The 83,838-nt window shown below is 56.4% G+C and carries 88 protein-coding genes and 5 tRNA genes; 15 read left to right on the forward strand and 78 right to left on the reverse strand.

Translation table 11 applies throughout. The features are described from left to right. Positions 1 to 146: 146 nt before the first annotated feature. Entirely contained in the window at positions 147 to 989 is an 843-nt protein-coding gene (gene pssA / locus BLW01_RS17605; RefSeq protein ID WP_092572227.1) for a CDP-diacylglycerol--serine O-phosphatidyltransferase, read from the reverse strand. A 140-nt stretch (positions 990 to 1,129) separates the two neighbouring features. Continuing rightward, on the reverse strand, positions 1,130 to 2,146 hold the full coding sequence (gene ilvC, locus BLW01_RS17610) for a ketol-acid reductoisomerase (protein ID WP_092572229.1): 1,017 nt from the start codon (positions 2,144 to 2,146) through the stop codon (positions 1,130 to 1,132). 174 nt (positions 2,147 to 2,320) lie between these two features. Between ilvC and ilvY the strand changes: the two genes are divergently transcribed. Next, positions 2,321 to 3,211, forward strand: coding sequence for an HTH-type transcriptional activator IlvY (gene ilvY, locus BLW01_RS17615; RefSeq protein ID WP_092572231.1), 891 nt, complete (start codon positions 2,321 to 2,323; stop codon positions 3,209 to 3,211). 117 nt (positions 3,212 to 3,328) lie between these two features. On the opposite strand, the gene ilvN is transcribed toward ilvY, so the two are convergent. The 5 genes from ilvN to rluD all read right to left on the reverse strand — a co-directional run bounded on the left by ilvN (position 3,329) and on the right by rluD (position 10,457). After that, positions 3,329 to 3,820, reverse strand: coding sequence for an acetolactate synthase small subunit (gene ilvN, locus BLW01_RS17620; protein ID WP_092572233.1), 492 nt, complete (start codon positions 3,818 to 3,820; stop codon positions 3,329 to 3,331). Continuing rightward, entirely contained in the window at positions 3,820 to 5,544 is a 1,725-nt protein-coding gene (locus tag BLW01_RS17625) for an acetolactate synthase 3 large subunit (RefSeq protein ID WP_092572235.1), read from the reverse strand. The genes ilvN and BLW01_RS17625 overlap by 1 nt, the downstream gene beginning before the upstream one ends. Before the next feature lie 444 nt (positions 5,545 to 5,988). After that, the gene (gene clpB, locus BLW01_RS17630) at positions 5,989 to 8,589 is read right to left on the reverse strand and encodes an ATP-dependent chaperone ClpB (RefSeq protein WP_092572237.1); all 2,601 of its coding nucleotides are present in this window, start codon (positions 8,587 to 8,589) and stop codon (positions 5,989 to 5,991) included. A 159-nt stretch (positions 8,590 to 8,748) separates the two neighbouring features. Further along, entirely contained in the window at positions 8,749 to 9,501 is a 753-nt protein-coding gene (gene pgeF / locus BLW01_RS17635) for a peptidoglycan editing factor PgeF (protein WP_092572239.1), read from the reverse strand. Further along, entirely contained in the window at positions 9,498 to 10,457 is a 960-nt protein-coding gene (gene rluD, locus BLW01_RS17640; RefSeq protein ID WP_092572241.1) for a 23S rRNA pseudouridine(1911/1915/1917) synthase RluD, read from the reverse strand. Before rluD ends, pgeF begins: the two co-directional genes overlap by 4 nt. A 138-nt stretch (positions 10,458 to 10,595) precedes the next feature. Between rluD and BLW01_RS17645 the strand changes: the two genes are divergently transcribed. Beyond that, positions 10,596 to 11,462 (forward strand): outer membrane protein assembly factor BamD, encoded by an 867-nt coding sequence (locus tag BLW01_RS17645; RefSeq protein WP_092572243.1) that lies wholly within the window; start codon positions 10,596 to 10,598, stop codon positions 11,460 to 11,462. A gap of 89 nt (positions 11,463 to 11,551) precedes the next feature. Here the strand turns inward: BLW01_RS17645 and BLW01_RS17650 are convergent, their stop codons facing one another. After that, entirely contained in the window at positions 11,552 to 13,183 is a 1,632-nt protein-coding gene (locus BLW01_RS17650) for an NAD+ synthase (protein ID WP_092572245.1), read from the reverse strand. 96 nt (positions 13,184 to 13,279) lie between these two features. Here BLW01_RS17650 and BLW01_RS17655 point away from each other — a divergent pair, with 96 nt between their 5' ends. Further along, a complete protein-coding gene (locus BLW01_RS17655) occupies positions 13,280 to 13,537 on the forward strand; it encodes a PP0621 family protein (protein ID WP_092572247.1) in 258 nt (85 codons plus the stop codon). 25 nt (positions 13,538 to 13,562) lie between these two features. On the opposite strand, the gene thiO is transcribed toward BLW01_RS17655, so the two are convergent. Then, positions 13,563 to 14,645: a glycine oxidase ThiO gene (thiO, locus tag BLW01_RS17660; RefSeq protein ID WP_092572249.1), complete on the reverse strand. Its 1,083-nt coding sequence runs from the start codon at positions 14,643 to 14,645 to the stop codon at positions 13,563 to 13,565. Positions 14,646 to 14,734: 89 nt separating this feature from the next. Between thiO and BLW01_RS17665 the strand changes: the two genes are divergently transcribed. Then, positions 14,735 to 15,292, forward strand: coding sequence for a GspH/FimT family pseudopilin (locus BLW01_RS17665; RefSeq protein WP_092572251.1), 558 nt, complete (start codon positions 14,735 to 14,737; stop codon positions 15,290 to 15,292). On the opposite strand, the gene BLW01_RS17670 is transcribed toward BLW01_RS17665, so the two are convergent. From BLW01_RS17670 to rplU, 15 genes are all read right to left on the reverse strand, one after another. Further along, positions 15,293 to 16,405 carry a PilX N-terminal domain-containing pilus assembly protein gene (locus BLW01_RS17670; protein ID WP_092572253.1) on the reverse strand — a complete coding sequence of 371 codons (1,113 nt, stop codon included), beginning with the start codon at positions 16,403 to 16,405 and terminating at the stop codon, positions 15,293 to 15,295. 13 nt (positions 16,406 to 16,418) lie between these two features. Next, positions 16,419 to 17,024: a PilW family protein gene (locus BLW01_RS17675; RefSeq protein ID WP_092572255.1), complete on the reverse strand. Its 606-nt coding sequence runs from the start codon at positions 17,022 to 17,024 to the stop codon at positions 16,419 to 16,421. Next, the gene (locus BLW01_RS17680) at positions 17,021 to 17,446 is read right to left on the reverse strand and encodes a type IV pilus modification PilV family protein (RefSeq protein WP_092572257.1); all 426 of its coding nucleotides are present in this window, start codon (positions 17,444 to 17,446) and stop codon (positions 17,021 to 17,023) included. Before BLW01_RS17680 ends, BLW01_RS17675 begins: the two co-directional genes overlap by 4 nt. After that, positions 17,437 to 17,838 (reverse strand): type IV pilin protein, encoded by a 402-nt coding sequence (locus tag BLW01_RS17685; protein WP_092572259.1) that lies wholly within the window; start codon positions 17,836 to 17,838, stop codon positions 17,437 to 17,439. Before BLW01_RS17685 ends, BLW01_RS17680 begins: the two co-directional genes overlap by 10 nt. Positions 17,839 to 17,967: 129 nt before the next feature. Further along, complete coding sequence (gene ispH, locus BLW01_RS17690; RefSeq protein WP_092572261.1) at positions 17,968 to 18,921, reverse strand: 4-hydroxy-3-methylbut-2-enyl diphosphate reductase; 954 nt, start codon at positions 18,919 to 18,921, stop codon at positions 17,968 to 17,970. 25 nt (positions 18,922 to 18,946) lie between these two features. Beyond that, entirely contained in the window at positions 18,947 to 19,393 is a 447-nt protein-coding gene (gene fkpB, locus BLW01_RS17695) for an FKBP-type peptidyl-prolyl cis-trans isomerase (protein ID WP_092572393.1), read from the reverse strand. A gap of 37 nt (positions 19,394 to 19,430) precedes the next feature. Beyond that, complete coding sequence (gene lspA / locus BLW01_RS17700; RefSeq protein WP_229806522.1) at positions 19,431 to 19,943, reverse strand: signal peptidase II; 513 nt, start codon at positions 19,941 to 19,943, stop codon at positions 19,431 to 19,433. A 41-nt stretch (positions 19,944 to 19,984) separates the two neighbouring features. Then, positions 19,985 to 22,819, reverse strand: a complete 2,835-nt coding sequence (gene ileS, locus BLW01_RS17705) for an isoleucine--tRNA ligase (RefSeq protein ID WP_092572263.1) — start codon at positions 22,817 to 22,819, stop codon at positions 19,985 to 19,987. A 10-nt stretch (positions 22,820 to 22,829) separates the two neighbouring features. Continuing rightward, a complete protein-coding gene (ribF, locus tag BLW01_RS17710; RefSeq protein WP_092572265.1) occupies positions 22,830 to 23,909 on the reverse strand; it encodes a bifunctional riboflavin kinase/FAD synthetase in 1,080 nt (359 codons plus the stop codon). A gap of 77 nt (positions 23,910 to 23,986) precedes the next feature. Further along, positions 23,987 to 25,603 carry a murein biosynthesis integral membrane protein MurJ gene (gene murJ / locus BLW01_RS17715; protein WP_092572267.1) on the reverse strand — a complete coding sequence of 539 codons (1,617 nt, stop codon included), beginning with the start codon at positions 25,601 to 25,603 and terminating at the stop codon, positions 23,987 to 23,989. 84 nt (positions 25,604 to 25,687) lie between these two features. Continuing rightward, a complete protein-coding gene (gene rpsT, locus BLW01_RS17720; RefSeq protein ID WP_092572269.1) occupies positions 25,688 to 25,954 on the reverse strand; it encodes a 30S ribosomal protein S20 in 267 nt (88 codons plus the stop codon). A 186-nt stretch (positions 25,955 to 26,140) separates the two neighbouring features. Next, positions 26,141 to 27,280 carry a glutamate 5-kinase gene (gene proB, locus BLW01_RS17725; RefSeq protein ID WP_092572271.1) on the reverse strand — a complete coding sequence of 380 codons (1,140 nt, stop codon included), beginning with the start codon at positions 27,278 to 27,280 and terminating at the stop codon, positions 26,141 to 26,143. 8 nt (positions 27,281 to 27,288) lie between these two features. Next, positions 27,289 to 28,470 carry an Obg family GTPase CgtA gene (cgtA, locus tag BLW01_RS17730; protein ID WP_092572273.1) on the reverse strand — a complete coding sequence of 394 codons (1,182 nt, stop codon included), beginning with the start codon at positions 28,468 to 28,470 and terminating at the stop codon, positions 27,289 to 27,291. Between the two features lie 149 nt (positions 28,471 to 28,619). Beyond that, positions 28,620 to 28,877 (reverse strand): 50S ribosomal protein L27, encoded by a 258-nt coding sequence (rpmA, locus tag BLW01_RS17735; protein ID WP_092572275.1) that lies wholly within the window; start codon positions 28,875 to 28,877, stop codon positions 28,620 to 28,622. 35 nt (positions 28,878 to 28,912) lie between these two features. Then, on the reverse strand, positions 28,913 to 29,224 hold the full coding sequence (rplU, locus tag BLW01_RS17740) for a 50S ribosomal protein L21 (protein ID WP_092572277.1): 312 nt from the start codon (positions 29,222 to 29,224) through the stop codon (positions 28,913 to 28,915). A 259-nt stretch (positions 29,225 to 29,483) separates the two neighbouring features. Here rplU and ispB point away from each other — a divergent pair, with 259 nt between their 5' ends. Together ispB and BLW01_RS17750 are read left to right on the forward strand one after the other, a co-directional pair. Beyond that, complete coding sequence (gene ispB, locus BLW01_RS17745; RefSeq protein WP_092572279.1) at positions 29,484 to 30,473, forward strand: octaprenyl diphosphate synthase; 990 nt, start codon at positions 29,484 to 29,486, stop codon at positions 30,471 to 30,473. An 81-nt stretch (positions 30,474 to 30,554) separates the two neighbouring features. Further along, positions 30,555 to 30,631 (forward strand) — tRNA-Pro (locus tag BLW01_RS17750). A gap of 66 nt (positions 30,632 to 30,697) precedes the next feature. Here the strand turns inward: BLW01_RS17750 and BLW01_RS17755 are convergent. Then, positions 30,698 to 30,901: a putative motility protein gene (locus tag BLW01_RS17755; protein WP_092572281.1), complete on the reverse strand. Its 204-nt coding sequence runs from the start codon at positions 30,899 to 30,901 to the stop codon at positions 30,698 to 30,700. A 233-nt stretch (positions 30,902 to 31,134) separates the two neighbouring features. Here BLW01_RS17755 and BLW01_RS17760 point away from each other — a divergent pair, with 233 nt between their 5' ends. Next, positions 31,135 to 31,554 carry a VOC family protein gene (locus BLW01_RS17760; protein ID WP_092572283.1) on the forward strand — a complete coding sequence of 140 codons (420 nt, stop codon included), beginning with the start codon at positions 31,135 to 31,137 and terminating at the stop codon, positions 31,552 to 31,554. On the opposite strand, the gene BLW01_RS17765 is transcribed toward BLW01_RS17760, so the two are convergent. Next, positions 31,551 to 31,784 carry a hypothetical protein gene (locus BLW01_RS17765; protein ID WP_092572285.1) on the reverse strand — a complete coding sequence of 78 codons (234 nt, stop codon included), beginning with the start codon at positions 31,782 to 31,784 and terminating at the stop codon, positions 31,551 to 31,553. The two genes, BLW01_RS17760 and BLW01_RS17765, sit on opposite strands and share 4 nt — an antisense overlap. Positions 31,785 to 31,914: 130 nt before the next feature. Here BLW01_RS17765 and BLW01_RS17770 point away from each other — a divergent pair, with 130 nt between their 5' ends. After that, positions 31,915 to 32,715, forward strand: a complete 801-nt coding sequence (locus tag BLW01_RS17770; protein ID WP_092572287.1) for a TlpA disulfide reductase family protein — start codon at positions 31,915 to 31,917, stop codon at positions 32,713 to 32,715. Positions 32,716 to 32,846: 131 nt separating this feature from the next. After that, a complete protein-coding gene (rapA, locus tag BLW01_RS17775; RefSeq protein WP_092572289.1) occupies positions 32,847 to 35,810 on the forward strand; it encodes an RNA polymerase-associated protein RapA in 2,964 nt (987 codons plus the stop codon). On the opposite strand, the gene BLW01_RS17780 is transcribed toward rapA, so the two are convergent. Next, positions 35,807 to 36,700, reverse strand: coding sequence for a TIGR01777 family oxidoreductase (locus BLW01_RS17780; RefSeq protein ID WP_092572291.1), 894 nt, complete (start codon positions 36,698 to 36,700; stop codon positions 35,807 to 35,809). The two genes, rapA and BLW01_RS17780, sit on opposite strands and share 4 nt — an antisense overlap. A gap of 124 nt (positions 36,701 to 36,824) precedes the next feature. Here BLW01_RS17780 and BLW01_RS17785 point away from each other — a divergent pair, with 124 nt between their 5' ends. From BLW01_RS17785 to phrB, 3 genes are all read left to right on the forward strand, one after another. After that, complete coding sequence (locus BLW01_RS17785; RefSeq protein WP_092572293.1) at positions 36,825 to 37,193, forward strand: sirohydrochlorin chelatase; 369 nt, start codon at positions 36,825 to 36,827, stop codon at positions 37,191 to 37,193. A 164-nt stretch (positions 37,194 to 37,357) separates the two neighbouring features. Further along, positions 37,358 to 38,269: a MerR family transcriptional regulator gene (locus BLW01_RS17790; RefSeq protein ID WP_092572295.1), complete on the forward strand. Its 912-nt coding sequence runs from the start codon at positions 37,358 to 37,360 to the stop codon at positions 38,267 to 38,269. Between the two features lie 72 nt (positions 38,270 to 38,341). After that, positions 38,342 to 39,754 (forward strand): deoxyribodipyrimidine photo-lyase, encoded by a 1,413-nt coding sequence (gene phrB / locus BLW01_RS17795; protein ID WP_092572297.1) that lies wholly within the window; start codon positions 38,342 to 38,344, stop codon positions 39,752 to 39,754. A 259-nt stretch (positions 39,755 to 40,013) separates the two neighbouring features. On the opposite strand, the gene BLW01_RS17800 is transcribed toward phrB, so the two are convergent. Further along, positions 40,014 to 41,885 carry a putative bifunctional diguanylate cyclase/phosphodiesterase gene (locus BLW01_RS17800; RefSeq protein ID WP_092572299.1) on the reverse strand — a complete coding sequence of 624 codons (1,872 nt, stop codon included), beginning with the start codon at positions 41,883 to 41,885 and terminating at the stop codon, positions 40,014 to 40,016. A 245-nt stretch (positions 41,886 to 42,130) separates the two neighbouring features. Between BLW01_RS17800 and fabA the strand changes: the two genes are divergently transcribed. Together fabA and fabB are read left to right on the forward strand one after the other, a co-directional pair. After that, positions 42,131 to 42,646, forward strand: a complete 516-nt coding sequence (gene fabA, locus BLW01_RS17805) for a 3-hydroxyacyl-[acyl-carrier-protein] dehydratase FabA (protein ID WP_092572397.1) — start codon at positions 42,131 to 42,133, stop codon at positions 42,644 to 42,646. Positions 42,647 to 42,659: 13 nt separating this feature from the next. Beyond that, a complete protein-coding gene (fabB, locus tag BLW01_RS17810; RefSeq protein ID WP_092572301.1) occupies positions 42,660 to 43,877 on the forward strand; it encodes a beta-ketoacyl-ACP synthase I in 1,218 nt (405 codons plus the stop codon). A 64-nt stretch (positions 43,878 to 43,941) separates the two neighbouring features. Here the strand turns inward: fabB and BLW01_RS17815 are convergent, their stop codons facing one another. Genes BLW01_RS17815 through BLW01_RS17830 form a run of 4 tightly spaced genes read right to left on the reverse strand, consistent with a single transcriptional unit; the run spans position 43,942 to position 47,600 of the window. Continuing rightward, positions 43,942 to 44,703: a lysophospholipid acyltransferase family protein gene (locus BLW01_RS17815; protein ID WP_092572303.1), complete on the reverse strand. Its 762-nt coding sequence runs from the start codon at positions 44,701 to 44,703 to the stop codon at positions 43,942 to 43,944. Next, on the reverse strand, positions 44,700 to 45,569 hold the full coding sequence (locus tag BLW01_RS17820; RefSeq protein WP_092572305.1) for a sugar nucleotide-binding protein: 870 nt from the start codon (positions 45,567 to 45,569) through the stop codon (positions 44,700 to 44,702). Before BLW01_RS17820 ends, BLW01_RS17815 begins: the two co-directional genes overlap by 4 nt. Before the next feature lie 42 nt (positions 45,570 to 45,611). Beyond that, on the reverse strand, positions 45,612 to 46,157 hold the full coding sequence (ssb, locus tag BLW01_RS17825; RefSeq protein WP_092572307.1) for a single-stranded DNA-binding protein: 546 nt from the start codon (positions 46,155 to 46,157) through the stop codon (positions 45,612 to 45,614). A gap of 51 nt (positions 46,158 to 46,208) precedes the next feature. Further along, positions 46,209 to 47,600 carry an MFS transporter gene (locus tag BLW01_RS17830; protein WP_092572309.1) on the reverse strand — a complete coding sequence of 464 codons (1,392 nt, stop codon included), beginning with the start codon at positions 47,598 to 47,600 and terminating at the stop codon, positions 46,209 to 46,211. A 175-nt stretch (positions 47,601 to 47,775) separates the two neighbouring features. Here BLW01_RS17830 and uvrA point away from each other — a divergent pair, with 175 nt between their 5' ends. Beyond that, a complete protein-coding gene (gene uvrA, locus BLW01_RS17835) occupies positions 47,776 to 50,637 on the forward strand; it encodes an excinuclease ABC subunit UvrA (RefSeq protein ID WP_092572311.1) in 2,862 nt (953 codons plus the stop codon). Positions 50,638 to 50,754: 117 nt separating this feature from the next. On the opposite strand, the gene rplQ is transcribed toward uvrA, so the two are convergent. The 46 genes from rplQ to BLW01_RS18065 all read right to left on the reverse strand — a co-directional run bounded on the left by rplQ (position 50,755) and on the right by BLW01_RS18065 (position 83,652). Next, a complete protein-coding gene (gene rplQ, locus BLW01_RS17840; protein ID WP_092572313.1) occupies positions 50,755 to 51,153 on the reverse strand; it encodes a 50S ribosomal protein L17 in 399 nt (132 codons plus the stop codon). Between the two features lie 39 nt (positions 51,154 to 51,192). Further along, positions 51,193 to 52,191: a DNA-directed RNA polymerase subunit alpha gene (locus BLW01_RS17845; protein WP_092572315.1), complete on the reverse strand. Its 999-nt coding sequence runs from the start codon at positions 52,189 to 52,191 to the stop codon at positions 51,193 to 51,195. 77 nt (positions 52,192 to 52,268) lie between these two features. Further along, entirely contained in the window at positions 52,269 to 52,889 is a 621-nt protein-coding gene (gene rpsD / locus BLW01_RS17850; RefSeq protein WP_092572316.1) for a 30S ribosomal protein S4, read from the reverse strand. Between the two features lie 12 nt (positions 52,890 to 52,901). Next, positions 52,902 to 53,288 (reverse strand): 30S ribosomal protein S11, encoded by a 387-nt coding sequence (rpsK, locus tag BLW01_RS17855; protein WP_092572318.1) that lies wholly within the window; start codon positions 53,286 to 53,288, stop codon positions 52,902 to 52,904. A 38-nt stretch (positions 53,289 to 53,326) separates the two neighbouring features. After that, complete coding sequence (rpsM, locus tag BLW01_RS17860; protein ID WP_092572320.1) at positions 53,327 to 53,683, reverse strand: 30S ribosomal protein S13; 357 nt, start codon at positions 53,681 to 53,683, stop codon at positions 53,327 to 53,329. A 123-nt stretch (positions 53,684 to 53,806) separates the two neighbouring features. After that, a complete protein-coding gene (gene rpmJ, locus BLW01_RS17865) occupies positions 53,807 to 53,920 on the reverse strand; it encodes a 50S ribosomal protein L36 (RefSeq protein ID WP_072824384.1) in 114 nt (37 codons plus the stop codon). A gap of 29 nt (positions 53,921 to 53,949) precedes the next feature. Next, complete coding sequence (gene secY, locus BLW01_RS17870; RefSeq protein WP_092572322.1) at positions 53,950 to 55,281, reverse strand: preprotein translocase subunit SecY; 1,332 nt, start codon at positions 55,279 to 55,281, stop codon at positions 53,950 to 53,952. Further along, the gene (gene rplO, locus BLW01_RS17875; RefSeq protein WP_092572324.1) at positions 55,282 to 55,716 is read right to left on the reverse strand and encodes a 50S ribosomal protein L15; all 435 of its coding nucleotides are present in this window, start codon (positions 55,714 to 55,716) and stop codon (positions 55,282 to 55,284) included. A 3-nt stretch (positions 55,717 to 55,719) separates the two neighbouring features. Further along, complete coding sequence (gene rpmD, locus BLW01_RS17880; RefSeq protein ID WP_092572326.1) at positions 55,720 to 55,902, reverse strand: 50S ribosomal protein L30; 183 nt, start codon at positions 55,900 to 55,902, stop codon at positions 55,720 to 55,722. A gap of 6 nt (positions 55,903 to 55,908) precedes the next feature. Beyond that, positions 55,909 to 56,409: a 30S ribosomal protein S5 gene (gene rpsE, locus BLW01_RS17885; protein ID WP_092572328.1), complete on the reverse strand. Its 501-nt coding sequence runs from the start codon at positions 56,407 to 56,409 to the stop codon at positions 55,909 to 55,911. A gap of 11 nt (positions 56,410 to 56,420) precedes the next feature. Continuing rightward, positions 56,421 to 56,774 carry a 50S ribosomal protein L18 gene (rplR, locus tag BLW01_RS17890; RefSeq protein ID WP_092572330.1) on the reverse strand — a complete coding sequence of 118 codons (354 nt, stop codon included), beginning with the start codon at positions 56,772 to 56,774 and terminating at the stop codon, positions 56,421 to 56,423. A 9-nt stretch (positions 56,775 to 56,783) separates the two neighbouring features. After that, positions 56,784 to 57,314 (reverse strand): 50S ribosomal protein L6, encoded by a 531-nt coding sequence (gene rplF / locus BLW01_RS17895; protein ID WP_092572332.1) that lies wholly within the window; start codon positions 57,312 to 57,314, stop codon positions 56,784 to 56,786. A 9-nt stretch (positions 57,315 to 57,323) separates the two neighbouring features. Continuing rightward, the gene (rpsH, locus tag BLW01_RS17900) at positions 57,324 to 57,716 is read right to left on the reverse strand and encodes a 30S ribosomal protein S8 (RefSeq protein WP_092572334.1); all 393 of its coding nucleotides are present in this window, start codon (positions 57,714 to 57,716) and stop codon (positions 57,324 to 57,326) included. Between the two features lie 31 nt (positions 57,717 to 57,747). Then, positions 57,748 to 58,053 (reverse strand): 30S ribosomal protein S14, encoded by a 306-nt coding sequence (gene rpsN / locus BLW01_RS17905; RefSeq protein ID WP_092572336.1) that lies wholly within the window; start codon positions 58,051 to 58,053, stop codon positions 57,748 to 57,750. A 9-nt stretch (positions 58,054 to 58,062) separates the two neighbouring features. Next, positions 58,063 to 58,602: a 50S ribosomal protein L5 gene (gene rplE / locus BLW01_RS17910; RefSeq protein ID WP_092572338.1), complete on the reverse strand. Its 540-nt coding sequence runs from the start codon at positions 58,600 to 58,602 to the stop codon at positions 58,063 to 58,065. Positions 58,603 to 58,620: 18 nt separating this feature from the next. Beyond that, entirely contained in the window at positions 58,621 to 58,938 is a 318-nt protein-coding gene (gene rplX, locus BLW01_RS17915) for a 50S ribosomal protein L24 (RefSeq protein WP_092572340.1), read from the reverse strand. A 14-nt stretch (positions 58,939 to 58,952) separates the two neighbouring features. Continuing rightward, the gene (gene rplN, locus BLW01_RS17920; RefSeq protein ID WP_092572342.1) at positions 58,953 to 59,324 is read right to left on the reverse strand and encodes a 50S ribosomal protein L14; all 372 of its coding nucleotides are present in this window, start codon (positions 59,322 to 59,324) and stop codon (positions 58,953 to 58,955) included. Between the two features lie 53 nt (positions 59,325 to 59,377). Next, positions 59,378 to 59,638 (reverse strand): 30S ribosomal protein S17, encoded by a 261-nt coding sequence (gene rpsQ, locus BLW01_RS17925; protein WP_092572344.1) that lies wholly within the window; start codon positions 59,636 to 59,638, stop codon positions 59,378 to 59,380. 1 nt (position 59,639) lies between these two features. Further along, positions 59,640 to 59,831 carry a 50S ribosomal protein L29 gene (gene rpmC, locus BLW01_RS17930; protein ID WP_066443645.1) on the reverse strand — a complete coding sequence of 64 codons (192 nt, stop codon included), beginning with the start codon at positions 59,829 to 59,831 and terminating at the stop codon, positions 59,640 to 59,642. Continuing rightward, positions 59,831 to 60,244, reverse strand: a complete 414-nt coding sequence (gene rplP, locus BLW01_RS17935) for a 50S ribosomal protein L16 (protein WP_092572346.1) — start codon at positions 60,242 to 60,244, stop codon at positions 59,831 to 59,833. The genes rpmC and rplP overlap by 1 nt, the downstream gene beginning before the upstream one ends. A 15-nt stretch (positions 60,245 to 60,259) precedes the next feature. Next, complete coding sequence (gene rpsC / locus BLW01_RS17940; protein ID WP_092572348.1) at positions 60,260 to 60,958, reverse strand: 30S ribosomal protein S3; 699 nt, start codon at positions 60,956 to 60,958, stop codon at positions 60,260 to 60,262. Positions 60,959 to 60,969: 11 nt separating this feature from the next. Further along, positions 60,970 to 61,302, reverse strand: a complete 333-nt coding sequence (gene rplV, locus BLW01_RS17945; RefSeq protein WP_092572350.1) for a 50S ribosomal protein L22 — start codon at positions 61,300 to 61,302, stop codon at positions 60,970 to 60,972. A gap of 18 nt (positions 61,303 to 61,320) precedes the next feature. After that, positions 61,321 to 61,596, reverse strand: a complete 276-nt coding sequence (rpsS, locus tag BLW01_RS17950; RefSeq protein WP_092572352.1) for a 30S ribosomal protein S19 — start codon at positions 61,594 to 61,596, stop codon at positions 61,321 to 61,323. A gap of 23 nt (positions 61,597 to 61,619) precedes the next feature. Continuing rightward, positions 61,620 to 62,447, reverse strand: coding sequence for a 50S ribosomal protein L2 (gene rplB / locus BLW01_RS17955; protein WP_092572354.1), 828 nt, complete (start codon positions 62,445 to 62,447; stop codon positions 61,620 to 61,622). Between the two features lie 16 nt (positions 62,448 to 62,463). Further along, entirely contained in the window at positions 62,464 to 62,760 is a 297-nt protein-coding gene (gene rplW / locus BLW01_RS17960) for a 50S ribosomal protein L23 (protein WP_092572356.1), read from the reverse strand. Then, positions 62,757 to 63,365, reverse strand: coding sequence for a 50S ribosomal protein L4 (gene rplD, locus BLW01_RS17965; RefSeq protein WP_092572358.1), 609 nt, complete (start codon positions 63,363 to 63,365; stop codon positions 62,757 to 62,759). The genes rplW and rplD overlap by 4 nt, the downstream gene beginning before the upstream one ends. Positions 63,366 to 63,379: 14 nt before the next feature. Further along, the gene (gene rplC, locus BLW01_RS17970; RefSeq protein WP_092572360.1) at positions 63,380 to 64,018 is read right to left on the reverse strand and encodes a 50S ribosomal protein L3; all 639 of its coding nucleotides are present in this window, start codon (positions 64,016 to 64,018) and stop codon (positions 63,380 to 63,382) included. Positions 64,019 to 64,159: 141 nt separating this feature from the next. After that, a complete protein-coding gene (gene rpsJ / locus BLW01_RS17975; RefSeq protein ID WP_092572362.1) occupies positions 64,160 to 64,471 on the reverse strand; it encodes a 30S ribosomal protein S10 in 312 nt (103 codons plus the stop codon). Between the two features lie 159 nt (positions 64,472 to 64,630). Next, complete coding sequence (gene tuf, locus BLW01_RS17980; RefSeq protein WP_092572364.1) at positions 64,631 to 65,824, reverse strand: elongation factor Tu; 1,194 nt, start codon at positions 65,822 to 65,824, stop codon at positions 64,631 to 64,633. A 30-nt stretch (positions 65,825 to 65,854) separates the two neighbouring features. Then, the gene (gene fusA, locus BLW01_RS17985) at positions 65,855 to 67,975 is read right to left on the reverse strand and encodes an elongation factor G (RefSeq protein ID WP_092572366.1); all 2,121 of its coding nucleotides are present in this window, start codon (positions 67,973 to 67,975) and stop codon (positions 65,855 to 65,857) included. Between the two features lie 81 nt (positions 67,976 to 68,056). Continuing rightward, positions 68,057 to 68,527: a 30S ribosomal protein S7 gene (gene rpsG, locus BLW01_RS17990; RefSeq protein ID WP_092572368.1), complete on the reverse strand. Its 471-nt coding sequence runs from the start codon at positions 68,525 to 68,527 to the stop codon at positions 68,057 to 68,059. Between the two features lie 138 nt (positions 68,528 to 68,665). Beyond that, a complete protein-coding gene (rpsL, locus tag BLW01_RS17995) occupies positions 68,666 to 69,040 on the reverse strand; it encodes a 30S ribosomal protein S12 (protein WP_092572370.1) in 375 nt (124 codons plus the stop codon). Positions 69,041 to 69,188: 148 nt separating this feature from the next. After that, positions 69,189 to 73,406, reverse strand: coding sequence for a DNA-directed RNA polymerase subunit beta' (rpoC, locus tag BLW01_RS18000; RefSeq protein WP_092572372.1), 4,218 nt, complete (start codon positions 73,404 to 73,406; stop codon positions 69,189 to 69,191). A gap of 98 nt (positions 73,407 to 73,504) precedes the next feature. Next, complete coding sequence (gene rpoB, locus BLW01_RS18005) at positions 73,505 to 77,581, reverse strand: DNA-directed RNA polymerase subunit beta (RefSeq protein ID WP_092572374.1); 4,077 nt, start codon at positions 77,579 to 77,581, stop codon at positions 73,505 to 73,507. A 234-nt stretch (positions 77,582 to 77,815) separates the two neighbouring features. Beyond that, positions 77,816 to 78,190, reverse strand: coding sequence for a 50S ribosomal protein L7/L12 (gene rplL, locus BLW01_RS18010; protein WP_092572376.1), 375 nt, complete (start codon positions 78,188 to 78,190; stop codon positions 77,816 to 77,818). A 79-nt stretch (positions 78,191 to 78,269) separates the two neighbouring features. Beyond that, on the reverse strand, positions 78,270 to 78,773 hold the full coding sequence (gene rplJ / locus BLW01_RS18015; protein ID WP_092572379.1) for a 50S ribosomal protein L10: 504 nt from the start codon (positions 78,771 to 78,773) through the stop codon (positions 78,270 to 78,272). 247 nt (positions 78,774 to 79,020) lie between these two features. Next, a complete protein-coding gene (gene rplA, locus BLW01_RS18020; RefSeq protein ID WP_092572381.1) occupies positions 79,021 to 79,713 on the reverse strand; it encodes a 50S ribosomal protein L1 in 693 nt (230 codons plus the stop codon). A 2-nt stretch (positions 79,714 to 79,715) separates the two neighbouring features. Then, complete coding sequence (rplK, locus tag BLW01_RS18025) at positions 79,716 to 80,147, reverse strand: 50S ribosomal protein L11 (protein ID WP_092572383.1); 432 nt, start codon at positions 80,145 to 80,147, stop codon at positions 79,716 to 79,718. 95 nt (positions 80,148 to 80,242) lie between these two features. Next, entirely contained in the window at positions 80,243 to 80,776 is a 534-nt protein-coding gene (nusG, locus tag BLW01_RS18030) for a transcription termination/antitermination protein NusG (RefSeq protein WP_092572385.1), read from the reverse strand. Between the two features lie 8 nt (positions 80,777 to 80,784). After that, the gene (gene secE, locus BLW01_RS18035; protein ID WP_092572387.1) at positions 80,785 to 81,153 is read right to left on the reverse strand and encodes a preprotein translocase subunit SecE; all 369 of its coding nucleotides are present in this window, start codon (positions 81,151 to 81,153) and stop codon (positions 80,785 to 80,787) included. 71 nt (positions 81,154 to 81,224) lie between these two features. Beyond that, positions 81,225 to 81,300 (reverse strand) — tRNA-Trp (locus BLW01_RS18040). A 118-nt stretch (positions 81,301 to 81,418) separates the two neighbouring features. Further along, a tRNA-Thr gene (locus BLW01_RS18045) sits at positions 81,419 to 81,493 on the reverse strand. Between the two features lie 26 nt (positions 81,494 to 81,519). Continuing rightward, positions 81,520 to 81,593 (reverse strand) — tRNA-Gly (locus tag BLW01_RS18050). A gap of 47 nt (positions 81,594 to 81,640) precedes the next feature. Further along, positions 81,641 to 81,724: transfer RNA gene (locus BLW01_RS18055), tRNA-Tyr, on the reverse strand. A gap of 111 nt (positions 81,725 to 81,835) precedes the next feature. Next, on the reverse strand, positions 81,836 to 82,675 hold the full coding sequence (locus tag BLW01_RS18060; protein ID WP_092572389.1) for a type III pantothenate kinase: 840 nt from the start codon (positions 82,673 to 82,675) through the stop codon (positions 81,836 to 81,838). Then, positions 82,672 to 83,652, reverse strand: coding sequence for a biotin--[acetyl-CoA-carboxylase] ligase (locus BLW01_RS18065; protein ID WP_092572391.1), 981 nt, complete (start codon positions 83,650 to 83,652; stop codon positions 82,672 to 82,674). Before BLW01_RS18065 ends, BLW01_RS18060 begins: the two co-directional genes overlap by 4 nt. Between the last annotated feature and the right edge of the window lie 186 nt (positions 83,653 to 83,838).

The following is an 83,838-nucleotide window of genomic DNA, read 5'->3' on the forward strand; positions in this document are numbered from 1 at the left end:
TAAAACAACTACTTCGGACCATCACACCACCGGCAACGCCTGCGCCTCGCCGGCAGCGGATGCGTACTTTACGCCCTGACGATGAAGAACGCAAGAGATGTCGGCTGATCAGGGAAGGATATTTTCATAGGAACGACAAACAGGGCCTATCTGCGGAGCATACGTGAGGCAGCCAGTATCGGTCCTGACAACACATAAGCGCCAAACAGCAGGAGAAGCATGACGGGCGGCTCGACGGATATCACGACGAAGGCCAGAACGATGGCGAGCAGCACCACAAAAGGTACGGGGCCCTTGAGGTCTATTTCCTTGAAACTATAGTAACGAATGTTACTCACCATCAGCATCCCAGCCGCTCCAACGACAACCAGCATCAGCAATTTGAAACCGAAAGCTTGAGCGTCAAAGCTGTGGAATGTCCATACACAGGCTGCGACTAACGCTGCTGCCGATGGGCTAGGCAAACCGATGAACCATTTTTTATCGGCAGAACCGAGCTGTATATTGAAACGCGCCAAGCGAAGAGCTGCACAGGCCACGAAGAGAAACGCCACGACCCAGCCAGGTTTACCGACATCTTGCAGTATCCAAGTAAAAGCGACCAACGCCGGGGCCACACCGAAGGAGAGCATGTCGGACAAGCTATCGTACTCGGCGCCAAAAGCACTCTGCGTGTTAGTGAGCCTAGCCACACGACCATCCAGTCCATCCAGGACCATCGCGATGAATATGGCGGCAGAGGCGATGGAAAAGTCACCATTGATTCCCGCCACCACAGCGAAAAATCCGGAGAAAAGAGCTGATGTCGTGAACAGATTCGGCAACAGATAGATGCCCTTGCGCCGAACCTTCTTACCGTCCTCGACGGCTTCTTCGACGACCTCCGTTTCTCGCATGAAGGCAGAAGCCAAGTCCTCTTCCACATCAGCATGCTCGGCTTTCTGATGTTCCTCGTTGCCATCACCGGAATTGCGTGGATCCTGGTTCATAAGGCTCGTTCCATTACAGCATCGATAGACAGGTCATGTTGACCATTGTACATAGGTAATGCCATAGCAATAGCCTCCCCACAATGACAAAAAAGGGTGCGTCTGACGCACCCTTTTTGCACTAGTGAACCCGAGATATATCAGTTCTTGGATTTATCGACGAGCTGATTCGCGGCGATCCAAGGCATCATGCCCCGCAACTTAGCCCCCACCTGCTCTATCGGATGCTCGGCATTCAAGCGACGACGGGCCACCATCGAGGGGTAATTCGTGTTGCCCTCTTGAATGAACATCTTGGCATACTCGCCGGTCTGGATCCGCTTGAGAGCATTGCGCATGGCTTCACGCGACTGCTCGTTGATGACTTCAGGACCCGTAACGTATTCACCATATTCCGCGTTGTTGGAAATGGAATAGTTCATGTTGGCAATGCCACCTTCATACATCAGGTCGACAATCAACTTGAGCTCATGCAGGCACTCAAAGTAGGCCATCTCGGGAGCATAGCCCGCTTCAGTCAGTGTTTCGAAGCCGGCCTTCACCAACTCGACAGCACCACCACAAAGGACGGTTTGTTCACCAAAGAGATCGGTCTCTGTCTCAGCCTGGAACGTCGTCTCGATAATACCACTACGGCCACCGCCAATGCCCGCCGCGTAAGACAAGGCCAGTTCCTTGGCGGTACCGGAGGCATCTTGATTGATGGCGATCAAATCAGGGATACCACCACCGCGGGTAAATTCAGAACGCACCGTATGGCCGGGGGCCTTGGGAGCAATCATGATCACATCGAGATCCTGCCGCGGCTCGATTTGATTGTAATGAATATTGAAACCATGAGCGAAAGCGAGAGTAGCGCCTTGTTTCAGATTGGGCTCGATCTGCTGCTCGTAAATCGCCTTCTGATTCTCGTCAGGCGCCAGCACCATCACCAGATCTGCGCTCTGACATGCCGCCTCGACGGAGGCCACCTTGAGGCCGGCTGCCTCGGCCTTGGCGACAGACGAAGAACCTTCGCGCAAAGCGACGGTCACATCGACGCCGGATTCTTTGAGGTTATTGGCATGGGCGTGCCCTTGAGAGCCATATCCTAGAATCGTGACTTTCTTGCTCTGGATCAGCGATAGATCACAGTCCTTATCATAATATACGCGCATGGCTGCTCTCCTATTTCGGGAAACCGGTTGCCGTGTTCAGCGTTGATGACCACCGGCACTGTCTTCCGCAGCGCCCGGAACCATCTCATAAACTCGTTGACACGATACGCTAGGCAACACATTGCGTAAAACGCTATATTTGCAATATGGCAATCCAAAAAGTGCAACGCTCTAATGGACATGCGCCCCTTGAGACACTTCCTGAGCTTGACCGAGTCACTTCACTTCGGTCGTGCCAGTGAAGCATGCCACGTTAGCCCATCCACACTCAGTCGCTCGATCCGCCAGCTGGAAGAAACACTGGGTGTCCAGCTATTTGAGCGGGACAACCGCCACGTGGCATTAACCCCGCAAGGGCGGTTCTTCCAGGACTATGCTCGTGATGCACTAGAGCAGTGGGAGGTTGTTCGGCAGACATTAATGGAAGAATCCAAAGAGTTGACCGGTGAAATCAGCATTTATTGCTCAGTGACAGCGAGCTACAGCTTCCTGTACGACCTGCTTAGCGAATTCAGGCAGCGCCACCCCCGGATCGAATTGAAGCTACATACTGGCGACCCGGCCGACTCTCTCGCACGGATACAATCGGGAGAGGAAGACATGGCAATTGCCCCACGCCCCAAACACTTGCCTGAAGCTCTCGCCTTCAAACCAATGACAACCTCGCCGCTGGTTTTCATTGCCCCTCGAGATGACGCCCCCTGGATTCCTTCGACCCCCCAGGTACCGACTCCCTCACAGTGGCGTAACGTGCCGATGATTCTATCCGAATCCGGGCTTGCGCGCGAACACTGCGACACTTGGTTCAAGGCACTTGGCGTCACTCCACAGATTTACGCTCAGGTAGCCGGCAACGAGGCCATCGTCAGCATGGTAGGGTTGGGTTTTGGTGTCGGTGTCGTGCCAAAAATCGTGCTGGATAACAGCCCTCTGGTCGACCGTATTCGCATGCTGGCGGTCAAGCCGGAACTACCACACTACGATGTCGGCTTGTGCGTTTCTCAAAGGCGACTGAAGAGTCCGTTGATCAGAGCATTGTGGTCGGAGGTTTCCGAGCACCAATAACCCCACCCTCACAAAAAGCCGCCCCGAAGGGGCGGCGTCTGCGACTCTCGATGAAGATGATTTTCGTCAAGATCAAAGACAGCCTCGTCTTTACCGGAGTGCATTCAGGTTAGTGCATCAGAGTGATAGCACCTTGTCGCCACGGGCGATACCTGACACGCCGGTTCTTGCCACTTCGAGAATGCCTACCGGCGCCATGGCTTGCAGGAAGGCATCTAGCTTGCCGGCATCACCGGTAATCTGCACCGTGTAAAGACTGGGCGTCACATCGACGATCTGCGCACGGAAGATATCTGCCGTGCGCTTGACCTCATCGCGGGCGGCACCTAATGCCTTGACCTTGACCAGCATCAACTCTCGTTCGATGTGATTACCTTCTGTCAGGTCCACCAGTTTGACTACATCGATCAATTTATTGAGATGCTTGGTGATCTGTTCTATCACCCGGTCATCGCCAATGGTGGTTACAGTCAACCGAGATAGTGTCGGGTCCTCGGTGGGTGCGACGTTGAGTGTCTCGATGTTGTAATTACGTTGGGCAAACAGCCCTACCACGCGGGACAGGGCGCCGGGTTCGTTTTCCATGAGAATCGAGATGATATGGCGCATCAGGTCCGCTCCGTCTTCGAAAGCAACATGTCACGCATGGAGCCCAAGGGCACCTGCATCGGATAGACGTGTTCGCGCGGATCGACATAGATGTCCAGGAACACCAATTCATGCTTGTCTGCCAGCAACCTGTCTAGAGCTGGTTCGAGCTCTTCCTTGGTATTCACCCGCAGAGCGGTGAAACCATACGCTTCCGTCAACTTCTGGAAATCGGGCAAGGATTCCATGTAGGAGTGCGCATGTCGCGACTTGTAATTGAGGTCCTGCCACTGGCGTACCATTCCCAATGAGGCATTATTGAGGTTGATGATCTTCACCCCTACCCCATATTGCTTACAGGTCGACAGCTCCTGCATCATCATCTGATAACTGCCTTCCCCCGTAATGCAGACCACTTGATCATCGGGATAGTTGATCTTGATCCCCATGGCCGCCGGAAACCCGAACCCCATGGTACCGAGGCCCCCGGAAGTGATGAACCGATTGGGTTTGTCAAATTTATAATATTGGGCGGCAAACATCTGATGTTGGCCGACATCAGTAGTGACAAAGGCCTCCCCTCGTGTCTGACGACAAATCGCCTCAATGACTTCCTGAGGTTTAAGGGGCTCATCCGCGACAGAAGGTTCGTAGAGCTTGTTACGGCGTTCTTCACGCCAACTATCGATTTTTTGCCACCATTCGGCCAACGCATCTGGATGGGCGATCTCTTTACCCTGAACCAGGCTGATCATTTCATTGACCACATTCTGCGCGGGCCCAACGATGGGAATATCGGCCCGAACCGTTTTCGACACCGAACTGGGGTCGATATCCACATGCACGATCTTCGCCGTCGGGCAGAACTTGGATGTATTGTTGGTGACGCGATCATCGAAACGAGCACCGATAGCGATAACGAGATCGGCATGATGCATGGCCATATTGGATTCATAGGAGCCATGCATGCCCAGCCACCCCAGACACTGCCGATCGCTTTGAGGATACGATCCGATCCCCATCAGGGTCGTCGTAATCGGGAAGCCCAAACGCTGCACTAGATCCGTCAATCCCTCGCTGGCATTGCCCGTGACCACACCGCCGCCAGTGTAGAACACCGGCCGCTTGGCCTTGAGCATCAACTCGACGGCCTTCTTGATCTGTCCGGTGTGACCACGACTCACCGGATTATAGGATCGCAGTTTCACCTTTTTCGGATAGACATACTCGTAACGCTCGGTCGGAGCGGTCATATCCTTTGGAATATCGACGACCACCGGTCCCGGGCGACCAGTGGAGGCGAGGTAAAACGCCTTCTTGAGCACCTCCGGGATCTCGGACGGGTGATTGATCGAGAAGCTATGTTTCACGATTGGCCGAGTCACACCGATGATGTCGGTTTCCTGAAAGGCATCATCGCCGATCAAATGACTCATGACCTGACCGCATAGCACCACCATGGGTATCGAGTCCATGTAGGCAGTGGCAATGCCGGTCACGGCATTGGTGGCGCCTGGCCCGGATGTCACCAGTACAACGCCGGGTTTACCGGAAGCGCGCGCATAACCATCAGCGGCATGAGTTGCCGCCTGTTCGTGCCGAACCAGAATATGCTTGACTTTATCTTGGCGGAATAAGGCGTCATAAATATGCAACGCCGCGCCGCCTGGGTAGCCGTAAATATACTCAACGCCCTCATCCTGAAGGAAACGGGCGATCATATCGGCGCCGGAAAGCAGTTCCACGTTATTTCTCCCCTGTAAGGTCTCGAGTGCCATGCCGCGCCTTGGCGCGACGTTCGAGTGCGGCGGTGCGCCGCTGCCGGCCTGGAGCCGACACCTGATGCCAAACCCTGGCGTTATTAGATCCGGATAGGATCTGCACTCTCATCACGGCGGTTTGCCGCGTAGGGGGCGTTGGCCAGGCCAGGCGGTTAGCCCGTACCTGGTATATCCTTCGGCGGGTACAGGTCTCGTGACCTACCCTTCACGCGGGAAATGGGGATTGCCCGTCGAGTCCGCGTCCGCAATCAGGAACATTCAAGATTCCAACAGCCATGCAAAACTGTCAACCGCAAAACGGATTCATGGTCGTAAAAAATGGCTACAGTGCGATAGTGGGCATGCATATACGACTCGCCGCTTGAACAACAAACGGCGAGTCCGCGGCACTGCTATTGAAATCACGTATCAGGCGTGCCGGAAGATCAAGTGTCCGTCTTCCGACGTTACCCTGATGGTGTCCCCAGCCGTGAATTTCCCTGCCAGCAGATCCTGAGACAAGGGATTCTCGATACGGCTTTGGATAGCACGCTTGAGTGGACGAGCGCCATACACCGGATCGAAACCCACCACAGCCAACTGTGCCAGGGCGTCGTCGGACACCTCGAGTCCCATATCGCGTTCAGCAAGACGCTCACGCAACCTCTCGAGCTGGATACCGGCAATGGCCTGAATCTGTTCCTGTCCTAGTGCATGGAACACCACGACTTCATCAATCCGGTTAATCAGTTCGGGACGGAAGTGGTCAGCCACAACCGACATGACCATGTCTTTCATCTGAGCATAGTTCTTATCGGCACCTTCGCTTTCATCACTCCCCATACGCTGGATGATGTCGGATCCCATGTTGGACGTCATGACAATCACGGTATTGCGAAAATCAACCGTCCTGCCCTGCCCATCGGTCAACCGACCATCTTCGAGCACTTGCAACAAGATGTTGAAAACATCGTTATGGGCTTTTTCCACTTCGTCGAGCAGCAACACCGAGTAAGGCTTGCGACGAACGGCCTCGGTCAGATAGCCCCCCTCTTCATAACCGACATATCCAGGGGGCGCGCCAATCAGCCGTGCCACGGAGTGCTTCTCCATGAATTCGGACATGTCGATGCGCACCATGGCCTCTTCAGTATCGAAAAGGAAGTTGGCTAGAGACTTGCACAGCTCAGTCTTGCCCACCCCAGTGGGACCAAGGAACAGAAAGGACCCATTGGGACGATTCGGGTCAGCCAGACCGGCGCGCGAGCGCCGCACAGCATTCGCCACGGCGGTCACGGCCTCGTCCTGACCGATGACACGCTCATGCAAGGCTTCTTCCATGCGCAGCAGCTTGTCACGCTCTCCTTCAAGCATCTTGGCGACGGGTATACCAGTCCAGCGCGACACGACTTCAGCCACCTCTTCCTCGGTCACGCTGGAGCGCAACAAGGTATGCTGGGATGTATCTGCTTCGCCTGCCTCCGATTCTGCAATCTTTCGCTCGAGTTCCGGAATCACACCGTACTGCAACTCGGACATCCGCCCCAGGTCCCCCTGGCGCTTGGCAGCGTCCAACTCGACCCTGGCCTTGTCGAGTTCATCCTTGTATTGCGCCGCTCCCTCGATGCTCGCCTTCTCGGCTTTCCATACCTCTTCCAGATCGGCATATTCACGGCTCAACTCATCGATCTGGTCCTCCAGGTGTTCGAGCCGCTTACGAGATGCCTCATCCGTTTCCTTCTTGAGATGCTCTCGCTCCATCTTCAGTTGAATCAGACGGCGATCTAGCCTGTCCATCTCTTCTGGCTTCGAGTCGAGCTCCATCCGAATGCGGGAAGAGGCCTCATCGATCAAGTCTATTGCCTTATCCGGCAACTGTCGGTCGGTGATGTAGCGCGCTGACAGCTTGGCCGCCGCAATGATCGCCGAGTCGGTGATATTCAACCTGTGATGGACCTCGTAACGCTCCTTGAGGCCACGCAAAATGGCCACCGTATCTTCTTCGCTCGGCTCATCGACCATCACTTTCTGGAAACGGCGCTCCAGTGCAGCATCCTTTTCGATATGCTGGCGATACTCATCCAACGTGGTGGCGCCCACGCAGTGCAATTCACCACGCGCCAGCGCCGGCTTGAGCATATTACCGGCATCCATGGCTCCCTCGGCTTTTCCAGCCCCGACCATGGTATGCAACTCATCGATGAAGAGAATGATTTTCCCTTCTTCCTGAGCCAGCTCCTTGAGTACCGCTTTAAGCCGCTCCTCGAACTCACCACGATACTTGGCTCCTGCCAGAAGCGCTCCCATGTCGAGCGACAGCACGCGCTTGTCTTTGAGTCCCTCGGGAACCTCCCCGTCGACGATGCGATTGGCCAGCCCTTCCACAATTGCGGTTTTACCAACACCGGGCTCACCGATCAGCACCGGATTGTTCTTGGTCCGACGCTGTAACACTTGGATGGTGCGGCGAATCTCATCATCACGACCGATCACGGGATCAAGTTTGCCTTCCGCTGCACGAGCAGTGAGGTCGAGCGTATATTTATCCAAGGCTTCGCGATTATCCTCAGCATTGGGATCATCGACCTTCTCGCCTCCACGCAGGCTATCAATCGCCTGTTCCACGCTTTGGCGGCTCAACCCGGCTTGCGTGAGCACCTTGCTGACCGCGTGTTTCATCTCCAGTGCTGCCAGCAATACCAACTCACTGGCGATATACTGGTCGCCACGCTGCTGCGCCTCTCGGTCGGCAAGATTGAACAGGCGCCCCAGGTCACGAGAAGGCTGAACTTCACCATCGAACTGCCCGACCTGAGGAAGGTCATCGATGTAGCGTGACAAGCCACTGCGCAGCTTGCCTGGATCACCTCCAGCCTTTTTCACCAAGCCTTTGAGACCACTATCGTTGGCATCCATCAACGCCAATAACAGGTGGCCAGGATCCAGTTGATTATGTCCACGGCCGACAGCCAGGGATTGAGCATCGGCTACCGCATTTTGCAGCTTGCCGGTAAATTTATCGGGTCGCATTCACTGTCCTCCATCGGGGTGACGATGCGTTCGGACGCACCGTTTAGCCCTTGATCATGTCTTGACTTATTCAATGGAGGTATGCTGTATGGTTTTCAAGTCGTACTGACCAAGTTCTCTGGGCTCACCACGCCTGGCGCATAACTCTTCGGGTTGCAGCTATTTCAACCAGATGACACTGGCCATACGTCCGGTTTTACCGTCATCACGGCGGTGGGAATAGAAACGGGATTCACAGGCAGTACAGAAATGCCCCCCACTAATCTGGGACACCCCGAGGCGCTCAAGTCGTAAACGCGCCAAACGGTAAATATCTGCCATGTAGTGGCCCAGACGATAAGGACTCGGTTCAAAAGCGGACACCGCATTCGGTTGCACCGCCACAAAGGCATCGAAGACTTCGGGGCCGACCTCGAATTGGGCATTGGAAATGGCGGGTCCCAGCCAAACCATCAGTTCATCCGGCTGGTTGCCCAACGCCGCAACACAGGCTTCCAACACACCGCTCGCCAAGCTTCGCCAACCAGCATGTGCCAATGCCACACGAGTCCCACGCTGGTCACAGAAGAAGACCGGAAGACAGTCCGCCGTCTGAATGACACAGGCATAGCGTTGATCGAACGCGACGGCTGCATCGGCGTCGGGGGGGGTATCAGCATAGGTTTGCTGTACCTTGGCTCCATGAACCTGATTGAGCCATAACAGCGGTCGGTCATCTCTCACCTGTTGCTGCAGCAACGCTCGGCACTGGGCTACAGATTGCAAATCATCTCCGACATGCTTTGCCGTGTTGAAAGCAGCGAATGCTCCCTGGCTCGGGCCGGTTTCTCTTGTCGTGACAAAGGCTCCAACCGGGCTCGGTGCCGGCCAATCAGGCAATATCAGAGTCGGCTGCAATTGGGATTCGCTCATTGCATTGCCTCGTGGTCATCACGTAGATAGTCAAGCAGCATTAGTAAATCATCAGGCGGCACTGCTCGAAATGACATGGGCTTACCCGTAACGGGATGGGTAAAAGCCAGCTTACGTGCATGAAGCGCTTGTCGAGGAAACGCACGCAACAATGCTTTAAGCGCCTCTTCAGCGCCCGCCGGCAGTTTCAGTCTTCCCCCATACAGCTTGTCTCCGACGAGCGGAAAACGTTGATGTGCTAGATGAACACGAATCTGATGCGTCCGGCCGGTTTCCAGTCTACATCGAACATATGTATGGGCGCGAAAACGCTCCACCACTCGATAATGCGTGACGGCAGGCTTGCCGTTCACGGTTACCGCTTGTCGTTTGCGATCCTTGGGATGCCGACCGATCGGCGCATCGACAGTCCCCCCAGCCGTCATGACACCGCTCACTACCGCATCATACTCACGAGTCACCTTCCGTGCCTGTATCTGCTCTACCAGCGCCGTTTGCGTCGACAAATTCTTGGCGACCACCATCAAGCCCGTCGTGTCCTTATCCAGGCGATGGACGATACCGGCGCGGGAAAGGGCTGACAACGCCGGACAGTGGTATAGCAGCGCATTGAGCAGAGTGCCATCAGGATTTCCCGCCGCGGGATGAACTACCAGCCCTGCGGGTTTGTCGATCACGAGTACATCGTCGTCCTCATGGATGACATTCAGGTCGATGGCCTGTGGCTCAAAGCGGGTTTCTCGCTCCAATTCAGCCCGCAGCTCGAGAGCTTCACCACCCGCCACTCTGTCTTTGGGGCGTCCCGGCTGTCCATCGACCGTTAAGGCACCCTGCTTGATCCAGGATTTGAGCTGCTCGCGTGAAAAATCACCAAAAAGCTCTGCTGCCGCTTGATCCAACCGCGCTCCGACCATGTGGCTGGGCACGTTCTGGAAGGCATGAATCTGTTCCGGCATGTCAGTCGGTGTCCCTTGATCGAAAATGCGGGTTTTCCCAGCCAGGCTTGGGTGTTTTATAGTGTGGGCTTTACAGTGCGCCGATGCTGGCAGCATTCTAGCATGGCCGACCCGGGTAGTTTGACACGAGGATCCTTAATGCGCGTTTCCATTACCGGCACTCACATTTGTGCATTGGCACTAGCCCTGATGCTCGCCGGCTGTGCCAGCAACGGCAACAATGTCGAGGATATTCACAGCGATATACTGGAAGATGGCGATGAAGCGAGTGCCGCTATAGACAGTGATGGCGAGGAAGGAGAGCAGGCACTCTACGAGTCGGCTCAAGCAGATCTGGAAAATGGACGTTATTCCAGTGCTGTCGACAAGCTCGAGACGCTCGATGCCCGCTATCCGTTTGGCGACCGCGCCGAACAGACCAAACTTGATCTGATATATGCCTATTATCAGATCAACAACTGGGAAGCGGCTCGCGCCGCCGCCAGCCGTTTCATCCGCCTGCAACCGGATCACCCAGAAGTCGATTACGCCTACTACATGCGCGGACTGGCTGCCTATCAGGCAGGGCGTTTCAGTCTGGAACGCCTGAGGCTGATCGATATTTCCAAACGAGACCTGGGCGCCACACGAGATGCCTATTCCGACTTTCGTGAGCTCGTCGAACGTTATCCCGATAGCGAGTATGCACCCGATGCACGCCAGCGAATCGTTTATCTGCGCAATGTGTTAGCCGCGAAGGAACTGCATGTTGCCGATTTTTACCTGCGTAAAGGTGCCTATGTTGCTGCTGTCGAGCGAGGGCGTTATGTCATCGAGCACTACCCCGAATCCACGGAAACGCGTAATGCACTCGCCGTGATGGTCGAGGGGTATCTAGGATTGGATATGCGCGACCGGGCCCGCGAGGTACTGGAAACTCTGATCGAGAATGATCCGGATCACGATCAATTGCGTGGTAACACCTTCCGTCCCAAGCACGTCGACGCCGACCCCATATCGGCATGACCGAACTGTGAGTTGTGGGGTTTCGCTACCCACAACTCACCATCAGCTTGATGGCTGGATCATCAGCATCCCGCCAATCGGGGCAACGCTCATTCGCCCGGTTGCCAGCCATTGACGATCGGGTAACGCCGGTCACGACCGAACCCGCGAGGTGTGACACGTACGCCTATCGGTGCCTGGCGACGCTTGTATTCACAGCGATCCACGAGTGACACCACTCGATAGACAGCCTCATGATCATAGCCGGCCTCGATGATCGCTTCGGCACTCATGTCACCTTCGATATAGCGCGACAGGATAGCATCCAGAGTGCCGTAATCAGGTAGTGAGTCACTATCTTGCTGGCCAGGAGCCAACTCAGCCGATGGGGGGCGTTCGATCACGCGCTCCGGAATGGCGGGTTCCTGGGCATTACGCCAATTTGCCAACCGGTATACCCATGTCTTGTAAACATCCTTGAGCGCATTGTAGCCACCGACCATGTCGCCATAGAGCGTGGCATACCCCACAGCCATCTCGCTCTTGTTCCCGGTGGTCAGAACCATCAGCCCTTTCTTGTTGGAAATGGCCATCAGCAGCACACCGCGGGTGCGGGACTGAAGGTTCTCTTCCGTGGTATCACGCTCGGTTCCTGCGAAGCTTTCCGCCAATGTCTCGGTAAACGCTTCAACCACAGAAGCAATGGGCATGACATCGTAATCGACACCCAGGAGTCTGGCCTGCTCGGCGGCATCCTGTTTGGAGATATCCGCTGTGTAGTGATAAGGCATCATGACCGCATGAACCCGATCCGACCCCAATGCATCCACGGCAATAGCCAACGTCAGCGCCGAATCGATCCCACCGGACAGGCCAATAACCACGCCAGGAAAGCCACTCTTGTTGACGTAATCACGCACGCCTGTGACAAGGGCACAATAAAGACTCTCTTCGGGCTCGACGTCGGGATCGCATTCGCCTTGCCGCGGAACCCAGTTTCCATTCTCGTTGACAAACCGGACCGGCATTACGCCGACCTGCCAGTGCGGTGCTTGTACACACAAGTCCCCCTTATCATTGACGACGGCCGAGCCACCATCGAAGACCAATTCGTCTTGTCCACCGATCTGGTTGACATAGACGATCGGACGCTGAATTTCCTCGGCCCGCGCCTTCAGTAGGGCACGCCTTTCGGCCTGTTTGTTCTGATGATAGGGCGATGCGTTCAGGGTAATCAGGATCTCCGCGCCAGCCTCATGTGCCTGCTGCACCGGCCCTGACTCCCATAAGTCCTCACATACCAGCAACCCCAGACGGGCTCCCTGGTGTTCCAGTACCAACGGCTCATTTCCCACCGAGAAATAACGTTGCTCATCGAACACCTGATAATTAGGCAACGCTTGCTTGGCATATTCGCCCAGCCACTGTCCATTCAACAGTGCACCGGCCAGATTATAGAGGTAACCATCGCGATAACCGGGATAGCCGACAATCACCAGCACATCCTTGACGACCTTCTCTGCCATGCGCTGGCGCGCGGCAGCGAGCCGGGTTTCCAGCGATGAACGCAATAACAGATCTTCCGGCGGGTAGCCGGTCAAGAATAACTCGGATAGCACCACGATATCGGCGCCATGCTCGATTCGCGCCTCCCGTACTGCCTCTATGGCAGCCTCAGTGTTGCCGGGAATATCGCCGACCAGCGGGTCAAACTGGGCCATTACCAACGTCAAGTCTTGCATGGGAGCCAAATTCTCTTGAAACTCTCGATATGACCTATTGTCCCGCATGGCTGCCCCTCAGGCAAAGTGTGCAGCTGCCAAAGGGAGTCACTGAGGATGAATTTATTGATCATTCGTCTGATCATCTTTGCTATCCTGTTCTTCGCTGGACTCAAGCTTTACCGCATGTACCGGGAATGGCGTATCGAGCGTGATGACAACGATCCACGCATGAACGATGGCAACCGCATGGTACGCTGTCGTTACTGCCAGGTTCACCTTCCGGAAGATGATGCGCTACGCGATCGTGGAGAGTGGTTCTGCTGCATCGATCATCGCGACAAGTATCTGGAAGAGCGGCCTCCCGAGGAGTGAACGCTCTCTCGTCAGCCGCGATCCATCACGCCAACCGATAGGGCGCAGGATCGATGATCGGCTCCCTATCGAGCAACAGGTCGACCAGCAAATGTGTCGATGCGGGCGCCAGAACCAGCCCATTACGATAATGGCCCGCGTTGACATGAAGGTTGCTGAAGCCGGAGACTGCGCCGATAAAAGGTACGCCTTCCGGAGATCCCGGACGCAATCCGGCCCATTGATGTTCAACTACACAGTCGGCTAACCGAGGGATGATCCGTGTCGCACTCTCCCAGAGCGACTCTCGAGCCTCGTCATCAATGGATTTGTCAAACCCCTTGTCTTCCAGGGTCGAACCAGCCAGCACGCGTCCATCCCCTCGCGGTATCACGTAACGCCCATCCATCAATACCACGCGGTTCACCAGGCCAGGCGGCCCTTTGAACAGGATCATTTGCCCCTTGACCGGCCTCACCGGCAGCGACATCTCCACGGTGTTAAGCAACCCATCAACCCAGGCCCCCCCACAAACGATGACCTGATCTCCCACCACCTTCCCGGCCGGGGTATCCACTCCCACAACACGGGGTCCATCGGCAATTAGCCGTGTCACCGGCATATGCTCTTTCAACGTGACTCGAGTCATTGACGCCAGGCGAGCACGCAATGCCTTGACCAACCTCGGGTTGCGTATACTGCCCAGTGTCGGCATCCACAAGGCGCTCTTACAATCAGGACATGCATGGGGCTCCTTGCCATAAAGGAAATCGCTGTCGACCCGCTCAAGTGGTTTACCCGCCTCACGCGCCCAAGCCAATGCACGGGCCTCATCATCGACACGCAAATAAAGTAAGCCTTTTTGCCGGTACTCCGGATCAATCCCCGTCTCCTCGAGAAGTCGTAGCGACAGTTCCGGATAAACGCCCTCAGACCAACGAGACAGGCGGGAAATCGGCGGACTGTAACGCCAGGGATACAAGGGAGACACAATACCGCCACCTGCCCACGAGGCTTCATTCCCACACTGCTGCCTCTCCAACAGCGTGACACCGTAGCCTGCATCGGCCAACTGAAGTGCCGTCATCATGCCCACGACACCACCACCCACAATGAGGAAATCACTCACGAGAAAATCCGAAATCGCTTACAAGAAAGTCGGTTAGAGTGGGGCTCCCCCACCCATGAGAAATCACGGTACTGCCAGGTAAGGATGCCATGACCACCCATATCAGCCTGCTACCCACCACCACTCAACATCATTACCATGGTACCCGGTTTCAGCAGCGCGGTATCACGCTTCCGGAATTGCTGATAGCCATTACACTGATTGCCATGCTGGCCTCCATTGTCATGCCCGGATATACCCAGTTAACGAACCACCATGAAGTCAATGCTGACACCTGGCGCCTGTCGCTTGCGCTTCAGGAGGCGAGACACACTGCCATCACGTCAGGAACCCATGTGACGTTATGTCCGTCGCTGGATAAGCGACATTGCATTGATGACTGGACAGCCCCTCTCATCCTCTTCAACCGCGAAGACACCAAAGGCCAGGTCAAGTCAACCGATGATGACATCATCACCTCGTGGCAAGCCAGTCATCATCAGATCCGCTACCGGGGGTTCGGCAGCAACCGCTACATCCGCTTTACCCCGAGAGGTACCACGGACAATCAGAACGGCACCTTTATCGTGTGTACGGCCGACGTTGCCAAACGCGTCATCATCTATAAATCGGGCAGAGCGCGCATCGCAACGACTGATGAATGCTGATCACTCCGCGGTCGCTCCAGACTCTTGCCAACGAACTATGCCAGGTTTACGGGATGAGTGATTGTCGTTCTGCCACGCGGCTTCGGCTTCGGTAGCAGCCAATAGGAAAAACGCACTCTCCAATGCACCAGCATCATAGATATAATCAACCTGCCCGCCATCAGACAAGATGACATCCGCGATACCGTAACTCACCGAGCCGTCGTCCTGACGATTCGAGGGAGCCACGATGATCGCCCCCCGGATCTGGCTTGCCAACTGATTGCGCATTTGAAATGAGGTCCCCAGAACGATCATCAAGCCTTCGAACTCGAAGGCATCATGGACTTCCAGGTTTCCATTGACGACCAGCAGCCCTGCACCGGAATAAGGCTGCCCGATATCGAGATCGCCATCGACATAGGTCAGCACAGGTCTTGGGCCATCGGTCCCTGGATGCGATGCCCGAACCCGCGACCGTGATTCGGCAACAGCATGCACCTTGTCAATAAACCCATGGAACGCTTCGGGATCCGTCAGGATGCTCTCGCTGATATCTCCTATGCCCGGCACCACATGATATCCCCGGCGTTCCCAATCGAGGGGGTCAGTGAGATTCCTGTCGCCATCATTCATGGCAATAGCAGGATAACGACCGCCATGGATATCACTGATCGTTCGTCCCTCCTCGATGACATGCCCATATGCCTTGGCATCAACACGATTCAAGGGAGTGGGCAAGTTGACAGGTGACAGCCCCAGGAAGCCAGTAGGCAGGATATACTCAAAGGACACGTGCCTCTCGACACCAGAATAGTCACCCGACACGACAATGTTAACGATGCCGCCTTGCGATGATTTACAGGCTCGATACCGATAAATCGCTTTCGCGCTATAGTCAGGCGCGCTGCCGGCATCTTCCAGGCATTGACCTGACGATATGCGCCGCGGCACATCACGTTTCAATGCCTCCGCGGCACCATATTCAGCCAGTGCCAGTGCCGATATCCCGACTCGTTGGTTACCCGACATGCGCTCTGCGATCCATGCGGTTTTCATGCCGGCCATGCCAATGACGAGCGCCAACGAAAGCAATACGAGGGTGACGACCAATACCATACCGCGCTGCTGCATCAAGACTCCGGCTTCACTCGAGACGCGTCATGACACTATTGCGATTGACCACCAAGAAGGACGCTGAATGGTCTTCGGTACTATCAGGCAGGTTCATGGATGCCTTCACCTCGATCGCAATCACCCCTTCCCAGTCATCTTTCCGCTCGAATTCCAGGGATGCCACGTGGCTGATCACTGGTTGTGCGGCCTGATTATAAACAGTGCCGCGTGGATCCCGGCACTGAGCTCGGACCATGACATCGTCCTTATCCTGCGCCTTGAAATATTCAACCCCCTCAAGGCGATCGTCGGCACAGAAAGGATCGTAAGTTCCACCCTGGCCATTGAACTCAGCCAGCAAGTAACCGGATCGCGTGACGGCCTGCCCGTCCATCACTGGCGTCACCCTGCCGTCGGCGACTTGTATGTCGCGGGACAGCAGTTCGAAGAGAATATTCAAGACCTCCTGGCGCTCTGCCTGGCGTTGGGTCTGTGTCAGGGCTTGCGTGCCATTCATGAAGAGTTGAACTGTACCGAGCGTCATCAACACGCCAATCACCAAGGCAATCATCAGCTCGACAAGAGTCACTCCTCTCTGGGGCTTTCGCCGGGATGGCCGAGAAGAGAGGCACATCATTCACTCCGTCTCGGTAAGCGAGTGATGGTCCGCAATCTTGGCGTCGATGTTTCCTTGTCCAAGCGCCTTTCTTGCCAAGTGATGATGATCGAGTAGGTGCAGGAAGCGATCTCATCAATGGCACTCGACTCGCGAACCGAGGGCAACACATCAGCCCAATGCTCCTGCCAATCCGTTTCGACTGCACCAGCAGAGGGACACTCTCCGCGAGTCATCCCCAGTGTCGCCCACAGCCGCTCCCTGGCGTCCGATGTCATCAATGAGGCCAGGCCGCGTTGATAAGCAACATGGCTTCCCTGCATCGCCTTGATTTGCATGGCAGCGACTCCCAGCATCCCGATGGACAACACCAGCAATGCCACCAAAGCCTCAACCAGGCTGGCACCCCGGGTCGAGTTGCCACAGCAACGAATTACCAGCATGCCTTTGGTGCCTCGTTGCCGGACTGGGTCAGTGTCAGTTCACCACAACTATCGTTTTCCTGAGCCCCTTGTGGAGACGCGATCAGTGTATACGTCGATGCCTCGAGGCTTGCCTGGATCTCATAGAACCCTTTGGCAGATTCCATACCCCGATCAAGGTCGTCGACACATCCTTGGTAGGTCTGATTCAGGGTATAGCAACGCTCCAGTCGACCGGCGATATCCACCAGCGCCGACTTTGCATCGGTACGTCGTGCCGATTCCAGGTAGCCCGTATAAAGCGGATAAGCAACAGCCATGACCAGGCCGATAATGAGCAGAACAATCAGCAACTCGAGCAGCGTCATGCCCGATTGCCCATCCCTGGCGCCCCTTTCCCTGATGAGACACATTCCTTGTTTTCTCTCTGTATTATTCCTGGCACCAGTATGAATCAGCAGTCATGCATATAACAGAGCAGCCATAAAAAAACCGGACCCGAAGATCCGGCTTTCATCATTCATCAGGCCATTCCGAACAATCTAATCGCTCGCTATGACACGCTCCCGCAACTCAGTCGGCATCGAAAACGTGATGTTTTCTTCCCGACCGACCAGTTCTTCGGGGGCACTGGCACCCAATGTCTGCAAACGTTCGATGACTCCTTTGACCAGCACTTCCGGGGCGCTCGCTCCCGCTGTGATACCAATTGTCTCGATACCGTCGAGCCAGTCAGCTTCAACCTTATCGGCATCGTCGATCAGGTATGCTGGGGTGCCGACCCGTTCAGAAAGTTCGCGCAAGCGGTTGGAATTGGAACTGTTGGTACTGCCTACCACGAGGACCAGATCACTATCTGCCGCCAGCTCTCGCACGGCGTCCTGCCGGTTCTGAGTCGCATAGCAGATATCATCCTTGCGGGGTCCTTGAATCTCTGGAAACTTGCCACGCAGTGCGTCAATGACCCGGGAGGTATCGTCCATCGAGAGAGTCGTCTGGGTCACGAACGCCAACTGAGAAGGGTCCTTGACCTCGAGCGCCGCGACATCGGCCTCATCCTCGACCAGGTAGATATCGCCGCCGTAGGAGCGATCATAACGCCCCATGGTACCTTCCACCTCGGGATGGCCTTCATGCCCGATCAATACGCACTCCTGGCCACGGCGAGCATAACGGAGCACTTCCATATGTACCTTGGTCACCAGGGGACAGGTGGCATCGAATACCCGCAGGCCTCGGCGCTCGGCTTCTTCCTGCACGGCACGAGACACCCCATGCGCCGAGAAGATCACAATCACATCATCGGGAACTTCCTGCAACTCCTCGACGAAGATAGCGCCACGTTCGCGCAGACTATCGACGACGAAACGGTTGTGCACGACCTCATGGCGGACATAGATCGGCGGACCGAAGACATCCAGCGCGCGGTTAACGATTTCTATGGCGCGATCGACACCGGCACAGAAACCGCGGGGATTGGCCAGCTTGATCTGCATATTTACCTCGCTTGCCTGTCAGGCTTCAATGCGTGGTCATGGGGCGAACGCTGATGACTTCCACTTCAAACAATAGGGTACGCCCGGCGAGAGGGTGATTAAAGTCAACCTCAACCTGGTTATCATCGACCCGAGAAATAACGCCCGGCACCTCTCCACCGGCTGCATCGGCGAACGACATCACCACCCCTTCTTCCGGTTTCAGCTCTTCGAAGTCATCACGTTTCAGCAGTTGCACATTCTGGGGGTTGTGTTGACCGAAGCCATGTTCGGGCGAAATCTCGAAACGGCCGCTTTCTCCCTCGGCGAGCCCCTTGAGCGGTGCTTCGAAACCCGGAGGCAGATTCCCGTCCCCCACCTGGAACGTCGCCGGTGACTTATCATGGGTGGAATCAACGACTGTGCCATCCTCGAGCTTCAGCGAGAAGTGCAGTGTCACTTCCATGCCTTCCTCGATCCGGTATTCACTCATCATGCGCCTCTCAGACTGTTGTGCCATGGGCCACCAATCAATGTGCCCGCTTTCGTCTGGCATCGCGGAAGGATTCCCAGATCAAACCGATTGCTCCGAGCGTGATGGCGGTATCCGCCAGATTGAAGGCCGGGAAGTAGTACTGTCCCCAATGGAAGGAAAGGAAATCAATCACATACCCATGGACCATACGATCATATAAATTGCCCAGAGCACCACCGATAATAGCCCCTAGCGAGGCACCCAACACCTTTTCGTGAGCTCGTAGTCGTCTCATCCAGAGCGTAAGAGCGACGCTGGCCCCCACTGCGACGGTCGCGAAGAACCAGCGCTGCCAACCGGCATGATCCGCCAGGAAACTGAAGGCGGCACCGGTATTATGCAGTAGTGTCAGATCAAACACAGGCAACACTGTCACAGGGTCAGCATAGTTCAACCAGTGACTGGCCAGTGCCTTGGTCCCCAGATCCAGCGCAATCACCACCACCGATAGCCAAAGCCAGCGCAAGGGGCGGACCATCGGGGGTGCCTGGTCGTTACGTGTATTCATGCCATACCCCTGCCGGCCCGAACCTGACCGTTTGAAGCCGATCATGCATAGCGACGGGTTTCCCCCGCCCCCTCCGGCAAGTTGGAAATGCAACGTCCGCAGAGCTCAGAAGACTCGGAATGGGTTCCCACGTCTTCCCGATGATGCCAGCAACGCTCGCATTTCTTGTGCAGTGAAGCCCACACGGCAACCCGTAAACCGTCCAAATCGGTCGCTTCCGCATCGTCCCCCCCAGCCAGGGGAGCCAGACGAACATCACTGGTCAACAGAACGAAACGTAGCTCGTCACCCAGTCGCCCCAGCATCTCGCGCAAGGCATCGCTCGTATAGAGCGTCACTTCTGCCGCCAGACCACTGTTGATCTTCTTGGCGTTACGGGCATCTTCCAGACACTTGTTGACGGCCTGTTTGACCTCCAGCACCTGTTCCCAGAAATCCCGCCCCAGCAGTGCTGTTTCATCCAATGTCTTCAAACCATCGTAATAGGTTTCCAACAGTACACTGTCGGAACGTTCCCCCGGAATATGTTCGTAGATCTCATCGGCAGTGAACGACAGGATCGGGGCGATCCAGCGCGAGAGAGCCTCGACGACATGGTAGAGCGCCGTTTGGCAACTGCGTCGTGCCAGCGATTCAGCCTGAGTCGTATATTGTCGATCCTTGATGATATCCAGGTAGAAACCACCCAACTCACGAGCACAGAATGTATGCACCTGCTGATAGACATCGAGGAACCGGTACTCGGCATACGCCTTTTGGATTCTCTCCTGCAATTGTGCGGCCCGATCGACGACCCACTGATCCAGCGCCAGCATCTCGTCGAACGGTACCGCGTGGCGTTCGGGTGAGAAACCGTTGAGGTTGGCCAACAAGAAGCGTGACGTATTGCGGATACGGCGATAGACATCGGCGATTCGCTTTAGAATCTCATCGGATACAGCCATCTCGCCAGAATAGTCTGTCGAGGCGACCCACAGACGCAGAATATCAGCGCCCAGCTTATCCATGACCTCTTGAGGCGCGACGACATTACCCATCGATTTCGACATCTTCCGCCCTTGGGCATCGACAGTGAAGCCGTGGGTCAGCAGCCCCTTATATGGAGGGTGACCATCGATGGCACAACCGGTGAGCAATGACGAATGGAACCACCCACGGTGCTGATCGGAACCTTCCAGATACAGGTCCGCACGCGGTCCCTGATCGTGACCATGAGAGTGAGACCCATGCAGTACATGCCAGTGCGTGGTACCGGAATCGAACCAGACATCCAGCGTATCGGTGGCTTTCTCGTAGTCGGCTGCTTCACTGCCCAGCAACTCTTCCGCTGGCAGACGGAACCAGGCATCGATCCCTTCGACTTCGACCCGTTGGGCGACTACTTCCATCAGTTCTACCGTACGAGGATGGAGCTCGCCGGTCCGCCGATGCAGGAAGAAAGGAATCGGCACCCCCCAGTTACGCTGACGGGAAATACACCAGTCCGGACGATTGGCGATCATGGCGTGTAGCCGCGCCTTGCCCCAGGACGGCGTGAAGCGTGTCGCCTCAATCCCTTCCAGCGCCCGCTGACGCAGGCTGACTCCCTGGTTATCTTTGACATCCATTCCCACGAACCACTGGGCCGTGGCACGATAGATGACCGGTGTCTTATGGCGCCAGCAGTGCATATAACTGTGCGTGATGGTCTTGTGTGCCAACAGAGCATCAACATCGCGCAGTTTTTCTACGATCTGCGGATTGGCCTTCCAGATCAACTGGCCACCAAAATAGGGGAGATCCTCAGCGTATACGCCGTCACTCTGGACGGGGCTCAGGATGTCACTGAAATCCATGCCATGGGCACGGCAGGTCTCGAAGTCATCCAAGCCATAGGCGGGCGCGGAGTGAACCACCCCGGTACTCCCGGTTTCGACTTCGACGTAATCAGCCAAATAAATGGGCGAGCGGCGATCGTAAAAAGGGTGACGGAACTCAATCCTGTCGAGCCTCTGACCCTGAGCCGTTGCAATGATCTGGCCATCGAGTTGGAAACGCTCCAGGCAGGAAGCCACAAGTTCCTCTGCCACCAAGAGCAGACGCTCGCCGACGTCGACCAACGCATAGACCACATCGGGATGAGTATTGAGGGCCTGGTTGGCAGGAATGGTCCAGGGCGTCGTCGTCCAGATGACCGCAGCCGCCGGTTTGGGAAGTTCACTCAACCCGAACGCTCCGGCCAGCTTATCCGGTTCGGCCACGGGGAAGGCGACATCAATGGCGTCGGATGTCTTGTCAGCATACTCGACTTCTGCTTCCGCCAGTGCCGAGCCACAATCAAAACACCAATTGACCGGCTTGAGCCCCTTGAACACATACCCCCCCTCGACCATCGCGGCCAGGGCACGGATCTCGCCAGCCTCGTTGGCGTAGTCCATGGTGCGGTAAGGATTGTCCCAATCGCCAACGACACCCAGGCGAACGAAATCCTTCATCTGCTCCTGGATCTGCTCACTGGCGTATTCGCGGCACAGCCTGCGTGCCTCTTCCGCCGGAAGATGCTTGCCATGGGTGGTCTCCACCTTGTGCTCAATGGGCAAACCATGGCAATCCCAGCCCGGCACGTACGGTGCATCATAGCCGGCCAGAAATTTCGACTTGACGATAATGTCCTTGAGAATCTTGTTGACGGCGTGACCGATATGAATGCTGCCGTTGGCATAGGGAGGACCATCATGCAGCACGAACGTTTCGCGCCCTTGTCCCTGTTCGCGCAGGCGGCGATAGATATCCATTTCCTGCCAGCGCGCTACCCGTTCGGGTTCGCGCTTGGGTAACATGCCCCTCATGGGGAAATCCGTCTCGGGTAGATTCAGGGTATGTTTGTAATCGCTCATAGGTTCAGGATCAGCCATCATCATGGCCGGCGGCCGTAGGGCCTACCGACGTGTCTATTGTCACGGAATCGCAAGCCAGGGGGGCCGAAGTCAGGGGCAGCGCTGCATCCACGGCCGTACCATCGACCAACGTCACCGCCCGCATTCCTCCCCCGCACGTCTCTGCATCAGCGAAAAAGGCGCGCGCTCGCTGTCGATCGGTATGGATCTGCCGCTTTAACGGCTCGAGACCATCGAAACGGATCTCGCCCCGCAAACGAGCACATGGCGTCACGACCAGCCGCATGCCATAAAGGTCCTCATCAATATCGAACAAGTGAACCTCCAACACTGGGCGTGTGCTGCCCAGCGTGGGTCGCCAGCCGATGTTAGCCACACCCGGCAGGCGGCGACCATCCGGAAGTGTCGTAACCACCGCATACACACCACGCAACGCCAATGGCTGGGGCAACAGCGGCAGATTGGCGGTGGGCATCCCGATGGTTCGTCCCAACTGCTGGTCGACAACCACGCGTCCCGACAGTTGATATGGCCGCCCCAGCATCCGCGCCGCCTGGAAAAAATTGCCACTGGTCAACAGGGTGCGGACACGGGAGCTGGAAACACGCTCGTCGTCGAGCAAGAACGTTCGGGTATGCTCGACATCGAACCCTTTCTCGACACCGGCCTCGGCCAGCAATGTGAAATCGCCATCGCGCTCGCGACCGAACCGGAAATCATCCCCCACGACCAAATGACGAACGCCCAGACCATCGACCAACACTTGATCAATGAACTGCCGGGCTGTCAGGCAACGCAAGGACTCATTGAACGGTAAGCAAAGCACACGTTCCGCGCCGTACTCTGCCAATAGACGAACCTTGTCCCGTAAGCGGGTCAAGCGGGGCGGTGCCTGCTCGCCGGCGAAGTACTCACGAGGTTGTGGCTCGAAGACGACGACCGTAACCGGCAGGCCCAGTTCTCGTGCACGTTCACGCAGCTGATCGAGAATTGCCTGGTGCCCCCGATGCACACCATCGAAGTTGCCGATGGTGGCCACGCAACCGTGATGTGCCTCGCGTAAATTGTGCAGCCCTCGGATCAATTGCATGCGTTACCCAGGATCATGTCGAACCTTTGATTATAGCGGCCAGCCCGGCGGGAGCCCATCATTCACGGCCTACCATATTATGCACTCAAGCGAAAATGGCGTAACCGCACGCCAGTTGCTGCCAGCCAGACGAAGTAGATGGACGCACCTCCCAGTACCAAGGCAGCCAGATGGCCGGCACGATGCCATACCGACCATGTCAGCCAGGTCTGCCATGCCGGCGATAACCACCAAAGAACCACCCCCATTACCAGACATCCACCCAGTAGCTGGATACCGAAGCGCCCCCACCCAGGCTGAAATACGAAAACGTCCCGTTTGATCAAGAACCACCCTAGACAGCCGGCATTCAGGAAGGCCGACAATGCCGTCGCCAGTGCCAGCCCCGCATGTGCCATTGGCCAGACCAGCATCAAATTGAAGACCATGTTGGCAGCCATCGCCATGGTGGCGACCTTGACCGGCGTTTTGGTGTCCTGCTGGGCGAAGAAGCCGGGCGCCAGCACCTTGATCAGCATGAACGCCACCAGACCAAAGGCATAAGCCCGCAGACTCATCGCCGCCATGACGATATCATGCTCGGTCATGGCGCCATAATGGAACAGGCTGATCAGCAACGGTTCCGCCAATACCGCCAGCGCCAGGGCCGCCGGCAGCCCTAGCAACAGGACCGCACGTACCGCCCAATCCAGCATGCGTGCGAAGTGTTCACGAGACTGTTCGGCATGACGTTTGGATAAGGCGGGTAGAATCACGGTCCCTATAGCCACGCCGAACACCCCCAACGGTAATTCCATGAGCCGGTCCGAATAGTACAGCCAAGACACACTCCCCGATGCCAACAACGACGCCAGTACCGTATCCAATAACAGATTGATCTGGGCCACTGACACGCCGAAGAGCGCCGGCACCATCAACACCATCACTCGACGCACACCTGGGTGGGAAAAGCGGGGCCAGGGCCTCGGCAACAACCCCAGTCGCACCAAAAACGGTACCTGGAAGGTCAACTGAGCACACCCGGCGATCAGCACCCCCCAAGCCAACCCCATTGCTGGATCACTCATCCAGGGCGTCAACAATACAGCCGAACCGATCAATGACAGATTGAGTAGTACCGGGGTAAAAGCCGGAACGGCAAAGCGGTTCCATGTATTGAGCACACTGCCGGAAAATGCCGTCAGGGAAATCAACAGCAAGTAAGGAAACGTCAACCGCAGCATATCCGCCGTAAGCGCCAACTTCTCGGGATCGCGACCGAATCCCGGGGCAAACACCCATACCAGCCATGGCGATGCCAGCATCGCCAATGCCGTCAGTAGAACCAGCACAGCCGCAAGGCTGCCGGAAACGGCGTCCACCAGTTCCCGTACTTCCGCTCGGGTACGTTGCGTTGCGTACTCAGATAGAACCGGGACAAATGCCTGATTGAAGGCACCTTCAGCGAACAGACGACGCATGAAATTGGGTACCTTGAATGCCACAAAGAAGGCATCGGCACCACTGGTCGCCCCCAGAAGGGCAGCGACGACGACATCGCGAACCAGCCCCATGACACGAGAGACCATGGTCATGCCACTGACGATGATGCCCGAACGCAACAGTCCGGCCCGACCGGATGCCTGAGCATTTGTCGAGACGGATTCCTCTGCTGCAGTTGCGGGCGGATGTTCGTCGGTGGCCACGTCGCTCATCTCATGTCATAGGGTTGCCATTGGCAGAAAGGTAGCAGCCACAAAAAAACCGGCCGCAGCCGGTTTTTCATCAGAGCGACCGGCTTACGCAGCCAGCGCCTTAATTCGCTTATTCAAGCGATGCTTCAGGCGTGCCGCACGCTTCTTGGAAAACACGTCCTTATCAGCGATACGGTCGATGATCGGCTGAGCAGCCTTGAACTCATCCATCGCCTTGGTGTGATCACCACTGTTAATCGCCTTGATAACACGCTTGACGTAGGTACGAACCATGCTGCGCTGGCTCGCATTATGAACGCGACGCGCTTCCGCCTGACGGGCACGTTTGCGGGCTTGCTTACTATTTGCCACCGTTATCTCCTTGGAGAATGATTACCGTATCATCGGCAACGTTCGATAAATGTCTGACTCGACTGAGAAAAAGTAAAGCTCAATCGGTTTGGCCTTGATCAGGTCACGGGCCGTGTCTGAGAGGATGCAGTATCTTAGCACAGCGCCCATGGCCCATGCCACACTGTACTCACCCCCTTACGCCCCCTAGAGCACGACCAGGTTGTCCCGGTGGATCAATTCCGGCGCTTCAATATATCCCAGGATCGACTCGATCTGATGGCTGGGTCGTCCGAGAATTTTGACCGCATCATCCGCTCCATAATTAACCAGCCCTTTGGCAACGCGTTTGCCATGCTCATCGACACAGAGCACCATCTCGCCGCGAACAAAATCGCCGGACAGTGACTTGACGCCTACCGGCAACAAGCTCGACCCCTGGTCACGCAGCACCCTGACGGCCCCGGCATCCAGTACCAGTCGTCCGCGCACCTGCAGCTGTCCCGCCAACCATCGTTTACGCGCTGCCATTGGCGCCTGCTCGGGTCGCAATAGCGTGCCGAGACGCGCCCCACCAATCAGACGCGTCAGCACGCCAGGCTCACGCCCCCCCGCAATCACAGTGACGGCCCCCGAGCGAGAGGCCAGCTGGGCCGCTCTGAGCTTGGTTGCCATCCCCCCTCTGCCCAGTGCTCCACCGCCACCGGCCATTGCTGCCAAAGCGGGATCATCAGCACGACCTTCACTGATCAACCGCGCATCATCATGGTAGCGAGGGTCCGCATCGAACAGACCTTCCTGATCGGTCAGGATAACCAATGCATCGGCTTCGAGCAGATTCGCCACCAAAGCACCGAGCGTATCGTTATCGCCAAAACGTATTTCATCGGTCACTACCGTGTCATTCTCGTTGATCACCGGCACGACACGCAGGTCGACCAACGTCCGCAGAGCCGACCGAGCATTGAGATAACGCTTGCGGTTAGACAGGTCATCGTGAGTCAGCAGTATTTGAGCCGTCAGCAAACCGTGGCGCCCGAAATGCCCTTCGTAACACTCGGTCAACCCGTTCTGCCCAACAGCCGCCGCCGCCTGCAACTCGTGAACTGCCGAGGGTCGAGACAACCAGCCAAGCCTCACTATACCGGCAGCCACCGCCCCCGAAGACACCAGCACGACATCAAGACCCTGCGCATGCAGGGCCGCCACCTGGTCGACCCAACCACCGATAGCCTGGTCATCCAACCCGCGGCCATCATTGGTCAACAGCGAGCTACCAATCTTGACGACAACGCGTTTCGCATGAGTCAGGGCCTCTCGCCCCGGTGCCCTTTCATTATCGGCCATGACACTCCTCAGGGGACATACTCAACGTCAACATCATAATCGTCATCGTTGAAATCATCATCGTCGTCGCGTCGACGCTTGCGCCCCAGGTGTGCTTCGGTACGTGTCACCGACTCTTCTTCCATTCGGCGACGCACGGCGCGCTCTTGTTCGGCCACTTGTTCGTCTTCATTCTCCATACGACGCTGCTCGGTCAACCAGCGCTGAACCGCCTGAACCAGCGCATCAGTCCCCTCCCCCCGGATGGCCGAGATACGATACACGGGCCCTTGCCAGCCCAACCGCTCGATGATGCGAGCCGCTCGCTCCTCGCTCTCTCCTTCAGGAAGCAGGTCAAGCTTGTTGAGCACCAACCAGCGCGGCCGATCGGCCAGTGCGGGAGAAAATTGCGCCAATTCACGAGTAATGGCCTCGGCAGATTCCACAGGGTCCGAGTCATCGACGGGGGCTACATCCACAACATGCAGTAACAGACGGGCCCGTGTAAGGTGCTTGAGAAAGCGCAACCCTAGGCCAGCACCCTCGGCGGCCCCCGCAATCAACCCGGGGACATCCGCCATAACGAAGTGCTCATGTCGACCAAGTTGAACCACTCCCAGGTTGGGCACCAGGGTCGTGAACGGGTAGTCTGCCACCTTTGGCTTGGCTGCCGATACAGAACGAATCAAGGTCGATTTACCGGCATTGGGCATCCCCAGCAGGCCGACATCGGCCATCACTTTCATCTCGAAGCGAAGACTGCGTCGCTCTCCTTCGGTGCCCGGTGTCGTCTTGCGTGGCGCACGATTGGTTGATGACTTGAAGTGGATATTTCCCAGGCCACGACGCCCTCCCTGGGCCACCAGAACGACCTGGCCAGCCTCCGTGACATCCGCGATCACCTCGAGGGTATCCTCATCGATCACCGTGGTCCCTACCGGCACTTTGACATGCAGGTCATCGCCGGTCTTGCCACTCATTTGGCGCCCTTGACCGGGCTGCCCATTCTGCGCCTTGTAGAAACGCTGGTACTTGAAGTCGATCAGAGTATTGAGCGCATCATCACCGATCAGATACACACTACCGCCATGGCCACCGTCACCGCCATCAGGCCCCCCCTTGGGCACATACTTCTCACGCCGGAAGCTAAGACAGCCGTTACCGCCCTTACCGGCTTCCACGATGATCGAGGCTTCATCGACGAACTGCATCACTCGCTCTCCCGACGGTGACCACCGTCATGATACAAGAAGGCCCCGCCTGAAGCGGGGCCTTCTTTTGGCCAAGCCGAACACCTTTCGCACCATGCCCCCTTCACCGGGGTGCAATTGCCAATGGCACTATATCGGCACGCAAACTCTCAGGCAGAAACGACGCTGACGAACTTGCGATTCTTCGGCCCTTTGGTTTCAAACTTCACCACCCCTTCATCCAGGGCGAACAGCGTATAATCTTTACCGACTCCCACGCCTGTTCCGGCATGGAATTTGGTGCCACGCTGGCGGACGATGATATTGCCCGGCGTAACCGCTTGACCACCGAACAACTTGACACCGAGGCGCTTGGATTCGGAATCGCGTCCGTTACGCGTTGAGCCGGCTGCTTTCTTGTGAGCCATTGCTAATACCTCGCTCTATCTGAGGGAGTGGCCGCTTACGCGGAAATCCCGGTAATCTTGACTTCAGTAAACCACTGACGGTGGCCCTGGCGACGCATATGGTGCTTACGACGCCGGAACTTGATAATGCGAACCTTGTCGCCACGTCCGTGAGACACCACCTCGGCGGAGACCTTGGCGCCATCGACAAGTGGTTCACCCACCTTGACGTCATCGTCACTGCCCACCAGCAGGACCTGATCGAATTCCAGCGTCTCGCCCGTGGCGACTTCCAGCTTTTCGAGCTTCAGCGTCTGGCCTTCCTGAACGCGGTATTGCTTGCCACCGCTTTTGATAACTGCATACATATGAGACGTTCTCCAACTACTCATCGGGATTGCGCTCTTCATCGGCCTGCGGCGAGTGGCGCCCCTCTTGGCAACCATCTGACAGGGAGCATGATGAGTCGGGCGGCGGATTATAACCGCTCCTAACACTCAAGACAAGCGGCAGGAGTGAGGCCCTGTAACGCAACACTCGCTTGACGCTACCAGGCGCCATCCATAGCATAGCTTGCAACCAAGGCCGGTCTGCTCCTCGGCCCCACTCCGGATAAGCAACGCGCCCATGCAGCCAACAGCATCGCCTACCTCACCGCCCGCTTTACACAGTGCGGTGACAGATGATTTCAGCGCCGTCGACCGCACTATCATGGCACAGTTGGCGTCACGCGTGCCGCTAGTCGAGTCAATAGGCCACTACATCATAGACAGTGGGGGCAAGCGATTGCGCCCCTTGCTGGTATTATTGGCTGCGCGCTCATTGGGATATCAAAGCGACCAGCACATTACCCTGGCCACACTGATCGAATTCATGCATACCTCTACCCTACTGCATGATGACGTGGTCGACGAATCACATCTCAGGCGGGGTAAAGCCACCGCCAACGATGCCTGGGGCAATGCCCCTTCCGTACTGGTGGGCGATTTTCTGTATTCGCGCTCCTTCCAGATGATGGTCAAAGTCGGCTCCATGCGCATCATGGAGATTCTCTCGGCGGCAACCTGCACCATTGCCGAAGGCGAGGTCATGCAGCTGACCAACGTCGGCAATCCGGATGTCGATGAGGCTGCCTACTTCGACACCATCCAGGGCAAGACGGCCATGTTATTCGAGGCTGCATCGCACAGCGGCGCCATTCTTGCCGGAGCGACTCCCGAGCAGGAGCAGGCGCTCCAGCACTATGGCCGCTATCTGGGTCTGGCATTCCAGTTAGTTGACGACCTGCTGGATTATCAGGGTGAAGCCCAGGCAATGGGCAAGAATATCGGTGATGACCTGGCCGAGGGCAAGCCTACATTGCCGCTAATCCACGCCATGGCCGCCGGAACACCTGAACAGGCGAAGCTCATACGGCAAGCCATTCGGCAAGGTGGGCTCGACCACCTTGATGCCGTGTTGGAAATCGTACGTGAGACCGGCGCCTTGGACTATACGCGTGCTCGCGCCGAAGAGATGGCCGACAAAGCGTTGGCACAGCTCGACTCGCTCCCCCCTTCCCAATATCGAGACAGCATGAAGCATCTGGCCCATGTCGCAGTAGAGCGTCAGTCCTGACCCTTGATTATATTGCATCCACAGGCAGGATACGTATAATTACGCAGCGTCGAGAAGGCAGCAGGTCTGCCCTCGTTTTAGCGGAGTATAGCTCAGCTTGGTAGAGCGCTGCCTTCGGGAGGCAGAGGTCGTAGGTTCGAATCCTGCTACTCCGACCAAGAACATCAGCAAAAACCGCCACTTACGGATCACTCCGGGTGGCGGTTTTTTTATGACTTAGTGGTTCAGGCGAACGTATTGATCTGAGTGCCCACTGAGCCTTCCGTCGCCAACTGCGGCGCTTGAGAGGCAGAATCCATCAGTGTAGCAATCTGGTTCTCCTGAGACTCCATAGCCTCCTTGAAGACCTTGGTCTGTGCCTCCTGCATGACCTGTGACTGCTGCATGGCCATGGATGCGCCTGCAGCCCCCTCTATCGTTCCATCCATATCAGAACTCCTACTATTCTTGGTTAACCATGGTTGCTTCGATATCGAGCATCCGTTTGCGCCAGACGAACACGTCGCATAAACGGGTATGCAACCATTCATATCGGCAGAAGAATAGTTCTCTTCAATCAACTGGATCAAAAGAAACCAGCAGCCTGGCGCCTACGGATGTTTCACACTAAGAGGATGACCAAGAAAATCAATGAGAGAACGACCCCATAAGGGAAACCACCATGCAACGCCTATCGCTCGACCGTGCAGTACTCCATGTTCGTGACCTCGACCGAATGGTGGCATTTTGTCATGAGGTGCTTGCACTGCCTCTGCTACTTCACACACCGTGGGGAGCCACCTTCGAAGTGGGAACCGATGAGCGTGACCACACCCAGGTTCTTATGTTGCTGGCTGACGAGACACCTTCTGAACCACGCCAGATGACACTTGAAGTCGCTGATAACGAATTCCAAGCCACGTGCGAACATTTACGCCACCACGGCGCCACACTATTCGAAAGCGAAGGCAGTAGCGCACCGGGATGCGCCTGGCGCGTGCTGTACTGCAGCATGCCCGAGGGCCATCAATTGCAAGTCGTCACCATCGATCCCCGTCGTTGTGCCCCGACCAGCACGCGGCTCGCCCCGACACGCCCCTAATTTGACTCATCATGCCTGGCCCGATCCCTAAACTTCCGCTGCTTGTTACGCTGATACAAACGCGCCACAGCGATACTCAGCGCCGCGGCCAGCATCCCCCCCAGGGTCAATGCTTGCCAGGATCGCGCGGCATCCCCCAGCAACGTTTCCAGCGTGATGATGGTCACGAAACCAACTGCCTGGGTGGCAATGGCCAGGGCACGTAACCGATCAAAGGATTTTCCGGCCATGCATGACTCCTAACAGGCAAACCTGCAGGATACCCCTGCAAGAGATGGGTGACAGCCACGCCATGATGACAGTAGGCTTGCCAGTCGTCACCCCTCATCACGCTGGACGCGCTGGAGTTCTATTGCTGTCATGGATGCCCTTGCCCTAGGCCCGTTACTCATCTCATTGCCCCGACTCTATGCCTTTGCCGTGGGTCTGGCACTACTGATTGCCAGCCTCCTGTTACTGGGCTTGTCGAAACGCGCCCATGCCCGCTGGTTCAACCCGATGCTGCTATTCTGGCTGCTCGGCGCACGACTGGGCCATGTCGCCACGCATAGTGAAGCCTATCAGGGGGCCGCCATGGACATCCTTAAGCTCTGGCAGCCGGGCTACAGCCCAGTCTGGGGACTGGTAGCCGCCCTGGCCTGGACCGCCTGGTATCTTCGCGGGCAGTGGCTACGTTTTGTGACTGCCGCTAGCATGCTGGTTGCCGGCACGGTCCTGTGGCTTGCCATAGTGGCATGGGCCCCTTTGAGTGATGACCTTCCCATTCACCAGATCCCCGATATCACTCTGGCAACCCTGGAGGGTGAATCGGTGAATCTCAGAGACCTGGAGGATGATCGAATTCTGGTCAATCTCTGGGCTACGTGGTGTCCACCATGCTTGCGGGAAATGCCGCTTCTGGAGGAAGTCGACACTCGTGATGACGTCACTGTGGTCATTGTCAACCAAGGCGAGGATCTCCTTGACGCCTCACGCTATCTCGACGAACAAGGTCTCGAATTTCGCTATGCATTGCTCGATCCGCATCAGGAACTGACTATGCTAAGCCAGACACCAGGATTACCAACCACCATGCTGTTCGATAGTGAGGGCAATACGCTGGAACACCATGCTGGCGAGTTGAGCCGCAGCCAGTTGGATGCCTGGCTCGAAGACCATTGAGTAAAAACGCCGCCATAGGCTTAAGCGAGCGATGACTTTCCGTTACCATACCGCGCCCCGGCACCGGGTCGACAAGCTCCACGGCCTGGTTGCCATGTCACCGCAATGTCATCTGCATCACTCGAGGCATCATGAGCGACTTCTCCCCCGGCCAACGCTGGATAAGCGATGGTGAAGCCGAGCTGGGGCTTGGCACCATCCTCAATTGCGACAACCGTATTGTGACGGTGCTGTTTCCCGCCAGTGAAGAAACCCGAACATACAGCGTACGCCAGGCACCCCTGACCCGAGTCGTTTTCGGTAGCGGTGACCGGATTCAATCCGCCGACGGCTGGCAACTCATCGTCGACGACAGCAAAGAAAGCGACGGCCTCCTCATTTATATCGGCCAGGATGATCAGGGGCAATGGCAGGAACTGCCCGAAACCCAATTGGCTGACACCATGCAGTTCGATCAGGCCAGAGATCGTTTGCTGACCGGCCAGGTCGACAGAAACGACTGGTTCAATCTTCGCTTCCAAACCCTCCAGCAGCATCAGCGGATCGAACGCAACCCCGCATTGGGGTTTACGGGCCCCAAGGTCGACCTGATTCCCCATCAACTCTACATTGCTGATGAAGTCGCGAACCGCCATGCGCCTCGAGTCCTGCTGGCCGATGAGGTTGGACTGGGCAAAACGATCGAAGCCGGCCTGATCCTCCACCGTTTGCTGCTCACCGGACGTGCCGAACGTGCCCTCATTCTGGTACCGGATAGCCTCACGCACCAATGGCTGGTGGAATTGCTCCGCCGTTTCGCGCTGGACGTCACCCTTCTTGACGAACAACAAAGCCAAGCCTACGACAGCACGAATCCTTTCGAAGCCGGACAGTTGATCCTTGCAAGTCAGCAATGGTTATTCGCCAACCCCCATCGCCAACAGCAGGCTGAAGACAGCGACTGGGACCTGCTGATCGTCGATGAAGCACACCACCTGGACTGGGCACCCGATCACGCCGGACCGGGATATACGTGTGTCGAACGCATGGCAGCCTCGATCCCCGGCATCCTGCTGCTGACGGCCACCCCCGAACAGATGGGATTGACCAGTCATTTTGCACGCTTACGTCTTCTGGACCCGGATCGCTATCACGATCTGGAGCAGTTCAAGGAGGAAGAACAGGGTTATGTGCAGGTTGCCGAGGCGATCGAGATCCTTGACCGGCTATCCGAGGCGGGACATTCCCCTCTTCCCCCGAATGATCGAGAAGCGATCGCTGCCGTCATTGACGATCCGGACAGCCAGGCCTTGCTGGAGACACTGGACGATCCCGAACGGGGTCCTCAACAGCATGCCGTGGCCAATACGCAGTTACGTGACCAACTCCTGGATCGGCATGGCACGGGGCGTGTCATGTTTCGCAACAGCCGCCGCCACGTGGCAGGCTTTCCTGAACGCCGCCTTCATGTCAGTGAACTGGACGCTCCTTCGCCTTATCGGCATTTGCTACGTCGCATAGCGCGGGACGAAGACACCCTTGACGAACTACTGATTGCTACCGGGCTCGATTATCCCGATGCGGTGCTCTATCCGGATATAATGTACCGCCACATGAACTCGACATCGCTGGAAGCACAGCCCTGGTGGCGCTTCGATCCGCGCGTCAACTGGTTACTCGAACAACTCGAAGCCGCACGTGATGCCGATGATGGAGGCAAGATCCTCGTCATTACTCATCATCGCGAAACCGCGCTGGATCTGGCCGAGGGGTTACGCGTCGTGGGCGGCATTCACGCCCCGGTTTTTCATGAGTCCATGACACTGGTCGAGCGGGACCGAGCGGCTGCCGCCTTTGCCGATGATGAATCGGGCTGCCAGTTACTGATCTGCTCGGAGATCGGCTCGGAAGGACGCAACTTCCAGTTCTGCCATCGTCTGGTGATGTTCGACCTGCCACCGCACCCTGACCTGCTGGAACAACGCATCGGGCGGCTCGACCGCATCGGACAACAGCACGCTATCGACCTGCTTGTCCCTGTGTTCAAAGCCAGTCCTGGTGAACGTTTGCTCTGCTGGTATCGTGACGGCATGAACGCCTTTGGTGCACCGACAGGTATCGGCAGCGAGCTTCACGACGTCTTCGGCGACGCCCTGGCTGATGCATTGCTCGATGCAGAAGGGCTACAGGAAATCATCGAAGAAACCTGGACCATGTACCAGACGCGCCTGGATGAACGCGACGCGGGGCGACACCGATTACTCGAGCGCAATGCCTATCGTCCCGAGCGCGCTCAGCAAGTCATCAGTGCCATTAACGAACTCGACGAGGATCCCGCTCTTCCGGACTATCTCGATAGGGCGCTGGACGTCTTCGGGATCGACGACGTGACACTGGGCAATGAACTCGTCCACCTTCAACCGGGGCCTCAAATGCTCGATGGGTTGCCAGGACTCACCAAGGGGGAAGAAGGTTTCACAGCGACCGTGTCCCGGCAAGCCGCCCTGGCACGCGATGACGTACAGCACCTTTCCTGGGAGCACCCCTTGCTACGCGAAATCATGGGGCGGATCCTGACAGGCACCATGGGCAATACAGCCGTGGCGTTGCTGGCGCATCCCGCGATCCCGGCCGGACGCTTGATGGCCGAACTGATATTCCGGACACACTGCCCGGCCCCAAAATCGCTTCACATCAACCGCTTTCTTCCCGCCACGGCCGTCCGAGTGCTCCTGGATGAATCAGGTACCAACCTGTCTGGCAGCGTGTCTTTCCACGGACTCGCCAAAAACCTACAAAAAGTCAAGAAAGCAGTCGCGCGTGACCTGATCCGCAGCCGTCATGACCAATTGCGCGAACTACTGTTCAAGGGCGAACAGGAAGCCGAGCGTGAACTACCCAGCATTGTCGAAGCGGCACAGACCCGGATGAGAGAGGCCCTGGACGGTGAGTTGATCCGACTTCAGGCATTGGCACGTCACAATCCGTCGGTGCGGCCTGACGAATTACAATCGCTGCGCAACGAACGCTCAGCGCTGAACGACGCCATCGAAAATACCCGCTTGCGCCTCGATGCAGTGCGAGTCATCGTGACAGTGGACAAAGACAAACGCTAATTGAGGATATCCGAGAGAGCCTGCTCGAGTGTCGGGAAGTGGAATGTGAATCCGGCTGCTTGCAGGCGAGCGGGACGCATATCGGCGCCGGTCAGCAACAGCCGTGACATTTCGCCCAGACCCAGCTTGAGCGCCAACGACGGTACTGTCAGCAACGCAGGACGCTTGAGTTGGCGAGCCAATGTCCGGGTAAACTCGGCATTCGTTACGGGATGAGGTGCCGAGGCATTGAAAGGACCCGCCAATGCCTCCTGCTCCAGGAGAAACTCGATGGTGCGTACCAGGTCCTCACGATGTATCCATGGCATGAACTGCTGGCCGCTGCCCAAGCGTCCGCCCAACCCCAATTTGAAAGGCGGCAGCAACCGTTGCAGTGTTCCTCCACCCGGTCCCAGCACCAAGCCGATACGCAGGACCGCCAGTCGCACACCGTACTCTTCGACATCGCGGGCTGCACTCTCCCAACGTTCACATAAACGATGGGCGAACTCGTCCTTGGCCGGCGTCTGTTCCGTCACTTCCCGATTCCCCTGATCACCGTAATACCCCATCGCCGACCCCGAGACCATGACTCGCGGCGGGGTTTCCAGTTCCCGACACAACATCACCAGGTCACGTGTGATATTGACCCGGGAATCAATCAAACGACGCTTCTGGGCCTCACTCCAACGCTTGTCGGCGATAGGCTCACCTGCCAGATTGACGATCGCCTCTGGGTTCTGGTTCACGGCACTCAGTACTGCCGAATCAACCCAGGCATTTTCCGGCAAACGCCTACGAGCCCTTTCGGGGTCCCGGGAGATGACCAGAACCTCATGGCCGGCCGACTGTAGTCGCTCGCACAAGCGCACTCCTACGAATCCAGTGCCACCCGTGATCAAAACTCGCATCGCTCGCTCCCTCGCTGCCCGACTCGCCTCGAGCCGGAGCAATGTTATACAACATTTATACGCATCTGTTAGTCTAGAAGAGAATACTCCCCATGACACGACGTAGCCGAGGAGGTAACACCCCATGACACAGGCACTGATTCTTCTGGCTCATGGCTCCCGGGATCCGCACTGGCGGGCGCCTTTCGACAATCTGGAGGCTGCCCTTCAGCAGCGCCAACAAAGGATGATACGTCTGGCCTACATGGAACTTTGCGAGCCGTCACTGGAAACCGTAACTGCTGATCTAGCAGCCAACAATGTCAGCAAAGCCGACGTGCTGCCGTTGTTTTTCGCGTCCGGACGACATCTACGCGAGGACGTCCCCGGCCAGATTGACGAATTGCATCAGGTGCACCCGGATATCCGTCTGACGCTGCTTGCCCCTGTCGGTGACCACCCGGCTTTCGTGGATGCGCTGGTGAATATCATCGAGTCCCGCCCAGGATCGTAACTTCTTGCGAGACATTTTTTGTACAGCGGGATTGCCTTGTACAATATTTTGCACCATCCTAGCAATATCAATGGTGTTCTCCGGCTGACCATGAACATGGCTCCCCGGTCAGGTCATGGTAGGGCACTATCGTCTCATCACATCAGAAAAAGGCTCCAGAGCGCATGAGTGACAAGGTAACGGATCCAACCGATGCGCCCCTGTATCCGATTCGTGAAGTCTCTAGATTGACCGGGGTAAATTCGGTCACGTTACGCGCCTGGGAGCGCCGGTACGGTTTGATTCAGCCCCAGCGCACCCCCAAAGGGCACCGGCTCTATGCGCGAGACGATATCGAGCGTATCGAGCAGATCCTGCAGTGGCTGAACCGGGGAGTTCCCGTCAGCCAGGTACGAGAGCTGCTCGATCAGCCAGCCGCCGTTGAAGCCCCTGACCCCATCGCCGGTGATTGGTCGAGCCAACGTCAACAACTCAGCGCGGCGCTCGAAGCTTACGACATGGCGCGGCTCGATGCGCTCTTCAACCAGTGTATGGCTCTTTATCCAGTGGCTACCTGCTTGAACGAGCTTCTCAAGCCCTGGGTGGAAACGCTCGAGGAACACTGGAACGAGCAACTGGGCGCTACGCTGCAACAACGTACGCTGGAAGCATTCCTGCGCACCCGGATCGGCACGCGCCTTTATCATGCCAATCAGATCAATCAGGGAGGGACACTGCTGATCAGTCGCCTCCCGGATGATGCAGGTAACTTGTGGGAATTACTGGTCGCTCTGGCCGCCTCCCAAGCCGGTTACCGTGTGCGCCTGTACGATACCGCCCTACCCATCAATGAAATGCCGCTCGCCGCCGAACGACTCAAGGTGGACGCGCTACTTCTATGCAGTGGACAGGCAGAGCGTGCCGAACTGATGAGGCGCCAGTTACCTCGACTGGCTGAACAGCTCGACGTGGTATTGGGACTATGCGGCCCGGTAGCCCGCATCCGGGCCGCCGAACTGGCCGACAGCCAAGTAGCCATTCTCGGCGATGATCCATTGCAGGCCATCACCCGTCTTTCACCCTTGCTCCAGCATTGAAATGCACGATTACGGGCGAGTGCCGCACCCGCGAGAATCCCACCGCCCGAACAGTTAAAGCGAGAGGTCCCCATGGCGTGGCAACTGATGTGGTTTCGCAGTGACTTGCGGACATCGGACAATACGGCTCTCAGCAGGGCAGCTGCCAAAGGCCCCGTCATTGCCGTCTTCCTGCGCAGTCTCCCGCAATGGCAAGGCCACGGACATGGCGCCAACAAGCTGTCCTTCTGGGGGCGTGGCGTCGAAGCACTACGCGATGAACTCCGGGGGCTCAATATCCCTTTGCTTCATCGCGACATCGACGATTTCGACGATGCGCCTGAGACACTGCTTGCGATCGCACGCGTTTTTGACATCGAGGCCTTGCACTTCAATCGCGAATACCCGTTGAACGAGTGTCGACGTGACGAAGCGGTAACCCGTGCCTTTCAACACCAGGGTATCCGCGTGCATGCCTACACCGATGCCGTCGCTTATGAACCAGGCGAGCTGCTCACGGAGCAGGGCGACTTCTATAGCGTTTTCACTCCCTTTAGCCGCACCTGGCATCGACAGATGGCACCCGAACGCCTGGCCTTGCATGACACTCCACGCCCCCAGAGGAACACTGGGATATCCAATGACCCCCTTCCTCCGCTGCCTCGGCTCGCGGACATCCCGGTCGGTAGCCACCAATGGCCCGCTGGCCCGGAGGCCGCCGCCGACAGGCTGGAACGGTTTCTTCATTACCGGGCGCATTGCTACCAGTCGCAACGTAACTTTCCCGCCGTCGATGGCACGAGTGAACTCTCGCCCTATCTGGCACTAGGAATGATCTCATACCGGCAGTGCATGCAAGCGGTACTCAACCATAACAATGGCAGTCTCGGCGAAGGCGATGCCGGCCTGGTTAGCTGGGTCAACGAACTCGTATGGCGGGAGTTCTACCAACATATCGTGGTTGGCTTTCCCGATGTCTGTCGGCATCGGCCATTTCAACCTGACACCGAAAGACTTCGTTGGCGGAATGATCCCGATGCGCTTCAGGCTTGGCGTGAAGGACGCACAGGCTATCCGATCGTGGACGCCGCCATGCGACAGCTAACCCGCACAGGTTGGATGCACAATCGCTTGCGCATGATCACGGCCATGTTTCTCTCCAAGCACTTGCTAATCGACTGGCGCCATGGCGAAGCTTTCTTCCTCCGTCATCTGGTTGATGGCGAGTTTGCCGCCAACAACGGAGGATGGCAATGGGCCGCCTCGACAGGAACCGATGCCGCTCCCTACTTCCGCATCTTCAATCCCACCACGCAGTCACAGCGGTTCGACCCCGAAGGTCATTTCATCGCCAGGTTTGTACCAGAGCTGTCCAACATCGATGGAAAGCGCCGGCATGCACCGACACCGGACTTGCTCGCTTCTGTTGATTATCCCGCCCCTATCGTGAACCACCAGTCAGCCAGACAGCGCGCTCTTGATGCCTTCAAATCATTGAAAACCTAGCACCTCCCCATACTCCGAGGATTGACTATGTCAGAGGACCCGGCGTTGCAGGCGTTTTGCGCCTTCTTTCAAAAGCTTGACAAATTTTATACAAATTGTGCTTCTGTGAAGGCGGCTTCAGGGAGCGGACTATTGGCACCTGCCAGACGCTTCTGGCCAAGCCTGGTGCGACATTGACACCATCCACATATTGAGTCGACTTGCCCGACCATTCAGCGTGATACGCAAGCTGCGCTGGCCAGGGGGGCTCACCGCACGCTCATGGACTCTGGACTGTCGGCGTCGACTCATCGATGCCCACCGGCGCATACAGTGCCTCTTGATTCCATCGGGCTTCCAGCTCATCGGCGGCAACCGGACGGGAAAAGAGAAACCCTTGCACTTGCGGACACCCTTGCTGGAGAAGAAAACGGCGTTGCGTCTCGGTCTCGACACCTTCTGCCACCACTTCCAGATCCAGCCCTCGTGCCATGGTAAGTACCGCTCCAGTGATGGCCGCATCTTCCCGGTCATCCGGTAGATGTCGAACGAATGCTCGATCGAGCTTGAGCTTATCGACCGGCAGACGCTTCAGGTAACTCAGGGACGAATAGCCGGTACCAAAATCATCGATGGCGATCTGGTGGCCCAAGTTCTGCAATGTTTCCATACGCGGGTAAATATCGCCAGCGCGATCATCGAGCAACACTGACTCTGTGAGTTCCAGGCCCAATTTCCAGGCAGGCACCCCATGATGCTTCAATGCCGCTGTCAAATGAGATTCGATATCCCCCTGGATCAGTTGCATCGCGGATATATTGATCCACAAGGGGACTGAAAAGATATCGGCCTGGTGCCACTTCGCCAATTGAGCGATAGCATTGTCGACAACCCAGTTACCCAGCGGCACCATCAGTCCATGCCGTTCGGCAATCGGAATGAAATCACCCGGCGAAATCATGCCATGTTCCGGATGGCGCCAGCGAAGCAGCGCTTCGATACCGGACATGGTGCCATCCTCCAGGTAATGTTGCGTCTGGTAGTGCAGTTCCAACTGATCCCCTTTCGCCAATGCCGTACGCAGGTCATTGACCAATCCCAACTGTCGGCTGCCTACCATATCCAGAGAAGGACGAAACCGCTGATCGTGATTCCGCCCATGTCGTTTCGCACTGTAAAGAGCGGATTCCATACGCTGGAACAGTACCCCCGAATCATTGCCATCCTCGGGAGCACGACAACTTCCGATGGACAACCCCAGGCGCAATGAAGCCCCCTCCACCTCAAAGGGTTCGCTCATATGACTGCGAAGGTCAGCCACCCACTTCTGGTGATCGTCAAATGTCGTCGTGCGGATTACCAGGAATTCATCGCCACCCAGACGCCCAACTACGCCACCAGCGACATAACGGGCCAAGCGTTGTCCGAAACGTGCCAATAGCCGATCGCCGACTTCCACGCCCATCCCGTCGTTGACAGCTTTAAAACCATCGATATCAATCAACGCCATATCCAGCCCTTCTCCGGCTCGTAAATGGCGCAACCGAGAGGTCATGAGCTCATGTAGACGACGCCGGTTGGGCAGGCCTGTCAACGGATCTTCGAAGCCAATGCGTCGCAAATCCTGCTCTCTGGCCTTGTGACGTGATATATCGGTGAACAGACCCACATAGTGACTGATCCGCCCCCGCTCATCGGTACACGCCTGGACACGCAACCACTCCGGATATTGATCACCCTGCTTGCGTTGATTCCATATCTCACCCTCCCAACGTCCGGTGGTATGCAGTGATTGCCAATAACGGTCGTAAAACGCCTTGTCGTGCCGACCAGAGGACAACACCGAGGTATCCTGTCCGCGAACCTCATCGACATCGTACCCCGTAATCTGGGTAAAGGCTGGATTGACGGCCACGATGCGATTGTCCGCATCACTGATAACGACGCCATCCTCGGAGAGTTTCAAGGTCTCTTCGCACAGACGTCGACGGCGGTGCTCAGCCCGTACCTGGCGAGTGGCATCGACCACTCCCAGAAGAATGATGCCGAGTGCAGCCAACCGCAACGAGACACTGGGTAACCAACTGATAGCGGCCAACGCGGCCAGCGCCAGCCAGATCGGCGGTCGGTTAAGAGAAAACGAAGGCCACATGTGAGATCATCGACTTAACGGTTTATGGGTTGCTCGATAAATTGGCAAGCTGTCATCATTCAACCTGTTATCGGCATTTTTTCCTGGCGCTTAAATTTTCGGTTCAAACGCTGCCAGCATGCCACAGAATAACAAGCTTAACTGGCATACCCTGGACTGACGTGCAATCGTTATCCGCTGCCAGTAGAATGCATCAGGGCCGCATGATGGGCCTACATAACCATTTCGATTCTCGGAACGTTTCTGTGACCAAGCAACACTCCTTTAGCCGCGATGAGCTGCTGGCATGCAGCCAAGGTGAATTGTTCGGCCCTGGCAATGCCCAACTGCCAGCCCCGAATATGCTGATGCTCGACCGAATCACTCGTATCTGTGAGGAAGGGGGAGAGCATGGCAAGGGCGAACTGATCGCTGAACTCGACATCTATCCCGACCTCTGGTTTTTCGATTGCCACTTCCCGGGTGATCCCGTTATGCCGGGTTGCCTGGGGCTGGATGCCATGTGGCAACTCGTTGGTTTCTATCTCGGTTGGTTGGGTCATCCGGGTCGCGGTCGCGCTCTGGGCTGCGGCGAGGTCAAGTTTTCCGGACAGATCCTACCGGATTCGAAGAAAGTTACTTACCACATCCATGTCAAGCGGATCATCACGCGACGCCTGATTCTCGGCATCGCCGACGGCACCGTCACTGTTGATGGTCGTGAAATCTATCAGGCCAATGACTTGCGAGTGGGCCTGTTCACCTCTACTGCGAATTTCTGATCAGGAGGCTTCCATGCGACGAGTGGTAGTCACCGGCTTGGGCATCGTGTCTTGCCTCGGTAATGACCGAAACCAGGTTCTTGAGTCTCTGAAAACAGGACGCTCCGGCATTCGCTACAAGGATGAGTACGCAGAGCTTGGCTTCCGTAGCCATGTCGCCGGCATCGTGGACATCGACCTCGATAGTTTGATTGACCGCAAGCTGCGCCGCTTCATGGGGGATGCGGCTGCCTATGCTTATGTCTCCATGGCTCAAGCCATTGAAGACGCCGGACTCACTACGGAGCAGGTGTCCAACGAACGTACCGGCCTGATCGCCGGCTCAGGCGGCGCTTCCAGTGCCAACCAGGTCGAGGCGGCCGACATTCTGCGTGACAAGGGGCTGCGCCGTGTCGGCCCCTATCGCGTTACACGCACGATGGGAAGTACTGTGTCCGCCTGTCTGGCCACCCCGTTCCAGATCAAGGGGATCAACTACTCGATCTCATCAGCCTGCGCCACATCTGCTCACTGCATCGGCAACGCCGTAGAACAGATTCAACTAGGCAAGCAGGACATCGTCTTCGCCGGCGGCGGAGAGGAAGAACATTGGACATTATCGTGCCTGTTCGATGCCATGGGCGCACTCTCCACCGGGTATAACGATACCCCGGGCAAAGCCTCTCGTCCTTATGACAAGTCACGGGATGGATTCATCATTGCCGGTGGTGGCGGGATGCTGGTCTTGGAGGAACTGGAGCATGCCAAGGCACGTGGAGCAAGGATCTACGCGGAAGTCGTCGGTTACGGCGCCACTTCCGATGGCTATGACATGGTCGCACCTTCTGGAGAGGGAGCGGCACGTTGCATGCGACAGGCACTGGCCACCGTCGAAGGCAACATTGATTATATCAATACCCATGGTACCTCCACCCCCGTGGGTGACGTCGCGGAACTTAAAGCTATCAGGGAAATATTCGGTGAAAGGACGCCGGCAATGAGCTCCACCAAGTCTTTGACGGGGCACTCGCTGGGGGCGACCGGTGTCCAGGAAGCCATCTATTCACTCTTGATGATTGAGCATGGTTTCATTGCGGCCTCAGCCAATATCGAGGCGCTGGATGAAGAGGCAGAAGGATTTGACATCGTGACCCACCGGCGTGACAACGCCACGGTCAACCGTGCATTGACCAATAGTTTCGGGTTCGGTGGCACCAATGCCTGCCTGGTGCTGGAAAAATATCGCGACTGAAAGAAAGCGTAATGATAATGGTGGCGGCCGCCGTCAGATGTCCTGGCGGAACCGTATACGTCTATCAGCCAGGCATCGTTGCCGTCGGCTTGGCCGATGCCTGTTGTGGACGCGGTACTTCGGAAATTTCCTCCAGCGTCGACTCGATCCACGCTTCCACCTCGACCAGCACGGCTTCCGGGCTCCGTCCTGCCGTCTCGATTGGTGGACCCACGACGACTGTCAGATGGCCGGGATTCTTGATCCAGTGGCGACCCGGCCAACGCTCGCCGGCATTATGGGCAACCGGTAGCACCGGCGCGCCGGCACGACATGCGATCACTGCACCACTCTTGTTATAGCGACGTCGCTCACCCGGCGCTACTCGGGTACCTTCAGGAAAGATCAACACGGAAAGACCTTCCTGTAGCCTCACGACACCTTGTGACAGTACCTGCTTCATCGCACGAGCCGGTTTCGAGCGATCCAGTGCAATAGGATGGAGCAGCCGCAATGCCCAACCGAACAACGGAATCTTCAAAAGTTCACGTTTGAGTACAGTACAGACCGGCGGCTTGAGTACCTGCAAGAACAGGGTTTCCCACTCACATTGATGGTTGGCGAGAATCACACAGGGCCGTTTGGGGATGTGCTCGAGGCCGCGAACCTCATAGGTCACCCCACAACTCATGCGGAACCAGACCATGATGAAGTGGTTATACAGATTAAGCAGGCGATAACGTCCACGGAGAGGTAGAAAAGGGACCAAGGGCAGAAAAAACACACCACATACCAAAATGGCGAAAAAATAGCCCAGATAAAATAACATGCTGCGTAATCGGTTCATTCGGGCTTCTCGGTCCGCGTTTGACACCAGGCATCCAGCATGCGGTCCACTTCGAGTCGCCAAGGTTTCTGGTGGACGCCAAAGGCTTCCAGGACCCGCCGACAATTGAGGACCCGCCGTAACGGGTGGTCATGATGATGATTGAGGGCCTTTAGCGCCCCGAGGGGTATCTGCTCGCCCAGCCCTTCTAAACGTGTACTGAGTTGAGTCCGCACCATGGAGGCAAAAGTATAGCTACTGACAGGTTCCGTCCCCGCAAGATGATAAGCGCCCCAGGCATCGGCGCCATACTGCAGCTGCTGCAGCATTCCGATCAATGCCATGGCAGCGGCATCGGCTGATGTGGGACAGAAGATAATATCTTCAGCAGCTCGGACTTCCTCACCATTGAGCAATCGGACTATCAAGTCAGCCAACCAAGCTTCATTCCCCTCCAGAGCAAATAGCGGTCCCAAGCGAACGATCAGATGCCGCGCATGCAGCTCCCGTATGCGGTCGCCTGTCTTGATTAAGCGCTGAAGACTCTCATCCTTGGGTTCCGGTATGACGTGTTCATCGATAGGCTCACTGAGACCATCTTCGTAGAGCTGATCGGAAACGCACCACACCAAGGGAATGTCCAGGGTCAGACACGCTTCCAGGCACGCTTCCACCGCTTCCGCATGAGCCTCCACCGCTGCTGGCTCCGCCAGAATCGGTTGAGCGAGAGGAGGCACGAGCAGTGCATCGGGCATGATCTCACGCAGACGCTCTACCGAGATCGATATTGACGGCTCGATCACCAACGAGGTATCGGCCCGACGATTCGCCTCCCGCGTCAGCGCCAGGCTCAGGCAGTGTCCGGCATCCAGGATACTCAACTTCAAGACAATGGCTCCTGAGGCAAAGGAGATAGCCAGTCCGCGATGTCAGAACGGAATTTCATCGTCGAAATCATCGAAACTGCCTGGATCAGGCGCTCCATACTGATTCCCTTGTTGCTGACCACCAGCCGGAGACGGCTGTTGTCCACCGCCCGGTGCTCCCCCTGAAGCCCCCTGAGCCGCTGGTTGCGGTGCATTGCCATAGCCGCCAGACTGCATGCCTCCTTGGGCATAATCATTGCCACCACCGGCACCACGAGAATCGAGCATCTGCATATCGTTGGCAACGATTTCCGTGCTATAGCGATCCTGACCATCCTGCCCCTGCCACTTACGTGTCTGCAGACGCCCTTCAACGTATAGTTTGGAACCCTTGCGTAAATATTGTTGGGCAATTTCAGCCAACTTGTTGAACATCACCACCGTATGCCACTCGGTACGCTCCTGGCGCTGGCCACTCTGGCGGTCGACCCAACTATCAGTCGTTGCGAGGCGCAAATTGGCGACCGGATTGCCGGAGGGAAGGAAGCGGACATCCGGGTCCTGCCCCAGATTACCAATCAAAATGACTTTGTTAACGCCGCGTGCCATCGTTCAACTCCTTGTTCCTTTTACAGTTATCAATCCACGTCACGGACGCCGTCACGCACGCCCCTGACCTCGTTGCGTCCCGGCAATCCGTGCCAGGGCCTCACTATCGAGCTGCTGGCGATCCACCTTGAGATAGGCAACTCGCTCTTCAGGGACCACCAGCACATCCTCCACACCTGCCACCTCGGCAAGGCGCGTCATCAAGGTATCCAGAGCGTCACCACGGGTCTCGTCATCGAGAGCCACGACCTCACTCGCCAAATGGCGTGGTGCAGGCATGGTCATGACTGATCCCAGCCAGACGACGCCAACGACAGCGGCGCCATAAAACACAGCGTCGTGCCCCCAGTACTGATCCAGCACACCCCCCAACAAACCACCCAGGAAGGCCCCTAGAAACTGGCTGGTCGAGTAGACCCCCATGGCAGTGCCTTTCGCGCCAGCTGGTGCCATCTTGCTGATCATGGAGGGCAGTGTCGCCTCCAGCAGATTGAACGCGATGAAAAACCCCAATAACAAACACGCTAACCACCACCAAGAGGTCACCCCAGACACCCCCATAGCGGCAAGACACAATGTCAGCAGAGCGACTGACAGAATAAAAACCGGCTTCATCTGACGTTTTTTCTCGGCCAGCATCACCAGCGGTACCATTCCGATGAACGCCAGGCCCATGACGGTCAAATACACCCATCCATGATACGCGGATTCGAAGCCGACCTCGACAAGCCGAAAGGGAATGACCACGAAGATGGCCATCAGGATCAAATGCAGGGAAAAGATCGAAATATCCAGACGCAGTAGATCCAAGCGCAACAACATGGATTTGAGTTGTTGACGGTCCAGACCCACATCACGGTGAAGAACTCGCTTGGGGGCTTTGGGAACCACTTTCCATAACACCAGCAAACCAAGCAGCGCCAGTACCGCCGTTAGCCAGAAAATACCTGATAGCCCGAAATACGCTGACAAGAGTGGACCGGTCACCATCGCCACAGCGAAGGCTACACCGATCGATAACCCGATCATCGCCATCGCCGCGGTCCGTACCTCCTCACGGGTCTGGTCGGCAAGCAGTGCCATGATAGCAGCGGCTACAGCACCACTCCCTTGCAGGCTCCGTCCCACGATAATGCCGACGATACTATCCGCCAGGGCAGCGATGATACTACCGATCAGAAACAGTATCAGGCCAACCGCGATCACCCTTTTACGCCCCAAGCGATCAGACAGCAGACCGAACGGGATCTGCAGCAATGCCTGCATCAACCCATAGACCCCTAGTGCCAACCCGACAAGCATTGGCGTGGCACCTTGCAGGGATTCCGCAGATAGCGCCAGCACCGGCAAGACCATGAATAGGCCCAGCATGCGTGATGAATAAAGACCCGCCAATCCGATGATGGCGCGTCGTTCGGTGGCTAACAACAAACCTGAGATCATGCGATAGGGAGTGTCCAGTACGCGAACGGGTCGGCCGATACGGCCGGAGCAACTCGATATTCTACCTACTCCGTGTCCGACAGGGAAAGGCAATAGCGCTTGAGACGCACCGCATTTTGGCGAGACTCGCGCCAACGCCGTATAATCGAATTTTTGCGCTGCACTCGAGGTGGCAATGGACAGGATTCTGGTCAGGGGCGCACGTACCCACAACCTCAAACAGATTGATGTCGAACTGCCACGCGATCAATTGATCGTGATTACCGGCCTATCCGGCTCCGGCAAATCATCACTTGCGTTCGACACACTCTATGCTGAAGGGCAGCGCCGTTACGTCGAGTCGCTGTCGACCTATGCCCGTCAATTTCTGTCGATGATGGAAAAACCAGACGTCGATCACATAGAAGGATTGTCGCCGGCCATCTCCATCGAGCAAAAGTCCACCTCTCATAACCCCCGTTCCACTGTCGGCACCATTACCGAAATCTACGACTATCTACGTCTTTTGTTCGCTCGTGCCGGTACACCCCGATGCCCAGAACACGGTGAAGATCTGGAGGCTCAGACGATTTCACAAATGGTGGATCAAGTGCTGGCGCTTCCCGAAGGCAGCAAACTGATGTTGCTAGCGCCGGTCATCAAAGGACGCAAGGGCGAGCACTTGCAACTGCTGAGCGAATTACGGGCTCAAGGGTTCGTACGCGCCCAGATCGATGGCCAGGTTCTGGAACTGGACGATATCGCTCCTCTCGACAAGAACAAGAAACACGACATCAGTGTGGTAGTGGATCGCATCAAGGTTCGTGACGGTCTGCAGCAGCGGCTGGCGGAATCCTTCGAGACGGCACTGGGGCTGGCCGATGGTACTGCCATCATCCATTTCATGGATGGCGATGCCGAAGATATCCCGTTTTCATCGCGCTTTGCCTGCCCAGTTTGCGGCTATTCAATCGCCGAGCTCGAACCACGCATGTTCTCGTTCAACAATCCGGCAGGCGCCTGCCCTACATGCGATGGTCTCGGTGTACAGCAGTTCTTCGATCCCGACAAGCTGATCAGCCATCCTGAATTGTCGCTGGCCGAGGGCGTCATCAAAGGATGGGATCGCCGTAGCATCTATTACTTCAATCAGTTGCAGGCGGTGGCTGAGCACTATCGCTTTGCCCTGGAAACACCGTGGCAGGATTTGGCCCGTCATGAACGTGAGATCGTGCTACACGGCAGTGGTCAGGATCAGATCGCGTTCAGTTACGTCAATGACCGGGGACGTACAGTCACCCGCGAGCACCCATTTGAGGGTGTCCTGCCCAATATGCAGCGTCGTTATCGTGAAACCGAATCATCGATGGTCCGCGAAGAACTGGCACGTTACATTGCCGTCCAGCCTTGTTCCACTTGCGGTGGGTCACGGCTTCGCAAGGAATCGCGTCATGTCTTCGTCGATGAGCAGACTCTTCCGGATATTGTGCGTCTTCCCATTGGCGAAGCCTGGAACTATTTCCGCCAACTGGAACTGCCTGGTCGTCGCGGCGAGATTGCCGTAAAAATCATCAATGAGATTCATGCACGGCTTGAATTTCTGGTCAACGTCGGACTCGACTACCTCAATCTGGAGCGCAGTGCCGAAACGCTCTCGGGCGGTGAAGCACAGCGCATCCGTCTAGCCAGCCAAATCGGTGCCGGCCTGGTCGGAGTCATGTATATACTCGACGAGCCCTCCATTGGTTTGCATCAACGCGATAACGACCGCCTCCTCAAGACGCTCGAACGCCTCCGCGACCTCGGCAATACTGTCATCGTGGTCGAACATGACGAGGAAGCCATCATGTCTGCTGACCATGTTCTCGATATCGGCCCAGGAGCCGGTGTTCATGGCGGTCGTGTCGTTGCACAAGGAACCCCGGAGCAAATAAAGGCCAGCCCCGACTCGCTAACGGGTCAGTATCTGTCAGGGCATCGCGCAATTGATATCCCGCCATACCGCATTCCGCGCAATCCCGAGAAATGCGTCCGCCTGTCTGGTGCTACCGGCAATAACCTGCAGCACGTGACTCTCGACATGCCACTCGGGGTCTTCATTTGCGTCACTGGTGTGTCGGGGTCAGGCAAGTCGACATTGATCAATGGTACCCTGATGCCGATAGCAGCACGGGAGTTGAACAAGGCTAGTACACTGACGCCAGCTCCCTATGAACATATCGAGGGACTCGAACAACTCGACAAAATCATCGATATAGATCAGAGTCCTATCGGCCGCACACCACGTTCCAACCCAGCGACCTATACAGGGATTTTCACCCCGATACGGGAGCTCTTTGCCGGCACACAGGAGGCCCGTTCACGCGGCTACAAGCCCGGACGGTTCTCTTTCAACGTCAAAGGAGGGCGCTGTGAAGCCTGCCAGGGTGAAGGGTTGATCAAGGTTGAAATGCATTTTCTGCCCGATATATACGTTCCGTGCGATGTCTGCAAAGGCAAGCGTTACAATCGAGAAACGCTGGAAATACAGTACAAGGGCAAGAACATTCATGAAGTCCTGGAGATGACGGTCGAGGAGGCTCTGGAGTTCTTTAGTCCTGTACCGGCCATCGCCCGACGATTGCAGACACTCATGGATGTCGGCCTGTCTTATATCCGTCTTGGCCAGAGTGCCACGACACTTTCGGGCGGTGAGGCCCAGCGCGTCAAGCTGGCTAGAGAGCTTGCCAAGCGCGACACCGGCAAGACACTCTATATTCTCGATGAGCCCACGACAGGCCTCCACTTCGAGGATATCCGGCAGCTATTGACTGTCTTGCATCGATTACGTGACCACGGCAACACTATTGTGGTCATTGAGCACAACCTGGATGTGATCAAGACAGCTGATTGGATTATTGACCTGGGACCGGAAGGTGGATCAGGTGGCGGTCGCATTATCGCTGAAGGAACCCCTGAGCAGATCATGCGTGTCGAAGGCTCACACACAGGGCGCTTCCTCAAACCGATGCTCAAGAGACGAACTGCTAGCAATGTGGAACCCGAAATGACGCCCTAGATTCCAGCAGCCACCTCCTACATACAGTGAATGCGAATACGAAAAAGGCCGGCCCCACGGGGGGGCGGCCTTTTCGATGTCGCTTTTGTGGGCAAGAGCCCCGGATAACGATCAGCGTTACTCTTCAGCAACCGCGTCGTCGTCATCCTCTTCGACAATGGGGCGATCCACCAATTCGACATAAGCCATTGGTGCGTTATCGCCTGCACGATAACCGCATTTCAGCACACGGACATAACCGCCAGGACGTTCTACATAACGGGGGCCCAGCTCATTGAAGAGCTTACCCACCGCATCCTTGGAGCGGGTCCGACTGAAAGCCAATCGACGATTAGCAACGCTGTCCTGCTTGGCCAGAGTGATCAGCGGCTCGATATGACGACGCAGTTCCTTGGCCTTGGGCAGGGTTGTCTTGATAATTTCATGCTCGACCAGCGACACGCACATGTTCTTGAACATAGCCTGTCGATGCGAGCTGGTCCTATTCAGGTGACGACCACTCTTACGATGACGCATGGTTATAATTCCTTACCAAAAAGAGACTCGAGGCGGCGCTCACGCGGAAGCCTTGTCATCCTTCAGGCTTGCCGGTGGCCAGTTTTCCAACCGCATGCCCAATGACAAACCACGTGCGGCCAACACATCCTTGATCTCATTCAGGGACTTTTTGCCGAGGTTCGGTGTTTTCAACAACTCGACTTCGGTCCGCTGGATCAGATCACCGATATAGTAGATGTTCTCGGCTTTCAGGCAGTTGGCACTGCGGACGGTCAACTCGAGATCATCCACGGGACGCAGCAGGATCGGATCGATATGATCCTCTTCCTCCTGGACCTCCTGCTCCTTGTCGGCTTCCAGATCGACGAACGCACTCAACTGCTCCTGCAGGATGGTGGCGCTACGACGGATCGCCTCTTCGGGATCCAGAGTACCATCGGTCTCCAGGTCAATAACCAGCTTGTCCAGGTCGGTGCGCTGTTCGACACGCGCCGCCTCGACGGCATAGGAGACACGACGTACCGGGCTGAAGGTCGCATCGAGCTGCAGCCGACCGATAGCGCGAGTTTCTTCATTGGACTCATCGCGCAAATCCGCCGGCTCATAGCCACGACCGCGAGCCACCTTGAGCTGCATTTTCAGCTCGGTACCTTCGTTGACATGTGCAATCACATGGTCGGGATTAACGATCTCGACATCATGATCCGTGGCAATGTCAGCGGCAGTAACGACAACCGGGCCCTGCTTGTTCAGCGTGAGCACCGCCTCGTCACGGCTATGCATTTTGATTGCCACGTCTTTGAGATTCAGAAGAATTTCAATGACATCTTCCTGAACCCCTTCGATCGCACTGTATTCGTGGTCAACACCCGCGATTTCCGCTTCCACCACGGCACAGCCGGGCATGGAAGAGAGCAGAATGCGGCGCAATGCATTCCCCAGGGTGTGGCCAAAACCACGCTCGAACGGCTCGAGGACGATCTTCGCGTGGTGTGCGCTGATCTCTTCGACCTTGATATCACGAGGACGGAGAAACTCTGTCACTGAACGCTGCATATGAACACCTTTCAGGCTGCCAAACGGATACTCGATATGTACGTCCGGGCCCCGTGGGCCCGGTGGTGTTTATGCACTTACTTCGAGTACAGCTCGACGATCAGGTTTTCGTTGATTTCGGCAGACAGGTCGCCGCGTTCAGGCAGGGCCTTGAATGTGCCTTCCATCTTCTTCGAGTCAACCTCGATCCAGGTTACATCACCACGCTGGGCTGCAATACCGAGCGCATTCTGGATGCGAGCCTGGTTCTTGGCTTTCTCGCGAACGGAAACGACATCACCCGACTTGACCTGATAGGAAGCCACGTTGACGCTCCGTCCATTGACGGCAATGGCCTTGTGGCTGACCAGCTGACGAGCTTCGGCACGAGTCGAGCCGAAACCCATCCGGTAAACAACGTTATCCAGTCGAGATTCCAGCAATTGCAGCAACACCTCACCGGTCGCACCCTTGAGTCGGGCCGCCTCCTTGTAGTAGTTGCGGAATTGCTTCTCTAGTACACCGTACATGCGGCGTACTTTCTGCTTCTCACGAAGCTGCAAGCCGTAGTCGGAAAGACGCTGACGGCGCTGGCCGTGCACACCCGGGATTTGCTCGGATTTGCACTTTTTCTCGAAGGGAGTCACACCACTCTTGAGGAAGAGATCCGTGCCCTCACGACGAGACAGTTTGCACTTTGGTCCAAGATAGCGAGCCATGAGTCTGTCTCCTTAAACGCGACGTTTCTTCGGTGGACGGCATCCATTGTGAGGGATGGGCGTCGCATCGGTAATGCTCTGTACGCGGAAGCCGGCGGCATTCAATGCACGCACGGCAGACTCACGGCCAGGACCAGGGCCTTTGACCAGCACGTCGACGTTTTTCACACCATACTCGGCTGCAGCTGTTGCTGCACGCTCGCTTGCCACTTGAGCAGCGAACGGGGTGCTCTTGCGAGAACCACGAAAACCCGAACCACCGGCAGTTGCCCATGACAGAGCATTGCCCTGGCGGTCTGAGATCGTCACGATCGTGTTGTTAAAAGAGGCATGGATGTGGGCAACCGCATCCACTACCTGCTTTTTAACCTTCTTGCGGTTACTACGCGGGTTAGCCATGTTGATGTTTTTCCTGTCTTTACGCCAGAACGTGCGTGTTATTTGCGAATCGGCTTACGCGGCCCCTTACGGGTGCGCGCGTTGGTCTTGGTACGCTGACCACGCAGCGGTAGACCACGACGATGACGCAGACCACGATAGCAACCCAGGTCCATGAGACGCTTGATGTTCAGCGTCACATCACGACGAAGGTCGCCTTCAACGGTGTATTTGCCGACCTCGGTACGCAGGGTGTCGACCTCTTCGGAAGACAGATCCTGAACTTTGGTGGTCGGCGCAATACCGGCTGCTGCGCAAATATCCTTTGCGCGAGTGCGGCCAATCCCGAAGATATAGGTCAGCGAGATCGCCGCATGCTTGTTGTCCGGGATATTGACGCCTGCAATACGGGCCATCAGCTTTCTCCGAAATTTGAGCGGCTTGCTCGGTTGATCATCTACAAAAGGGCGCAATAGCATACCCCTTTGCTCTCAAAAGAGCAAGGGGATGATTACACCGGTTACGAAACAGCTGTCGTATCAGCCCTGACGCTGCTTGTGCCGAGGTTCGGTGCAAATGACGCGAATAGCGCCATTGCGTCGAATAATCTTGCAGTTTCGGCACATTTTCTTCACTGAAGCTCGAACTTTCATCGTTCTCTCCAAATCATCGACGGCGAGCATCAGCGCATGATGCCGCCACTGCCGTAGCCTTTCAGGCTGGACTTTTTCATCACCGACTCGTACTGATGCGACATCAGATGGGACTGTACCTGGGCCATGAAATCCATCGTGACCACCACGACAATCAGCAACGACGTGCCACCGAAGAAGAACGGTACATTCCATGCCACGATCAAGAACTGCGGCATCAGTGACACCGCCGTGATATACAATGCACCGAACAGAGTCAGCCGAGTCATGACCTTGTCAACATAACGAGCCGTTTGCTCACCAGGACGAATACCCGGCAAGAAAGCCCCTGACTTCTTGAGGTTGTCGGCGACATCCTTGGGATTGAAGACCAGCGCTGTATAAAAGAAGCAGAAGAATATCACCGCTGCCGCAAAAAGCAAGATATACAGCGGCTGACCCGGCCCCAGTGCCATGGAAGCCGTCTGCAACCACTCCATGCCATCACCGGAACCGACCCATTGCCCCAATGACGCGGGAAACAATAGTATGCTTGAAGCAAAGATCGCAGGAATGACCCCAGCCATATTGACCTTCAATGGAAGGTAGCTGCTTTGCCCGGCATACATCTTGTTGCCGACCTGACGGCGTGGATAGTTTACTGTGATTCGTCGCTGACCCCGTTCGATGAAAACCACGAACGCAACCGTCGCGATACCGAGTACTGAAAGGGCCAACAAAGGGAGCACATTCCAGGCACCTTCGTTACGAGCCAACTCGAAGGCCTGTCCGACAGCACCAGGAAGCCCTGCAACAATGCCAGCAAAAATCAGCAATGAAATACCGTTGCCGATACCTTTTTCAGTGATCTGCTCTCCCAGCCACATCAAGAACACGGCACCACAGACGAACGTAATGATGGCACTAAAATAGAAGCTGAAATCAGCCGTATAGGTTACGCCTTGGCCGACCAAACCAACTGACATGCCGGTCGCCTGGATCGTCGCCAGGACTACCGTTCCATAGCGGGTGTACTGGTTGATCTTCCGACGCCCGGATTCGCCTTCCTTCTTCAACTGCTCAAGTTGAGGCGAAACCGCTGTCAGGAGCTGCATGATAATCGACGCTGAAATATAAGGCATGATGCCAAGCGCCATGATGCTCATGCGTTCCAAGGCACCTCCGGAGAACATGTTGAACATGCCCAGGATGGTGCCCTGCTGCTCCCGAAACAAGGCAGCCAGCTGGTCAGGGTCAATACCGGGAACAGGAATGTGGGCACCGATTCGGTAAACCACGATGGCCAGAAACACAAAGCGCAGACGCGCCCAGAGTTCGCCGAGCCCACTGCCCATCGCCGGCATGTTGCCTGACTTAGCCATTTAGTCCTCTACTTTTCCGCCAGCAGCCTCGATTGCGGAACGCGCCCCTTTAGTGACACGCAGTCCGCGAACGGTAACTGCCTTGTTCAGTTCGCCGGAAAGGATAACCTTCGCATGCTGCGTGGTTTCCTTGAGCACGTTGGCCTTCTTGAGGCTCTCGAGTGTCACTTCGCCACCCTCAGCCTTGGCAAGCTCGGCCAGACGGACCTCTTCGGAGACCATTGATTTTGCAGAAGTAAAGCCGAACTTGGGCAGACGACGCTGCAAAGGCATCTGTCCGCCTTCAAAGCCTGGCTTGATTGTACCGCCGGTACGTGATTTCTGACCTTTGTGTCCTCGGCCGCCGGTCTTGCCTAGACCAGAACCGATACCACGGCCCACACGCTTGGCGGCATGCTTGGAGCCCGAAGCCGGACTCAGGCTATTGAGTTTCATGGATTACTCTCCCTCAACACGCACAAGGTAATTGACCTTGTTCACCATACCGCGCACGGCAGGGGTGTCTTCCAGTTCGACCGTATGTCCGATACGGCGCAGACCAAGCCCCTTGATGGTGGCTTTATGCTTTTCCAGGACACCAATCGTACTGCGAACTTGGGTAACCTTGATCGTTGCTGCCATGATGCCTTACCCCGTGATCGCTTCAACAGACAATCCACGCTTGGCCGCGACATCATCCGGCGAACGCATGGAGGCCAGACCATTGATGGTGGCACGCACGACGTTCACTGGATTGGTAGAGCCATAGCACTTGGCCAGAACGTCATGCACACCCGCCAACTCGAGTACAGAACGCATGGCACCGCCGGCGATAATTCCCGTACCTTCAGATGCCGGCTGCATATACACCTTCGAAGCTCCATGACGGGCTTTGATAGGGTATTGCAACGTGCTGCCGTTCAGATTGACACTCACCATGTTGCGGCGTGCCTGGTCCATAGCCTTCTGGATCGCAACCGGCACTTCACGTGCCTTGCCGCGACCAAAACCAACACGACCATTACCATCGCCAACGACGGTCAATGCGGTAAAGCCGAAAATACGGCCCCCTTTGACCACTTTGGCGACACGGTTGACCTGCACGAGTTTTTCTTGCAGATCGCCGTTGTTCTGTTCGTTCTTCGCCATCGTAAAACCCTTTAGAATTTCAGGCCGCCTTCGCGTGCGGCATCGGCCAGGGCCTTCACACGACCGTGGTACTGAAATCCAGCACGATCGAAGGCTACTTGAGAAATACCTGCTTCTTTCGCACGCTCGGCAATCAAGGCGCCAACTCTCGCGGCGGCTTCGGTATTGCCAGTACTGCCTTCACCCCGGAGCGGCTTCTCCAATGTCGACGCACTGGCCAGGACATTGCTGCCATCGGGAGAAATGATCTGCGCATACATATGGCGCGGCGTACGATTGACACACAGGCGATACACGCCCAACTCGCGAATCTTGGCACGAGCGCGGCGGGCACGACGGAGACGAGATTCTTTCTTCGCGTTCATAACCCTGCCCTACTTCTTCTTGGCTTCTTTACGGCGGATCTGCTCGTCGCCATACCGGATACCCTTGCCCTTGTAAGGCTCGGGGGGACGGAAGGCACGAATCTCCGCAGCGACCTGGCCGAGCTTCTGCTTGTCCGCACTTTTCAGCACGATAGTGGTGTTCTTGGGCGTTTCCGCTGTCACACCTTCAGGCAGGGTATACTCGACCGGGTGCGAGAAGCCCAGTGTCAGATTGAGCGTCTGGCCACTTGCCTGAGCACGGTAGCCGACACCATTGATTTCGAGGGACTTGGTGAATCCCTCGCTTACACCGGTGACCAGATTCTGCACCAGCGCTCGCGTTGTACCGGCCATAGCCCAGCTCTTGGCACGAGCACTTGGCTCGAAAGTGACCTTATCATCTTCCTGGGCAACGACGACATCGGGATGAACGGACATACCGAGTGTCCCCTGACTGCCCTTGACGGTCACCTGGTCACCATCGAGTTGGAACTCGACACCGCTGGGTAACTTAACCGGATATTTGGCTATACGGGACATTCCAAACTCCTAGAATACGGTGCAGAGGACTTCACCACCGATACCGGCGTGGCGCGCTGCCCGATCGGTCATCACCCCATTGGACGTGGAGACGATCGCAATACCAAGGCCTTCAGCGACTCTAGGAATATCATCCTTGCCGCGATATTCGCGCATGGACGGCTTCGACGCCCGCTGAATGTGCTCGATGACCGGCTTTCCCTCAAAGTACTTGAGAGTCACGGTCAATTCAGGCTTGGCACCTTCGGAAACGGCATATTCGGTGATGTAGCCTTCTTCTTTCAATACGCGGGCCAGCTCAACCTTGAGCTTGGATGACGGCATGGAGACCGTCTCCTTGGTGGCCATCTGCGCATTACGGATACGTGTCAACATATCCGCCAACGTGTCTTGCATACTCATGACGTTGCGCTCCTGATGATCTACGTGGCGATTACCAGCTGGACTTCTTGAGTCCGGGGACGTCACCACGCATGGCCGCTTCACGCAGCTTGTTGCGGGCCAACCCAAACTTGTTGTAGTAACCGTGCGGACGGCCGGTGATACGACAGCGATTGCGCTGGCGTACTGCACTGGAATCCCGCGGCAACTGCTGCAGCTTGAGCTGCGCTTCGAAGCGCTCGTCATCGGAAGCATTCACGTCATGAATGACAGCCTTGAGCTCAGCACGCTTGGCGGCGTACTTCTCGACCAGCTTAGCGCGCTTTCGCTCACGGCCTACCATACTTTTCTTTGCCATGTTCCCACCTTATTTCTTGAACGGGAAGTTCAATGCACTCAACAATGCACGACCTTCTTCATCGGTGTTAGCGGTGGTGGTGATAGTGACGTCAAGTCCCCGAACCTGATCGATTTTATCATATTCGATCTCCGGGAAGATGATCTGTTCACGCACACCCATGGAGTAGTTGCCACGACCGTCGAATGACTTCGGGTTGAGACCCCGGAAGTCACGTACACGGGGAATCGCAATGTTGACCAGGCGATCCAGAAAATCCCACATACGATCACGACGCAGGGTCACCTTGAGACCAATCGGCCACCCTTCACGCATCTTGAAACCGGCCACGGACTTACGAGCCTTGGTGACCATCGGCTTCTGACCTGAAATCTTCTCGAGATCACCCATGGCATTGTCGATCAGCTTCTTGTCACTGGTCGCTTCGCCGATCCCCATATTCAGGGTGACTTTGGTGATCTTTGGCACCTGCATTACATTGGCGTAGCTGAACTGCTCTCTGAGTTGAGCCACCACCTCGTTTTGATAACGTTCTTTCAAGTTCGCCATTTTGCTACCCGACTCGCGTTAGGCGTCGATCTGCGTCTGCGTCGACTTGTAGATACGTACCTTGGTACCGTCGTCCTTCACTTGGAAGCCGACGCGATCCGCCTTACCGGTCTCCTGGTTGAAGATGGCCACGTTGGATGCGTGAATCGGAGCTTCGCGCTCGACGATACCGCCCTGGTTCCCCGCCATGGGGTTGGGCTTGGTGTGCCGCTTGATCATGTTCACACCGGACACGACGAATCGCTCATCTTTGAGAACACGCTTGACCGTGCCACGCTTGCCCTTGTCTTTGCCGGCGATGACGACGACTTCATCGTCACGTTTGATCTTTTGCATATCCGCCTCGCTCCTTACAGCACTTCAGGCGCCAAGGAAATGATCTTCATGAACTTTTCTGTGCGAAGTTCACGAGTGACCGGCCCGAAAATACGGGTACCGACCGGCTGTTCGTTGGCATTATTCAACAGAACCGCCGCATTTCCATCGAAGCGAATCAATGACCCGTCAGTACGACGGACACCACTACGGGTCCGGACAACCACCGCTTTCAGGACTTGGCCTTTCTTGACCCGGCCCCGAGGAATGGCCTCCTTCACCGTCACCTTGATGATGTCACCAACACGGGCATAACGGCGATGTGAACCGCCCAGCACCTTAATGCACTGCACCCGGCGTGCACCGCTATTGTCGGCGACATCCAGCATTGTCTGAGTCTGAATCATCGGTTTTCTCCAAACCTAATCTGACTGCACTGGTCGTATAAACCTTGGGCCCATCAGCCCTTGGCCTGCTCAACTACCTCGACCAGCGTCCAGGCCTTTTTCTTTGACAGTGGGCGACACTCCGAAATAGACACGGTATCGCCGGTCTTCGCCTGGTTCGCCTCGTCATGGGCATGCAGCTTGGTGGAGCGTTTCACATACTTACCGTAGATCGGGTGACGCTCACGGCGCTCGATCATGACGACGATGGACTTGTCCATCTTGTCACTCACCACCTTTCCGGTGAGCGTACGTGCTTGTTTCTGTTCGGCCATCTCAGTCACCTGCTTTCTCGTTGAGCACCGTCTTCACACGGGCGATGTCCCGACGGACCTGCTTGAGCAGATGAGTCTGACTCAGCTGGCCGGTGGCCTTCTGCATGCGCAGGTTGAACTGCTCGCGGAGAAGTTCAAAGAGCTGCTCGCGCAGTTCGTCTACTGACTTTTCACGAATTTCCTGGGCTTTCATCACATCACCGTCCGTTTCACAAAGGTGGTGGAGACCGGAAATTTCTGAGCAGCCAGAGCAAACGCCTCGCGGGCCAACTCTTCAGAGACACCTTCGATCTCGTACATGACACGGCCGGGTTGGATCTGTGCGACCCAGTACTCGACAGAGCCTTTCCCCTTACCCATGCGGACTTCCAAGGGTTTTTTGGAAACTGGCTTATCCGGAAATACACGGATCCAGATCTTGCCACCACGTTTGACATGGCGAGTAATGGCACGACGACCGGCTTCGATCTGCCGAGCCGTCACACGACCGCGACCGGTCGCCTTGAGGCCATACTCTCCGAAGCTAACTTTGTTACCGCGATGTGCCAGACCGCGATTACGGCCCTTCTGCACTTTACGGAACTTTGTACGTTTGGGTTGTAACATCGAATCGCTCTCCCCTTATCTGGAACCTTTCTTCTTGGAGGGCGCACTTGCCGGCTGCTTCGCCTTGGCACGGACCTCCTCGATGCCCCCGAGGATTTCCCCTTTGAAGATCCACACCTTGACGCCGATAACGCCGTACGTGGTGTGTGCTTCGTAGGTCGCGTAATCGATGTCCGCGCGCAGTGTATGCAGCGGCACACGCCCTTCGCGGTACCATTCGGTACGGGCGATTTCTGCACCACCAAGACGCCCTGACAGCTGGATCTTGATGCCGCCAGCACCCAAGCGCATGGCATTCTGCACAGCACGTTTCATAGCGCGGCGAAACATCACCCGGCGCTCGAGCTGGCCGCAGACATTCTGCGCAACGAGTTGCGCATCGAGTTCCGGCTTGCGAACCTCTTCGATGTTGACGTGAACCGGCACACCCATCATCTGAGTGACGTCACGCCGCAAACGGTCAACATCTTCGCCCTTTTTACCAATCACGATGCCCGGACGGGCGGTATGAATCGTAATACGGGCGTTGTTGGCCGGACGCTCGATTGTGATGTCGCTTACCGAAGCATTCTTCAAACGCTCGGCGATAAAGCGACGAACTTCCAGGTCACTATTCAGCTTGTCGGCATAGGAATCACCTTCGGCGTACCACACCGAGCGATGGTCCTTGACGATGCCCAGCCGAATGCCTGTTGGATTGACTTTCTGACCCATCTGGTCGACTCCTACTTCTCGGCTACCTTGACGGTGATGTGGCAGGTGCGCTTCAAGATACGATCCGCACGCCCTTTCGCGCGCGGCTGGATGCGCTTGAGCGTCATGCCCTCATCGACGCAGATGGTCGAGACACGCAGCTCGTCAATATCCATGCCGTTATTTTCTTCCGCATTCGCTATCGCGGACTGCAGCACCTTGCGTACCAGCTTGGCAGCCTTCTTCGGTGAGAAGGTCAGCAGGTCGAGTGCTTCGGCGACCGGTTTACCGCGCACCTGGTCAGCCACCAAACGGGCCTTCTGTGCGGATAAACGAGCGCCACGCAGCTTTGCTGTGACTTCCATCTCTCAATCCTCTCTGGCTTACCGTTTGGCTTTCTTGTCCGCCGCATGACCGCGATACGTGCGGGTGGCAGCGAATTCGCCCAGCTTATGGCCAACCATTTCCTCGGAAACATGTACCGGGACGTGTTGGCGTCCGTTATGGACTGCGATGGTGAGTCCCACCATATTTGGCAGGATCATGGAACGACGCGACCAGGTCTTGATCGGTTTGCGATCGTTCTTTTCCACTGCAGCCTCAACCTTCTTCAACAGATGAAGGTCAACAAAAGGACCTTTCTTCAGTGAACGTGGCACAGCCGTTACCCCTTAACTTTGTGTTACTTGGCCTTGCGGCGACGAACGATGAGCTTGTCGGTGCGCTTGTTCTTGCGAGTCTTGTAGCCCTTGGTAGGCATCCCCCAAGGTGACACCGGATGGCGACCACCACTGGTGCGGCCTTCGCCACCACCATGGGGGTGATCCACCGGGTTCATTGCCACACCCCGGACAGTCGGGCGCACTCCCTTCCAGCGCTTCGCACCGGCTTTACCAAGCTGGCGCAGGCTGTGCTCGGAATTGCTCACTTCACCCAATGTTGCACGGCACTCTGAGAGCACCTTGCGCATCTCACCGGAACGTAGACGCAAGGTTGCATAATTACCTTCACGGGCGACCAATTGAGCACTCGTGCCAGCACTACGCACTATTTGAGCACCCTTGCCTGGCTTGAGTTCTACACAATGCACGGTCGAACCCAGCGGAATGTTCCGCAGAGGGAGCGTGTTACCACGCTTGATTGGCGCATTAATACCTGACTCGAGCCGATCGCCACTCTTCACTCCTTTGGGAGCAATGATGTAGCGACGCTCCCCATCCGCATACTTCAGAAGCGCGATATGGGCACTACGGTTCGGGTCGTATTCCAAGCGTTCCACCTCAGCAGGAATGCTGTCCTTGGTGCGCTTGAAATCGATCAAACGGTAATGGTGACGATGGCCGCCGCCCGTATGACGGGTCGTGATACGGCCATAGTTGTTACGACCACCGGACTTCGACTGTTTTTCCAGCAAGGGGGCATAAGCGCGTCCCTTGTACAGGCCGTCGTTTACGGTCTTGATGACGTGACGACGTCCGGCGGATGTGGGTTTGGTCTTGACGATTGCCATTATCCGTACTCCTGCCTTATTCGACGCCAGAGAAGTCTTCGAGCGTCTCGCCCGCCGCCAGGGTCACATACGCCTTGCGATACCCTTTACGAAACCCCGTGCCGGTAGCCGTCCGTTTGGTCTTCCCTTTGACGTTCAGCACCTGAACACGGTCGACCTTTTTCTCGAACAGCACTTCGATCGCTTTCTTGATTTCCGGCTTGGTCGCATCGCTTGCCACCTTGAAAACGTACTGGTTGTTTTCAGCGGCAAAAGCAGCTTTTTCAGTGACGTGCGGACCAAGCAGAACCTTGAATACACGTTCCTGGTTCATGCCAGCTTCTCCTCGAATTGACGCAGGGCGGAAACGGTCACCAACACCTTGTCGAAAGCAACGAGGCTGACCGGATCGGCAGCAGCAACGTCCACCACGTCCACATTGGGAATATTCCGTGCAGCTAGGTAGAGCTTTTCATCCACTTCGTCAGTGACGATCAGCACTTTTTCCAAGCCGAGCTCATTCAGCTTGGCAACCAGCTGCTTGGTCTTCGGCGTATCGACGGCAAACTCGTCAACCGCGACGAGCCGCTCCTGGCGAACCAGCTCTGAAAGAATCGAACGCACAGCAGCGCGATACATTTTGCGGTTAACTTTCTGCGAGTAATCCTGAGGGCGGGCAGCAAAAGTCACACCACCACTGCGCCACAACGGCGAACGAATGGTACCGGCACGAGCGCGACCCGTTCCTTTTTGGCGCCAAGGCTTCTTGCCACCTCCACGCACATCGGAACGATTCTTCTGAGCACGGCTACCTTGGCGTCCGCTAGCCAGATAGGCTGTGACTACCTGGTGCACCAGCGCCTCATTGAACTCTTTGCCGAAGGTCGCGTCGGACACTTCAACCGTGCCGGCGCTTGCACCTGCAAGATTCAAATTCATCAGTCCTGACTCCCTCAACGAGCTTTGACGGCGCTGCGCACGATGACGTCGCTACCGGCGGGACCCGGAACGGCGCCCTTGATCAGCAGCAGGTTACGTTCGGCATCGACACGCACGACTTCGAGGTTTTGCACGGTGCAACGTGCATTACCCAACTGACCGGCCATCTTCTTGCCCTTGAAGACGCGACCCGGCGTTTGACACATACCGATCGAGCCCGGAGCGCGATGAGCCAGCGAGTTGCCGTGGCTATTATCTTGGGTACGGAAGTTCCAGCGCTTGACAGCCCCTTGAAACCCCTTGCCCTTGGAGGTGCCGGTCACATCAATCATTTGACCAGCTTCGAAGAGGGATACGGTGAGTTCGCCACCCACTTCCGGAGCCTCCTCGCCTTCTGGCAGGCGAAACTCCGTCAGCGAACGGCCGGCCTCAACACCTGCTTTCGCAAAATGTCCTGCTTGCGCCTTGGACAGATGCTTGGCCTTACGTGACCCGGTCGTCACCTGCACCGCGTTATAGCCGTCATTTTCAGCCGTCTTGACAAACGTCACGCGGTTAGGCTCAACCTCGATAACGGTTACAGGCACAGATGCGCCATCTTCGGTGAAGACACGGGTCATCCCGGCCTTCTTCCCGACCAAACCGATAGTCATGTTCAGTCTCCTTTAGTGTACGGGGCTATCACCCGCTATGGCTGCCCTTTCCAGAGCATTCCACTAGCACATTGTATGGCGCCATCGCGGCGCGGCGGTCAGCGTGACGGAGCATGCTCACCGCAAGTGTCTAGTGTGGTATCAGTCGAGCTTGATCTGCACGTCCACGCCAGCGGCGAGGTCGAGCTTCATCAGGGCATCAACGGTTTTCTCTGTCGGCTCGACAATGTCGAGCACACGCTTGTGGGTACGGATTTCATACTGATCGCGCGCGTCCTTGTTAACGTGCGGAGAAATCAGGATGGTGTACCGCTCACGGTTGGTTGGAAGCGGAATCGGCCCACGCACCTGGGCACCCGTCCGTTTAGCGGTTTCGACAATCTCTACCGCGGACTGGTCGATCAGGCGATGGTCGAAAGCCTTCAACCGAATGCGAATCTTCTGGTTCTGCATTTGCCCTAAACTCCAATGGATTTCGACGGCGCGAGCCGTCCACCCACGCATTCAAAGGATGCGCATTATAGGCTCGCAAATTTGCCAAGTCAAACCCTGACATCAAGCAAAACAAGGGGGCTCCCTCGGGAGCCCCTTCTCTATCAACGAGACTTGCAATTACTCGATGATCTTGGCGACAACACCGGCACCAACGGTGCGGCCACCTTCGCGAACCGCAAAGCGCAGGCCGTCTTCCATCGCGATCGGCCCGATCAGCGTCACGGTCATCTTGACGTTGTCGCCAGGCATGACCATTTCGACGCCTTCCGGCAGTTCACAAGTACCGGTCACATCGGTGGTACGAAAGTAGAACTGCGGACGATAGCCTTTGAAGAAAGGCGTATGACGACCACCTTCTTCTTTAGACAGGACATAAACTTCCGCTTCGAAGATGGTGTGCGGCGTGATGGTGCCCGGCTTGGCCAGAACCTGACCGCGCTCGACGTCGTCACGCTTGGTACCACGCAGCAGAGCGCCGATGTTCTCACCAGCCCGGCCTTCGTCGAGCATCTTGCGGAACATTTCGACACCGGTAACGGTCGTCTTGGTCGTTTCCTTGAGGCCGACGATCTCGACTTCTTCGCCGGACTTGACGATACCGCGCTCAACACGACCGGTTACAACGGTACCACGACCGGAAATCGAGAAGACGTCCTCGATCGGCATCAGGAACGGCTGATCGATGGCACGGTCCGGCTCAGGGATGTACTCATCCAGCGCCTTGATCAGGTTGGCAACAGCGGTGGTGCCCATACCGTTGTCATCCTTGCCTTCCAGCGCCATCAGCGCAGAACCAGTAATGATGGGCGTGTCATCACCCGGGAAGTCGTACTCGTTCAGGAGCTCACGAACTTCCATCTCGACCAGTTCCAGCAACTCTTCATCATCGACCATGTCAGCCTTGTTCAGGAACACGACGATGTTGGGAACGCCAACCTGGCGAGACAGCAGGATGTGCTCACGCGTCTGCGGCATGGGACCATCAGCGGCGGAGCAGACAAGGATAGCACCATCCATCTGCGCCGCGCCGGTAATCATGTTCTTGACATAGTCCGCGTGCCCCGGGCAATCCACGTGGGCATAGTGACGCGTTTCCGACTGATACTCGACGTGGGCGGTCGCGATGGTGATACCGCGCTCGCGCTCTTCCGGAGCATTATCGATTGTGTCGAATTCGCGCCAGTCACCACCAAATACCTCAGCGGAGACACGAGTCAAGGCCGCAGTCAGTGTGGTCTTGCCGTGGTCGACGTGACCGATGGTGCCGACGTTGATATGCGGTTTGGAACGTTCGAATTTTTCCTTAGCCACTGCTATTAACCTCTTTACGTTAGCTAACGGTTAACCGTTCTGATTGATGACGGCTTCAACGATGCTTGAGGGCGCCTCGTCGTACTTCGCAAACTCCATAGTGTAGCTTGCACGGCCCTGGGTCTGAGAGCGCAGGTCGGTCGCATAACCAAACATCTCGCCCAGCGGCACCTCTGCGCGGATGATCTTACCCGAAGGAGAATCATCCATGCCCTGCACCAGACCGCGACGACGGTTCAGGTCACCCATGACGTCCCCCATGAACTCCTCGGGAGTCACGACTTCGACCTTCATCATCGGCTCTAGCAGCACGGCCTTGGCCTTGCGGGCCCCTTCTTTGATCGCCATGGAAGAGGCGACCTTGAACGCGGTCTCGTTGGAGTCCACGTCATGGTAGGAACCGTCAAACAGCGTCACCTTGACATCGATCATCGGGTATCCCGCGATCACGCCATTCTGCAGCTGCTCATAGGCCCCTTTCTCGACGGCCGGTACGTATTCCTTGGGAACCACGCCGCCGACGATTTCCGACGCGAATTTGAAGTGCATCTCTTCATCTTCGCCTTTATCTTCCGCGGTCAACGGCTCGATACGCAACATGACATGACCGTATTGACCACGGCCACCTGACTGGCGTACGAACTTACCTTCCTGCTCCACGCTATGGCGAATGGTTTCACGATACGCCACCTGTGGCTTGCCGATATTCGCCTCGACCTTGAACTCTCTACGCAGGCGATCGACGATGATATCGAGGTGCAACTCGCCCATGCCGGAGATGATCGTCTGACCGCTTTCTTCATCTGTCTTCACACGGAAAGACGGATCTTCCTGGGCAAGCTTGCCGAGCGCCACACCCATTTTCTCTTGGTCAGCCTTGGACTTCGGTTCCACAGCGACCGAGATAACCGGATCCGGGAACTCCATACGCTCGAGCACGATCTTGTTCTCGATGTCGCACAGCGTATCACCGGTGGTTACATCCTTGAGGCCGATACAGGCAGCGATGTCACCGGCATAAACTTCCTTGATCTCTTCGCGCGAGTTGGAGTGCATCTGGACGATACGACCAACGCGCTCCTTCTTCTGCTTGACCGAATTGTAGATGCTGTCGCCGGATTTCAGCACCCCGGAATAGACGCGGATGAAAGTCAGCGTACCGACAAACGGGTCGGTGGCGATCTTGAAGGCCAGGGCGGCGAAGGGGGCGCTGTCGTCGGCTTCACGGGTCGCGACGGTGCCGTCCTTGTCGTCCAGCTCGCCCTCGATGGCCTTGACCTCGGTGGGGGACGGCATGTATTCGATGACGCCATCCAGCACCGCCTGCACGCCCTTGTTCTTGAAGGCGGAGCCACAGGTGACCAGGACGATCTCGTTGTCCAAGGTCCGGCGCCGTAGCCCGGCCTTGATTTCCTCAGCGCTCAAGTCACCTTCTTCAAGGTACTTGTCCATCAACTCTTCAGAGGCTTCGGCAGCAGACTCGACCATCTGTTCACGATACGATTCAGCCGTTTCGCGAAGTTCCCCGGGAATATCGAGGAGCTCGTAATTCATGCCGTAATCGTCTTCGCTCCAAGCGACCGCCTTCATCTGGATCAAATCGACGATGCCCTTGAATTCGTCTTCCGCCCCCCAGTTGATCTGGATGGGAACAGCATTGGCATTCAGCTTCTGCTTGAGCTGATCCAGCACCATGAAATAGTCGGCACCGGCGCGGTCCATCTTGTTGACGAAGACCATGCGTGGCACTTCGTACTTGTTCGCCTGTCGCCAGACGGTTTCAGTCTGCGGCTGCACGCCGGAAGAACCGCAGAGCACAACGACAGCACCGTCGAGTACCCGCAGGGAACGCTCCACCTCGATGGTGAAGTCGACGTGTCCCGGCGTATCGATGATGTTGATTCGGTGCTCATCAAACTGCTTGTTCATGCCTTGCCAGAAGCAGGTGGTCGCCGCGGAGGTAATGGTGATACCGCGCTCCTGCTCCTGCTGCATCCAGTCCATGACGGCAGCGCCATCATGGACTTCACCAACCTTGTGCGAGAGGCCGGTGTAAAACAGGATGCGCTCGGTAGTCGTTGTCTTACCGGCGTCGACATGAGCCACGATACCGATGTTGCGGTAGCGCTTGAGCGGAGTCTTGCGTGGCACGATGATAATCCCCGTTAGTTGGAAGTGCGCTCATGACTGAGCGCCCCTTCATGTATGAAAGCCTGGATTGGTCAGGCCGAATCAGAAGCGGTAGTGAGAGAACGCTTTGTTGGCCTCAGCCATACGATGAACATCTTCACGCTTCTTGACGGCAGCGCCCTTGCCTTCTGCGGCATCCAACATTTCACCGGCCAACCGCTGAACCATGGTTTTTTCGCCACGATTACGCGCGGCATCGACCAACCAGCGCATGGCCAGTGCTTGACGCCGCGAGGGCCGCACTTCCACCGGCACCTGATAGGTCGCCCCGCCGACACGGCGCGACTTGACTTCGACCATAGGCTGGATCGTTTCCAATGCCTTGTCGAACACTTCCAGCGGCTCGTCTTTACTACGCTCGGCAACCCGGTCAAGCGCACCATAGACGATACGCTCAGCTACGGACTTCTTACCGCTGACCATCAGGTGGTTCATGAACTTCGCCAGGCGCTCGCTTCCGAACTTCGGATCCGGGAGAATCTCGCGCTTCGCAACAACTCTTCTTCTAGGCATGATAAGCCCTCTAAAAAAGGGTCCTTCAGGTAAACCCGGGACTCACATCCAGCCTGGATAACATGACTGGTGCCGCCCGACCTTACTCATATCTGACCATTAAACGTGTAGATACAACTCAGCATTTGCCGCTTGGCATTACGCCTTGGGCCGCTTGGTGCCGTACTTGGAGCGCCCCTTCTTACGATTCTGGACGCCGGAGGTATCCAGAGATCCCCGAACCGTATGATAACGAACACCGGGCAAGTCTTTTACACGCCCGCCACGAATCAGGACCACGGAGTGTTCCTGCAGGTTGTGACCTTCCCCACCAATATAGGACGCAACTTCATACCCATTGGTCAGGCGGACACGACACACTTTACGCAGAGCCGAGTTCGGCTTTTTCGGTGTCGTGGTATATACGCGGGTGCAAACCCCACGTTTTTGTGGGCAAGACTGCAGCGCCGGCACGTCACTTTTCGCGACGCGGCGCTTGCGCGGCTTGCGCACGAGCTGGTTAATCGTTGCCATAGTCTGTAGCTGACTCCAGTGGTTGCCATAACGATAAGATAGCGGAACGGACACACCCACCCCACTATTTAAAGGTGGCGCATTCTACTGTCTTGAGACATCAATCGTCAAGGCCGCCCATCTCCGGTGAGCGGCCTTGGATCAAGGCTCAGCTTTCTTCGTCGTCTGCGTCAAGAGCCGTCAGCTGTGCACCGAGCTCCTGCTCGACATCGTAGGCCGACGGGTGAAGAGTGCGTTCCGCATCCTCACGTTTACGCTTGCGTTCTGCATGATGCGTCAAGCCGGTACCCGCCGGAATGAGACGTCCAACAACGACGTTTTCCTTCAACCCACGCAGATGATCGCGCTTGCCGGTGACGGCAGCTTCGGTCAACACACGCGTGGTTTCCTGGAAGGAGGCTGCTGAGATGAACGACTCCGTCGCCAGGCTGGCTTTGGTGATACCCAGCAATAAGCGTTCGTACTTGGCCGGGAATTTTTCAGCCTGCACAAGTCGCTCGTTCTCTTCGAGCACTTTAACCATCTCTACCTGGTCACCGGTGATGAAGCTTGAGTCGCCAGCATCAGTAATCTCGACCTTGCGCATCATCTGCCGCACGATGACCTCGATGTGCTTATCGTTGATGCCTACACCCTGCAGGCGATAAACGTCTTGCACTTCCGCCACGATATACTTGGCGAGTTCAGCGACGCCCAACAGGCGCAGGATATCGTGTGGATTGCTGGGGCCATCGGAAATCACTTCGCCACGCTCGACGGTTTCGCCTTCGAAAACGGCCACCTGACGCCATTTGGGAATCAGCATCTCGACCGGATCACCGTTTTCCGGCGTAATCGTCAAGCGGCGCTTGCCCTTGGTTTCCTTGCCGAAGCTGATCATACCGCCAACCTCGGCGAGGATTGCCGGTTCTTTCGGTTTCCGTGCTTCGAACAGATCGGCCACACGAGGCAGACCGCCAGTGATATCCTTGTTGCCGGAAGCTTCGACCGGAATCCTGGCGACCACTTCACCGACACCTATGGTTGCGCCATTATCGACCGAGACGATGGAACGACCGGGCAGCAAGTACTGTACCGGTGTATCGGTGCCCGACACCGTCACATAATTACCTGATTCGTCGGTCAGCATGATCATCGGACGCTTGTCACGACCCGCGGCCGGGCGTGACGCCGACTCGATCACTTCAATAGAGGACAGGCCGGTCATCTCATCCACACTGCGATGAATGGTGATGCCCTCGTCCATGTCGATGTACTGCGCCTTACCTTCAACTTCAGCGATAACCGGGTGCGTGTGCGGGTCCCATTTCGCTACCGCCTGACCCGCTTCGACCGCATCGCCATCGCGTACGTCCAATTCAGCGCCATACGGTAGTTTGTAGTATTCACGCTCGCGACCGTGTTCATCAGCCACAGCCAAGGCACTGGAGCGGGAAACAACGATCAGCTTGCCATCGGTGCGTTCCACATGCTTGATATTGTGCAGTCGAACCTTGCCACCATGCTTGACCTGGACGCTGTCGACAGCCGAGGCCCTGGATGCTGCACCACCGATGTGGAAGGTACGCATCGTCAGCTGGGTACCCGGCTCGCCGATCGACTGGGCGGCAATGACACCAACCGACTCACCGACATTGACCTGATGCCCCCGCGCCAGGTCACGACCATAGCATGCTGAACAGACACCATGCGGGGTCGTGCACGTGATGGCACTGCGTACCACGATCTCATCGACACCCATGGTGTCGAGCTCATTGCACCACGCCTCATCGAGCAAGGTGTTACGCGGGATCAATACATCGCCTGTATTGTCATCGATGACATCTTGTGCCACCACACGGCCCAGCACACGATCAGCCAGCGAGACGATGATGTCGCCACCTTCGATAACCGGATGCAGGGTCAGCCCCTCTTCGGTACCACAATCACTCTCGGTGACGACCAGGTCTTGCGACACATCCACCAGACGACGCGTGAGATAGCCTGAATTGGCTGTCTTCAATGCCGTATCGGCCAGGCCCTTACGTGCCCCGTGGGTCGAAATAAAGTACTGAAGGACATTCAGGCCTTCACGGAAGTTGGCGGTGATCGGCGTTTCGATGATCGAGCCATCCGGCTTGGCCATCAGCCCTCGCATGCCAGCAAGTTGACGAATCTGCGCGGGGCTACCACGAGCACCGGAGTCGGCCATGATGAACACGCTGTTGAACGAGTCCTGCTCGACCTCCTTACCGTCACGATCGATAACCGTTTCCTTGGAAATGCCGGCCATCATCTCTTTCGCGACCTGGTCGTTGGCACGTGCCCAGATATCGATGACCTTGTTGTACTTCTCACCACCGGTCACGAGACCGGAAGAGAACTGGTCCTCGATTTCTTTGACCTCATCTTCCGCTGCATCCACGATGCCCTTCTTGGATTCCGGAATGATGAAATCATTGACCCCGATCGATGCACCCGACCACGTAGCGAGACGGAAGCCGGTGTACATGAGCTGGTCCGCGAAGATTACCGTATCCTTGAGGCCAGCTCGACGATAGACCTCATTGATCAAGCCCGAAATCGCCTTCTTCTTCATCGGCTTGTCAACCAGTTCGAACGGCACTCCCTTGGGCAGGATGCTGAACAGCAGCACGCGGCCAACCGTCGTGTCGAACAGCGAGGTCTTCTTGACCAGGTCACCTCCCTCGCTTTCCGGCAGGTGTTCGGTCAGACGTACCTTGACGCGGGCATGTAACGATACGTTCTGCGTACCGAAAGCTCGCTCCACCTCCTTGAGGTTGGCGAACACCATACCTTCCCCTTTGGCGTTGACCTTTTCGCGCGTCATGTAATACAGGCCAAGCACCACGTCTTGTGACGGCACGATGATCGGCTCGCCATTGGCGGGTGACAACACATTGTTGGTCGCCATCATCAAGGTACGTGATTCGAGCTGCGCCTCCAGCGTCAGAGGCACATGCACGGCCATCTGGTCGCCGTCAAAGTCCGCATTGTAGGCTGCACAGACCAGAGGATGCAGTTGAATTGCCTTGCCTTCGATCAATAGCGGCTCGAATGCCTGGATACCCAGACGGTGCAAGGTCGGTGCACGGTTCAGCAGCACCGGATGTTCACGAATCACGTCAGCCAGGATATCCCAGACTTCGGGCAACTCGCGCTCGACCATTTTCTTGGCGGCCTTGATGGTCGTCGCTTCGCCGATGGCCTGCAACTTGGAATAGATGAAGGGCTTGAACAGCTCCAGCGCCATCTTCTTGGGCAGACCGCACTGATGCAGACGCAGGGTCGGCCCCACGGTAATGACCGAGCGTCCGGAATAGTCGACACGTTTACCGAGCAGGTTCTGACGGAAGCGTCCCTGCTTGCCCTTGATCATGTCGGCCAGCGATTTCAACGGACGCTTGTTGGAACCGGTAATCGCTCTGCCGCGACGCCCGTTATCGAGCAGCGCATCGACCGACTCCTGCAACATCCGCTTCTCGTTACGCACGATGATGTCGGGCGCACTGAGATCCAGCAGTCGTTTCAGCCGGTTATTACGGTTGATGACTCGGCGATACAGGTCATTGAGATCAGAGGTCGCAAAACGTCCGCCATCCAGCGGCACCAATGGACGCAGATCCGGTGGCAGTACCGGCAGCACTTCCATCACCATCCAGGCCGGATCATTGCCGGACTGATGAAATGCTTCCAGAAGCTTGAGTCGCTTGGAAAGCTTCTTGACCTTGGTATCGGAGTTTGTCTGCGGAATCTCTTCTCGCAGTTGATTGATTTCTTCGTCGAGATCAATGTCATTGAGGAGAACCTGAACCGCTTCCGCCCCCATGCGAGCATCGAAATCGTCGCCGAACTCTTCGAGAGCCTCGAAATACTGCTCATCATTGAGAAGCTGACCACGTTCCAGGGTCGTCATGCCCGGATCGATGACCATGAAACTCTCGAAATAGAGAACCCGCTCGATATCGCGCAGTGTCATATCGAGGAACAAGCCAATCCGTGACGGCAACGACTTGAGAAACCAGATATGCGCCACCGGAGAGGCCAGCTCTATGTGGCCCATACGCTCACGGCGAACTGCCGCCTTGGTGACCTCGACACCACACTTTTCGCAGATGATGCCGCGATGCTTCATCCGCTTGTATTTGCCACACAAGCACTCATAGTCTTTGACCGGGCCGAAGATCTTGGCACAGAACAGGCCGTCACGCTCCGGCTTGAAGGTGCGGTAGTTGATGGTCTCAGGCTTTTTCACCTCACCGTAAGACCAAGAGCGAATCAAGTCCGGTGATGCGAGCGTAATCTTGATCGCATCGAATTCGTCGGACTGAGCCTGCGATTTGAGGACTTTCACCAAATCTTTCATGGGTCGGCTCCGTTGCGGAGTTATCAAGGGCGGGGGCCATCACGCCGGCCCCCGCGGACCGTCATTGTCGAGCGCAGCTAATCGCGTATGTACAGCGACTAGCCTTCCAACTCGATATCGATGCCCAAGGAGCGAATCTCTTTCACCAGGACATTGAAGGATTCCGGCATGCCGGCTTGCATACTGTGATCGCCGTCGACGATGCTCTTGTACATCTTCGTACGCCCTTCCACATCGTCGGACTTGACCGTCAACATTTCCTGCAGCGTATAGGCGGCACCATAGGCCTCCAGTGCCCAGACCTCCATCTCGCCGAAGCGTTGTCCACCAAATTGGGCCTTACCACCCAATGGCTGCTGGGTGACCAGCGAGTAGGAACCGGTGGAGCGCGCGTGCATCTTGTCGTCGACCAGATGGTTGAGCTTGAGGATGTACATGTAGCCAACGGTCACAGGCCGATCAAAGGCTTCACCCGTACGACCATCATAAAGCGCCATCTGACCTGATTCAGGCAGATCAGCAAGCTTGAGCAGATGCTTGATCTCGTGCTCCTTGGCACCGTCAAATACCGGCGTCGCCATGGGGACCCCACCACGCAGATTCTTGGCCAGCGCGATGACCTCATCATCGCTCAAGGAGTCCAGATCCTCCTGGCGTGTACCCTCGGTATTGTATATCTGGCCGAGGAAATCACGGATCTCGGCCGCCTGTTGTTGACGGGCATCCCGCAACATCGCATCGATCTTGACACCCAATCCTCGAGCAGCCATGCCCAAGTGGGTTTCAAGCACCTGACCGACGTTCATGCGTGAGGGTACGCCGAGCGGGTTGAGCACCACGTCCACCGGCTCACCATTGGCGTCGAATGGCATATCCTCGACCGGCATGATCGCCGAGATCACGCCTTTGTTGCCGTGACGACCGGCCAGCTTGTCGCCCGGCTGAATACGACGTTTGACCGCCATGTAAACCTTGACGATCTTCAGCACACCGGGTGCCAGATCATCGCCCTGAGTGAGCTTGCGTTTCTTGTCTTCGAAACGCTCATCCATCTCCTTGCGGCGATTTTCGAGTTGCTCATCAGCCTGAGCCAGCAGCTCATTCAGCGCTTCATCCTGCATCCGCAACTTGAACCACTGCTGACGCGGCAACTCTTCCAGGTAGTCATCGCTGAGCACATCGCCTTTGTTGAGCTTGGGCCCACCATTGACCGCCTGCCCGGCAAGCGAGCGCTTGAGACGTTCGAACGTGGCGTCTTCAGCAATCCGGTAGGTTTCCTGCAGATCCTTGCGTACCTCATCAAGCTGCATCTGCTCAATGGACAACGCGCGAGAATCCTTGTCGACACCATCGCGTGTAAAAATCTGGACGTCGATAATCGTGCCATACATGCCGGTCGCGACACGCTGCGATGTATCCTTCACATCGGAGGCTTTTTCCCCAAAGATTGCGCGCAGCAATTTCTCTTCGGGAGTCAGCTGGGTTTCCCCTTTGGGCGTCACCTTGCCTACCAGAATATCACCAGGGCCGACCTCGGCGCCGATATAGACGACACCGGCTTCATCAAGCTTGGACAGCGCCGACTCACCGACATTGGGGATATCCGAGGTGATCTCTTCTGCGCCCAGTTTGGTATCCCGGCAAACGCAAGTCAGTTCCTGAATATGCACCGTAGTAAAGCGGTCTTCCTGAGACACACGCTCAGACAGCAGGATCGAGTCCTCGAAGTTGTAGCCGTTCCAGGGCATAAACGCGATACGCATGTTTTGACCGAGCGCGAGGTCTCCCATATCCACTGAGGGACCATCGGCGAGGATATCGCCTTGGGCGACAACATCTCCTGGACGCACGATAGGGCGCTGATTCATGCAGGTGTTCTGGTTCGAGCGCAGGTACTTGGTCAGGTTGTAGATATCGACACCGGCTTCCCCACCGATGATCTCATCCTCATTGACCCGTACCACGATCCGCTTGGCATCGACGGAATCAATCACACCACCACGGCGAGCAACCGCACAGACACCGGAATCCCGTGCGACAAACCTTTCCATTCCGGTGCCGACCAGAGGTTTGTCGGCGCGCAAGCTCGGAACGGCCTGGCGCTGCATATTGGATCCCATCAGGGCCCGGTTGGCATCGTCATGCTCCAGGAAAGGTACCAACGCCGCAGCCACGGATACCACCTGGCGAGGAGAGACATCCATCAAGGTCACCTTGTCAGGTGCCATGAAGGTCGTTTCACCTTTATGTCGGACCTGGACCAGGTCATCAACGAGCTTATTGTCACCATCGACCGTGGCTGATGCCTGAGCGATGATGTAATCCCCTTCTTCGATAGCCGAAAGGTGGATCACCTCATCAGTCACTTGCCTGTCAACCACCTTGCGATAAGGCGTCTCGAGGAAGCCGTAACTATTGGCGTAACTATAAGTGGCCAACGAGTTGATCAGGCCGATGTTCGGCCCTTCCGGTGTCTCGATCGGGCAGAGACGTCCATAATGCGTTGCATGTACGTCACGCACCTCGAACCCGGCTCGTTCACGGGTCAAACCGCCCGGACCAAGCGCTGAAACACGACGCTTGTGCGTCACTTCCGACAAGGGGTTGTTCTGGTCCATGAACTGCGACAGCTGGCTCGACCCGAAGAACTCCTTGACTGCCGCCGCAACGGGCTTGGCATTGATCAGGTCCTGTGGCATCAGGCCTTCACTCTCGGCCATCGACAGCCGTTCCTTGACCGCCCGTTCGACACGCACCAGGCCAACGCGGAACTGATTTTCAGCCATCTCGCCGACACAGCGAATGCGACGGTTGCCAAGGTGATCAATATCATCGACATCACCGAAGCCATTACGGATATTGATCAGTTCTTTCAGGACATCGGTGATATCCTGGTTGTCGAGAACCCCTGGGCCTGTATCGCTGCCACGACGCAAGCGCCGATTGAACTTCATGCGGCCGACACCGGACAGGTCGTAGCGGTCCTCGGTGAAGAACAGGTTATTGAACAACGTCTCGGCAGCCTCCTTCGTCGGCGGCTCACCGGGACGCATCATGCGATAGATTTCAACCAAAGCCTCCAGCTGGGTCTGTGTCGTATCCAGCTTGAGTGTTTCGGACATGAAAGGACCGCAGTCGAGATCGTTCGTATAGAGCGTCTCGATGGTAGTGATTCCTGCCTTAGCCAACTTTTCGAGCAGTTCGGGGGTGATCTCCGTGTTGCACTCACAGATCAACTCCCCGGTATTCGGGTCCACTTGTCGCTTGGCCAGCGTCTTGCCAAAAAGGTACTCCATAGGTACCTCAAGGCGCTCAAGCCCCGACTTTTCCATCTGGCGAATATGCTTCTGCGTGATTCTCCGCCCTTCTTCAACGATGACGCTGCCATCAACATCTTTGATGTCGAAGGTCGCGGTTTCACCACGTAACCGTGACGGGACAAGATCAACCGAGAAGCCGGATGCTTCGATATGAAACACACTGGTGTCGAAGAACGTATCGAGAATGTCTTCCGCATCCATCCCCAATGCACGCAGCAACACGGTCGCAGGCAGCTTACGACGACGGTCGATACGGACAAAGACGTTGTCTTTGGGGTCGAACTCAAAATCAAGCCAGGAGCCGCGATAGGGAATGACCCGAGCGGAATAGAGCAGCTTGCCGGAAGAGTGACTCTTACCTTTATCATGGTCAAAAAAGGCACCCGGACTGCGGTGAAGCTGGGAAACGATGACGCGCTCAGTGCCATTGACGACAAAGGTGCCGTTCTCGGTCATCAGGGGGATTTCCCCCATATAGACTTCCTGCTCCTTGATGTCCTTGATCGCCTTATTGGATGACTCCTTGTCATAGATGATCAGGCGAACCTTGACGCGTAACGGAGCAGAATAGGTGACACCGCGCAGTTGACACTCCTTGACATCAAACGCTGGAGTCCCGAAACGGTAGCTGACATATTCGAGAGCCGCGTTACCGGAAAAGCTCTCGATTGGGAATACGGATTTGAAAGCAGCATGGAGACCCAGCTCCAGACGCTCTTCCGGGGCGCGATCCTGCTGGAGAAAGTCGTGATAGGAATCAAGCTGGATGGCCAGCAGGTAAGGCACATCCATCACTTGGGGCAGTTTGCCAAAATCCTTGCGGATGCGTTTTTTCTCAGTGTATGAGTAAGCCATCTGTATTCCCCAGCTTGTTCACCATGGGTGACCGATGCATTTCGGCGACACCATACGGAGTGATTCCGTCTGGTGGTGACGGCAAGTCCAACATCACCCACCGTCTCAACTCATCTGGCGGGTTATCAATAGATATGACAGCCTGCCAGTAACAACAGAAAAAGGCCGGCAGCGGACAAGCCGCCACCAGCCACGGAAGCTTACGCAGCGCGTAAAGCCTCGGGCAACAAGGAGTTACTTGAGCTCCACGGTTGCGCCGGCGTCTTCCAGTTTTTGCTTGGCCTCTTCGGCATCTTCCTTGGACATACCTTCTTTCAGGGTAGCCGGCGCACCATCGACGGCGCCTTTCGCTTCCTTGAGACCCAAGCCGGTGATCTCGCGCACTACCTTGATGACGTTGACTTTCTTGTCTCCTGGCGATGACAGGACCAAATCGAACTCGGTCTGCTCTTCCGCTTCTTCAGCTTCGCCACCACCAGCAGGACCGGCAACGACTGCTGCTGCCGCTGTCACGCCGAATTTCTCTTCCATCGCCTCAATCAGCTCAGCGACTTCCATCACTGACATGTCGGCGACAGCGTTGATGATATCTTCTTTGCTAAGTGCCATTTTACAATTCCTGAACTTTGCGGAGCCCCGCCTTTACTCAATCGGGTACTCGGTTAACAGTATGCGGTCAGCAAGTCTTTTAGGCAGCTTCTTCCTGCTTCTGGTCACGCAGAGCCGCCAGAGTCCGAACCAGCTTGCCGGCTGAAGCTTCCTTCATGACCGACATCAGCTTGGATATCGCCTCATCATACGTTGGCAATGTCGCCAAACGATCCAGCTGGGAAGCCGGGATAAACTCGCCTTCGTAAGCCAGCGCTTTGACCTCGAACGCCTTTTCATGCTTGGCAAACTCCTTGAACAAGCGCGCAGCGGCGCCTGGATGTTCAGTAGAGAAAGCCAGCAACGTCGGGCCAACGAACGTCTCGTTCAGGCACTCCCAGGGAGTGCCTTCCAGCGCACGGCGTGCCAACGTGTTGCGAACGACACGAATTTGCACACCATTCTCGCGGGCTTGTTTACGCAATGTCGTCATTGCGCTGACATTGACACCGCGAGAATCGGCAACAACGATGGAGAGTGCATCCTTGGCAGTCTCACTGACCTCGGCAACGATTGCCTTCTTGCCTTCGAGAGCTAGTGCCACTTTGATCACTCCATGTTTGCCAGGAAACGCCCCGAAACATACAGGCCGAACCTGGATTTGCCATCTCCTTCCCAAACATGATGCGGGAAGGTCTTGGGTGATGGTGCACACCAGCACACTGGCGGCCACACCATCTGCGTAGGCATCCATACTACGGAACATTAAGCCCTTTGGAGGCGCCTACGGTCTTTGACGGCGCCCCGCCTGAGCGCGGGGACCGCAAAGTTACTTTCTCTTGTCTACCCGGTCACACGAATGAACTGTGATCGAGCGTAAGCCCCGGCCCCATCGTGGTAGACAAGGTCATTTTCTTGAAATACACGCCTTTAGACGTGCTGGGCTTCAATTTCTTGAGATCGCCGACTAACGCTTCCAAATTGCCTTTGATAGCGTCGGCCTCAAAATCCACTTTTCCAAGCGTGGTATGGATAATGCCGTTTTTGTCAGTACGGAAACGCACCTGGCCAGCTTTGGCATTCTTGACAGCAGTCGCTACGTCCGGCGTTACGGTTCCCACCTTCGGATTCGGCATCAAACCACGCGGCCCGAGAATCTGGCCAAGCTGACCGACCACACGCATGGCATCAGGAGAAGCGATGACAACGTCGAAATCGAGCTGACCTTTCTTCACTTCTTCCGCGAGCTCATCCATCCCGACGATGTCAGCGCCGGCTTCTTTCGCGGCGTCGGCATTGGCACCTTGAGTAAAAACGGCAACACGCACATCTTTACCCGTGCCATTAGGCATCACAGTAGCACCACGCACCATTTGATCGGATTTGCGCGGATCGACGCCCAAGTTAATGGCCACATCTACCGACTCTTTAAAATTGACAGTCGACAAACTCGATAACAAAGAGACCGCTTCTTCCAGCGAATACGCCTTGTTCGGGTCAACTTTTTCCTGAATCTGTCTTGCGCGCTTGCTCAATTTCGCCATGATCAGAGCCCCTCCACATTGAGACCCATACTACGGGCACTGCCAGCGATAGTACGAACAGCCGCATCAAGGTCTGAAGCCGTCAAATCCGGCTCCTTGGTCTTGGCTATTTCCTCGAGCTGCTCACGAGTCACTGTTCCGACCTTGTTCTTGTTCGGCTCACCCGAACCCGACTTGATTCCTGCCGCTTTCTTCAGCAAAACCGCTGCAGGCGGCGTCTTGGTGATGAACGTGAAGCTTCGGTCGGCATAAACGGTAATAACAACAGGAGTCGGCAGCCCTGCCTCAAGGTCCTGCGTCTCGGCATTAAACGCCTTGCAGAACTCCATGATATTAACACCGTGCTGCCCCAACGCCGGGCCCACGGGCGGGCTCGGATTGGCCTTACCTGCTGCCACCTGCAGCTTGATATAAGCCTCTACTTTCTTAGCCATGGTACTCTCCAGTTGGGTAGTAGCGCCTTTCGGCTCCCCGATAATGAATGCTGCTCTAGCAGCTAATGCCAGCACTAACCCGCGTCAGCACTGGGTCACTCCTTTTCGACCTGCGCAAATTCCAACTCGACAGGAGTGGAACGGCCAAAGATAAGCACACTGACCTGGAGCCGGTTCTTGTCATAGTTGACTTCTTCAACCACGCCATTGAAGTCGGCAAAAGGCCCATCAATCACGCGTACGGACTGACCGGGCTCAAATACGGTTTTTGGACGGGGCTTGTCGCTGCCATCCTGGACACGTCGTAAAATAGCATCCGCTTCCTGCTGCGTAATGGGCGCTGGCTTCTCTTTGGTTCCACCGATGAACCCCATGACACGTGGTGTCTCATTCACCAAATGCCAAGTGGCATCGTCCATATCCATCTCGACCAGCACATAGCCAGGATAGAACTTGCGCTCACTCTTTCGTCGCTTGCCATCACGCATTTCGACGACTTCCTCGGTCGGCACCAGGATTTCGCCAAAACGCTCTTCCATACCATACATCTTCACGCGTTCACGCAAGGAACGCATGACATGCTTCTCGAAACCGGAATAGGCATGCACGACATACCAACGCTTGGACATGGAGTCTCCTAACCAATGACGCCGGACATGGCCCAACCCAGAAGGGTATCAATCAGCCAGAGCAAAAGGCCGACCAGCGCCACAGCCACCAGCACTATTGCTGTGGTTTGAACCGTTTCTTGCCGAGAGGGCCACACGACGCGCTGAATTTCCTTACGCGCACCTCGTGCCAGCTCAAGCAGCTCACGACCTTTCGCCGTTGTCAGGGCAACCACCCCGGCCAGCGCGCCGAGAACCACTACGCCAAGCACACGATATAACATCGCCTGGCCTGAGAAATAAGAATTCCCGACGACAGCGGCAACGACCAACACGGCAACCACCGCCCACTTGAGCCCGTCGTAGCGCGAAGCTTGCACCTCGGCATTTTGTTTCATGAAAACGAGACTCCTCAGGATACGGCGATCAAACAGAGTAGTATAAAGACACGCTCAGTCTGGGGGAAGACTGGCAGGCCAGGAGGGAATCGAACCCCCAACCTGCGGTTTTGGAGACCGCTGCTCTGCCAATTGAGCTACTGGCCTATAACACAGCTGAGCAACCTCAGCAGGGCGAAACATGGTATCTCAAACCAATCTTGGAAGCAACCCAAGAGATCACCATATCCCAGCACTAGACAAGCCTAATCGATCATTCGACAAATGGAGCTCATGGACGGATTTGAACCGTCGACCTCACCCTTACCAAGGGTGTGCTCTACCCCTGAGCTACATGAGCACAACGATTATTTGACAACAACTCGTTGGAGCGGGTAGCGGGAATCGAACCCGCATCATCAGCTTGGAAGGCTGAGGTTCTACCATTGAACTATACCCGCCTACCCGCTCTTTCAGCCGGGACTACAATCGACACGACATCAAAAGCTGGTGGAGGGGGAAGGATTCGAACCTTCGAAGCTTTCGCGGCAGATTTACAGTCTGCTCCCTTTGACCACTCGGGAACCCCTCCAGCTGGACGGCAAATTCTACCGACTCTCTTCATGCTGTCAAGCACTTATTTTTCAAATACTTGAAGCTGACCGCGAGACGATAGTTCGCCTGTAGAACGCGGCGCATTGTGTCAAACGAAAACTGAAAATGCAAGCCCAGCCCGTATTTTTTCCAGCGTCACCGGGGGTGGCACTCGAGGGGCGCCGGCCATTCGCCCTGCACGCTCCGCCGGCGTCAGGGGGAAACAAGCTTCAAGTCCCGCATATACCATGTCAGGCCACAAGGCATGAGGGACTCTCATTCCTCTTGAAACGACTCTGGCATCGCCTCCTGTCATCAACAGAGGCAATGCGACCCCTTCGCGATCACAGACTTCACTGTAGATACGGTTTACGGCACTCACGGCTGCCATGAATATTCCGTGGTTGACGGCTTCAACCGTGTTTCTCCCTGGAGCCAACAACTCGTCGGCCTCACTGTCAGGGTCGATGGCGACATTTCGCGTCCCCAATTGAAGACTCTCTTTCATCAACCGTAAGCCCGGCAGGATATACCCTCCCAGATGTCGTCCGCCGGGCAAGACGAAATCGATCGTGATAGCACTGCCACAATCGACACAACAGCATGCCCCGGCCAACTGATACCCCGCCAGGCTACCCATCCATCGGTCAACACCCAAGCGACCAGGCTCACGATAGCCATTACTGACACCGAGCGCTTCGGCGGCCGAACGAGCGACATGGACGGCTCCGACTTGACGCTTGAGAAGCGTAACAGTTTCTTGCAGTACAGCCTCTCTGGCCACACTGGAGATACGCACAGCCTCGACCACATCAAGGTCCGGGATGTCAGCACCAGGGCGCCACTCCTCGCGGGTCCATACAGCCCCTCGCGAACGAATCTCGCTACTTGCCGTATCCTTGAGACGCCACTTGGACAGTGTGTTGCCAATATCAAGATCGAGGATCATGCACTACCACGCACGCTGACTTCGCCACCAGCCAACTTTTCCAAGCCCCCACCCCGCCTAACGAGCAAGCATCCGGACGCATCCACACCTTCAGCGATTCCGGCATATTGGCGGTCACCTTGAATCACTTCCACCTCAGCTCCTGCATAAGCATGTCGCGCGTTCCACTCCTGGCACCAGGGGCCGAATCCCTCATGATCAAACCCCGGAAGCATCTGAAACAATGCCTCGAGCAACTCCGCGGCCAATTGATTGCGACCGATGCCTGGAGAGACGTCATGCACCGCGGCAGTAGGCTGATCAACATCGTGGCGTGATTCCCTGGGCAGAGATACATTCAGCCCCAATCCAATGACGAGATCACACGGACCAGAAAAGTCACCGCTGACTTCGAGAAGGATGCCGGCGAGTTTACGGTACTGCCCCCCGCCTTCAAGCAAGATGTCATTGGGCCATTTGAGAGAGATAGACAAGCCATGGCGTTCCAGGACCTGTGCAACGACTACGCCTACCGCCAGACTCAGCCCTTCCACACTATTGACACCCCCTTCGAAACGCCAGCCCATAGACAGCAGCAAACCTCGTCCCCATGGACACATCCATGCGCGGCCGCGACGGCCACGCCCAGCTGTTTGTGACTCAGCCAAGCATACCTCCGCATGTCCTGCGCCTAAAGCAAAGCGATCACGCAGATACTGGTTCGTCGAAGGCAGCGCTTCCTCGACGAAGAGTCGTTGCAACTGAGCCCGACTGTGGGCAGGCAACTGAGCGATGATGGTTGCCCCATCCAGCAACTCAACCGATTCAGCCAAGCGATACCCCAGTCCTTTGACCGCTTCCAGAGGGATATCCAGTCCTTCCAGCTTTTTCAACTGTTTCCATACCGCTGTCCGGGAAACGCCAAGCTGCTCTCCCAGTTCCTCTCCTGAATGATAATTCCCATCACTCAGAAGACGTATCAGGTCGCCAATTACCATGACTCCAGTCTCAGACGCGAAAAGCGCCATTCTATCGGATGCCATTCAGGTCAGGAAACGCCAATGGACCAAAGTGGGAGCAAATCAGTCCGCCGGGCCCATCGACGACCCAAAAAAAATCCCCCGGGGGGTTCCCGGGGGATTGTCATGTGAGGGCCTGACGATGACCTACTCTCGCATGGGGAA

This window comes from Aidingimonas halophila, assembly GCF_900106955.1.
Classification (GTDB): domain Bacteria; phylum Pseudomonadota; class Gammaproteobacteria; order Pseudomonadales; family Halomonadaceae; genus Aidingimonas; species Aidingimonas halophila.

Excerpts from the sequence above, each read along its gene's own strand:
- pssA (WP_092572227.1), bottom strand. The coding sequence starts at position 989 with ATGAACCAGGATCCACGCAATTCCGGTGATGGCAACGAGGAACATCAG.
- ilvC (WP_092572229.1), bottom strand. The coding sequence starts at position 2,146 with ATGCGCGTATATTATGATAAGGACTGTGATCTATCGCTGATCCAGAGC.
- ilvY (WP_092572231.1), top strand. The coding sequence starts at position 2,321 with ATGGACATGCGCCCCTTGAGACACTTCCTGAGCTTGACCGAGTCACTT.
- ilvN (WP_092572233.1), bottom strand. The coding sequence starts at position 3,820 with ATGCGCCATATCATCTCGATTCTCATGGAAAACGAACCCGGCGCCCTG.
- clpB (WP_092572237.1), bottom strand. The coding sequence starts at position 8,589 with ATGCGACCCGATAAATTTACCGGCAAGCTGCAAAATGCGGTAGCCGAT.
- pgeF (WP_092572239.1), bottom strand. The coding sequence starts at position 9,501 with ATGAGCGAATCCCAATTGCAGCCGACTCTGATATTGCCTGATTGGCCG.
- rluD (WP_092572241.1), bottom strand. The coding sequence starts at position 10,457 with ATGCCGGAACAGATTCATGCCTTCCAGAACGTGCCCAGCCACATGGTC.
- BLW01_RS17645 (WP_092572243.1), top strand. The coding sequence starts at position 10,596 with ATGCGCGTTTCCATTACCGGCACTCACATTTGTGCATTGGCACTAGCC.
- BLW01_RS17650 (WP_092572245.1), bottom strand. The coding sequence starts at position 13,183 with ATGCAAGACTTGACGTTGGTAATGGCCCAGTTTGACCCGCTGGTCGGC.
- BLW01_RS17655 (WP_092572247.1), top strand. The coding sequence starts at position 13,280 with ATGAATTTATTGATCATTCGTCTGATCATCTTTGCTATCCTGTTCTTC.
- BLW01_RS17665 (WP_092572251.1), top strand. The coding sequence starts at position 14,735 with ATGACCACCCATATCAGCCTGCTACCCACCACCACTCAACATCATTAC.
- BLW01_RS17670 (WP_092572253.1), bottom strand. The coding sequence starts at position 16,405 with ATGCAGCAGCGCGGTATGGTATTGGTCGTCACCCTCGTATTGCTTTCG.
- BLW01_RS17675 (WP_092572255.1), bottom strand. The coding sequence starts at position 17,024 with ATGATGTGCCTCTCTTCTCGGCCATCCCGGCGAAAGCCCCAGAGAGGA.
- BLW01_RS17680 (WP_092572257.1), bottom strand. The coding sequence starts at position 17,446 with ATGCTGGTAATTCGTTGCTGTGGCAACTCGACCCGGGGTGCCAGCCTG.
- BLW01_RS17685 (WP_092572259.1), bottom strand. The coding sequence starts at position 17,838 with ATGTGTCTCATCAGGGAAAGGGGCGCCAGGGATGGGCAATCGGGCATG.
- ispH (WP_092572261.1), bottom strand. The coding sequence starts at position 18,921 with ATGCAGATCAAGCTGGCCAATCCCCGCGGTTTCTGTGCCGGTGTCGAT.
- fkpB (WP_092572393.1), bottom strand. The coding sequence starts at position 19,393 with ATGAGTGAATACCGGATCGAGGAAGGCATGGAAGTGACACTGCACTTC.
- lspA (WP_229806522.1), bottom strand. The coding sequence starts at position 19,943 with ATGAATACACGTAACGACCAGGCACCCCCGATGGTCCGCCCCTTGCGC.
- ileS (WP_092572263.1), bottom strand. The coding sequence starts at position 22,819 with ATGAGCGATTACAAACATACCCTGAATCTACCCGAGACGGATTTCCCC.
- ribF (WP_092572265.1), bottom strand. The coding sequence starts at position 23,909 with ATGCAATTGATCCGAGGGCTGCACAATTTACGCGAGGCACATCACGGT.
- murJ (WP_092572267.1), bottom strand. The coding sequence starts at position 25,603 with ATGAGCGACGTGGCCACCGACGAACATCCGCCCGCAACTGCAGCAGAG.
- proB (WP_092572271.1), bottom strand. The coding sequence starts at position 27,280 with ATGGCCGATAATGAAAGGGCACCGGGGCGAGAGGCCCTGACTCATGCG.
- cgtA (WP_092572273.1), bottom strand. The coding sequence starts at position 28,470 with ATGCAGTTCGTCGATGAAGCCTCGATCATCGTGGAAGCCGGTAAGGGC.
- rpmA (WP_092572275.1), bottom strand. The coding sequence starts at position 28,877 with ATGGCTCACAAGAAAGCAGCCGGCTCAACGCGTAACGGACGCGATTCC.
- rplU (WP_092572277.1), bottom strand. The coding sequence starts at position 29,224 with ATGTATGCAGTTATCAAAAGCGGTGGCAAGCAATACCGCGTTCAGGAA.
- ispB (WP_092572279.1), top strand. The coding sequence starts at position 29,484 with ATGCAGCCAACAGCATCGCCTACCTCACCGCCCGCTTTACACAGTGCG.
- BLW01_RS17755 (WP_092572281.1), bottom strand. The coding sequence starts at position 30,901 with ATGGATGGAACGATAGAGGGGGCTGCAGGCGCATCCATGGCCATGCAG.
- BLW01_RS17760 (WP_092572283.1), top strand. The coding sequence starts at position 31,135 with ATGCAACGCCTATCGCTCGACCGTGCAGTACTCCATGTTCGTGACCTC.
- BLW01_RS17765 (WP_092572285.1), bottom strand. The coding sequence starts at position 31,784 with ATGGCCGGAAAATCCTTTGATCGGTTACGTGCCCTGGCCATTGCCACC.
- BLW01_RS17770 (WP_092572287.1), top strand. The coding sequence starts at position 31,915 with ATGGATGCCCTTGCCCTAGGCCCGTTACTCATCTCATTGCCCCGACTC.
- rapA (WP_092572289.1), top strand. The coding sequence starts at position 32,847 with ATGAGCGACTTCTCCCCCGGCCAACGCTGGATAAGCGATGGTGAAGCC.
- BLW01_RS17780 (WP_092572291.1), bottom strand. The coding sequence starts at position 36,700 with ATGCGAGTTTTGATCACGGGTGGCACTGGATTCGTAGGAGTGCGCTTG.
- BLW01_RS17785 (WP_092572293.1), top strand. The coding sequence starts at position 36,825 with ATGACACAGGCACTGATTCTTCTGGCTCATGGCTCCCGGGATCCGCAC.
- BLW01_RS17790 (WP_092572295.1), top strand. The coding sequence starts at position 37,358 with ATGAGTGACAAGGTAACGGATCCAACCGATGCGCCCCTGTATCCGATT.
- phrB (WP_092572297.1), top strand. The coding sequence starts at position 38,342 with ATGGCGTGGCAACTGATGTGGTTTCGCAGTGACTTGCGGACATCGGAC.
- BLW01_RS17800 (WP_092572299.1), bottom strand. The coding sequence starts at position 41,885 with ATGTGGCCTTCGTTTTCTCTTAACCGACCGCCGATCTGGCTGGCGCTG.
- fabB (WP_092572301.1), top strand. The coding sequence starts at position 42,660 with ATGCGACGAGTGGTAGTCACCGGCTTGGGCATCGTGTCTTGCCTCGGT.
- BLW01_RS17815 (WP_092572303.1), bottom strand. The coding sequence starts at position 44,703 with ATGAACCGATTACGCAGCATGTTATTTTATCTGGGCTATTTTTTCGCC.
- ssb (WP_092572307.1), bottom strand. The coding sequence starts at position 46,157 with ATGGCACGCGGCGTTAACAAAGTCATTTTGATTGGTAATCTGGGGCAG.
- BLW01_RS17830 (WP_092572309.1), bottom strand. The coding sequence starts at position 47,600 with ATGATCTCAGGTTTGTTGTTAGCCACCGAACGACGCGCCATCATCGGA.
- uvrA (WP_092572311.1), top strand. The coding sequence starts at position 47,776 with ATGGACAGGATTCTGGTCAGGGGCGCACGTACCCACAACCTCAAACAG.
- rplQ (WP_092572313.1), bottom strand. The coding sequence starts at position 51,153 with ATGCGTCATCGTAAGAGTGGTCGTCACCTGAATAGGACCAGCTCGCAT.
- BLW01_RS17845 (WP_092572315.1), bottom strand. The coding sequence starts at position 52,191 with ATGCAGCGTTCAGTGACAGAGTTTCTCCGTCCTCGTGATATCAAGGTC.
- rpsD (WP_092572316.1), bottom strand. The coding sequence starts at position 52,889 with ATGGCTCGCTATCTTGGACCAAAGTGCAAACTGTCTCGTCGTGAGGGC.
- rpsK (WP_092572318.1), bottom strand. The coding sequence starts at position 53,288 with ATGGCTAACCCGCGTAGTAACCGCAAGAAGGTTAAAAAGCAGGTAGTG.
- rpsM (WP_092572320.1), bottom strand. The coding sequence starts at position 53,683 with ATGGCCCGTATTGCAGGCGTCAATATCCCGGACAACAAGCATGCGGCG.
- rpmJ (WP_072824384.1), bottom strand. The coding sequence starts at position 53,920 with ATGAAAGTTCGAGCTTCAGTGAAGAAAATGTGCCGAAACTGCAAGATT.
- secY (WP_092572322.1), bottom strand. The coding sequence starts at position 55,281 with ATGGCTAAGTCAGGCAACATGCCGGCGATGGGCAGTGGGCTCGGCGAA.
- rplO (WP_092572324.1), bottom strand. The coding sequence starts at position 55,716 with ATGAAACTCAATAGCCTGAGTCCGGCTTCGGGCTCCAAGCATGCCGCC.
- rpmD (WP_092572326.1), bottom strand. The coding sequence starts at position 55,902 with ATGGCAGCAACGATCAAGGTTACCCAAGTTCGCAGTACGATTGGTGTC.
- rpsE (WP_092572328.1), bottom strand. The coding sequence starts at position 56,409 with ATGGCGAAGAACGAACAGAACAACGGCGATCTGCAAGAAAAACTCGTG.
- rplR (WP_092572330.1), bottom strand. The coding sequence starts at position 56,774 with ATGAACGCGAAGAAAGAATCTCGTCTCCGTCGTGCCCGCCGCGCTCGT.
- rplF (WP_092572332.1), bottom strand. The coding sequence starts at position 57,314 with ATGTCCCGTATAGCCAAATATCCGGTTAAGTTACCCAGCGGTGTCGAG.
- rpsH (WP_092572334.1), bottom strand. The coding sequence starts at position 57,716 with ATGAGTATGCAAGACACGTTGGCGGATATGTTGACACGTATCCGTAAT.
- rpsN (WP_092572336.1), bottom strand. The coding sequence starts at position 58,053 with ATGGCAAAGAAAAGTATGGTAGGCCGTGAGCGAAAGCGCGCTAAGCTG.
- rplE (WP_092572338.1), bottom strand. The coding sequence starts at position 58,602 with ATGGCGAACTTGAAAGAACGTTATCAAAACGAGGTGGTGGCTCAACTC.
- rplX (WP_092572340.1), bottom strand. The coding sequence starts at position 58,938 with ATGCAAAAGATCAAACGTGACGATGAAGTCGTCGTCATCGCCGGCAAA.
- rplN (WP_092572342.1), bottom strand. The coding sequence starts at position 59,324 with ATGATTCAGACTCAGACAATGCTGGATGTCGCCGACAATAGCGGTGCA.
- rpsQ (WP_092572344.1), bottom strand. The coding sequence starts at position 59,638 with ATGGCCGAACAGAAACAAGCACGTACGCTCACCGGAAAGGTGGTGAGT.
- rpmC (WP_066443645.1), bottom strand. The coding sequence starts at position 59,831 with ATGAAAGCCCAGGAAATTCGTGAAAAGTCAGTAGACGAACTGCGCGAG.
- rplP (WP_092572346.1), bottom strand. The coding sequence starts at position 60,244 with ATGTTACAACCCAAACGTACAAAGTTCCGTAAAGTGCAGAAGGGCCGT.
- rpsC (WP_092572348.1), bottom strand. The coding sequence starts at position 60,958 with ATGGGTCAGAAAGTCAATCCAACAGGCATTCGGCTGGGCATCGTCAAG.
- rplV (WP_092572350.1), bottom strand. The coding sequence starts at position 61,302 with ATGGAAGTCACAGCAAAGCTGCGTGGCGCTCGTTTATCCGCACAGAAG.
- rplB (WP_092572354.1), bottom strand. The coding sequence starts at position 62,447 with ATGGCAATCGTCAAGACCAAACCCACATCCGCCGGACGTCGTCACGTC.
- rplW (WP_092572356.1), bottom strand. The coding sequence starts at position 62,760 with ATGAACCAGGAACGTGTATTCAAGGTTCTGCTTGGTCCGCACGTCACT.
- rplD (WP_092572358.1), bottom strand. The coding sequence starts at position 63,365 with ATGAATTTGAATCTTGCAGGTGCAAGCGCCGGCACGGTTGAAGTGTCC.
- rplC (WP_092572360.1), bottom strand. The coding sequence starts at position 64,018 with ATGACTATCGGTTTGGTCGGGAAGAAGGCCGGGATGACCCGTGTCTTC.
- rpsJ (WP_092572362.1), bottom strand. The coding sequence starts at position 64,471 with ATGCAGAACCAGAAGATTCGCATTCGGTTGAAGGCTTTCGACCATCGC.
- rpsG (WP_092572368.1), bottom strand. The coding sequence starts at position 68,527 with ATGCCTAGAAGAAGAGTTGTTGCGAAGCGCGAGATTCTCCCGGATCCG.
- rpsL (WP_092572370.1), bottom strand. The coding sequence starts at position 69,040 with ATGGCAACGATTAACCAGCTCGTGCGCAAGCCGCGCAAGCGCCGCGTC.
- rpoC (WP_092572372.1), bottom strand. The coding sequence starts at position 73,406 with ATGAAAGATTTGGTGAAAGTCCTCAAATCGCAGGCTCAGTCCGACGAA.
- rpoB (WP_092572374.1), bottom strand. The coding sequence starts at position 77,581 with ATGGCTTACTCATACACTGAGAAAAAACGCATCCGCAAGGATTTTGGC.
- rplL (WP_092572376.1), bottom strand. The coding sequence starts at position 78,190 with ATGGCACTTAGCAAAGAAGATATCATCAACGCTGTCGCCGACATGTCA.
- rplA (WP_092572381.1), bottom strand. The coding sequence starts at position 79,713 with ATGGCGAAATTGAGCAAGCGCGCAAGACAGATTCAGGAAAAAGTTGAC.
- rplK (WP_092572383.1), bottom strand. The coding sequence starts at position 80,147 with ATGGCTAAGAAAGTAGAGGCTTATATCAAGCTGCAGGTGGCAGCAGGT.
- nusG (WP_092572385.1), bottom strand. The coding sequence starts at position 80,776 with ATGTCCAAGCGTTGGTATGTCGTGCATGCCTATTCCGGTTTCGAGAAG.
- secE (WP_092572387.1), bottom strand. The coding sequence starts at position 81,153 with ATGAAACAAAATGCCGAGGTGCAAGCTTCGCGCTACGACGGGCTCAAG.
- BLW01_RS18060 (WP_092572389.1), bottom strand. The coding sequence starts at position 82,675 with ATGATCCTCGATCTTGATATTGGCAACACACTGTCCAAGTGGCGTCTC.
- BLW01_RS18065 (WP_092572391.1), bottom strand. The coding sequence starts at position 83,652 with ATGGTAATTGGCGACCTGATACGTCTTCTGAGTGATGGGAATTATCAT.